The organism is Paenibacillus sp. 276b (assembly GCF_900107875.1).
Taxonomy (GTDB): Bacteria; Bacillota; Bacilli; order Paenibacillales; family Paenibacillaceae; genus Paenibacillus; species Paenibacillus marchantiae.
The window spans coordinates 115,344-230,686 of record NZ_FNRR01000008.1 but is presented as its reverse complement, the minus strand read 5'-3'; the positions used below and the strand labels follow the sequence as shown (position 1 = coordinate 230,686).

The 115,343-nt window shown below is 37.6% G+C and carries 121 protein-coding genes and 3 pseudogenes (1 of these 124 only partly in view); 101 read left to right on the top strand and 23 right to left on the bottom strand.

The window, feature by feature from the left end:
* From BLV50_RS28125 to BLV50_RS28065, 13 genes are all read left to right on the top strand, one after another.
* Nucleotides 1–31, top strand: partial view of an MFS transporter gene (locus tag BLV50_RS28125; protein ID WP_090811224.1) — the 3' end only. It extends 965 nt beyond the left edge of the window; only the last 31 of its 996 coding nucleotides appear in the window; its start codon lies off the left edge, out of view; the stop codon is at nt 29–31.
* A gap of 24 nt (nt 32–55) precedes the next feature.
* Entirely contained in the window at nt 56–889 is an 834-nt protein-coding gene (locus BLV50_RS28120) for a S1 RNA-binding domain-containing protein (protein WP_090811223.1), read from the top strand.
* 91 nt (nt 890–980) lie between these two features.
* Complete coding sequence (locus BLV50_RS28115) at nt 981–1,802, top strand: hypothetical protein (RefSeq protein ID WP_090811221.1); 822 nt, start codon at nt 981–983, stop codon at nt 1,800–1,802.
* A gap of 533 nt (nt 1,803–2,335) precedes the next feature.
* Nucleotides 2,336–2,695 (top strand): hypothetical protein, encoded by a 360-nt coding sequence (locus tag BLV50_RS28110; protein ID WP_090811220.1) that lies wholly within the window; start codon nt 2,336–2,338, stop codon nt 2,693–2,695.
* Nucleotides 2,688–3,365, top strand: a complete 678-nt coding sequence (locus BLV50_RS28105; protein ID WP_218135442.1) for a CHC2 zinc finger domain-containing protein — start codon at nt 2,688–2,690, stop codon at nt 3,363–3,365. Before BLV50_RS28110 ends, BLV50_RS28105 begins: the two co-directional genes overlap by 8 nt.
* 15 nt (nt 3,366–3,380) lie before the next feature.
* Nucleotides 3,381–3,812, top strand: coding sequence for a single-stranded DNA-binding protein (gene ssb / locus BLV50_RS28100; RefSeq protein WP_090811216.1), 432 nt, complete (start codon nt 3,381–3,383; stop codon nt 3,810–3,812).
* Nucleotides 3,813–3,918: 106 nt separating this feature from the next.
* On the top strand, nt 3,919–4,344 hold the full coding sequence (locus BLV50_RS28095; protein WP_090811214.1) for a hypothetical protein: 426 nt from the start codon (nt 3,919–3,921) through the stop codon (nt 4,342–4,344).
* 53 nt (nt 4,345–4,397) lie between these two features.
* The gene (locus BLV50_RS28090) at nt 4,398–5,357 is read left to right on the top strand and encodes a DUF6744 family protein (protein WP_218135441.1); all 960 of its coding nucleotides are present in this window, start codon (nt 4,398–4,400) and stop codon (nt 5,355–5,357) included.
* Between the two features lie 82 nt (nt 5,358–5,439).
* Nucleotides 5,440–6,981, top strand: a complete 1,542-nt coding sequence (locus BLV50_RS28085; protein ID WP_090811210.1) for an AAA family ATPase — start codon at nt 5,440–5,442, stop codon at nt 6,979–6,981.
* Nucleotides 6,982–7,001: 20 nt separating this feature from the next.
* The gene (locus BLV50_RS28080) at nt 7,002–7,379 is read left to right on the top strand and encodes a DUF1257 domain-containing protein (RefSeq protein ID WP_090811208.1); all 378 of its coding nucleotides are present in this window, start codon (nt 7,002–7,004) and stop codon (nt 7,377–7,379) included.
* A 43-nt stretch (nt 7,380–7,422) separates the two neighbouring features.
* On the top strand, nt 7,423–7,614 hold the full coding sequence (locus BLV50_RS28075) for a DUF2997 domain-containing protein (RefSeq protein ID WP_090811206.1): 192 nt from the start codon (nt 7,423–7,425) through the stop codon (nt 7,612–7,614).
* Nucleotides 7,615–7,626: 12 nt separating this feature from the next.
* Nucleotides 7,627–8,193: a 4Fe-4S single cluster domain-containing protein gene (locus tag BLV50_RS28070; RefSeq protein ID WP_090811204.1), complete on the top strand. Its 567-nt coding sequence runs from the start codon at nt 7,627–7,629 to the stop codon at nt 8,191–8,193.
* A gap of 74 nt (nt 8,194–8,267) precedes the next feature.
* Nucleotides 8,268–9,764 carry a DNA cytosine methyltransferase gene (locus BLV50_RS28065; RefSeq protein ID WP_090811202.1) on the top strand — a complete coding sequence of 499 codons (1,497 nt, stop codon included), beginning with the start codon at nt 8,268–8,270 and terminating at the stop codon, nt 9,762–9,764.
* Between the two features lie 52 nt (nt 9,765–9,816).
* Here BLV50_RS28065 and BLV50_RS28060 read toward each other — a convergent pair whose 3' ends face one another.
* Nucleotides 9,817–11,091, bottom strand: a complete 1,275-nt coding sequence (locus tag BLV50_RS28060) for a replication initiation protein (protein WP_177031282.1) — start codon at nt 11,089–11,091, stop codon at nt 9,817–9,819.
* 1,387 nt (nt 11,092–12,478) lie between these two features.
* Here BLV50_RS28060 and BLV50_RS28055 point away from each other — a divergent pair.
* The 5 genes from BLV50_RS28055 (at nt 12,479) to BLV50_RS28030 (ending at nt 18,567) form a co-directional block, all read left to right on the top strand.
* Nucleotides 12,479–12,835 (top strand): LysM peptidoglycan-binding domain-containing protein, encoded by a 357-nt coding sequence (locus BLV50_RS28055; RefSeq protein ID WP_090811198.1) that lies wholly within the window; start codon nt 12,479–12,481, stop codon nt 12,833–12,835.
* 141 nt (nt 12,836–12,976) lie between these two features.
* Nucleotides 12,977–13,681: a DUF6094 domain-containing protein gene (locus BLV50_RS28050; protein ID WP_090811196.1), complete on the top strand. Its 705-nt coding sequence runs from the start codon at nt 12,977–12,979 to the stop codon at nt 13,679–13,681.
* A gap of 461 nt (nt 13,682–14,142) precedes the next feature.
* Nucleotides 14,143–14,733, top strand: coding sequence for a hypothetical protein (locus tag BLV50_RS28040; protein ID WP_218135440.1), 591 nt, complete (start codon nt 14,143–14,145; stop codon nt 14,731–14,733).
* The gene (locus BLV50_RS28035; RefSeq protein WP_090811190.1) at nt 14,690–17,461 is read left to right on the top strand and encodes a hypothetical protein; all 2,772 of its coding nucleotides are present in this window, start codon (nt 14,690–14,692) and stop codon (nt 17,459–17,461) included. The genes BLV50_RS28040 and BLV50_RS28035 overlap by 44 nt, the downstream gene beginning before the upstream one ends.
* A 425-nt stretch (nt 17,462–17,886) precedes the next feature.
* Nucleotides 17,887–18,567 carry a hypothetical protein gene (locus BLV50_RS28030; protein WP_143038165.1) on the top strand — a complete coding sequence of 227 codons (681 nt, stop codon included), beginning with the start codon at nt 17,887–17,889 and terminating at the stop codon, nt 18,565–18,567.
* A 232-nt stretch (nt 18,568–18,799) separates the two neighbouring features.
* Here the strand turns inward: BLV50_RS28030 and BLV50_RS28025 are convergent, their stop codons facing one another.
* A complete protein-coding gene (locus BLV50_RS28025; RefSeq protein WP_090811186.1) occupies nt 18,800–19,933 on the bottom strand; it encodes a hypothetical protein in 1,134 nt (377 codons plus the stop codon).
* A 236-nt stretch (nt 19,934–20,169) separates the two neighbouring features.
* Between BLV50_RS28025 and BLV50_RS28020 the strand changes: the two genes are divergently transcribed.
* From BLV50_RS28020 to BLV50_RS27845, 34 genes are all read left to right on the top strand, one after another.
* Complete coding sequence (locus tag BLV50_RS28020) at nt 20,170–20,916, top strand: phosphodiester glycosidase family protein (RefSeq protein ID WP_090811183.1); 747 nt, start codon at nt 20,170–20,172, stop codon at nt 20,914–20,916.
* 123 nt (nt 20,917–21,039) lie between these two features.
* Nucleotides 21,040–21,474 carry a hypothetical protein gene (locus tag BLV50_RS28015; protein ID WP_090811181.1) on the top strand — a complete coding sequence of 145 codons (435 nt, stop codon included), beginning with the start codon at nt 21,040–21,042 and terminating at the stop codon, nt 21,472–21,474.
* Between the two features lie 366 nt (nt 21,475–21,840).
* A complete protein-coding gene (locus tag BLV50_RS28010) occupies nt 21,841–22,452 on the top strand; it encodes a hypothetical protein (RefSeq protein WP_090811180.1) in 612 nt (203 codons plus the stop codon).
* A gap of 71 nt (nt 22,453–22,523) precedes the next feature.
* Nucleotides 22,524–23,696 carry a DNA polymerase III subunit beta gene (dnaN, locus tag BLV50_RS28005; protein WP_090811178.1) on the top strand — a complete coding sequence of 391 codons (1,173 nt, stop codon included), beginning with the start codon at nt 22,524–22,526 and terminating at the stop codon, nt 23,694–23,696.
* 100 nt (nt 23,697–23,796) lie between these two features.
* Complete coding sequence (locus BLV50_RS28000; protein WP_218135439.1) at nt 23,797–24,132, top strand: hypothetical protein; 336 nt, start codon at nt 23,797–23,799, stop codon at nt 24,130–24,132.
* Nucleotides 24,133–24,144: 12 nt separating this feature from the next.
* Entirely contained in the window at nt 24,145–24,663 is a 519-nt protein-coding gene (locus BLV50_RS27995) for a hypothetical protein (protein ID WP_090811174.1), read from the top strand.
* A gap of 7 nt (nt 24,664–24,670) precedes the next feature.
* Nucleotides 24,671–25,417 (top strand): hypothetical protein, encoded by a 747-nt coding sequence (locus BLV50_RS27990; RefSeq protein ID WP_218135438.1) that lies wholly within the window; start codon nt 24,671–24,673, stop codon nt 25,415–25,417.
* Nucleotides 25,418–25,442: 25 nt separating this feature from the next.
* Nucleotides 25,443–26,528: a hypothetical protein gene (locus tag BLV50_RS27985; protein ID WP_090811170.1), complete on the top strand. Its 1,086-nt coding sequence runs from the start codon at nt 25,443–25,445 to the stop codon at nt 26,526–26,528.
* Nucleotides 26,525–27,373 carry a ThiF family adenylyltransferase gene (locus BLV50_RS27980; RefSeq protein ID WP_090811168.1) on the top strand — a complete coding sequence of 283 codons (849 nt, stop codon included), beginning with the start codon at nt 26,525–26,527 and terminating at the stop codon, nt 27,371–27,373. The genes BLV50_RS27985 and BLV50_RS27980 overlap by 4 nt, the downstream gene beginning before the upstream one ends.
* Nucleotides 27,374–27,442: 69 nt before the next feature.
* Nucleotides 27,443–27,616 carry an aspartyl-phosphate phosphatase Spo0E family protein gene (locus BLV50_RS33845; protein WP_090811166.1) on the top strand — a complete coding sequence of 58 codons (174 nt, stop codon included), beginning with the start codon at nt 27,443–27,445 and terminating at the stop codon, nt 27,614–27,616.
* Between the two features lie 401 nt (nt 27,617–28,017).
* Nucleotides 28,018–28,377: a hypothetical protein gene (locus BLV50_RS27970; RefSeq protein WP_090811164.1), complete on the top strand. Its 360-nt coding sequence runs from the start codon at nt 28,018–28,020 to the stop codon at nt 28,375–28,377.
* 23 nt (nt 28,378–28,400) lie between these two features.
* A complete protein-coding gene (locus BLV50_RS27965) occupies nt 28,401–29,405 on the top strand; it encodes a hypothetical protein (RefSeq protein WP_090811162.1) in 1,005 nt (334 codons plus the stop codon).
* 162 nt (nt 29,406–29,567) lie between these two features.
* Nucleotides 29,568–30,548, top strand: a complete 981-nt coding sequence (locus BLV50_RS27960; protein WP_090811161.1) for a DNA adenine methylase — start codon at nt 29,568–29,570, stop codon at nt 30,546–30,548.
* 19 nt (nt 30,549–30,567) lie between these two features.
* Nucleotides 30,568–31,980 (top strand): DNA cytosine methyltransferase, encoded by a 1,413-nt coding sequence (locus BLV50_RS27955; RefSeq protein WP_090811159.1) that lies wholly within the window; start codon nt 30,568–30,570, stop codon nt 31,978–31,980.
* Nucleotides 31,981–32,727: 747 nt separating this feature from the next.
* On the top strand, nt 32,728–33,168 hold the full coding sequence (locus tag BLV50_RS27940; RefSeq protein ID WP_090811153.1) for a hypothetical protein: 441 nt from the start codon (nt 32,728–32,730) through the stop codon (nt 33,166–33,168).
* 415 nt (nt 33,169–33,583) lie between these two features.
* Nucleotides 33,584–34,021: a hypothetical protein gene (locus tag BLV50_RS27935; protein ID WP_090811151.1), complete on the top strand. Its 438-nt coding sequence runs from the start codon at nt 33,584–33,586 to the stop codon at nt 34,019–34,021.
* Nucleotides 34,022–34,037: 16 nt separating this feature from the next.
* Nucleotides 34,038–34,328: a hypothetical protein gene (locus tag BLV50_RS27930; protein ID WP_079696771.1), complete on the top strand. Its 291-nt coding sequence runs from the start codon at nt 34,038–34,040 to the stop codon at nt 34,326–34,328.
* A 223-nt stretch (nt 34,329–34,551) separates the two neighbouring features.
* Nucleotides 34,552–35,079: a hypothetical protein gene (locus tag BLV50_RS27925; protein WP_090811149.1), complete on the top strand. Its 528-nt coding sequence runs from the start codon at nt 34,552–34,554 to the stop codon at nt 35,077–35,079.
* 62 nt (nt 35,080–35,141) lie between these two features.
* The gene (locus BLV50_RS27920; protein WP_090811147.1) at nt 35,142–35,852 is read left to right on the top strand and encodes a hypothetical protein; all 711 of its coding nucleotides are present in this window, start codon (nt 35,142–35,144) and stop codon (nt 35,850–35,852) included.
* Nucleotides 35,845–36,141 carry a hypothetical protein gene (locus tag BLV50_RS27915; RefSeq protein ID WP_079696774.1) on the top strand — a complete coding sequence of 99 codons (297 nt, stop codon included), beginning with the start codon at nt 35,845–35,847 and terminating at the stop codon, nt 36,139–36,141. The genes BLV50_RS27920 and BLV50_RS27915 overlap by 8 nt, the downstream gene beginning before the upstream one ends.
* A 36-nt stretch (nt 36,142–36,177) precedes the next feature.
* Nucleotides 36,178–36,717 (top strand): hypothetical protein, encoded by a 540-nt coding sequence (locus BLV50_RS27910; protein ID WP_090811145.1) that lies wholly within the window; start codon nt 36,178–36,180, stop codon nt 36,715–36,717.
* Between the two features lie 164 nt (nt 36,718–36,881).
* On the top strand, nt 36,882–37,865 hold the full coding sequence (locus BLV50_RS27905; protein ID WP_090811143.1) for a DNA cytosine methyltransferase: 984 nt from the start codon (nt 36,882–36,884) through the stop codon (nt 37,863–37,865).
* 20 nt (nt 37,866–37,885) lie between these two features.
* A complete protein-coding gene (locus BLV50_RS27900; RefSeq protein WP_079696777.1) occupies nt 37,886–38,512 on the top strand; it encodes a zinc metallopeptidase in 627 nt (208 codons plus the stop codon).
* Between the two features lie 111 nt (nt 38,513–38,623).
* Entirely contained in the window at nt 38,624–39,178 is a 555-nt protein-coding gene (locus tag BLV50_RS27895; RefSeq protein ID WP_079696778.1) for a hypothetical protein, read from the top strand.
* A gap of 23 nt (nt 39,179–39,201) precedes the next feature.
* The gene (locus BLV50_RS27890) at nt 39,202–39,435 is read left to right on the top strand and encodes a hypothetical protein (RefSeq protein WP_090811141.1); all 234 of its coding nucleotides are present in this window, start codon (nt 39,202–39,204) and stop codon (nt 39,433–39,435) included.
* Nucleotides 39,436–39,858: 423 nt separating this feature from the next.
* The gene (locus BLV50_RS27885; RefSeq protein ID WP_090811139.1) at nt 39,859–40,266 is read left to right on the top strand and encodes a hypothetical protein; all 408 of its coding nucleotides are present in this window, start codon (nt 39,859–39,861) and stop codon (nt 40,264–40,266) included.
* Nucleotides 40,263–40,601: a hypothetical protein gene (locus BLV50_RS27880; RefSeq protein ID WP_090811138.1), complete on the top strand. Its 339-nt coding sequence runs from the start codon at nt 40,263–40,265 to the stop codon at nt 40,599–40,601. Before BLV50_RS27885 ends, BLV50_RS27880 begins: the two co-directional genes overlap by 4 nt.
* 68 nt (nt 40,602–40,669) lie before the next feature.
* On the top strand, nt 40,670–41,728 hold the full coding sequence (locus BLV50_RS27875; protein ID WP_090811136.1) for a hypothetical protein: 1,059 nt from the start codon (nt 40,670–40,672) through the stop codon (nt 41,726–41,728).
* Between the two features lie 99 nt (nt 41,729–41,827).
* Complete coding sequence (locus BLV50_RS27870) at nt 41,828–42,100, top strand: hypothetical protein (RefSeq protein WP_090811134.1); 273 nt, start codon at nt 41,828–41,830, stop codon at nt 42,098–42,100.
* Nucleotides 42,101–42,227: 127 nt separating this feature from the next.
* Entirely contained in the window at nt 42,228–44,327 is a 2,100-nt protein-coding gene (locus tag BLV50_RS27865) for a phosphoadenosine phosphosulfate reductase domain-containing protein (RefSeq protein WP_218135437.1), read from the top strand.
* 438 nt (nt 44,328–44,765) lie between these two features.
* Nucleotides 44,766–45,059, top strand: coding sequence for a hypothetical protein (locus tag BLV50_RS27860; RefSeq protein WP_090811130.1), 294 nt, complete (start codon nt 44,766–44,768; stop codon nt 45,057–45,059).
* A 131-nt stretch (nt 45,060–45,190) separates the two neighbouring features.
* Entirely contained in the window at nt 45,191–45,784 is a 594-nt protein-coding gene (locus BLV50_RS27855) for a hypothetical protein (RefSeq protein ID WP_090811128.1), read from the top strand.
* Nucleotides 45,785–45,810: 26 nt separating this feature from the next.
* Nucleotides 45,811–46,155, top strand: coding sequence for a hypothetical protein (locus BLV50_RS27850; protein ID WP_090811126.1), 345 nt, complete (start codon nt 45,811–45,813; stop codon nt 46,153–46,155).
* Nucleotide 46,156: 1 nt separating this feature from the next.
* Nucleotides 46,157–46,885 carry a hypothetical protein gene (locus BLV50_RS27845; protein ID WP_090811124.1) on the top strand — a complete coding sequence of 243 codons (729 nt, stop codon included), beginning with the start codon at nt 46,157–46,159 and terminating at the stop codon, nt 46,883–46,885.
* Nucleotides 46,886–46,936: 51 nt separating this feature from the next.
* Here BLV50_RS27845 and BLV50_RS27840 read toward each other — a convergent pair whose 3' ends face one another.
* Nucleotides 46,937–47,476 (bottom strand): hypothetical protein, encoded by a 540-nt coding sequence (locus BLV50_RS27840; protein ID WP_090811122.1) that lies wholly within the window; start codon nt 47,474–47,476, stop codon nt 46,937–46,939.
* A gap of 483 nt (nt 47,477–47,959) precedes the next feature.
* Between BLV50_RS27840 and BLV50_RS27835 the strand changes: the two genes are divergently transcribed.
* The 7 genes from BLV50_RS27835 (at nt 47,960) to BLV50_RS27805 (ending at nt 54,810) form a co-directional block, all read left to right on the top strand.
* Nucleotides 47,960–48,388 (top strand): hypothetical protein, encoded by a 429-nt coding sequence (locus BLV50_RS27835; RefSeq protein WP_090811120.1) that lies wholly within the window; start codon nt 47,960–47,962, stop codon nt 48,386–48,388.
* 798 nt (nt 48,389–49,186) lie between these two features.
* Nucleotides 49,187–49,993, top strand: coding sequence for a peptidase (locus BLV50_RS27830; RefSeq protein WP_371129282.1), 807 nt, complete (start codon nt 49,187–49,189; stop codon nt 49,991–49,993).
* A gap of 327 nt (nt 49,994–50,320) precedes the next feature.
* Complete coding sequence (locus BLV50_RS27825) at nt 50,321–50,911, top strand: hypothetical protein (RefSeq protein WP_090811118.1); 591 nt, start codon at nt 50,321–50,323, stop codon at nt 50,909–50,911.
* 521 nt (nt 50,912–51,432) lie between these two features.
* Nucleotides 51,433–51,912, top strand: a complete 480-nt coding sequence (locus tag BLV50_RS27820; protein ID WP_090811116.1) for a hypothetical protein — start codon at nt 51,433–51,435, stop codon at nt 51,910–51,912.
* Between the two features lie 288 nt (nt 51,913–52,200).
* Complete coding sequence (locus BLV50_RS27815; RefSeq protein ID WP_090811114.1) at nt 52,201–53,568, top strand: tetratricopeptide repeat protein; 1,368 nt, start codon at nt 52,201–52,203, stop codon at nt 53,566–53,568.
* A 275-nt stretch (nt 53,569–53,843) separates the two neighbouring features.
* On the top strand, nt 53,844–54,035 hold the full coding sequence (locus BLV50_RS32595; RefSeq protein WP_371129283.1) for a Spo0E family sporulation regulatory protein-aspartic acid phosphatase: 192 nt from the start codon (nt 53,844–53,846) through the stop codon (nt 54,033–54,035).
* A gap of 499 nt (nt 54,036–54,534) precedes the next feature.
* Nucleotides 54,535–54,810, top strand: a complete 276-nt coding sequence (locus tag BLV50_RS27805; protein WP_090811110.1) for a helix-turn-helix transcriptional regulator — start codon at nt 54,535–54,537, stop codon at nt 54,808–54,810.
* 1,260 nt (nt 54,811–56,070) lie between these two features.
* On the opposite strand, the gene BLV50_RS27800 is transcribed toward BLV50_RS27805, so the two are convergent.
* Nucleotides 56,071–56,670 (bottom strand): TetR/AcrR family transcriptional regulator, encoded by a 600-nt coding sequence (locus BLV50_RS27800; RefSeq protein WP_090811109.1) that lies wholly within the window; start codon nt 56,668–56,670, stop codon nt 56,071–56,073.
* 233 nt (nt 56,671–56,903) lie between these two features.
* Here BLV50_RS27800 and gap point away from each other — a divergent pair, with 233 nt between their 5' ends.
* From gap to BLV50_RS27780, 4 genes and pseudogenes are all read left to right on the top strand, one after another.
* A complete protein-coding gene (gene gap, locus BLV50_RS27795; protein WP_090811107.1) occupies nt 56,904–57,914 on the top strand; it encodes a type I glyceraldehyde-3-phosphate dehydrogenase in 1,011 nt (336 codons plus the stop codon).
* Nucleotides 57,915–57,941: 27 nt separating this feature from the next.
* Nucleotides 57,942–58,289 (top strand): MarR family transcriptional regulator, encoded by a 348-nt coding sequence (locus BLV50_RS27790; RefSeq protein WP_090811105.1) that lies wholly within the window; start codon nt 57,942–57,944, stop codon nt 58,287–58,289.
* 103 nt (nt 58,290–58,392) lie between these two features.
* Nucleotides 58,393–58,632 (top strand): NifU family protein, encoded by a 240-nt coding sequence (locus tag BLV50_RS27785; RefSeq protein ID WP_090811103.1) that lies wholly within the window; start codon nt 58,393–58,395, stop codon nt 58,630–58,632.
* Between the two features lie 113 nt (nt 58,633–58,745).
* Nucleotides 58,746–58,901 (top strand): annotated as a pseudogene (locus BLV50_RS27780) (SOS response-associated peptidase family protein); the annotation flags it as partial.
* 103 nt (nt 58,902–59,004) lie between these two features.
* On the opposite strand, the gene xerS reads toward BLV50_RS27780, so the two are convergent.
* Nucleotides 59,005–60,084, bottom strand: coding sequence for a tyrosine recombinase XerS (xerS, locus tag BLV50_RS27775; RefSeq protein WP_090811099.1), 1,080 nt, complete (start codon nt 60,082–60,084; stop codon nt 59,005–59,007).
* A 293-nt stretch (nt 60,085–60,377) separates the two neighbouring features.
* Between xerS and BLV50_RS27770 the strand changes: the two genes are divergently transcribed.
* From BLV50_RS27770 to BLV50_RS27765, 3 genes and pseudogenes are all read left to right on the top strand, one after another.
* Nucleotides 60,378–60,896 (top strand): DUF2306 domain-containing protein, encoded by a 519-nt coding sequence (locus tag BLV50_RS27770; RefSeq protein WP_090811097.1) that lies wholly within the window; start codon nt 60,378–60,380, stop codon nt 60,894–60,896.
* Nucleotides 60,897–61,128: 232 nt separating this feature from the next.
* Nucleotides 61,129–61,221, top strand: a pseudogene (locus tag BLV50_RS33715) (sugar ABC transporter permease); the annotation flags it as partial.
* A 111-nt stretch (nt 61,222–61,332) separates the two neighbouring features.
* Entirely contained in the window at nt 61,333–62,517 is a 1,185-nt protein-coding gene (locus tag BLV50_RS27765; RefSeq protein WP_090811283.1) for an MFS transporter, read from the top strand.
* Nucleotides 62,518–62,678: 161 nt separating this feature from the next.
* On the opposite strand, the pseudogene BLV50_RS27760 reads toward BLV50_RS27765, so the two are convergent.
* The 4 genes and pseudogenes from BLV50_RS27760 to BLV50_RS32960 form a co-directional block, all read right to left on the bottom strand.
* Nucleotides 62,679–63,120, bottom strand: a pseudogene (locus BLV50_RS27760) (nitrilase-related carbon-nitrogen hydrolase); the annotation flags it as partial.
* On the bottom strand, nt 63,060–63,302 hold the full coding sequence (locus BLV50_RS27755) for a uroporphyrinogen-III synthase (RefSeq protein ID WP_090811095.1): 243 nt from the start codon (nt 63,300–63,302) through the stop codon (nt 63,060–63,062). The pseudogene BLV50_RS27760 and the gene BLV50_RS27755, both read right to left, overlap by 61 nt.
* Complete coding sequence (locus tag BLV50_RS33620; RefSeq protein ID WP_256338063.1) at nt 63,295–63,426, bottom strand: hypothetical protein; 132 nt, start codon at nt 63,424–63,426, stop codon at nt 63,295–63,297. Before BLV50_RS33620 ends, BLV50_RS27755 begins: the two co-directional genes overlap by 8 nt.
* A gap of 564 nt (nt 63,427–63,990) precedes the next feature.
* Nucleotides 63,991–64,143 (bottom strand): hypothetical protein, encoded by a 153-nt coding sequence (locus tag BLV50_RS32960; RefSeq protein ID WP_177031281.1) that lies wholly within the window; start codon nt 64,141–64,143, stop codon nt 63,991–63,993.
* Between the two features lie 910 nt (nt 64,144–65,053).
* Here BLV50_RS32960 and BLV50_RS27745 point away from each other — a divergent pair.
* From BLV50_RS27745 to BLV50_RS27730, 4 genes are all read left to right on the top strand, one after another.
* Entirely contained in the window at nt 65,054–65,431 is a 378-nt protein-coding gene (locus tag BLV50_RS27745; RefSeq protein WP_090811093.1) for a hypothetical protein, read from the top strand.
* Between the two features lie 87 nt (nt 65,432–65,518).
* Nucleotides 65,519–65,893 carry a hypothetical protein gene (locus tag BLV50_RS27740; protein ID WP_090811091.1) on the top strand — a complete coding sequence of 125 codons (375 nt, stop codon included), beginning with the start codon at nt 65,519–65,521 and terminating at the stop codon, nt 65,891–65,893.
* A 740-nt stretch (nt 65,894–66,633) separates the two neighbouring features.
* Complete coding sequence (locus BLV50_RS27735; RefSeq protein ID WP_090811089.1) at nt 66,634–68,025, top strand: N-acetylmuramoyl-L-alanine amidase family protein; 1,392 nt, start codon at nt 66,634–66,636, stop codon at nt 68,023–68,025.
* Nucleotides 68,026–68,056: 31 nt separating this feature from the next.
* Nucleotides 68,057–68,602: a GerMN domain-containing protein gene (locus BLV50_RS27730; RefSeq protein ID WP_090811087.1), complete on the top strand. Its 546-nt coding sequence runs from the start codon at nt 68,057–68,059 to the stop codon at nt 68,600–68,602.
* A gap of 732 nt (nt 68,603–69,334) precedes the next feature.
* On the opposite strand, the gene BLV50_RS27725 is transcribed toward BLV50_RS27730, so the two are convergent.
* Together BLV50_RS27725 and BLV50_RS27720 are read right to left on the bottom strand one after the other, a co-directional pair.
* A complete protein-coding gene (locus BLV50_RS27725; protein WP_090811085.1) occupies nt 69,335–70,381 on the bottom strand; it encodes a HEPN domain-containing protein in 1,047 nt (348 codons plus the stop codon).
* Nucleotides 70,382–70,582: 201 nt separating this feature from the next.
* Complete coding sequence (locus tag BLV50_RS27720; RefSeq protein ID WP_090811082.1) at nt 70,583–71,239, bottom strand: hypothetical protein; 657 nt, start codon at nt 71,237–71,239, stop codon at nt 70,583–70,585.
* A gap of 671 nt (nt 71,240–71,910) precedes the next feature.
* On the opposite strand from BLV50_RS27720, the gene BLV50_RS27715 reads away from it, so the two are divergent.
* Nucleotides 71,911–72,132 (top strand): hypothetical protein, encoded by a 222-nt coding sequence (locus BLV50_RS27715; RefSeq protein ID WP_090811079.1) that lies wholly within the window; start codon nt 71,911–71,913, stop codon nt 72,130–72,132.
* Between the two features lie 1,159 nt (nt 72,133–73,291).
* On the opposite strand, the gene BLV50_RS27710 is transcribed toward BLV50_RS27715, so the two are convergent.
* The 3 genes from BLV50_RS27710 to BLV50_RS27700 all read right to left on the bottom strand — a co-directional run bounded on the left by BLV50_RS27710 (nt 73,292) and on the right by BLV50_RS27700 (nt 75,201).
* Complete coding sequence (locus tag BLV50_RS27710) at nt 73,292–73,495, bottom strand: hypothetical protein (protein ID WP_079696806.1); 204 nt, start codon at nt 73,493–73,495, stop codon at nt 73,292–73,294.
* A gap of 460 nt (nt 73,496–73,955) precedes the next feature.
* Nucleotides 73,956–74,585: a hypothetical protein gene (locus tag BLV50_RS27705; RefSeq protein WP_090811077.1), complete on the bottom strand. Its 630-nt coding sequence runs from the start codon at nt 74,583–74,585 to the stop codon at nt 73,956–73,958.
* 43 nt (nt 74,586–74,628) lie between these two features.
* Nucleotides 74,629–75,201, bottom strand: a complete 573-nt coding sequence (locus BLV50_RS27700; RefSeq protein ID WP_090811075.1) for a hypothetical protein — start codon at nt 75,199–75,201, stop codon at nt 74,629–74,631.
* Nucleotides 75,202–75,665: 464 nt separating this feature from the next.
* Between BLV50_RS27700 and BLV50_RS27695 the strand changes: the two genes are divergently transcribed.
* The 3 genes from BLV50_RS27695 (at nt 75,666) to BLV50_RS27685 (ending at nt 77,134) form a co-directional block, all read left to right on the top strand.
* Nucleotides 75,666–76,100: an IS3 family transposase gene (locus tag BLV50_RS27695; RefSeq protein ID WP_090811073.1), complete on the top strand. Its 435-nt coding sequence runs from the start codon at nt 75,666–75,668 to the stop codon at nt 76,098–76,100.
* 6 nt (nt 76,101–76,106) lie between these two features.
* Nucleotides 76,107–76,550: an IS3 family transposase gene (locus tag BLV50_RS27690; RefSeq protein ID WP_090811070.1), complete on the top strand. Its 444-nt coding sequence runs from the start codon at nt 76,107–76,109 to the stop codon at nt 76,548–76,550.
* Between the two features lie 239 nt (nt 76,551–76,789).
* Complete coding sequence (locus BLV50_RS27685; RefSeq protein ID WP_090811068.1) at nt 76,790–77,134, top strand: hypothetical protein; 345 nt, start codon at nt 76,790–76,792, stop codon at nt 77,132–77,134.
* 323 nt (nt 77,135–77,457) lie between these two features.
* On the opposite strand, the gene BLV50_RS27680 is transcribed toward BLV50_RS27685, so the two are convergent.
* From BLV50_RS27680 to BLV50_RS27670, 3 genes are all read right to left on the bottom strand, one after another.
* On the bottom strand, nt 77,458–77,928 hold the full coding sequence (locus BLV50_RS27680; protein ID WP_177031280.1) for an AbrB/MazE/SpoVT family DNA-binding domain-containing protein: 471 nt from the start codon (nt 77,926–77,928) through the stop codon (nt 77,458–77,460).
* 1,104 nt (nt 77,929–79,032) lie between these two features.
* Nucleotides 79,033–79,263 (bottom strand): helix-turn-helix domain-containing protein, encoded by a 231-nt coding sequence (locus BLV50_RS27675; protein WP_079696815.1) that lies wholly within the window; start codon nt 79,261–79,263, stop codon nt 79,033–79,035.
* Complete coding sequence (locus BLV50_RS27670) at nt 79,215–79,547, bottom strand: sigma-70 RNA polymerase sigma factor region 4 domain-containing protein (RefSeq protein ID WP_090811064.1); 333 nt, start codon at nt 79,545–79,547, stop codon at nt 79,215–79,217. Before BLV50_RS27670 ends, BLV50_RS27675 begins: the two co-directional genes overlap by 49 nt.
* Nucleotides 79,548–79,709: 162 nt before the next feature.
* Here BLV50_RS27670 and BLV50_RS32955 point away from each other — a divergent pair, with 162 nt between their 5' ends.
* The 4 genes from BLV50_RS32955 (at nt 79,710) to BLV50_RS27655 (ending at nt 82,603) form a co-directional block, all read left to right on the top strand.
* On the top strand, nt 79,710–79,880 hold the full coding sequence (locus BLV50_RS32955; protein WP_177031279.1) for a hypothetical protein: 171 nt from the start codon (nt 79,710–79,712) through the stop codon (nt 79,878–79,880).
* Between the two features lie 731 nt (nt 79,881–80,611).
* Nucleotides 80,612–80,980 carry a hypothetical protein gene (locus tag BLV50_RS27665; protein ID WP_079696817.1) on the top strand — a complete coding sequence of 123 codons (369 nt, stop codon included), beginning with the start codon at nt 80,612–80,614 and terminating at the stop codon, nt 80,978–80,980.
* A 3-nt stretch (nt 80,981–80,983) separates the two neighbouring features.
* Nucleotides 80,984–81,205 (top strand): hypothetical protein, encoded by a 222-nt coding sequence (locus tag BLV50_RS27660; RefSeq protein ID WP_090811062.1) that lies wholly within the window; start codon nt 80,984–80,986, stop codon nt 81,203–81,205.
* Nucleotides 81,206–81,256: 51 nt separating this feature from the next.
* Nucleotides 81,257–82,603: an FtsZ/tubulin family protein gene (locus BLV50_RS27655; RefSeq protein ID WP_090811060.1), complete on the top strand. Its 1,347-nt coding sequence runs from the start codon at nt 81,257–81,259 to the stop codon at nt 82,601–82,603.
* Between the two features lie 51 nt (nt 82,604–82,654).
* Here the strand turns inward: BLV50_RS27655 and BLV50_RS27650 are convergent, their stop codons facing one another.
* Together BLV50_RS27650 and BLV50_RS27645 are read right to left on the bottom strand one after the other, a co-directional pair.
* On the bottom strand, nt 82,655–83,617 hold the full coding sequence (locus tag BLV50_RS27650) for a hypothetical protein (RefSeq protein ID WP_090811058.1): 963 nt from the start codon (nt 83,615–83,617) through the stop codon (nt 82,655–82,657).
* A 791-nt stretch (nt 83,618–84,408) separates the two neighbouring features.
* Complete coding sequence (locus BLV50_RS27645; protein ID WP_090811056.1) at nt 84,409–86,538, bottom strand: DNA topoisomerase 3; 2,130 nt, start codon at nt 86,536–86,538, stop codon at nt 84,409–84,411.
* Nucleotides 86,539–86,681: 143 nt separating this feature from the next.
* Between BLV50_RS27645 and BLV50_RS27640 the strand changes: the two genes are divergently transcribed.
* Complete coding sequence (locus BLV50_RS27640; protein WP_090811054.1) at nt 86,682–87,341, top strand: hypothetical protein; 660 nt, start codon at nt 86,682–86,684, stop codon at nt 87,339–87,341.
* Between the two features lie 158 nt (nt 87,342–87,499).
* Nucleotides 87,500–88,336, top strand: a complete 837-nt coding sequence (locus tag BLV50_RS27635; RefSeq protein WP_177031278.1) for a tyrosine-type recombinase/integrase — start codon at nt 87,500–87,502, stop codon at nt 88,334–88,336.
* An 8-nt stretch (nt 88,337–88,344) separates the two neighbouring features.
* Here BLV50_RS27635 and BLV50_RS27630 read toward each other — a convergent pair whose 3' ends face one another.
* Nucleotides 88,345–88,962: a hypothetical protein gene (locus tag BLV50_RS27630; protein ID WP_090811050.1), complete on the bottom strand. Its 618-nt coding sequence runs from the start codon at nt 88,960–88,962 to the stop codon at nt 88,345–88,347.
* A gap of 524 nt (nt 88,963–89,486) precedes the next feature.
* Here BLV50_RS27630 and BLV50_RS27625 point away from each other — a divergent pair.
* Nucleotides 89,487–89,963, top strand: a complete 477-nt coding sequence (locus BLV50_RS27625) for a L,D-transpeptidase family protein (protein ID WP_079696825.1) — start codon at nt 89,487–89,489, stop codon at nt 89,961–89,963.
* A gap of 34 nt (nt 89,964–89,997) precedes the next feature.
* On the opposite strand, the gene BLV50_RS27620 is transcribed toward BLV50_RS27625, so the two are convergent.
* Complete coding sequence (locus BLV50_RS27620; RefSeq protein ID WP_079696826.1) at nt 89,998–90,816, bottom strand: hypothetical protein; 819 nt, start codon at nt 90,814–90,816, stop codon at nt 89,998–90,000.
* Nucleotides 90,817–92,727: 1,911 nt separating this feature from the next.
* Between BLV50_RS27620 and BLV50_RS27615 the strand changes: the two genes are divergently transcribed.
* Entirely contained in the window at nt 92,728–93,060 is a 333-nt protein-coding gene (locus BLV50_RS27615; protein ID WP_090811048.1) for a hypothetical protein, read from the top strand.
* A gap of 559 nt (nt 93,061–93,619) precedes the next feature.
* On the opposite strand, the gene BLV50_RS27605 is transcribed toward BLV50_RS27615, so the two are convergent.
* Nucleotides 93,620–94,504: a coiled-coil domain-containing protein gene (locus BLV50_RS27605; protein WP_090811046.1), complete on the bottom strand. Its 885-nt coding sequence runs from the start codon at nt 94,502–94,504 to the stop codon at nt 93,620–93,622.
* A gap of 563 nt (nt 94,505–95,067) precedes the next feature.
* Here BLV50_RS27605 and BLV50_RS33215 point away from each other — a divergent pair.
* The 4 genes from BLV50_RS33215 to BLV50_RS27580 all read left to right on the top strand — a co-directional run bounded on the left by BLV50_RS33215 (nt 95,068) and on the right by BLV50_RS27580 (nt 97,734).
* Nucleotides 95,068–95,280 (top strand): hypothetical protein, encoded by a 213-nt coding sequence (locus BLV50_RS33215; protein ID WP_079696830.1) that lies wholly within the window; start codon nt 95,068–95,070, stop codon nt 95,278–95,280.
* Complete coding sequence (locus BLV50_RS27595) at nt 95,268–95,723, top strand: restriction endonuclease (RefSeq protein WP_079696831.1); 456 nt, start codon at nt 95,268–95,270, stop codon at nt 95,721–95,723. Before BLV50_RS33215 ends, BLV50_RS27595 begins: the two co-directional genes overlap by 13 nt.
* Entirely contained in the window at nt 95,683–95,946 is a 264-nt protein-coding gene (locus BLV50_RS27590) for a hypothetical protein (RefSeq protein WP_090811040.1), read from the top strand. Before BLV50_RS27595 ends, BLV50_RS27590 begins: the two co-directional genes overlap by 41 nt.
* Nucleotides 95,947–96,744: 798 nt before the next feature.
* Nucleotides 96,745–97,734: a tyrosine-type recombinase/integrase gene (locus BLV50_RS27580; RefSeq protein WP_079696834.1), complete on the top strand. Its 990-nt coding sequence runs from the start codon at nt 96,745–96,747 to the stop codon at nt 97,732–97,734.
* Nucleotides 97,735–97,786: 52 nt separating this feature from the next.
* On the opposite strand, the gene BLV50_RS27575 is transcribed toward BLV50_RS27580, so the two are convergent.
* On the bottom strand, nt 97,787–98,491 hold the full coding sequence (locus tag BLV50_RS27575) for a helix-turn-helix transcriptional regulator (protein WP_079696835.1): 705 nt from the start codon (nt 98,489–98,491) through the stop codon (nt 97,787–97,789).
* A 319-nt stretch (nt 98,492–98,810) separates the two neighbouring features.
* On the opposite strand from BLV50_RS27575, the gene BLV50_RS27570 reads away from it, so the two are divergent.
* The 15 genes from BLV50_RS27570 (at nt 98,811) to BLV50_RS27495 (ending at nt 114,451) form a co-directional block, all read left to right on the top strand.
* On the top strand, nt 98,811–99,062 hold the full coding sequence (locus BLV50_RS27570; protein ID WP_256338061.1) for a helix-turn-helix transcriptional regulator: 252 nt from the start codon (nt 98,811–98,813) through the stop codon (nt 99,060–99,062).
* Nucleotides 99,063–99,214: 152 nt separating this feature from the next.
* A complete protein-coding gene (locus BLV50_RS27565; protein ID WP_079696836.1) occupies nt 99,215–99,622 on the top strand; it encodes a hypothetical protein in 408 nt (135 codons plus the stop codon).
* A gap of 35 nt (nt 99,623–99,657) precedes the next feature.
* A complete protein-coding gene (locus BLV50_RS27560; protein ID WP_090811036.1) occupies nt 99,658–100,374 on the top strand; it encodes a transcription termination/antitermination NusG family protein in 717 nt (238 codons plus the stop codon).
* 206 nt (nt 100,375–100,580) lie between these two features.
* Nucleotides 100,581–101,048, top strand: a complete 468-nt coding sequence (locus tag BLV50_RS27555; RefSeq protein ID WP_079696838.1) for a thioredoxin family protein — start codon at nt 100,581–100,583, stop codon at nt 101,046–101,048.
* Between the two features lie 57 nt (nt 101,049–101,105).
* Nucleotides 101,106–101,597 carry a metal-dependent hydrolase gene (locus tag BLV50_RS27550; protein WP_090811034.1) on the top strand — a complete coding sequence of 164 codons (492 nt, stop codon included), beginning with the start codon at nt 101,106–101,108 and terminating at the stop codon, nt 101,595–101,597.
* A gap of 30 nt (nt 101,598–101,627) precedes the next feature.
* Nucleotides 101,628–101,984, top strand: a complete 357-nt coding sequence (locus BLV50_RS27545; protein WP_079696840.1) for a type II toxin-antitoxin system PemK/MazF family toxin — start codon at nt 101,628–101,630, stop codon at nt 101,982–101,984.
* A 149-nt stretch (nt 101,985–102,133) separates the two neighbouring features.
* Nucleotides 102,134–102,496, top strand: a complete 363-nt coding sequence (locus BLV50_RS27540) for a hypothetical protein (RefSeq protein WP_079696841.1) — start codon at nt 102,134–102,136, stop codon at nt 102,494–102,496.
* Nucleotides 102,497–103,082: 586 nt separating this feature from the next.
* A complete protein-coding gene (locus BLV50_RS27530) occupies nt 103,083–103,874 on the top strand; it encodes a hypothetical protein (RefSeq protein ID WP_079696843.1) in 792 nt (263 codons plus the stop codon).
* Nucleotides 103,874–105,793: a VirB4 family type IV secretion system protein gene (locus tag BLV50_RS27525; protein ID WP_079696844.1), complete on the top strand. Its 1,920-nt coding sequence runs from the start codon at nt 103,874–103,876 to the stop codon at nt 105,791–105,793. Before BLV50_RS27530 ends, BLV50_RS27525 begins: the two co-directional genes overlap by 1 nt.
* A gap of 32 nt (nt 105,794–105,825) precedes the next feature.
* Nucleotides 105,826–108,051 carry a hypothetical protein gene (locus tag BLV50_RS27520; RefSeq protein ID WP_218135436.1) on the top strand — a complete coding sequence of 742 codons (2,226 nt, stop codon included), beginning with the start codon at nt 105,826–105,828 and terminating at the stop codon, nt 108,049–108,051.
* Between the two features lie 66 nt (nt 108,052–108,117).
* The gene (locus BLV50_RS27515) at nt 108,118–109,908 is read left to right on the top strand and encodes a peptidoglycan DD-metalloendopeptidase family protein (RefSeq protein WP_090811030.1); all 1,791 of its coding nucleotides are present in this window, start codon (nt 108,118–108,120) and stop codon (nt 109,906–109,908) included.
* Between the two features lie 73 nt (nt 109,909–109,981).
* A complete protein-coding gene (locus BLV50_RS27510) occupies nt 109,982–110,377 on the top strand; it encodes a hypothetical protein (protein WP_079696847.1) in 396 nt (131 codons plus the stop codon).
* A gap of 86 nt (nt 110,378–110,463) precedes the next feature.
* Nucleotides 110,464–112,317, top strand: a complete 1,854-nt coding sequence (locus tag BLV50_RS27505; RefSeq protein ID WP_090811028.1) for a hypothetical protein — start codon at nt 110,464–110,466, stop codon at nt 112,315–112,317.
* Between the two features lie 30 nt (nt 112,318–112,347).
* Nucleotides 112,348–113,121 carry a stalk domain-containing protein gene (locus BLV50_RS27500; RefSeq protein ID WP_090811026.1) on the top strand — a complete coding sequence of 258 codons (774 nt, stop codon included), beginning with the start codon at nt 112,348–112,350 and terminating at the stop codon, nt 113,119–113,121.
* Nucleotides 113,122–113,371: 250 nt separating this feature from the next.
* Nucleotides 113,372–114,451, top strand: a complete 1,080-nt coding sequence (locus BLV50_RS27495) for an RNA-guided endonuclease InsQ/TnpB family protein (RefSeq protein ID WP_090811024.1) — start codon at nt 113,372–113,374, stop codon at nt 114,449–114,451.
* The last annotated feature ends 892 nt before the right edge of the window (nt 114,452–115,343 follow it).

Here is a 115,343-nt window from a genome sequence, read left to right as displayed (position 1 = left end):
AACGAGTAGCTTTTGGAAGTTTCAGGAGTAATACCAAATACGAGGAGGAACTATAATGAGTAATATTCTTGAAAATGATGTATTGTTGAAAATTGTCCCTGAGAGTGAGCAGCAGATACATGACCAAGTTGAACAGGAAGCTTGGGAAAAGGTGTATCAAGCGCGACAAAACCGTTCCATCATGCAGTCCGAAATTAGTACTATTGAGACACATGGCGGTAAAGTCTGCGTGATTGTGTTCGTGGGTCATATCAAAGGGATCATCCCGATTGAGGAGACTGATTTCGATCAACGTACACAATTGACTGATGCAATTGGTAATAACATCTACTATAAAGTAACTGGTTTGGATCGTGATTCTGAAATTTTTGTAGCGTCAAGCAAGCAAGCTATCGAACATCTTCAAGGTTTAACATGGGATCGGTTGCGGACAAACCTAATCGTGGATGCAAAGATCGTACGAGTGAACAATCGATCACTGCGTCTTGATATTGGAGCAATTAATGTAGATCTCAGAGCAGATGAGGTCTCCTACGAGTGGATCGACGATATGCATGATCGATATAAACCTGGTGATACCATCCGAGTTAAGGTGATTGATTTCAACAAAGAAGAAAAACTTTTAAAGGTCAGCGGTAAACAACTCTTCAAGAACCCTTGGCCTGAGTGTACGACGAGATTTCAAACCGGAAACACTTATAAAGGTAAAGTCTCTGGGGTTGTTGAATATGGTGTGTTCGTAAATCTTGCTGAGGGTGTAGATATCTTGTGTCGTCAACCTAAACCAGGTATTGGCAAAGTGAAAAAAGGGGATATTGTCCGTGTGAGAGTTGCAAAAATCGATGTAGAAAAAAATGAAATGTCGGGAATAATCAAAAGCAAAGTTTAATACTAACACTTCACTTGATACTTGCAAAAGCCTCTAATTAAGAGGCTTTTGTTTTGCCATACTTATAATAATAAATAGGAGGTTTATGCTCATGGTCTTTGATTTATCCCCTTTTCACATGGAAAATAAATATATCATTAAGTGGGGACGCCAGCCATCTGATACGATCAAACTGAAAATATCAACTTTGAATACCGCACAACGTAAAGTCTTAGAAAATCTGGGGTTTCTATATTTTGCATCAAAAGTACAACTGGCCAAAATTCTTAACCCTGGGAACATTCGTAGAGGTAAAAAGAATGTTTCCTTCTTGTTAGATAAAGGTTATCTGGTTGAGCACACACTGACAGGTAGGGAAAACAACAAGTTTATGCCTGTCTACAGCTTATCGAATCCAGCGAGGAAAATCTATGGATTGGATAAATTCCAAAAAGCATTAACGATCGAGTTACTTCAAAAATTGCTTGTATCTCAATTTTACTCCCGGTTTCATGAGATCGATCCTGAAACGAAAGTTGAAGAGACCAAATCCCCCTTTGATGCTAGGTTCACAGTAAAGGGAATGCAATTTCAAGTAGCAACTTTAAGAGAGAAAGTGCAGCGTGACAAAGTCTATAACCACATTCGTTTTATGGAAGATGAAATGAAAACACTGATTGTAGTCAGTGATTGGGACGATGCGAAGAAGTTCTTGGATATTAAAGATCAAACACATCTCTTTAGGATTACTACCGATCATAACCTGCTTAAGGAAGACCTATCTGAAAGCTTCTCTTATGTTGAAAATCACGAATTCATACCAGAGTTCATTCCACCTTTTAGAAAGCCACCTAAAATTGTACAAGAGCCTGTCCAACCTCCGGTAGATGAGAACATAAACAGGTTACTTGGTATTCTTCAACCTTCGTCATAACATCAGTAGAGATAAGTAAGAGGTCCGGACGGACTTCTTACTTACCTTTATTCCCCTAGTCAAACAACATGTACTCCCGCTAATATTATGAACTTAACTAGAGGTTGGAGTAAGCCAAAAATACCACTAATTACTTGATATCCTTGACCATAAAACGTATAATAGTGTCATAGTTAAACCGTTAGATATCAGTATTTTTTTCATTTATGTTATGAACGTTCAACGATGATAACAGATGAATGAAAAGATGGATGGATATACTTGTATATCAGGAAATATTGGTATAATTGCGAATTCAGTCATCGACATGGAAGGGCAATTAAGGTGTTTAGGAATCTTAGGTAATGAAGACGTTTTTTTGTCGTGTACATTATCTACATTTAACCTACTGCTTAAAATTTCACTTAGATTTTGAACGTTAACAATTACATATACTATTCTTGAATGAATATCTCTTAAAAGCTTACATCCTATCATTAGGATCGTAAGCTTTTTTTTATTATATAAATAATAATTTGAGGAGGTTAGCAATCATGATTAATCACAAGCATGTTAAAGCAGTCTTCACTCAGGAAGGGGAACAAAGGACGATTTTTGTCTCACTTTCTGCTTCAAATGGTGAAGGTATTTACCTCGTGGCAGCTACTTATATTAAAGGTCAAATTGTAATTGCGCACGAATGTCCTGCAATTCAACTTAAAAGAGCATGTTGGCATTCCGATGTTGTTTTGGATATTTTCAGATCTGTTTTTAAACAACATTCAGAATTACAAGACGCTAGGGTCGTATACCTAAACAAGAAAGTAGTAATGAAAAAGGAATGGATTCAGATCCCTATGCCTAAAACCTATGGAGTTGATAATAATGAGCACGATATCCAGTTACTTGCCTGATATTGTAGATTATGCAGTTTCGGCGGGAATCACTGTAAGATCAAACACATTGAGAAAAGAACAAACAGAATTTGTTTGTCCTTGGTGCGAAAATACCTTATCTAAAGGGAAGTACAAGCTTACTTTAAATCGATCCAGAGGGGTTTTTAGATGCTTTACATGTGGAATTAATGGAGGTGTCATTGACTTCATCCAACACGTTGAGCAAAAAAGTCGTGAGGAAGTTTTAAAAAACCTTCGAGAAAAATCTGGACTTGATGAAAAGTTGCACCAAAAGAAACAAGCGAAGAAACACCCAGCCGAGAGATTAAATACTTCTCAGCTTGGTCTTATCGGTTTTCGTGATTCTAGAACCCCAAGGCTGAGATATGGAGATTATACCTATCGTAAGAGTCTTAATGAGTGGATCTGGGCTGAATGGACACGATTTATTGATTGCAAAAAGCGTGAGGCTCTTGCTCATCTAATCTACAGTATTCAGATTAATCAATACCAGCAAGCTTTGGATGATATTAACCAAATGTCCAAAGATATAGACTATGACTTACTCCCTGAAGTGTTTGAAGCTTACGGGTGTGGTAATCAACCTCGTACATGGGCAATTGGAGTCCATAAATGGGTTGATTCTCTCCAGGACTCATATCTAAAAACTATTGAAAATATTAAATAATATGGAGGTTTTTTTATGCTGAACCGTGTCATTCTCATAGGCAGACTCACAAGAGATCCGGAGTTGAGATATACGCCGGCTGGAGTAGCCGTTACGCAATTTACATTGGCAGTGGACAGACCGTTTACAAGCCAAGGGGGAGAAAAGGAAGCAGATTTCATACCAGTCGTAACTTGGAGACAACTCGCTGAGACTGTAGCTAATTACTGTCGTAAAGGTAGGCTCGTCGCTGTTGAAGGACGCATCCAAGTGAGAAATTACGAAAATAACGAGGGTAAACGAGTTTATGTTACAGAGGTCATCGCAGATAACGTTCGCTTCCTTGAGTCTCAAAACAAAGATAATAATAAATCAAACTCAAATTCTAATCGCAACTCAAATAACCAAGATCCTTTCTCAGATAGCGGGAAACCAATTGATATATCTGATGATGATCTGCCATTCTAGTTAGATAGAGAGGCCGTTATCCAGGAAAAGGAGAACATACAAATACTACAAAAAGGAAAATCTCAGAACTGGGGTTTTCCTTTTTTTTATTAAAGGAGATGCCTATATGCCGAAAAAGATGAAAATATCTTCTGAAGTCAAAGGCAACTACCAAGGCAGTATGACATTAGACTTAGCCTTACATCAACCAAGAGTAGTTTCTGTCCGGTGTTGTCCTAATGATGAGCAACACATTGTTCGGGGGAATTGTTTTCTAATGGGTGGACGTACCTGGTACTGTCCAATGTGCGGGATCGAGTGGATAGCTAGTCTGCGGACCGGTACCGTTCGTTATCTTCAAATAGATATTGAGGGATCAACAGAGCTAATTAAGTCAATTCCACTCATATTCTTCAATGAATACCGACAATCCCAAGAATATAAAAACAACAGAACGGACTTTCTAAAATTAACACAATTAATGAAACCCATTAAAACGAACGCCATCAAGTGCGCTATAGAATATGAACAATTAAAATTGGATCTATTTTAAACTCCAATACTCAGGCGAGAGGATAATTAAAAATGAGAAAACTAACACGTGAAATGGCTAAAGAAATCACCGCAGTCGGCATGGAAGACAAACAATCCGTTGAAGTTATCGGTTATTTGATTTGGTACTCTATCGGCATGAAACAAATTGAACGAAGACTTTTGGCAGAACATGTTGCTGCTTCTGAAATAGACCCATCACTTATGCCTAATGAGATTCGTGTAATTGATGCGTTTCGCCGGTCTACCAAAGCAATTGAATGTAAACAGCCACCCATAGACGGGAAGGGATCAGAAAGGATTCTCGTTCGAGAAACTGTTACAACTGCTGAGCGAGTAGTACGTAACATTGTACGAGAAGTGATTGACCCTAAAGAAGAAGAAAAGCTTCTATACAAAACTCAAGAAGCAATTGTAACGCTTGAAAGAGAAGACTTTTACTTCCTGGATACACAGATTATTAATCCGGAGGTTGAACCTTTAGTAGAGAGGATCAAGGAGCTCTTCGTTACATTTCAAACAACTCATGATGATAAAGCAGTGCGTCATATGTGTATTGAGACAATTAAGAGGATGTCTCCTGTCATGGTAAAGACTTCTGGTGGAGTCTATTTTGTACCCGTGAAGTTCGAAGACCAGCTGCGTTCATTCACGACATTTGTAAATCTACTGGAACTTAGCTCTGCCTACATGATTCCTTTAATCAAAACAGGCGATACGATGGATCTCGTTCGTAAAGCAACGGTTAGTCAATTAAACACTGCAATGGAAAATTTAAAAACTGCCTATGATAATCGTGAAAATCTTACTCCAGCTGATATAACATCAGTCGTTAACGAAACTCAACTGTCTTTTGGCATTATTGATGATTATCAAGATCTGTTAAATTCAGATCTAAAAGACATCACTTCATCGTTACGGGATATGCAAAGGATGCTAAAGGATGTAGCGGCATTAAAAAAAGATAGAAGAGCTAAAAATGAGAATGTTCGTCAGTTATCTCTATTCGATTAGAACTTAAAAGTTATGTTAATTCGGGACTTATCCAAGGATAAGGTTCCGTTTTTATTCTTTAATTAAAGGAGAAATTAAAAATATGACTAAACAAACGATTGAAAATTACATCAATGCATGTTATCCAGCAATCTGGATTAATACGTTCGAGGAGAATCGATGTATTAATGCTTTACAGAATATTGCACATGAATGCACGCTAGAAATGAAGGTATGGTCTTGTACCGAAGGTTATCTTGATTATACAAATTCAATGGATGATTCCGGTACAGGAATGACAACAGCCCAAGATGCATTGGAATATATCACAGATGATAATGAAAATCACAGTAATACAATCTTTGTGCTCAAAAACTTTCACCATTACATGGATAACCCTTATATTCTACAGAAACTTAAGGATACAATTCTCAGTTGTATTAACCCCACAAACTACATCATCTTCGTATCCCCCAAAACAGTAATACCTATTGAGGTAGAAAAAGATATTGCTGTAACCACGTTTACTCCACTTGATATTGAAAAGATGGGCGAAGTGTTGGATCGTCTTACGAAACCTAAGGATATCGTTATTGATCCTGAGTATCGAACCCTAATTTTAAAAAACTCACTTGGTTTAACAGAACAAGAAGCCGAAAATGTGTACTCACTCGCATATACAATCCATCGCGAATATGGAGCAAATGCAGTTAAAACCATTCAGGAAGAGAAAGCAAACATCATAAAAAAAACAGGTATTTTAGAATTCATTCCTCCAAGTAACAATATATCCGACATAGGAGGAGCCAGTGAATTCAAAACTTGGGCAAAAGTACGTAAAGAATCATTTTCTGAGGAAGCAAAAGCCTTTGGTGTCCAATCTCCTAAAGGAGTGTTGCTGTGTGGTGTCTCTGGTGGAGGTAAATCTGCATCAGCTCGAGCGCTAGGTAATCTTTGGCAACTTCCCATTTTGAGATTCAATATCGGTAAGGTATTTGGTTCATATGTAGGCGAGTCAGAAGCTAACATGCAAACAGCCTTACGCACTTCAGAATCAATGAGCCCATGTATCCTCTGGATCGATGAGATCGAGAAGGCACTTGCAGGTTTAGGAAGTGATTCTTCTGGTAATGGGGTAACATCTCGTGTATTCGGGGAGTTGTTAACTTGGATGCAAGAAAAAGAAAAAGATGTCTTCGTGCTAGCCACTGGCAATAATATTAATGAATTGCCTCCGGAGTTAATGAGGAAGGGTAGATTCGATGAGATATTTTGGTTCGGCCTTCCTGAAAATTCAGAACGAATTGAAATTCTATCTATCCATATTAAGAAACGTGGTCGAAACCCAGAAAATTTTGACCTTTCACACGTGTCTGAAGCTACGGAAGGATTTGTAGGTGCTGAATTAGAACAGGTCATTATTGATGGTATTAGTCTAGCTTTTGCTGACCGTAAAGATCTGAGTACGACTCATCTGATCGCTGCAGCTGAACAAACGATACCGTTGTCGAGTCAGCGCAAAGAAGAAATTGATACTATGAGAACCTGGGCCAATAATAACGCTCGTAGTGCCTCAACTCCCGTAAAAAAGTCTGTAAAACGAACAAATAAATCAACTACTACAAGCACCAGAAGATTATCATAAATCACTTAGGAGGGACTACTATGTCTCATACATCTCGTATTCAAACTCAAATTACCAATATAAAAGCACTCGAACGTGCAGTGAAAGCATTAAAATTGCATCTCATTAAGAATGGGATGGTGCGTGCCTTCAGTGAGTCACAGCACTTTAAAGCCGATTACGTCATTCAATGTAGAGGCCCTTATGATGTAGGTCTTGTTAAGGTCGATAAGATCTATGAGCTCCGTACAGATTGGTGGGGTGGTCATGTTGAAAAAGAAATTGGTGAGAATGGTGGTCGTCTGCTGCAGGAATATCAAATTGCAGTAACGGTGATGGTCGCTCAGTCAAAAGGGGATAATATTATCAGACAAACGTTACCAGATGGGACAATTAAATTAAGAATATCTCAGAAATAAGTTTAAGCGATAATTATCGAAATATTATTGGGAGTTGATCTATTTGAAAGAGGTCATAATGTTATTTAAAGCTGACGGTACCGTCATAGTAGAAGCCGTCGGCTATAACGGGGATGGTTGTGAAGCTGCAACAGAACCCTATGAAAAAGGTCTCGGTCATGTTGAAGAACGATCCTATAAAAAAGAATATCATGGAAAAAACACTAGAAATCAAGCAATGATCAAAAACAAGTAAGGAAGTGGACTAATGGACGTTAAAATACATGAAATCACTCATCACTCAACAGTTAATGGACCAGGGCAGAGATCAGTTATACACTTTCAAGGCTGTAAATTTCAATGTCCCGGCTGCTTTAATCCAAGCACTCATTCTCTGGCAGGGGGGAGAAATATTTCAATTAATGAGATTATTTCTTCTATTCCCACAACGATAAAGGATATAACAATAAGTGGTGGGGAACCATTTTTACAACCTTTAGCGTTAGTAACGCTCGCCCATGCTTTAAAACACTTCGGATATTCAATCGTTGTATTTACCGGTTTTTATCTTCAGGAGATCGAGAAACTGAATTATGGGCCTCAAATTTTAGAACTCATTGATGTATTAATTGATGGCCGTTACGATGAAAAAGCTTCATCCCTCATTGGCTTGCATGGCAGTGATAATCAAACGATTCATTTCCTTAGTGACCGGTATAACCATACCGACTTCCAAACCAGAGATGTTGAAATATTCATATCTGTAGAGGGTGAAACACAGATAACTGGATTTCCCGATGATAATTTACTAAAAGCTTTCAGTACACATATTTAAATAACACCAAAAGGTAGAAATCAATTGATTTCTACCTTTTTTATTAGCTGATCTATATTCAGGAGGAACGATAAATGAATTTATCACATATATTAGATGGAGCAACTATGATACGGAATTATCGTACAAGCTCAAAACCAAGAAAGCATGGTGCGATTACACGACTGTGGCTAGAAAAGCCCGTTTTACGTGCGGGTAGGTTCGTTGCTGGAGCAGGAATTATTGTTCAAACTTTTGCTGACCATGTGCATATAAGAGCTGCCTTGAAAATCGAAGTAGCAAGTCACATTGTGCATCATAAAAAAGGTGAGCCTATTTTAGACTTAGCAAATACGGACATAGATAAAGTATTAGGTATTGGTGTTAAAATTGATATCGTTGTCAAACCAGGCGAACTCTACGTATATCGGGAGATGACATTCGAAATGAATTTTACCGGTCAGAAACCGGAATTCTGTAGTCACTCTCTAAAAAAATATAGATTGCTCTCGCTTTTCTGTGGTATTGGTGGATTAGCAACGGCCTTCGTCAATACCGGCGCCTGCGAATCTGCACTCGGCGTGGATATCGATGAAGTAACTAACAATCCCTTTGATTGGGAAAGAAAAGTTAAAGATCCATCATATCGAGCATATTCAATAGAAACTTTTCAATTGAACTATCCGGATAGCTTAGTCTACTGGGGTGATTTAAAATCTGTAAATAACCTCTATGTGCCAAAATGTGATATTGCCCTGATATCAGCCCCTTGTGTTGAATATAGCTTGTTAGGCGGGCGAATGGAGGGCCTCTTAGAGCATTTTGTTCCCCACATGGTACGGATACTTCGTCAAGCTGAGGTTAGAGCAATTTTCATTGAAAACGTACCACAATATTTTAATTCTGATACGTATCATAGCTTTGTGTCCTTGCTAAAGATGGACTTTCCATACGTGTATCATCAGAAGATCGATTCTTATGATTATGGAAGTATAGATCATCGAATAAGAGGATATTCTGTCTTATTAGCAGACAAAAGTGAGTTTTCGTTTCCGGAGCCGATTAAGACTCCAACATCTAGAAGGAAACGTTTGAAAGATTACCTAAGTAGCACGACAGATCGTACGTGGAGTGATATTGAGGACTCTACAATGGGATACTTCTATAATCAACATCATAAACAGTACAGCGAGACTGGTTTTACTGCAGCTAAAAATAAAAAACTGCTTGTTACCGAGAATGCAGTTGAAATCGCGTGCATCACGAAAGGGTATGGAAAGATACAGAGTAATCAATCCTATTTATTAGACAAGGACCAAAAGAGATTTTCAAAGTTCACACCACAAGAAATCCTGAACATATTAGGGTACCCTGGTTGGTTTAAATTTGTTGATGGTTGCTCTAACACACGGCAATATGAATTGCTTGGCAACTCAGTGAATGTTAGACCCATTGAAGCCATTGCTTCACGAGTAGTTACCGCATTAATGGAAATCGACATTCGTCATCAATTGAAGTCAAGTGTCATAGTTAAAGAATCATCGGTTTACGAAGTTAACGCGGATGGCCAGATTGCATTTGTTATAAATTAATATAGAAAAGCCATCCAAGTAGTTAATGCAACCTTGGATGGCTTCTTTTATCTTACTGAGACTGTTGAGCAAGTCGTTTTAATTGTTGATTTTCAATCTGAAGGAATACCGTCTTTCCATGGTGATGATACAGATCTTCTAGCACGAGAGGTCTACATCTCATTTCTTCACGGTTTGACATATTCTGATCGATCGCGTTCCAGATATCTCGATAAAGTTCCTCCAAAGCAACTTTCTCACTTTGAACTCTCTCTTTAATTACCTGTTCCGCATAAAATACCAGCTTCGAAATTCTATTATTCAAGTGCGTTGTAGATACTTTAGGATTTTCTTCTTCTTCATTACTGTATTGTTGTTTGGAGTCTGCATAGTTACCTTCAATCGCTTTAACGATATAACCAGCAATACTACTTACTTCTTGATTTTGTTTCTTCTCGTATACATACTTGATGTTCTCCCGCACGTGCTCTTCGCCATATTGACTGACTAGTTCAAGAGCAGTTTTCTTTTTAACCTCAAAGCGAGCTAAGAGATCCATGATTGGCTCAGTAAGAATAACAGAATCACCATCGTTTAATACTTCACGTTCCGTCATTTTATGATTTTTGAAGATGTGGAAGGTAATACTTACAACCCGAGTCCCAACCTTCTTCTCCTCAAGTTCAAATCTGATGTCCGTCTTGTTAGCCAATTCTTTTTGAGCAGTGAGGATGACTCTGTTCTTAAGATGACTATAGCGGTCATATTGACCTTCTTCAACTTCCATAAAATCCTTGAATTCCTGGATGCTATTAAACTTTCTTTTTCCTAGTGGTAGGTATTGTTTGAGCAATTTGTATAGCTTGAGGGAGTGGCTGCTTCTCAGGTAAAGGATATTCCATAGTTTGAAATGAGTAAAGTTAGCCTTTAATTGTAGCAAGTATGGCTTTAACTGTTCTGCAAATTCTAACTCAATTAAACCTTTGCCTTGAAAGTACCGAGCCGATGCAAGCCAGTGTGCCTCAAGGACTGATCGAGTTGCTTTCTCTTCGATAACCACTTTCTTATCTTGTAATTGTCGTATAAGATCTCTTACTCTTTTATAGAAATTTTTGTCTTTAATATCTAATCGCTCTGCAATATCGCTGACTTTAAAAAAATGTGTTTTAAATTGAGTGTCTTCCGGATGTATGCGGGAAGCTAGGATATATATTAGACGTTCCTCATGAAGTGTTAGGTTAGTTTTGGCCTCTATCAATACGTTACTTTCTGTAACAATAAAATGATCTGAGATTGGATCAGGCTCAAATGAAAATTCTATCTGTTCATGATTGTCAGCTGGTAACACACTAACCCCTCCTGTAACCCTTGTCCATTTACTATATCGGATTAATCATAATCTATCTACTCCGTTTTGTGTGGCCGATTAAAAGCAGCTTAGACAGGAAGAAACTTGCTTATTGCCTGATTTTGAACAATTAGCAGATGATTAAAATTGGTACGTTATCCATTTTATATGTATATTATTGAGTAATTAAGGTGAATCAACCCCATTTTGCTGAGATAAGGCTTCGGCCACATGAACCTGACGATATAATGCGGATTTACTATACACAATTTAGATCGGCCACACATAGCAGAGTAAACTCCTTTCTTCCTTAAGAGATTTATATGGAGAAGGCCACACAAAGCAGAATAAGATACGGTAATTAGTAAAAATTGAGTATTTAACTTGAATAATCGGCCACATGGACCAGACTGTATGACGAAAGGCCACACCAAACAGACAAATTTGGGTTGTAGTTGTTTATAACCCCTACCAAATACTCTGCTATATGTGGCTTCTAATGTATAGCACGTCACAAAGGCCACACATAGCAGAGTAAATTGTCTCATGGATATCTACTATTACAAGAAAGGCCACACCAAACAGAGTAAATGAATGAATTAGGTCTTTAAAAGCCACATGAACCAGAGTATTATTGAAGATATCCACAGGAATCAAAGAAATGATCACTGTCCGACTCCGTTTCTTGTGGCTGCTTATTCTGCATCCTGTGGCTTTTGACTCTTGTTGGTGTGTCTATTCACAGTATGTAAGTTGTGGCCGATTACAAGGTTACGTGTGGCGGTTCACTCTGGTACGTGTGGCCTTAATAACCTATGAAGCTAGATGGTAAAAGAGAAATTTTTCCTCTAAAACAAGTTAACACAAGAGAAAACTAAATAATAAAGAAATATATATAATTAAGGTGAAAACATACTATGACAATTTCTATCTTTAATTTTTAACTTAAATCTTGAGAAGTATGTATAATTGATGATAGAATAATCGCATAGATTTACTTTTTATTCTCAATATACCTTCTTACGTATGTTATGGACATTTTAATATGATGATAACTAACTATCGTAACAACATGGATATACCTATTTCATCATAATAAGGTATAAATCTATATTGAGAGAGCGTACTCTACTTACTCAAATTTTGAGAGCAAACGCTTATTAGGGATTACTGACACAAGACGCTTCAAAAAGAGTGTTTTACCTTTTTGATTTTCTTAGGGTCTATCTCTTAAAGTATCAACCGTTACATTAAAGCTGAAAATTCATATTTGAATATCCAAGAGAAGTATCAATCCTAAAAGGAGATACTTCTCTTTTTTTATATATCCACAAAAAAAGCAGAGTCCCCAGGGCCCTGCTTTTTTCTATTTTAAGGAGGAATACCGATGAAAAAGAAAACCCTAAAATATGTTGCGATTACAATGATTAAATTGATTGAAACACTAGAACTAGTAATCAAAATCTTTAGTCGTAAAGCACGAAGATCTAGTCGCTTAATCACATCATTCACTTTTGTCTGTATTACCATTTTCGGCAGTGCAGCACTGTTTAATCAAACCATGGATTATCAATCAACCGAGTACATAACTTACATCGTTGAAAGTGGAGACACTTTATTCAACATTAGTAAGAAATACTACAATGGGGACCCACGAAAAGCAGTAGATCTGATCCAATCAACAAACAATATCCAGTCTAATATTCAACCAGGACAAATTCTGTTGGTTCCAATTAAAAAGTAAAACATTCGTTTACTCTATAGCGGAGGTGAATCTAGATTTACGTTGATAAATAACAAAGAAGTGAGTCTCACAAACATAATAAATACTTTAAGAGAGTTCACTACAAGTGGACTCTTTTTATTTTAGGAGGAACAATACAATATGGCTCGATTAGAAAGTGAAGCTAAGGGAGGATTTTATCCTACACCCGTATCTGAAATGGAACTTATCCTGAAAAGGATAACAACTCAAACTCATGGAAATATCTCCATTCTAGATCCATGTGCCGGTACAGGCACTGCAATCAATCAAATGAAAAACCACTTTGTTGATTCAGACAAAATTTCCACCTATGGAATTGAATTAGAGAAGTCTAGAGCTGCTGAAGCAAAAAACCATGTGGACCATGTGCTTGCATGTGGGTATGAAGATACTCGAATGAGTCATGATTCCTTTAGTCTACTATATTTAAACCCACCTTTTATGCAGATCAGATCTGAAAGAGCAGAGGTCCAGTTTTTTAGAAACCTTACTCAACCCAATAGCTACTTATCTGATTCAGCATTAGTAATACTTAATGTTCCACAATACACATTAAAGGATCTTGCTAAATTGATCTCTAGTCGTCTTGAAGAGGTTAAGGTGTATCGTTTTACTGATGATAATTATGATACGTATAAACAAGTCATTGTCTATGGATATCGAAAAAAATCCAGAAACACTAATGAAAAATTAGAGGATTATTTAATTAATCTTTCTTTCTGTGGTCCCGCAGCAATACCTTCTCTAGAGACTCCAGACTGGAGCAACGCTGTTATAAAGTACTCCCTCAAAACAAACCTACGCTTCTATTTACGAGCACTATAGTAACAGTAGATGACATCCTACAATCTGAGAGTGAAATTCACTTTATGGACAAAGTATATTCAATGGTTGAAGATGTTCGGTTTCAAAATGACCACATCAGAAACCCCGCTATGCCTCTTAAAATAACGCATCAAGTTCAAGCCATACAATCTGGTGCTTTACCCGAATACATGGGTGATCATCTTCTAGTTGCTAAGGACGAATCACATCAAAGTAAAAGGGTCGAATATGATCCAGAGACTAGGAAAAGTAGGTTAATTGAAAACTTCACCAGAAAATCTATCATCCGCGTATTTAAATCGGACGGTCACATCGATCTAAAATAACAACTATGATCTTAGCAGAAAGTGAGAAAAAATATGACTAATTTACTGAATCAAATCGAAAAAATTATCAGAACAAATCCACAGAATACGTATAGACACAACATTCCAGTGATGATCCGTAACATCGAGAAATACATGGAGCTGGCTAGTCATGAAGTTTGGGAAATTATTCAAGATTACCTCATTGGCATACATTCTCTCTCAGATTTATGCGAAATGAAAACAGGTTCATTAGGTTACCCCAATGTTGAAGAGTTCATAGCTATTTTAGAATATGCTACGACCGATATTCGCATAATCAGATTTGAAGAGGAAGGGAAGACGCTTGAAGCTTATGTGAAAATGCTGATGCTTTCAAAGGATCAGGTCACCGTACTCGGGTTATCTATAGCCGGTACTCTAAGCGCATGCAGATCTATCCATGCTCTAATGTATTCGAAAAATGAATTCACTATTACCAATTACTTTACTGGAGAGTCGAAAACATATAAAACTAACCGCGCCTACAGAAGAGATGAAGAAATTCATAACAAAGTCTGCCATACATTTTTATTGCCGCGTTTATCTCTTGTACAAGATTACAACGAAGCATGTATGGAAGCTGATGCAAATAAACGTTCTCATCCAGATAAAATTATTATCTCAAGAACAGATAATATTGAAGAACTAGCTGGACAATTTATTGCACAAAAAATACAATCTACCAAAAACAAAAGAATGGGCTAATTTATATCTATCTCTGCTTCCAAAAGATAAATGGTATAATATTGAAGTAATAAAAACGGATATGGCAAATGAGGACAACATATCTGCCATGTACCTTTCCTCACTAAAGGAAGAAGAAGTGCTTTCTATTGTTGATCAAGCCATAATTAATGGAACGTTAAATGTATTTTCTTCTGACAGAACCAAGCTTGATGAATCAGCAAAATTCACAGAAGGAATGACAACAGAAGATTATCTCAGAGAAAATGCTGAGTTTCTATCTTCTAAAATTGATCAGTATCTTAAGCCTTTATACGACAACAAAACCTATAAAAAGTACCTGGGTATGACAAATCGAATTTGCTTACCAGCACAGGCTAGAGCAGTGATGGCGATGTTGTATATTCTAAAGAATGGATATTCCGCATTCCTCACCGCGGACATGGGTTGTGGTAAAACACAAATGGCATTGTCTCTTGCATATTCAATGAACCAAGAGAAAAAAGATAATGGAAGCCCCAAAGGAGTGTCAGTGCTCATCACTGCTCCGGCGATCACTATTCCAAAGTGGGCAGGAGAAGAAATTCCAACTGTACTTGGATCTCAACATACGATTGTTAAAGTATTGAATTCTACAGAGGATGCTCTTAACTACGTAAGAGATGTAAAAAAAGGAAAAAAGGTCCCCAAAGGAATGATTGAGTTTGTTTTGGTGTCCACTGACAGAATGAAATTAACAGCAAGCAAATTTATTAGTGGAGCTATCTGGAGCAATCGAAAAAAATATTGGTGCTGTCCGGATTGTTATCAACCCATTAAGTCTCCTAAAGGAAAAGATGGTGAGGCTGGAATCCTTGCCACATGGAAAGACCTTGTTGAAACTCCACAACATCCCCCCGATATAAATGACATTGATCAAGCTCGAGAACTTAGAATCCTCGGACCAAACGGACTACCAAAATCTTTTGTTAGACGTTATACTCCACTGATTAGACAAATCTCCTGCACATGTCAGCTTAAATACTCCAAAATTAAAGATACTGTGGACAAAAAGAAGAAACATTGTTCATTGGCACGACCAGCTCTTAAATCGAGAGGAGAAGATCGTTTTAAATCTCGTTGGATGATAGCTGAAATTCTTCAAAAACACCTTCGTTCACACTTTTCATTAGGTATCTTTGATGAAATACAACAAATGAAAGCATCGAACAGCGGCCGAGGATTATCTTTTCATAAACTTCTTCGCAGCTGTAAAAAAGCAATTTTTTTAACAGGAACATTAACAAGTGGCGTTTCATCATCAATCCAAGCCACACTCTGGCGATCAGAACCCGGTCCTTTAATAGATGAGGGTTTTGAGCATACAACAACAAAAGAGCTGTGGGCACAAAAATATGGAGTGCTGGAAAGAGTCACTTATCTGGATAATAATGTTGAGGGTAATGCCGGTCGTACAACGAACCGGAGAGCAGAAAATGTCCAAATCAAAGAGAAACCAGGGATTGCTCCACAGCTAGTTGCCAAACATCTGTTGCATAAAGCAGTCTTTGTCGAACTTTCTGATTTAGGTCTTCCTCTTGTAAATTTACGAGAAGAGCCGGTAATTGTTGATATGGATGAAGAACACGCTCAAGCCTATAGAACATTTGAAAGGGAACTCTTTGATACCTGTACCAAATTACAATCAGATCTTGGCAGTAAAGCATGGTCTGTCTATGCATCATCCTTGTTGAATTATGCCGCTCAGCCAACAAAAGAAATGTGTATCGAGTTTTTAGATGACAATGGAGGCCGACTTGCGTATTTATCACCACCAACCTTCCCCGATGAATATCGTACTTCTGCCGAACGCGAATTGATTGAAACTGTTCGTAGGGAAGCAGCATTAGGACGAGGGTCTATCATATACACTCACTTCACTAATAAATTCAAAACAAACGAACGTATTCAGAAAATACTATCCGAAGCCGGGATTGAGAGTGTGATCCTAGATAAGAACACGACAAGCAGTATGGGGAGGTTCGAGTGGCTGGAAGAACAGAAGAGGTTGAGAACTAAAGTACTCATTATGAATGCTTCGCTTGTACAGGTCGGGTTAGACCTTCTAGAATGGCCTAATTTGAATTTTTGGCAATTGAATGATGATATCAATGCTGTAAGACAGGCGGGTAGAAGAGCGTGGCGTATAGGGCAGACAAAAGAATGTACTGTGCGTTATTTTGTCAACAAAGATACGCATCAAATGAAGCAGTTTGCCCATTTGATGAAAAAGAGAATTTCTGCACTTTTAGTCGAGGGCAGGATTGAGAGATCAGATAAAAAAGCAGAATTTGGTAAAGATAACGAGTCAGCACTGACTCGAGATTTGGCTAGCAGTTTATCAGCAGCGGAGCTCACTGAAACATGGAAAAGCGCTGCTGAAAAAGATATGAATGAAAATCTGCAGCTGGTTTCTGAAGAGGAGTATCCTAAGGCTATAGCACAGGCGTTTAAAGTGCTTACTGAGGAAACAAAACGTTTATGTGGCGTACATGACATAGTTAATCCATTGGATGCAACAGATGTAATCACTGAAGCAATTGATATTACGCGTGTTATACAGAAGAAGAGGGAGATTTACACCCCTGCACCTGAAGACAAAATAACCAAGATCGATTTACTAAACTACAAGCTCTCCACAACACCGATCCGAATTAAGTCTAAGTCCATGGGGGATGTAATTAAAGACCAATTGACTTTCGACTTTTAAGTGATAATGAGTTGTAATAATATTAAATCGGCTATGTGAACCAAGTAAGATATTATTAGTATGTAGTATTCTTGTCATTTGCTTTCTAAACTATAGTACTGTTACACAAAATCAAAAAGGCATCTCATTTTTACTTTGAGGTGCCTTTTTAATTTACGTTTATACAACTTAATATTTTCCTAAATGGTTGATTATAACTTATCTCACTTGAATGTATATTTACCCATAATTGGTATCATTAATGTTAGCTACTTTTGCTTGTACAAACGAGTAATGATTGGCTATGCGTTATTTAGCAAGGCACTGATCATCTCTATTCCCTATTAATTTGTTTGTAGAATTCAGTAAAAACAGCTATACTACTAGTTGGTTAAAATTTCCTAAATTAATATGGGGGCTAAGAAATGGTGTTAAGGAAGAAATGGTTGACAATGCTGACGGTACTTACTACTGTACTAATTCTAGGGGCTTGTGGTACTAACAAAGATTCTGGGCAAACGGTTGAGGATTCAATATATGATAATCCACGAAATCATACAGCCGAAGATTTTATGCCATTAAGTGAAGCTTTAGAAAAGTATCCTGTTTGGTTTAAAGCTAAAGTATATCCAACTAGAAAGACTACTGTTAAGGACGTATATGTTTTTGAAAACGGATATGCAACCCATTACTGGAATCTTAAAAGTCTTCCAATTGATGAATATGATGACCTATCTGATGATGAAATAATTAAGTATGTAAAAGAAAATTCAACTGCGAAAGCTACAGGTAAATACATACTAGATATAACCTTAGATGAATTAGGACAATCTACTCAAGAGATAGAGGTTGTTCTGGAGAATGGTATAATGGAATATTATTATCCGAAGGGATATAATTTAGATGGTGAGATACTAACAGAAGAAAAGACAAGCACTGAAGTGACTGATTACTTAGTGAACTTTGAACAAGGGTCGAATAGTCAAAAAATCTTCAATACAACCTATTCAGGTTTAGCATATAACAAGGATTTTAGTTTATTTACTCGTGTAGATGACTCGTTTGTTGGCTTTAAATTGGATGATCCAGACACAAAAAATGATAAAGTGACGATCGAAGGGAAATAAAATAGGAAGCTGCTGTCTGTATTTACAGGCGGTAGCTTTTTCAAATTAATTGAACTCCATAATTAGTCCTACTTTTCATAAATCTCATATTTTCCTTGTTCTTCTAATAAACATAACCGCTGCAACATCTAATTTTATGATAAACAAATACCCAATAAAATAGACCTTAACAACATATCTATCTTATTGGGTACATTTTACGTTTGTGCCGGTAGTTTTTTTGTCCTACAAATTATAAGGGCAATTCATATTGATGATCGTGATGATTGTTCTCAAGTTTTACGAGTTGACGAATATTGTACTTTATGCAATCAATGGAGTCCATCTCAGAAGGAGCGGCTATCTGAGGAGAATTGAGTGGTACTAGGCGGCGGAATCTCCTGCCTATATTAAATCCAGTAGAATCGGTAGAAATAAAAGGAAATTCATTTAGCAATACACTTGAGCCTCCAAGCCAATGGAATCCTTGTTGGTCCCCATATTTCGAAAATATCTCTTGAAACAGCTTTCTCTTGGCTGGTGTTGAATGCATAAACACCGTTCCTCCTATTCCGATTAATTGATGCTTGCAGGACTTGACTAAGTTATCTAACTCATTCCATCCAAAGCCTTGATGCCATACAGGATAGGGCGGGAATCCAACATTCGCACTTAAGTATTTCAGGTTACGTTTTGATTTTTCGATATTACTATCTTCGTCTAAATTGAAGTACCCCATTATATACTCTTTAATGCTGATCAGCAGCTCACAGTATTGCTTGAGACATATATCATTTATCTTTTTGTCCGGATTTGATTTGTTTGCTTGCCGCATTACGCTGAAGCTTCCAGAATCAATAATCACATGCAATCCAATGTCTCTGCAGTGTCTGAATGTTTCTAAGAGCTTATCACGCGATAGACCCCGAAGATAATAATTACTCATTAAAATAAACTTACCGCCCTGACTTTGGACGAGCAATCGATCTTTCGCTGAAAATTCCATACCAGAAAAGTAATATCTAACACCTTTAATAACTAACCGTAATGTTCGATTTGCAAGCCTGAGTATTCTGGACATATTTTTACTCAGTGCTGCATTCAGGATGGCCATTAGATGAGAATTGAAGCTGTGAAACTGCTCTAAATCCTTTCTAGATACATTGCGATTGAATAGAACAAACGCCAAAGCCTGTTTGAATTTTAAACGGTTTATTTCGTGAATAGTCTCAGTAGAATCTACTCGAAATATGATATCGGATGTTGTTATCCCAATTATAGTTATTGTCCGGCCCAAACCCGTTTTAAACGAATGCTGACCAGTACGAATAGATTTTTTAAATGATCGCTCAATTTTTTTGGCTTTATTATAGAATGAACTTTCCATGTATGGATGTCTCATAAATCCCCCAGAAACAATTTAATTTTATCTACAGAAAGATTAACATCCATAATACAAATGACAACTTTATTTTAACTAAAAGGTTGTTAAATTACATTTTAAATTGCCTTTATATATGAGAAGGTAATTAAGACTTATCTAGGCGGAGGAATGACGCTATAGAACAAGTCCCATTCTTTAATTACATTTCTCTAATCTAATCTGAATAGGGGAATTATTATATGGCTACTAACTATGAATACAAACAAGTTGAAGGAGCACCACTGTCGATTTTTTCTCCATACGGTCCACGTATGAAATATATCAAAACGAAACTTTCCAACATCAAAAGTGAAACGATCTTAAAACCGATGTCACAGACTTCTTTTATGGGTATCAACGGTGGTTTCTTCCTCCCAGAGAATGATAACTACAATATCCCTCCCCTGCAGGGTAGATCTATTGCGTACTCATCTACTGATTCCGGTAACGTCTCTGTCACATATGGTTCTCCAGTCAAAACTCGGACACTGCCTAAAAACTATTTGCAAAACGGATCGTCTGTTGAACTCTTTGCACGCAAGACGTTGGTCATCTATACCAGTGGGGGTACCACAAAAGCAGCATATATGTATGCAACAAACACTGCAGAGGTGTTTGCCAAGTATAGCAATGTTAAAACAATTATTGGAGGTAACAGTTTTACTTCTTCTGACTGGGGTGTTGCTCAATTCAATGTACCACTGCCAAGAACAGCGATCGCTTGGAAAGGCGATGATGTATATCTTATTGCAACACCAGACGCTATCACCATCAATGACCTAAAAGCCTCTATTGAGCACATTGGCTTAGATCCTACTAATACCATTGTTCTTGATGGTTCGGGTTCATCCGCAATTCGTGTACAAACTAACGGTTCGTGGAGCAACAGCTTTATTGGTGGGGATCGATATATTTATAATATGGTTCGTTTGATCAATGCTACTTAAAAAATATTTTGTTCAAGAAAACCTCTACAAAATGTAGAGGTTTTTTCCAGTAAAAGTATGACTGGTTCCAAATAATCATATATAATGAAGTGAATTGAAAAAATATAAGGTAGGTGCTTCATTTTGAACAGTACTAGCCCAAGATTGCAACATCTAGGACGTTTTATCCTCTCAAATGTAATTACTGCTTTAACAGCTGCTGTCTTGTACACCATTCTGATTTTTGCAGGACCACAAAGTGATGGTGGGATAGATAATGCATTCACAACAGGTATTTTCTATATATTCTTAATCAGCATTCCGGTTTTTCTGCTTTCCATAGTCAGTACATCGCTCATCGTGTGGATGAGAGATAGATTGTTTAAGGGGAAAATAAATCCCATTGGCTTAAATCTTATGTATTTGTTGGTTGCTATTGTATTCAGTGTTGTATTTTATTTCATCCATCAGTCGTTCTTTCAGACAAATGTGATTTTGGGAGTATCAGCTCTATTACCGCTTTTGGTTTTTGGTATTCTATACGAAAATTACATCATAAAAGCACCTAAAACATCATAATGCTTTATTTTTTGTAGATTTTAAGGTAAAATGAACGTAATTTATGAAATCTACACCTCTCTTCAATGTATCTGTGTTTATGTACTCAACAAATGAGATGATAAAATTACAGCGACATGATTGGACTGGTAAGAGTTAAGTCATTTATCAGGATGAAGAAGAACATTGTGAACACTTTTAATAAGTGAAGACAATAAGAACTTGGCGAAACACAGAGGTATTGTTCCTTTTTAAAGCCATTGTTCAATTAACTGGTTACAGTCTTAAACTAACAACGAATTTAAACTTTTTGCATCCAAAACGCATGACATCGCTTTCGCGAAGTCGTGCGTTTTTTTATTGCATAAAAATCCAAGGAGGCGTGTAATGTTGATACTTTTTAAAAGAAAGAAATTTGATTGGACATCGGTGACTAATGTAGTACCTGGAATGCCATCTCTTAAGATCACATTTAATAAGGATAAGCAACAGGAATGTATCTATGTATCTTCTGAGAACAGTGTGAAACATGAGATTAGGAAAGCATGTTCTGCAGCCGATCAAAGCACTGAGGTAATCATTTGGAAAAGGGTAGGATTGGATATGAGCGATGCTTCATGGGCCCGTTTATGCTTGGCCATTCATCAACCAAGCAAAGGTCACAAATTGAAGATCCTAATGCAACATGTACTTCAAGGTTTAAAAAAACGTAGCAATCTTTGGAAAGCTTCAGTCATTCGTAACCTTGAACTTGATTCATTCGACATGAAACTGATGTTCCAGGTCTGTATGAAAAAGTATGGCTACCCTATGGGTGTAGACACTTCAGGATTGATCTCAGATAAATACGGCAAGTTAGTATTTAAACAATCAACCCAGTATGGTTTGGTCATTCAAAGTAATTTGTATTGTGTTACTATTCACGAAATTATTAAACATATCGGCTTAACTGAGAGCATACAGCGTTTGCTTAAAGTTAAAGTTGAGATTCCAAAATAAAAAAGGCACGGTTACTTTTTTCAGTAACTTGTGCCTTTTTTGTTAGCCATAATTCGAAAGGATGTTCATAAATGAAAATTCAAATAAAAACTAAATTGTTGTTAGATGGGTTGGTCAAGGTAAAAGAAACATTAGATAAGTCCACAAAATTCCCGATTTGCACTATGATCAAGTTTCATGTCACAAAAAAAGGTCTTATATTAACCACGGATAATACGGTTAACTCAACGGAGCATATTATCAAAACTAAAGACCAGGAGTTAGAGGTTTTTGACATTGGATCAGTCATGATCCCTCCATTAATTATTGATATTATCAAAAAAATGGGATCAGGTGTCTGTATTACTGTCTCTGATCATCCGAACGAAGAAAGCACAGATCAGAGGCTTATCAACTTGCAATCCATTGACTCAAAGATAAAAACGGAGATCGATATGCAGGGCATAAGTGCTGTTGAATTCCCAAGATTCATTTCAAAAAAAGGGAAACCACTACTGACGCTTGAATCATCCCATTTTATTGCAATACTAAATAAAACCGTGTTTGCAGCCAGTACTGATGAATCGACTCCAATTTTTACAGGAGTGCATATCAAGCAAAATGATGGTGAACTCATATTTTCCACAACTAACCGCCATCGTTTAGCAAGAGCCTGCTATAAGACCGATTCGCTTATTGAGTTTGGCAATGGCATGGTCGTATCCGCTGTTCCATTAAGCAAAGTTTCTAAGCTGATTAACAGCAACAAAGTGGATTTATATTATGTAGATAATCGTTTGATCATACAATCAGGTGATACGACATATACCACGACACTACTCGAGGGGACCTATCCGAATGTTGATAGGATCATACCCGTTACAGAGGATTTCAAAGCTAGTTTCTTAATTCACCGTACGGAACTTCTCGCTTCCCTGGAGATGCAATTTATTCTAAAAGGGGATAGTAGTCAAGGTGGAATAACAATTATGAAAACTAATCCTGAAGGGAGTATTAAATTAACGTCTGACGATACCTCTTTAGCTGCAGGCCGTGGAGAAATTTTCATCAACGAATTTATTGGTGAGGAGATGGAAGTATCAATTAATACGAAATATTTTATTGAAGCTCTCAAAGCTTATCAAAGTAGAATGGTTAGGGTCGTGCTAACTGGAGATTTAGGCCCTATATTAATTAAACCGGAAGACTTAAATGGTGATGTACAGCTCATTTTGCCGTTTAGAAGCAGTAAGCAAACGAAATAAGAACAAAAAAAGGTGTCTCTGCTGACTAACGCAGACACCTTTTTTACTTTTCTAATGAGAGGGCATGATCTAAGTGGATAGACCAAATGTATCATTCGATTTGGAACGTTTTGAGAAAAGACTCGCAGAAAAAAGTTTGGATGACAAGATGGTTAGAACAGAGAATGTCTACAGGATCATTGACTATTACTTCTCTGGAGCTGGAAATGTGAAGCATGTCGATTTCTTCTCATTTAACATGAGCGACATCAACCGAGCTTTTGACAGGGCTTTTTACTTGGATTCGCATGAAACTGCTGAATCTTGGGGCTATCAAGAAAATGCCAAAAACAATTGGTATAACGCATTTTATGAATACGCCATTATAATGCAGCATTGCCATTCATTCGCATACCCTAGAAACAGACAATTGAGTCACGAGGACGATTTCATTTAAAGGATGTGAAACATGCTTATGCTTCTATTTTATAATGACGACATTGATAACATCAGAGCTTCAATGGACAATTTGAGAATGCTTAAGATCGCTTACGATTACGGTGTAGATCTTAATCAACTTAAAACTGGAGAAGACCAATGGATAATAGATAACTCATATCATTATGGTGTGGGAGGATCTTGTCTTTTTTTCACATTGATTAGACTTATTTATTCGGAAATTGGTATTAATGTGGACGATACTAGTGAGGAAAATAAAGATGAAATCGTATACCAATTCAGTGGAACAGAATTGCGAGAATTGATGAGGGAAGACGATTTTGGGTCCAATATGGGTTCTTTTTTAACTATTGTACATTGTGACTATAGTTCTTCTCACATGGAAATTAAACTAAACCAAGATTTTAATAGGATCATTTTAACTATTGAAGACTATGCTGGATACTTCAGTTTTTATCTTGAGCACATCATTAAAATGGTGGTTAAAATGAAATCCCTAATGGAAAGGAAGACCGTCAATCGTGCGTAAATTTAACGTGTCCTGGTCTCAACATAGAGATTTTTCTATTCCAATCTGTCGTGTCGAAGTCTCAAATGATCTTGGAGCAGTTTTAGGGGACTATGAGATGACCTTCAACGATTTTGCTGAATCAATTATCGATGCAGAACTTCGAGAGTTGAATGCAAAAACCATTGTGGGACATCGAACCAGCACTAAAAAATTGAGTATTCATGGTGTAAAGCGCTCCACGCTTATTAAAGAGCGGATTGAGACACCAATCATGAATAAAGGCTGGATTAAATATATAAGAAACGATAAGACAAATACACATATTGTGGTGTGCGATGTCCAAAAACAACTTTGGGATATGTATTACTATAAAGATAAACTACAAAAAGTGGGCCATCCTAGGCTTCTATTTATCTATCAAGTTGAAGTCAGTGGTCTGATTCAAGGAATGTACTGCTTTGGCGTTCAAGATAAAAACATAACCGGCGAGACAGAACTTTTTAAATATCCATATGCCAATGTAAGCAGCGGAAAAGTTTGTATGGGTTCTAATCAGTTGCCGCAATTAACCAAACTGGGTCAATGCGTTACCATGCATAACCTTTTCTTCGGATCACAAAGTACGAATTGTTATTACAATAATGAATCCAGAAACCTGTCAGGTATCACTGAACTGAGGGAACTATACAGTAAGATGGAATCTTCTGAATTCCCTGATGAATGGCTTGTCAGTGAGAACATTACATTAGATTCTTTTTTAACTAAATTCTAAACAACCAACTAGGAGATGTCGACAAATGACTCATAAATCATCACATAATAATGTACAAACGGATATTTTTCCTTTCTTATCTCCTGATGATCAGGAATTATTGAAACCCGCGGTACAGCAACAACATGACATTAAAAATCGCAAAAATAAACTTGCTCAAAGCAGCGCACCCGTCAAAAAGGTGACGGTGAAATACGAAGATCTCCAAGTCAACTTGAGTACCTGTATTAAGTATGATGGGGTACTAACACCCATCACAGAGTATTTCGAGACTGAGGAAATCGAGACCGGGATTCGCGTAAATGATACGGATGAACGTAGACCAATAAATACGGAAGACCTTAGACTCAAATTGGCTGAGGAATACGGAGAAATGTGTGATAGTGATTATGTGACTCTTACTATGTTACCGACATCAAACATCATTGTCCCCCAAATTCACGGGCGCAAGAGAGGCTTGAGCTTAGAGGACCGACATGGAATCTACGCTTCTCTGGAGCAAGCAAACCTAGAACCGAAATATAATATGTATGTCCCTTCAGCGGATGGATACGTTTATCACATTAGAAATGGAGATGTGTATACATCTTGTTCAAAGACAGGTCGTATACCTATTGCTAAACAGCTCTATGAGGGGATTAACTTTAATAAACCGTTGATACCTTTCCAGGTACTTAGCGCGTTCATAAGCATATCAAAGGAGTTTACTAAACAGGAAGTCGAAGTGTATGGTGAGATTCTTTTGTTGGATGGAAACTATACTTTAAGTATACCTCCACAAGACGCCTCGAAAATGAACGTTCAACCAATTAAAAACAGTGGTATAGCTGATGGTAGTATCAAAGTCATGGAAATACACTCACATCACAATTTCCCGGCCAAACCATCTCCACAGGACGATGAAAGCGAGATTGGTACATGCTTATATACAATCATCGGAAAATTGGATGAGTTGTTCCCAGAGATACAATGCAGAGTACATGTTAATGGTAGATTCATATCTGTTAATCCTTCTAAACTATTTTCTTCTCCTTTCCCTCAAAACGCTTCATCATACCCTCAAGTTAGAGTGATTAAATCTGACGTAATACATGAGGATTCTCAAATATGATTACATTCTCCTCTGATTTCAAACCCTATTTTCAGATTGTCCAATTAGGATGTGGAGCAAACGGATCAGCGGTAATACAACAAATTACACAGCTGATGAACATCTTTGGGATTAAAGGATCTTACATGATTGCAGATCCAGATACGGTTGAAGAACACAATCTCAAAAATCAATTGTTCCTACCTAAGGATATTGATCAAAAGAAAGCAACGGTCTTAGCTCGACGTTATGGAAATCATTACAATGTACCTGTGTTTTCTTACACACAGAGCTATGTCGATTCAGAACAAATACTTACTAATCTATTTAATGATGAGTATATTGATTTTGGTTTTTGCCAACTGAAAATCCCTATCTTAATCGGATGTGTCGATAATAACTTCAGCCGGCAGCTCATGCATAGATATTTTCTATCTCAAGAAGATCTGATCTATATCGATGTAGGTGTAGAGGGCTCTCGCGTACCACAGGATGAAAGAACAATGTCTCAATGGACAACGGAAGAGAAGACGGATTTTATGGCTACTGGTTGGACCGGGCAGGTCGTGTGCGGGCTGCGTTGGAAAGGAGAGACTATCCTTGATCCAGTTTGTACCGAATTTCCGGACATGTTAGAAGATGAAGATCCTATAGGACCTTCGGAAATGGCTTGTTCTCAACTGATCAGTAAAGAACCTCAAAAACTCCTCACAAATAAATATGCCGCACTAGAAGTGGTATCTTATTTCAGCTCACTTTTCAATGAGTTATCCCTACCAAATCACAAATCTTATCTGACTCTAAAACATAAATGTAAAGTAAAAGTCTATCCAGTGGCGTTTTCTAGACTTTTAGGCACCGAATAATAAAGATCACCAAAAAACGTAGACGACTTATGTCTACGTTTTTCTTATACCAGGAGAGGCGGTATTTATATGAACAGTAATCATCAGAATGATGTAGTTGATATGTACCAGATTGAAATAGTAAGAAAAGAGTTAGAAACGCTAGCTGAAGAACATAATTTTAACTTCCAAAACGAATTTGTGATTCAGAAGTCGGTTGAACTCGATAGACTTCTGAATAGATATAACAAACCGTCCACATAGTTAGGCTAAACCGTCTCCAATAGGAGGCGGCTTTTTTTATTGAATAAAAACAGTGAATACGATAGAATAAAGCTAGTTATTAAATTACTCTCCTCATTGGTTCACACTTATGACATGCACGTTATTACGATGTTGTCTGAAGGTTGAATAAAGGACATGATTAAAAGAACTATAATCATGGAGCAATGATGAGTTACGCGTACATAGGATTATATGATGGCGTTTTTTATAACAAAAGGTGATATATTATTTGTATTCACAATTAACCATCCTTTTGTATGAAGTGTACTAAACATTCTTATCCAAAAATTAAAAACTTGCCTAGCGCATAAATATCGAAAAGCGAAATTCTCTCCAGAGGATTTCGCTTTTTTTGCGTTCTGAGCATGAAGGAGAAGCTAATGAAGAAACCAATTGCAGAAAGTTATGTTGTTCTCAAGGTAAATGCAAAAAGGTGGGAAGAGCAATTTAAATTACCGAGCATTGCCGGTTTTTGCTTCCTGAAAACTAATGGATATTTTCGAGCTTATCTGCTTGAGAATGTAAGTGTCCATGAGAAGACAAATAAACAGATTAATCGGAAAGCAGAAGTAGATCTAACTATTGCTTTGCAAGTCATCAGTGAGGAGAATCTAGCTGCCGGGAAAACCCGACACATGAATCCGAACAACGAGTACCAAATCAGTGAATTGATTGCAGCCATTAAGAAAGAAATAAGTTCTTCCAATCTATTTGAGACGGACTTTGAGTTAGTATTCTAAAATAATGAATCGGAGTGATTTCAATGATCAATGTACAAGATAAAGAGCTGGATGTTCAATTAAATGATTATAATCAGTTTCATATCGGATATAACTATGGAATTGAGGCATCAGATGAATTTGAAAGTGATTTAAATAGAAACTTCGAGTTAGGGATGTATCTGTACAATAACAATTTCATAAGTAAACGTAAAATGATTGATGACATTGTCATACAAGCACTTTTTAAAGGAACACGATTTGAGAACTGTAGTAACTTTGAAGCTGTGTTGGAAATGAATAATTATGATCGGAAGGAAGTATCGATTCAGATTCTAATCGATGCGCCAGAGTTAGAAATAACTGGATCTGGATTTATTCCACCGGTTTCACTGCGGTGCATTTCCAATCAAGATATTTTTTATATCAGAAGTGCTATGGAAGTAGAAAACAAATATATGAACAATAAACAATATCATTTGAACCGAGTTTCAATTGATGAGGTCTTACCCTACGGTCTGTTAAAGCCAAAGAGTACTCTATTCTACGGTTATGAGGATAACACGCTGTACATTGTCTCAGAGATTGAAATCGAGTGTCCATGGGATATCAAAACGACATCTGAAAATAAATATGTAGACTATCTGCGTCTTTTAAAATATGGCTCAGATATGGAAGCAGAAAAAAGAACTAGTATTGAAGTTCGAACAGATGTATATGATTATCAAGTGGATATAGAGGCCGATCATGTATCTGCAATTGAATGGTTCATATTCTCCAGGTCAAAAATGGCTCAGGCAACCGTATGGGATGATGATGGAAGTAAGATTGATATCGAGATTTATGATAATCACAAAGACATTATTCTTCCAATATGTTATGCAGGGGAGTTCATATCATCAAAGGATCGTATAAACGGTAACCAACTATCCTCTAATTGTGATACTTGGGGTACAGCAATGAATGCTAGAGCATATACATCCTATGTATTCTATATCGAGGATCAAGAAAAATATGGTGTGGTGAGGCATTCATATTATGTATTTTGAGAGGCACGGTATGCAGGAGGTTTATCGTCAGTTATCTAAACTGAGGACCATAAAAAGTATGGAGTTTTAACTGAGATATGGGTTTAAAACTCAACCTAATACATTTTAACAAGAGCTGAACAAATTTGTTCAGCTCTATTTTTTTACTAGGGGCAGATAAGGATGATTCTAGAATGCAGCTATTGTGGTCTAACCGGGCCGTCAGAAGAAGTCGAGCTAGATAGTTATAACCAAGGATTTTGGTGTGGGGACTGCGATTCATATACGTATTTTGACCCATCCAAGGCACATAAGTTTACGCTATTACTTGAAACGAAATCGAACCTCCCCAATACAGCACCTGTGGTAAGTAGTGACATCAAGTTCAAGAAAAGATTGTCATGCTTTCGGTATCCAGGCGGTAAATCCAAAATGATACCAATAATCTATTCCAAGATAAGAAGGGAACAACGTAAGCAACTTATTGGTGCATATGCAGGTGGAGCTAGTGCTGAATTAGCTTTGCTAGAAGCAGGTGTCTTTGAGAAGTTGGTATTAAATGATTACGATTTTGGAATCTATGCGTTGTATTGGACAATTAAGCATGCTCCATATGACTTGATATATAGACTCCAATCTAGTTCAAGTCCTACAGTGAAAGACTATTTTCATGCGCAAAAGATTATTAAACAGGATTATCCTAATTGCAATATTTTAGATGCTGCATGGTATACGCTTATTGTGAACCGACTTGCATACTCAGGCATCTATAAAGCCAATCCCCTAGGTGGGAAGAATGGGAAAACATCTGATTTATTATCTAGGTGGAATCCCAAGGGTCTAATCAAGCGGATAAATGAAATCCATGATCTTAGTGATCGAATAACCGTTTTGAACGAAGATGCCTGTAACCTCATAGAAGAGTATTATTGGCACCCGGAGACAACAATATTTGTCGATCCGCCATTCGTCCAAAAAGGAGAAGATTTATATCGTTGCTATTATAAGAAACAAGATCATATTGACCTATGTGTCCTACTAGAATCACTACATAGTGGCATGCCTGGTGCTGATATTATTGTCACTTATGATGACGATCCTCTAATACGGGATCTTTACTATATTCCAGAAACCGAAACGATACATCGATATTATTCCATATAAAACAACGGAGGATTATAACATGAATTTAGTGATGAAAAAGGTCTATAAAGTAACAGAGAAAGCACTTAAACCAAGAGTTTGGATCTACTCTCTTGTGTGCGAGTCTGCCGGATTTTTGCCTGGTCAGAAGCTGTATATCTCTACTGATCAAGAAGCAAATGAGATTATAGTACAGAATCAACCAGTTACAGAGGATGATCACGTGGTCCACGTATCTTCGAAGAGAACTTCAAAAGGGGCACAAAGACCAATTGTAGATACTGCTAAGGAAAGCTATAGATCCATTATTGATGTAGATCATAAAGTGGAAATGTGTGTTTATAAAGATAATGACTTAAGTAGAGTGATTATAAAACCCCTTGAATTTTCCCTGTTCAAGAAAGAATCGTTGGTTAAAACACGTGATGAGCGAATCAGTACCTTTACTATCTGTAGTGGTGCGGGATTTGTTACTTCTGCCTTTCAAGAATCAGGATATTTTTCTTCCGTTGGAGCTATTGAACTTGATGAAGATAGTGGAGCGGTATACAGACATAACTTTCCCTCAACTTTTCTATTCTCTGGGGATTTACTGGATTGTAATATTGTCGCTGAAGCTGATGTGGCTGTTGTAACGTTGCCATGTAATGAAGTGTCTCCGTTAGGAAACCACGAAGAGGGTACTTTCAACAATCTTGCATTAGCAGCCTCAGAACTAATTCGGGCTACAAAATGCCGAGCGATCTTCTTTGAGAATGTGAATGATTTTTATAAGACGTCAGCATACCAAACGTTAAAAGAACTTCTCTCAGGCGAGTTTCCTTATTGGAAAGAGTCACATATTGAGGCCATAGATTTTGGTTCAATTGCAAGGCGAAGCAGAACTTACGTAGTAGCCGTTAGAACTGAGGAGGACTTTACTAACTTCTCATTCTCCAAACCGCCAGAGCGCATCCGGAGGAAAAAGTTAAAGGAGTATTTGGATGGTAAGCACGTGCCACAACACTGGAAACCTCTAGCCAAATTTATGGATAGCTTTAGAGCAAAAGCGGATAAAAATAATAGTTGGAAGGATCGTAGCCTAAGCAAAACCTTTGTAGATCCTCAAACGACTGAGATCCAGTGTATACCTAAAAGATATCGAGCACAGTCGGCATCAAGTACTTATTTGGTTTCCGAGGATAAACAGTCATTTAGGTTTTTGACGATTGCAGAAATCCGAAAAATACTCTCTGTTCCAGATTGGTTCGAGTATCCCGATTACATCAGTGAAACTCGTAAATATGAAATGATTGGACAAAGTGTGGACTGTAGAGTAATTAAATCTATAGCCAACAATATTGCTGCAATGTTCTTTAAAGGACTGCGAGCTATTAAAGCTTCTTCGTTACCTGGCGTGTGTTGTAACGCGGTAACAGAGAACAGTGAAGGACAGTTGGGTTATATCTTTTAGAATAATCGATGTTTAAACTACTACAACAATTAAGAAGGCTTGGCATTCAATAGCCAGGCTTTTTCTATTACTTATTTAGAGGGGTGTTTACTATGAGGAATGTAGATGGACAATTATCGTTTACGATTAATAATTGTAATGAAACGGAATACAAGGTCGAAGCTGAGATAATTGTATTGAAAGATCGAGACTGTACTATTAATAGCCCTATAGTTCATGGTAATAAACCGGCACTAATATATGGCCAGAATATTTCTATTCAACCTAGTGTACCTGGAAGAGAAGATACTCCTCATATGAGGAAACACTATCTGGGTCATCTTGATCCGTTTGGGGTCGGGCTTCCTGTGCGTGTTGTATCTTTAGTTCTCCATCCCACTTTGCAGGTATAAAAGAAATCCTTCCAAGTTATTATGAGAACATAAGATCAGCAGAAATTGAACTAAACTTTACACTTGATAACAAAAAATCTATAGATGAATTTGTAGGGAATGCTAAAAGCTGTGTGGACCACAGTGAGCAAAAAGCGATCCATCAGCTACTTACAGGAGAAATAAATCCTGAAGATGTAATGTTGGATCATGTACAAGAATGGAAGTACCCAGCAGGTGCATTTCGTAGTGGAGTTGGAGGACCTTGTTGATTTGTAGTACTGCACGACTCAGATGAGTATTATAGAAGCAAATTCTATAAAGAAGGCTTGAAGGCTTCTAAACATAGAGCATTTAACTAAAGGAGAAATATCTAATGAAAAATATTGAAATTGTTGAAAATTACGAAGAAGCAGTTAACAAAGCTGCAGAAAAGGGATTAGATATTGCACACTTAGATCCAGATGCGGCTATTATGACAGTGAATAGCTACTTAGTAATGGATGGAATTACTTTGCCATTGGTGCCGGTTGATATTAGTGATCTTAAAGAACATGATATTTTATCTTTAAAGGACGATATTACATTAGAAGTTGAAGAGTATCGAATCGTCAAAATTCTTGAAGAGAAAGTTAAAAAATATCTAGTCCTGGTTAAAGTTAACGAGGAGAATGAAAATGAATACAATTTATATTTTTATGCTTTTGAAGAGAGTCAACATGATCTGATTATTCTTACTGAAGAAGAATGGCCAATGGTTGAGAAACTATACGAGCTTTCTCATCAGAAGCCCGACCTAGATCTACAACTCATTTAACTATGAAGGGAAATGAAGTATAAGTTGAGTATTATAAATTGATCGTTTACAATAGAAGTATAAATAAATTTATCAATATTCTTCCTTAAGCAGGCATTCAGGCTGTATACATGAATTGATCATGATGACAGATTTATATGTACCTGCAGCGGACCATTCAAAAGGATTGGAAGAATTACGTGTGTACTTACATCTATGGTGTGAGAAGGCACGATTGTGAGTCAGATTGTGGTATTATACAGTATGACATATGACTGTTACTGCCGACTTTCAACTTCGCTATTAACACGATTTTTAGATTCCTTACAAATTAAAGTCAATCCATATTTGGACTCAAAAGACGCTAGGCTACTGAAAAGTAGCTGATGCGTCTTTTTTTATATACATAAAAAAATTTAGAAAGCAGGAAAAAACGATGAACAACCCTTTGGACTTCGAACTATTTCTTTGTGATGCTTCAGTCATTCTGTTGCATGGACTAAGAGACCTTGGATGCAAAACGAATATGTTTGCAATAAAAAAAGAATCAGATAATACCACCTGGTATAGCAGTTATCATCCTGAACTCTGTGATATTCAGATCCCTTGGGTTGCCGTATCAGCGGACCTGGATCAGATACTGTTACATCCTATAGATCAATACAAGCGTGATCGGGATAAGATTTCAGGGATTAACAGGTTTTACATCCTTGAAATGCTGAGAAGAGGTACGAAAAAAAGAGAAGAATTAAATAATCAACGTAGAAAGTTGGTTGAGGAACAGACTCGACAACAACGAATTGATAGAGAAAACCTTAGTAAAACACTTCAACTACGTACAAGGAATTTACCATCAATACAATATAGAGCTTAAAAAGGAGATATTTTCTATGAATGATTTTTTTCAGCAGCTACATCAATTAGGTTCATTTTCTTATCACTCCCTCATAGAAGGGTACGAGAACGTAGGACATGTATGGGAAGTCTATCCAGAGTATAACGAAAACGAGCTGTTTTATTACGGTTGGGTGTATGAAAAACAATGTGACAGCAGTTCTCACCGAATTATTCTTAAAAATACTGGTGATAACTGGCTTAGTTTTTTAACACCAGGAAATCCTGAAGCTATGAGAGTGTTTTCTCAGGCTCCAGCGTATGTAACAAATAAAAAAGGGGCCTAATCTCATGACTATTGATCATCAATTACAAAGCTATAATTTCTCTTCACCCTGTCCTATGGATTTTAGATATTTCTTGAATCATAGGTTTAATTGTTCAGTGTCTACGAGCCCCGTTTATAAGTTAAAGCTCAAAAATCGGGTACTGAATAAAACATTAATGAAGCTCAGAAACTTAGGAGACCTTTTTTATAAACATTGTATTTGAGACTCTTACGAGGTATCAATGAATGAAGACAACCTACTAATTGAAGAGTTAAATATTGCTGGTGACATCTACCAAATAGTCAATCAGATCGATATTTATCAAAAAGAAGATTTCTTTAAGATGATGTGTGAATTGTTCCATATCGTTATGTTCGGCACCGTTAAATCTCATGAAGACGTTATCTGTAGAGATCATTTATTTACTCAACTAAGTGAGATAAATGATCGAAGTCAATATCAGATAAGGTTTTTGGATGTATACCCCAATATCAATCAATTTGTTCTGTGTCGAAGTTCAGTTACAGATGTTGTTTTAACATTAGGTGGCGGGCCGGTAACCATTTGCGGAACACCAAAAAAGTACTCTCGGTACCAATGCGTTTATTTTATGCGTCCATTGGAGACGTGGGATGAGAATTCAATTATGAAGACTCATTATACGAAGGAGCATCTACTTGAGGAAGAAGCTCTGGAACAAGTAGTGCATGACTTTAGAATTCATTATGATTACTCCAACTTATGGAGTTCAATAAGAGTCAACAATTAGGTGGGTGCACAAGATGCAGCCACTTTTTTGTTTCTAAATTTCGACTAAAGGAGAAATCAAAAATGTTGAACATATTACAGAAGTTAATCATGGCGTTGCCTCAATTAGGTGCAACCGTAGTTGATGGCATAAACACATACACAATCACTCTCAAACCAATTCAAATCGAATTGCACTTTAAATCCAGGCATACCATCGCTTCCGTTAGGATTACCACGCCAATACACGAGCGATCGTTTGCAGCTGATGAATCCAATCCTGAACTCCTGAACATGTTGAATGTTGTCCTAGACTTCATAATCTTAGATATTGAAATCTGTAATCATCAAGACATAAAAGAAGATGTTAAAATTGATCAAATCTTAGATAGTATCGATCAACATAAGGGGAAACCCACAAAAGGTTCTTATCTCAAAAAGAAACGATTGTTTCAGAACTATTTGGATCTGAAATATGTAAAAAGGCACCATGAACGGAACCTGAATCAATCGTTGAACCCCCTATACCATATTAGGGATCTCATTTACCGGAAGCAGTTACTTCTAGACGACATTTATATAACTAAGGTAGATGGGTGCTTTAGAGCTTATGGTGCAACCCAATCACAATTTTATGGGACGGGTCAATCTGTGCCAGCTGCAGTAGAGAACTATAAACGACTGAATAAACCAATTCAGAATAGCTCACCTTTTGAATTTGGGGAATTTGATGAAAGTGAATTTATGGAGATTATAATGGCACCACTATTAATGGGAGGTTTGTTCAATGATTAGGACTAGAAGCGAAAAACAGGCTCGACTTAACAAGATGAAAGAAATGAATTTTATGCTAAACCAAATAGGGCAGTGGCTTATGGATCTAGCTCTTGTCAAAAACGATCCAACATTAGTGAAACAAGCCGAAAGCTGTGGTCTTCCTGCAATTACTTTCTTAATAGAAAATCCGAAGATGCTTTACAGAATGAGCAATAAGGATGTTGAATGCATCGTACAACATGCTTTGTACAAAGCACGTAATATGGACAGTTTATTGGTGATAGACCTAGCAGAGTTGCATAGATGATTCTCAATTTAAACTTAAAGGACAGAGGAGATGTCTATGCCAAAGCCTAAACCCATAGTTCTACATGTGAATAGTAAAGGCCGTAAAAAGCATCTAATGTTTCAGAAAATCATATCAGGTTCAATGGATTGTTTCTTTCTTTCCATGAACGGCCATCTAAAAACCGCGATTTATAACCGCGGTTTTTTAGATGGCAGAAAACATAGTATTCAGCTAGAGGATGAATTCCCTTTGTATGTTGAGGCTAAATCTATATTGATTTTACCTAAGGATGATCTTAAAGATGGCGTAATCAGTGGAACTTCATTCATAGGGGTTCTTTCTCTTGATATGTTATTCGTTATTGATAATCAAGAAGCAACTACCTTCTTTGAAGTAGAATGTGATTCATGTGAATTCTATGGTTCTCACGCTTGTTTTAAAAACTATGATTGCGCGGATGAAGATCGAGCTCGTTATAAGGATTCGTCATGGTTTGAACATATCAAATTTCACAAAAAGGAACTAAAGCGGGGTAAAGCATTTCCTGTTAACAGGTTGGATGAACAACCTACATCAATGCCACAGTATCCATAAAGGATTTATGTAGGATTGGTTCTTTAGTAGTCCATAAAATCATTACAGCAGAAGGTAAGGGCATAGAATGCCTTCTAGCAAGTGTAGACGATCTACCCTAAAGTTCGTCTTTATTGGTTGCCCTATTTAGAAACTGTGAGTTTCTAAATAATGAGGGCTAATAAATGCATTTACAAAGCGAAAAAAAGTTCAAAGCACTTTCTTTCTTTTCCGGAGGAGGATTGTTGGATTATGGGATGAAAGAATATTTTGATTTCATCTGGGCAAACGAACTTAACCCACAACCGGCACTATGTTACAAACATAACGTGGGGAACCATATTGTTGTTGGAGACTTAGAGAATATCATCAATCATACGCCTTCAGCTCTCCCAGAAGTGGATGTAGCCGTAGGTGGACCACCATGCTTTGATTTCACATCCAACAACACTGCCGGCAAAGGGCAGCAGGGAGAACACGGAAAGCTCATTTGGGCGTATTTTAATGGCATTAAATTAGTTAAGCCCAAAGCGATCATCTTTGAGAACGTTATAGGATTATACAAGAAGCATAGATCTACTCTTGATGAGCTAATTAACTCTTTCCGCGCTATAGGCTATCAAATATCCGTTGGAAGCTTAAATGCTGAACCATTTGGTGTTGCCCAGAGCCGTGATCGATTATTTATTGTTGGCATTCGTAAAGATTTGGGTTTTACTTTTCGATTTCCTCAACCACCACACGTTCATAAAACGGTTAGAGATGCACTAAGTGATCTACCCGCCCCCACAGCAGTAAACCAACCTATTCTTGTTCCAAACCATGTAGTTACTTGGACAAGTCCAACACCTGAACGTATTCACGATTTAATGCTGCATCCTCGAAATCAGTGGATTGGAGCGAGAAGATTACAGTGGGATAACGTAAGTCCAATGATCGGATTCAACATAGGTAAGGATGGACGAGCTTTTCTGCATCCTGAAGAGGATCGAAAGATCACAGTCCGAGAATTTTTAAGGCTTATGGGCGTAGATGATTCATTTGTGATTCCGGATACCGTTAAAATCACCAATCAGTACAAGCTTATTGGTAACGGAGTAGCTATGCCGGTAGCAAGAGCTCTTGCCGAGGCCCTAAATCAACAATTAAGAGACGCACTTAGCACTTAAAGAAGGAAGAGGGTTTTAAAATGACTTTACTATTTGGAGTATGCATTATTTTCATATTACGAAAAGTCGCCTCCTGGCATTTTGAAAAAACGATGGATAGATGGAGCTACATTAACACTCAAGCCGGAGCAACAGGGGGAGAGATTGCTGAATGTTTAATCCAGCGTAATAATATACAGGCTACCCGTGTGCATATCACCGAAGGTGTTAAAACAGGTGCGTATAGCCGTTATGGGAAAACCATCTTGTTATCTAAGGATATCTATGATGGTCGTACTGTAGCTGCTATAGCAATTGCAGCACACGAAGTAGGGCATTCTGAATGTGACCGTGATAATGGGATGATAATGTATGCTCGTTATTGTTTAATCCCATTTGGTATCATCCTTTCAAAAGCTGTGCCTATTCTCCTGGTCATGTACTTTTTCATAAGTTGGATCATTTACTTCCTTGTAGCTGCAGTACTTGCCATTATGTGTCTCCAGCTTATGAGTGTATGGGTTGAACATGATGCAAGCAGACGTGCCCTGAAAATGCTGAAAAATGCCAGAAAGTACAACGCAAGCGAGATACGTGCTATAAAGAAGACATTAAACGCTGCATGGATGACTTATCTGGTGAATGTGTTCAACTTTAAAATTGGTTGAGTAATGTTTTGGACTGTCCTATGAGGAGCCTTTTACTAGTAGGACAGTTTATTGATTAAAAGCGATGCTATAATTATATTATTCAAGACTTACTGAATGGAGTGATCTTTAATGAAGAGTTCAGATCTTTTTAAGTTAAAAAAAGAGAAACCCATTGTTGTTTTTACACAAAAGATTGATGACTATCAAACGGGATTCCATGAGAAAATGAAAGCAAGATTAGTTGATATGACTGATCACGTGAATGGATGCTACCGCCTTGTTTTTGATTTATCAGAATTCGAAAACAATAACAAGGTGTATGAGCAACCAAGTTACTATGATGAAAAAAGAAATTCAGTTTTAAGATGGAGTGAAATTAATAAAAACAAACTTGAGGTCTTTTTCATAGATGTAGACTCTGAAATCGATTTTCTTGAAATTGTGTCTCAAGATGCCTCTACTGTTGAAGGAGAAGCGAGTGTAAATGATATTATTGAACAGTATAAAAGCTCGCGCGAACGTAAACAAAAAATTCTAAAACCTTTACATGATAAAAAGAAAGGTTTGATTGATTTAACAATTTCCGAGAGTAGTGAAATGTTAGTCTTAGAAGCGGAAATTCGTTTGATCAATGAGTTTTTAGAAGACTTAAGCTTCTTTATCAATGACAAGCAGGGAATATAATAAATAAAGGAGATAACAAACCTATGTGTATAGAAAATGATTGGTTAAATACTGGACAACTTGAGAACGGACTTCAAGTATGGGCAAAGGAATACACTGAATCAAATGTTCCTTATTTAAAGTTGGAGTATCGAGATCATAATGGTAACCGTGTGGGAGGAAGCGAAGTGATACCAGTCACACAGATTAGATTGCATAGTGCCGTTCTTGAAAGTATAGAAATTGAATATGGAAAGAGGATAGTGTATGCAGTGTAAAGCAAATTTGAAGAAATAAAACAAGTATAACAACAATCTTATAGTAGTTGCCCCAAGATCTAACTTGAGAATACATTTGATTGATTGTATGATAATATCATAACTTTTAATTAAACTACTCAGACACAAAATTCCATCTGGTCATTTTATGTGATTGAAATTGAAGAGAATTTTGATAGGATTTTATTTCATTATTACTTACGAAATGATGAATTGAATGAACCATGAGTTATGTATGTACATAGAGAATTTCTCTCTAATGAAGATACAGGTGGCGTAAGATGTCTTTAGATGAGCAGTAGCTTCAGCTACCCATCAGTCGGATATTTTAGCTTACACGCACTACCCTAATAATCCAAAACTCAATCTATAAAAAACATATCTATAAGAGTTCACCCTTTTCTAACTGGTGAGCTCTTTTTTATGCTTAAAAACGGTATTCAGCCATTAGTGGCTTTATATATATTAAAAAATCTTGTGGAGGAGGTGGCTATATTGGAGAATGTTCCACCTTGGGTAGTTTTACTAGCTGCAAGGAGTGAGTTCGAACATCACCTTACCAGATTACTTCATGAAGAACATCTAACTGAAGATGAGGTGCATCGCCTGTTAGTTGTTGAAGGAGCGGAGTTGGATGTGGAAGAGCTTGAAATGGAACAGATCCAGGTTCTCTTTACGGAGTTCAACGCAGCGGGGAACACCGAGGAACTTGAAGAAAAGTACGGTGACAATTTGAGTAACGAAAATGTGGCATATGAACAATTGATGTGCTACTACGATCAACTGTTTACTTACTACACTAATAAAGAAAAATTGGAGGTTTCAAAATGACAATGAATAGAGCTGCCATTCTATGTATTGTTGAAACAGACGAAGGAATTTCCCCTAAACATTGGACCAGGTTAACGGAGCTGCTACATAAAGAGCCAGAAAACGAATGGATTCCATATGTGTTAGATGGAGAAAACAACTCAATTGTGTATGGCTTCATGCTAAACGAGTTGTTCAGTGATCATTTTCAGAAGGATATGAAGGAAACAATCCTGCCCATTCTGAACGACTCAAATCTTGAAAAACAGGATGATCAGTACACTACTGCTTCTGGCTATCTCATATATCTAGCAAAGCATGTTGATTGTATCATTTCTGCAGAAACCAACCCGTAAGGAATTGTTTCGAAAATATCTAAAGTGTAGAATAAAAGAATAAGAGTAAGTACCGAGGAGATAGAAAAGTGGATAACAACCTTAAAGCAGACTATGTATCAAGTATTACTGATACTGAGTATGATGAATTGTTAGTGCAGTTTGAAGATTGTGATTGGTCGTGGATGGAGATGGAGCGTCCAAGATATCGTAATGTTCGTGAGAAACTGGGTTTAATATTAGAGTTAATACAAGACAGTGATCAAGTTATTAGAGATCAGATGCCACCGCGAACAAAATATGAAATGAACGGTGGAATCAAGATTGCCATCCGGAGAGGCGCGCGGCTTCAGGAGGTAGATGTATACAACCTTTATTTTCGGTTTCGCTCTCATCTTCCTGGTGATGGTCTTGCACTCATGTACAAGTCCCCTCGGACTAATAAAGAAATCATTATCCTACTTCCGGATAGAACTGAAATTCGAATTGAAAAAGAGAGAATACTTTATAAAGAAGAGGCCCGTAATCTTGTCTTTAAAGGCCTAATGGACCCGGATACTCAAAGTGAATTGCTGGAGAACCTTTCCTTGCTAAATCTACACGAACGTTGCGCCCAGTCCTTGCAGCATGAATATGGACATGTTCTTAATGTTAGAGCATTTGAAGCGTTGAATATCTCTCCAGGGGATGAACAGAATATATACAAGTGGTTCCTGGAATCCGGGTACTTGCATAATGTAGATAAAAGGTTCCCCGACTTTGCATCATTACGTGCCTTAGACAAGCTACATGTTCTGAAGGAGTCGCTGGTGGAGGACTACCGCATATCGTTGAATATTAATGCTGAGCGTGGTAAGTTTATATTACCCAATAAGTATAGCTTCTCAGGTGATTTTCAGAAGCCCTTATTATTAAAAGAAGGAGTGGATCTTATGAAGCGGATGTTGAATAAACAACTTCAAGTCACTGCTCGTCGGCCTGCCTCCTCATCGGACTATGACACAATTAAAGCATATCGATCGGTTGTAGTTAGAAGAGAAAAATTAAACTGGTCAGCAGGTAATCCATCCATTACTGATGAGATTATCAATCGTGACCTGGATGAGCTGAAAAATTTAGCTTCGAGTCAAGTTGCTTCAACAAAATAAATTTAGTATTTCCTATAAGATACACAGATACAATATGAAATAAAGAGAGGCAACTTTGAAATGTGCCTCTCTTTTAATTATTTATGGAGGGATTTATAATTGGAGACAACTACAATATTTATGGATGATGGAATTGTTCAAGAAGTACTTTGTTATCTAAGGGAGCATGATATAATTCCCTGTACTTATCAGTATAAATCTTCAGAAGTAATTGACATTGAGGGATCAAAGAAAATTAGACTGAATTTTTCAGAGTGGTCCTATCCCTTTATTGAAGGAAGGACTGTGGCGCAATTGGTACCAGATATTTTCGCTGATATGTTTATAAGTTCAGGGATACCGGAGAGAAATGATTCAGTAAAAAGGCAATAGAATAACAACATAAAAGGGGAGGGAGCTCCTACGCAGATCACACATTGCGAGGGCTCCCTCGTTTTGTGTTTCTGCTGTTAGAGCGAGTATAGTGAATAAGAGTGAAACTTATGTTTTTAAAGACACGATGAGTAAAATAACACCGGTGGAGAACCTATCAAAACATAATTCATCATCACGGAAAATTTGGAGAATGTTGAAGAAGAGAAAATGGAACTACTTTGGTACTGTTCGGAACTGGACTTCGGTATTTGAACACTCCGGACAATTTATCGCAATTCATCATTTTATAAAAGATAAGCCGCTTAAGGAATTAATGGGGATACCCGATCGAATCCATTGGTCCGAGTTTTTAAATGAATCTGATTTTAACGAGATCATGCTATTCACACATGGATTGGAAGAACAACTTAAAATGAAATGTATGATACCTGAGCAAACTTTTGTTGATGCTTTAAAAGACCCTTACAACCCTCTAATGAATTCTCCTAAACATAAGCTTATGCTTTGGTTTACTGGAGAAGAAGTTACACTACTGGTTGAAATATTCTTCAACCCGCAACAATTCCCCCCATACGGCGTTAAAGCCCCTATGAACTGGCCAGATATTTCACATAGAGTAGAATATGAAACGCAATCCCTATTCGCTGCATTGGATTACATCGTACAACCAGAGATTACCTCCCCAGACGCGATGACCATAGAAGATAGTATCAACCCAGATACCCTTCAAACATCGAAGTTGGACATTGAACGTATATTTAAAGAATGTACTAAGGTTATCGTAGCTTATTCAGGAGGTAAGGATTCAAGCGTCATCTTGCAGTTGTGTGTAGAGTTTGTTTTAGAGCATCCAGAATACCAAGACAAGCTCTACATTGTTTCAGCAAGTACGGGTGTTGAGAATCCACTTATAGAGAAGCACATTCGGTCTATGCAAGAAGTTGTTACGATTAAACTTGATGAGTTATTCGAGAATGGTTTCGATGAGAGCCGATTTGTAATTGTTGAACCAAAATCGGATCAGACCTATGTAACGTGTGTGTTTGGAGATGGATTTATTCCACCATCATCCACATTCAAGTGGTGTGTAGAAAGATTGAAGGTTAACCCTGGTAGGGAAGACTTGTTAGAACGGTTTTCTGATGAGGATCTGGTATGCCAAGTGCTAGGACTCCGTACGCTTGAGTCCTCCAACAGGTCCAGATCGATTCAGGAACATTTTGGAGATGATTTGTATGGAATCCATGTTCTACGTGGCTTAAAGACGGCTCCCCCGATCAGGCATTGGTCTGGAGCTGACGTGGCCACCTACCTTGCAACTAAGCCTTCACCGTGGAATGATGAGTACTCGAATCATAGGTTAATTAATATCTACGGTATGGCATCCGGATTAATGGAATGTCCAATCGGCGCCATGATACAAAATGATAATGATGCGATCAAAAGCTGTTCTGGTTCTTCAGCTCGTTTTGGTTGTTGGGCATGTACAGTCGTGAAAGAAGACCATTCCCTTAAAAATTTGGTAGAGGCATATCCGGAAGAGTTAGGTTCTTATTATAAGATGCGAAGTTTACTTAAAGGTGTACAAGATATTAGGTATGGTGGCTGTAGCGGGTATTACAGAAATCATGGTGGATTTAGCTCAGGCTATGGAGATTTGACCATCGATGTCCGGATCAACTTACTTCGTAACTGGTGGGAACTAAACATCCCGCTGCCGGAAATAGAAGTAATTGAAATTATCAAAAAAGTAAAAGCTCGTGAGGTACCAGAAGGATTAGCGGTTTCAAATCGTTTTTGGGATACACTATATCGTTTCCTGCCGGTTCATCCAGGTATCAACCACAGGGCTATGTATGATCCCATCTGGGAACCAAACTACTTACGCAATGAAGATAATAAAAAAGTAAAACTGGCTTCAGTAGGAATAGATCGAGTAACACAAATAGATCTGAGTTGGATTGCCAATTATAAGTTGGTAAGTCAACAAATTAAAGCTGCTATAGATATAAATGATTGTGTTCAGATTGTTTTGAAAAATCAAATAGTGCGAGGTGAAATTATTGAGGTTCAAGTAGTGAATGGCATTCCTAAAGTTCTAAAACTTCAAGTGGCCAAGCGGCAGGTGGAACTCCCGGTAACTGTTATTAAACAAATCAAGGTTACCGAAAGTCATGCACACAGAGTTTCTTTACATCAACAGATGCTAGATTTCAGTCTGTGATTATCTATTTGCAATTACTTGTATTCCCCAGTAAAATTACACTATAATCTTTTTCTTCTATTCCGTTTTATTTGTAATCCCATGTACACTTAACCAGTGAAGATGGATTATTTCAAGTAATGTAGGACTTCAGAGCAAATGCAATCTGCTCTCAAGGAGAACGGAATAAACCTTGAACATTCAGTTATTCACTGATGAGGAAGGTAGGGTAAGATGTCTGCACGATTACTGAGTCCAACGACTTGTAATTAGTATTACATTGGTCCGGAAAGAAAGAGAGTTTCCTTCAAACATCAATTTAAACAGTCATAGAACTATTTCAAAAGCTCATTATCATTTCGATGATACTGGGCTTTTTTCTGTTTTTGTTGGTGAATTCTTTGAAGGAGAGTACAAAAAAGAAGATAACAGTAATTTACTACAAAAAGGAGTGATATTTTGAAGGTTGAGCGGACTCAGGAAGATGGATTGAAAAAACAAGAATGGTTTTTTAATATTACGTCGGATCTTAGTGGACACAAAATAAATGTGTCTGTTCGTGATTATTTTTCTCTGAAAAGAGAAAGTAAACGCCATGCTTTTAAGACTTGTAAGTCTTATGAGCAGTTCAATAGATACGAAACTGGTCCGGATAGAGTGAGTAAGGAAAATGTACCTCTACCAGAGGATGTATTGGACGAGGTAAAGTTAAGGCTTGTTGCAGGCATAACATTCGATATATCGAGTGATTGATGGAACGAAGAAGCTTCCCCCAAATATTAAACCAAACTGCATTCATTATTTGAGTGCAATACGAAAGTCTCTATTTTGGTCCAAAGCCAATGTAGGGACTTTTTTTATTTTCAATAAAGCGAGGGAATACAATGTCCAGAGTAATAACTATTAAAAATTTAGATCCCGTCATGCAGTTAAATGTCACAGGTGACTGGGGACCGACGGAAAACTCAATTAGCTATCCTGGTAGTCGGGTTGAGTATACGACTATTGAAGGGAGCAAAAGATACGGTATATCAAAAGGATGTAACGGATATAATCATGTCCTTGTGACCATGGAAGACAACCTCCATACTTCATTCATTGAAAAGGGCAGACTCAGGTTAACAGACGATTCAAATAGACCGTTAGAAATCCCTAATGAATGTATTAAGAAGTATCTAAACTTGTATCCATACATTGGGTCCGAAAGTGTAGATGAAATATTATCATACGGCCGGTCGTTCCATTACGAGCCTCTTTATTTCTTCCTGAACAAGAAGTATCACATTATTCTACAGAGACCTGATTTTGAATGGTTAAAGTGCGCTGCCAAGTTTCCATATTGGCAAAGGATGTTTGAAAGATTAACGAAATTCAAATTACCCGATCAATGTACGAGTGATGAGCTGCTTCAGTTAATGATCGATCATCATGAAATGAATAATCAAATAGATCAAGTAACATTTGACTTGGAGTTCTAGTAAATAACCGTTATGAACGGAGAAAAATGAAGAAAACCATAGCAGATATAAATGTAACAACAAACGAATTTATTTGGGAGATGTTATATGTGGAGAATCAATTACTAATTGGAAAAGTTAATGAATTGGAAGGTGTTAGTACGAAAGTTTTGAACATGTTTCACTTACATGAATTGTTCGTCGATGATGTTCTAGTAGGGTATATACGAGCAAATGATAAAGGGATAACTGTCATACCTGCACATAAATTTGCTGTAGATGTTGGCAAAAGTTTTGATGTAAGAGCAGAAGCGTTTCATCAGATGATTGATAATTTTAGGACTTCTAAATGTCTGTATCCACTCAAAGAAGCTAACTGGAGGCTAAAATGACATGTCAGTAGATTATCAAGAAATTTCCACTGAAACACTTCAGGATAGTTCGCAAACAGTGTATCAAGACTATTTAATGCTGGATAGACTAAATAAATTAAGTGGAGAAACTGCAATACTTCGATACAAGGATGACTTAGTTGATCTTTCTATACCATTCTCTTTTTTACATATGTGGTATACGACTGTTCTGATGGATTCTAATGTGCCTAAACCTATTAAATTGGGTTCAAAGGATTCTTACCTTATCATACGGAAGTCTATTTATGAATTAATTGAGTGTGAAGATAGCTTCACCTTCAGTTATGTTGGTGGAAATACCTTCTCCAGGTTCAAAAAGGCTCCTGAAGAAGTCTGTTTGGGGAAAGCTTCTTTCTCATTAGAATCCATACTCGGAATAGAAGAAGGGATCTTTCCAGAGATGGAAGCTGTTGAAGTGGAGATGCCATATGAAAAAGTGAAAACACGTCTGGTAGGTGCAACAATGAAAATTCATTTATCCATACCAGACGATTGGATTCGTTCTATTGTGAGCCTTCCTTTCACATTATCGGGGTTCGAAATAAAAAGAAAAACGGTTACGCTTCTGGGTACTAATGGGTTGTCTATAACCTTGAAAGGGTACACTGGCTTGCGATCATACAAAGATAACGTATGCATCTCAGTGATTGATAAGCAAAAGAGAAACCGTGATGTTACGCTGTGTAGTAAATATTATGATCCCAGATAGATGATTCACCAGTAGGGTGCTATTAAACCAAAAGAGGTTTAATAGCACCCTTTATTTTTTGTTCTTAGAGGTATCCTTTCGATTGTTCTCCTTCAATTGTTTCTCCCTTAATTTAGGTTCGTAGTATGTCTTCATCACAATTTCGTGTATTTTAATATACCTACCAGATAATTTAACCAAACCCAGATCCTCAAACTCCTTCAATTTGCCAAGCTGCCTATCTTGCTTAATAGTTCCAACACGTAATCCCCATTTGGGTTCGGCTTCATTTGTAACCATAACTTTGTCCATTGAGGACATACAGTTGTTACATAGTGTCATATGTACAGGTTTAGTTGTTTTGTACTGGAAATTCAATATAGTTGGATCTTCATTTTCTTTGATCCAGTTGTTACATTGAGTACACTGCTTTTCTGATTTGAGAAACGTAAATCTTTCTAATCGAAATCGTAAGTCATTTAGTTCATGATTTAGCAAGCTCTGAACAACATAATTGATTTCTGTAGGAAGTTTGCTACTGATAACTTTATATTCTTCAATTGTAGATTCCATCTCCGTTATCTTTTTCCTCATATCATCAAGAATCGACAAAACAAATCACCTCAATTGAATATTTTATTCTAATTAGACTATAATCATATACTAATTAGATTATAATATACAATTGCTATGTTTTATATATTCCAGGGGGAAGCATTAGGATATGAAATATGCATTGTGTTAAGGGTTTATCGCAATAACGAGCGATTTTATCGAAGGTGAGGGTTATATTCCATTTATACTTGGTCTTTGACCTTGAATAGAGGCTATTTTAATTCAGGACAAATCGAAAGTCGGTGGATCAGAAGGTATTTGTACTGGTTATATTAGTTCCTAATTGGCTAATCCATTATAGTTTCAATCCCTCCCCCTTTCCAAAAGATTACATAGGTGGTATCATTGTTATTATAAAATACTGTTAAATGCGGATCATGGAACCAGGAGCAATGTAAAAATATCAGAAGAATTGTTTTCTATAAAAGGCACAATTGATGTAGGGGAAGCAATTACACCCTAGAAAGGATCGTGTTTATCATGAATAGGAAGTACCGTATCGGGGCGATTTTGATGTTGGGAGTAGCATTCGGTGTAACTGCTTTCTTAGGTACAAACCATGTACTGAAAGCTGATTCTGAGTCCAAACAAATTATTACGCAGCGAGGACAAACTATAGAAACACCAACGGAGTCAGAAGAGGCTGTCTATCCGACTAATGAACAAGGACAGACTTATGGCGAAGGCCCTTTTTTACCTGGTAAAACAAAAGAACCGGATCTGATTAAAGCTGAGAATGAGGATGGTTTGGTAGGGTATATTAAAACTTCGGATTTAGAATCTGGGGCAGCGTCGCCAGAAGAAGCTATGGAATACCAAGCATCCATAGAATCAGTAGATGTTAGATCCATTCCCATGTATAAATCCGACGGCAATACTGTAATTGGTCAATTTAAAGTGGGTTCATAAAAAACTAATTAGTTGACGGGAACATTACAAATCAGGATATCTTGTATGGTGTAGGATTTATTTTTTTGACATGAATAATACGTCCTTCTTAAGGTCTACTATCTATTGAGGTTATAGAATTTGATCAATAAAAAATAAGGAAACAAGAGAAGCCGCTATCTAAGCGGCTTTTTTTGCTTTAGTGCTACCCAGATAAGACATGCTAGTCTATGAAAGTTTCGGTACAGATATAAAGCTATAGGCCTCGGCTCAGCTAACGGGAACTGTTAAAGACAAGTGTTAAAGCCCGTGAGAAAGAAATTTTATAAGGGAGTAGTCCGAGCAAAAAACTTATGAGTAGTAATGAAGTGAACGCTATAGGATCTTTAAAAAAATTGTTAAAACTTCGATTGTATCTACTAAGATCTTCGTTCTAATCTATTTGAATTGACCCAAGTTAACAGAGATTAATATCCGCTTGAAAAGAGTAAGACCTAGTCATCTATGGCCAAGTTATTTGGATAAGCCAAAAATGGGAGTATGATTCCGGTTCAGCATCTTACAGATGGGTTGAAATGAGAGAAAGCAGAATATTATATTAAGGGATATTACAATGTTATAGTATATTCCAATAGAAGCTATCATTGACAAAAAACCTTTCCAAAAGATTACATTCGTGGTATTATTGTCTTTAGGTAAAATAAGTAATATTTTATAAAAATGTTATTTAGGATAAATACTTTGTTTAAAGTTATAAATAGGGATTAATGATTCAATACATAAATCCAAAAAAATTTTCATTCTGAGGAGGAAAGTACCGTGAGCATGGGGAAAAAGAAAGTTAGTTTTTTAATGGGGTCTCTATTGTCTTTGTGTTTGGCAACATCAGCATTTGCAAATGTTTCGTCTGACGCTTATAGTACCGGTAAGGTGGGTGATACCTCGTACACTTTTACATCGGAAGTTTGGGATCGAGAACTTAATCTTACAACTAAAACAGTAGAGGCATTTTCATATGTTAAAGCTGTAGGAAACGCGCCCGCTGGTTATATGGGTGCAAATGCTAGATTGTATAATTCCGCAGGAACAATGAAAGCTTCCAGTGGTATGACTTACAATGATTCTAAAATCTCTGGATTTGGGGTATATTCTTCTAGAACAAGTGTTGAAGGGTCATATTTTGCTCAAACTGCAGCTGAATTCTACCATGGGAATGGTTATACAAAGTTTGTTGGATATAAATCGCCAAATCTAGTTTTATCACAAAAAAAATTAGCAAGCATATTGAGATCAGAAGAGTTCGCGGATAGTTCTACTTCTGTTTATCTTGAGGAATTGAAAAATAAGACTGTGTACTCTGTCAATTCCAATAATGAAACATATGGATCTGGTGTGAGCGCTCAAACAATTGGGCAAGACCCTGACTTGATTGAGGCAATTGGAACAAATGGTTTAAAAGGTTATGTGAAATCTAATGAATTAGAGCCTGAAATTAATACCGTTGAAGAGGCGTTAGCCCAGAACCAGGTGAATGGATCTGTGAGAACAATTTCTTTATATGATGTTGATGGTATCAACATTATTGGACAATTTGATGTGGTAACTAAATACGAAGTGATCGAATAGATTAATCACAATTTAATAAAAAGAGAAGTATTCTTATACAGGGATACTTCTCTTTTTATTAAGAAACTAAGCAGATCTTAATTCATGATAAGAAATATAAGTGATCAAAAGCTTCCACCTAATTTTACCTGCCTGTTTTATGAAATGAAACAAAGCTAGTGGTACAGTTGTTACCTCATAAAGGGTTAAAACATTACAAGCGATTTCATGGAGGGAAAGAAGCTGGGAACCTGTAATTCTAGTTTCATATAAAGTTTAATGAATATCTTCCTATGTAATTGGATATAAATGAAATTAACTATAACAAGATCATAGGGAGTGTTAACAATGGAACTACGAAAAGATGGTTGGGATACTGATGCAGATCTGTACTTAGCACAAACAGTACTGAAACATATTGAATCCGGAAGCACTCAATTAAAGGCATTTGAAGAAGCTAGTGAAATATTAAAAAGAACGAGTGCAGCTTGTGGCTTTCGATGGAATGGGGCCGTACGCAAAAAATATGAACAAGCGATTGAGAAAGCAAAGATGGTTCGACTTCAAAACAAGAATCAAGGAAAAGTCGTCTCTATTAATGAATCTAAGAATTCACTCTTAGAGATCTCGAAAGATCCTAGAGCTGTTGGAGATTTGATAAAAGAAGAAACCTTTGATAATGAGGCAGCTATACCATTGCAGTTGGATCAAGAAATTTTAAAAGTATATAATGAGGCCATGGACCAGGTCAGTAATAATATGAAAATCCTGAGACAGATTATTGTGGAACTAGCAGGGCGACTTCAAACAGCGAATGATTTAAACCTAAATTTACAAAGTGAATATACCAATCTACAAAATGAAATAATCAATGCTGTAGACATGAAAGTTTTCTTAAGAATAGCGGGTAAGGTAGAAGCTGAACAAATTACTGGATAGATGAAGAAGCAGCCATTAGGCTGCTTCTTTTCTTACTTATATTCAGATATGATTAATTTAAGTTCCTATTTTGCCGATATACCTTTTATCTTATTACGTAAGGAGTAAAGGCTATGTTGGAAGAAGAACAGAAATGGTCATCTCTTATTTTAGCTGCAAAATGTCCTCATTGTGGATCGGGAAATACATACAAGTACGGATACTCCTCAAACTCAAAACTTCCCCGTTTTATGTGTAAATCTTGTGACAAGACGTTTAGTTCAAGGACAAAAGAGATTTTGCGTAAACGATTATTGAAAAGTTTAAAAAATAAGAACTCTTGAAACAGAGGGCCCTATTTTTAGAAGATTGTACAGGTGGCACTACTGTGATATGGCGAATATTTAAATGTATACATGTCAATACAGATTAATGGAATAGTATTTAATCAAAAGATGTAATATGTTAAAGATAAATGAATCGCGATGAAAATAATTACTGTGTTGAGGGTAGCCAAGTCCTTAGAAAGGATTGTGTTAATTATGAGAAAGAAGTTGCGTAATGGGGCATTTATACTTGCCGGAATGGTGTTAGGTGTAACGGCTGTTTTAGCTACAAACCATGTATTGAATGCTGAATCTGTACCCAATGTCAAACCGTATACAGTACAGCAAGGACAGACAATAGTGACATCAACACAATTTACATCACAAAAGGGATCATCAACCGAAGAAGTTCAGATTCCTGCTTATCCTACTAACGAACAAGGGCAAACATATGGAGAAGGACCGCTTCTTCCTGGTAAAACCCAGGAACCTGATCTAATTAATGCTGAAAATGAGAACGGCATCGAAGGATATATCAAATCCTCAGATTTAGAATCGGGAGCTACTACTCCTGAAGAAGCTCTTCAGTACCAGGAATCCATAAACGCACCAGAATTAAGATCTATTCCATTGTATAAATTAGACGGAGAGACAATAATCGGTGAATTTAAAATAGGAAGTACACAAAGCAATTAAGTGGGCATTTATATCTGGATATCTAAAGTAGTAACAAAAACTTTGGATAGGTCGCTTTTGGTTTAAAAAAATGAGTTGTGTTTTAAAACGTTCCTGAGATATATTCAGGAACGTTTTTTTTTTGCCGGAAATAAAATTGAATACTTCAAATCACAATATCAACTGGTGATTATAAAACTAGAGATTTAACAAAAGTATTGACCGCTGGTATAATCGACCATAGAATTACTTATATAGAGTTAATCACATAAAAAATGGGTTTCAAATCTGGAAGGTGGTATCTTTTTGATGCAATTAACCATGACGATCCGATCAGAGCTATTAAACTACATAGATCAACATGAAATAATTTTATATCGTTTTTCAGAACTGTCTGGAATCAACTCGGGAACATTTAGCAGAATAATTAATGGGTCTCAACCCATATCAGTGAAAATCCTTGATAAAATTACCGCAACCATGGGTTTAAAAGAAGGTCACTTTTATGAACAGTACATCGATGAATTACGCAATCATACCAATCTGGATTGGAGAAGGGTACGCCCCTTAATCATCCGTAGTGCAGAATTATGTAAGCTCAATTGCATTGAACGGATAGTAGATATGATGATGGAAAACACTGCATACATTGCCTTGCTTTTTGACTTAGCGGATGTGTTACATACAGAAGGTAAAACGGAAGCTGCCTTGATTTTATATCGTAAAGTTTCTGAAGGAGAAAGATTCCAACATGCAGAACGTTTGGCAATTTGTCAGTACAGGATCTTTAAAAGCACTCAAAATGATGACCAACAAAATAATCTAGAGTGTGCTGTGCAATTCGAACCATATGCTGCACGGTTAAACGAGTGGGATCAGCTTGATGCACTAAAGGATTTAACTAATCTATATCTCTCATTGAGACGCTGGGATAAAGCAAAGCATCTAGCAAAGCATATGGGCGAACTTGCTACAATACAATATGAAATTAAACATGAGCGCATAAAACACAATAAAAGATTTACTGAACCCTCCAAACCACTGTTTGGTTATATTCTGTATTCTAACCTTATTCTAGGATCAATCTCTGAAGAGCAGAATGAATATCAGCAAGCCCTTCATTATCTTTCGTATTATGAGGATCATAGTTGGATTGTTGAAAATGAGTATGCAGATGAGCAGACCAAAAAGCAATTTCGTATTTGGGCAGAAGGAAACAAATATCTCTACCGACTAATGGCAGGAGAGGTTGAAGTACTAGACGATTATATTGAATACCTGGCATCTAGGGAGCATGAAATATTAAAAGGATTATTCAAGGTAATTAAGGCAGCGAAAAAATATCATATAAATGTCGACCATATATTGGCCCGATTTGAAGATACCATTGATGCTCAAATTAAAAACCAAGAAAATGTTGGGTCCTATACTGATCAAATCATCAACGATCGCTTTGTAAATTTCTTAGCAGACGTTGGTGAATACTATGTTAGTTCAGATCGGGTCGATACTGGGATTCAATTTATTTTAAATAGTTTGGCAATCTCGGCTAAAATTAACAGTAATGCTTGTATTTTGAGGTGTTTCTGTATGTTCGATGCATTACGGCACCTTGTTACTGAGGTTGATCTCAGAAGATACAAGGAAATCCTGAAGGAGGTCCACAGACAATTATGAAGAAAAAAGCAATCTCAATCCTAGCTATATTATTTATTACTGTTCTATCGTGTACACCATTTAATTATGTGTCTGCAGATAGTGAGACTCCGGTAATTCCTGATATCCAGAAGGCAAATAGAACCAGCTCACATGGCGAAGGTGGATGGTAATACTATAATGGCAAAAACCCTACCCCCTGCTTGCTGAAGGGTGCTAAGCCTATTCTAGTCCATGTGGGGGGATGTCTACTGAATATTTTGTATTACCTGGTTAATTCTAGATTTTTACATAAAATGATAGGATATTACATAGAGGTGATGACTTCTATGGATATTCGTTGTAATGTTAGGGAATGTTTAGAGCGGGAAAGGAATTATTTGTACCAATTAGTGGATACATATGGTTTACTTCATCCCGTGGTTGTTAAACAATCACAAATTTTAGATGAGATTATAAATATATATAATAAAGAAACCGAGAATTGAGAAGAAACCCATATTTTTTGGAAGTAGCCTAATTACTTATATGGGCTACTTTTTGTTTTTATAGGGTCTATCTGCTCATTTTTTCGTGGAGCTATCGGTTCGTTCATTGAAGAAATCAATATTATTGAATTCGTATTGGAAGCATTAGCATATAATTATGGTCATCCTATAGGATATTTCACAAGAAAAATAAGTAAAACATATTGATTTTTTTTGTAATTCATGTTTTACATTTCATATATTTAATGATATATTTCAAATGTTAATTGCTTTTTCTATTATTTATGTAGGGTTCTTGTCTTTGAGATAGGTTTCTTCTGTAGTAAGATTTTGATTCTTCTTCCGAATATTAAGAATGAGTTGAAAGGGTCAGGCGTTCACACTGCTCAGAAACTATACCATGTAGACAAGAATCAAAACAGGGTTGGTCAAGATGAGCGTTCTTCGATTCTATAGAGTCAAATAAATTTTAGTAGACATGGTGGGGGAAAGAGTACAGATGATAAATGAATGTTTAGCTCCAGATGCGATCTCTCTTGGGGATAAGATAATTGAAATGTTGGTGGATAACGGAATGGTTTTGGATGATTTATCTCGCGAAACAGGAGTCAGTAATGAAAGCTTAGTGCCTTTTTTTATGGGGGAAGAGGAAGTGACTCAGGATTTTGCCGACCAGCTTGCTAAAGTGTTTAGCACGTCCGCCGATTTTTGGCTTGAACTTGATAGGAAATACCACACACTCTCAAAAGATTATAATAAAAAAATGAATTTTTAAATCGCATTTGTATTGGCCATTTCTATTCTTCTTATAACGTTTAGCAATTTGCATACTGAAGGAGAGCATAGGAGGGCTAACGGGGCTTTTCGAGCTTCTATAAATATACTTTTTAGCCACTCCTCTTTTCATATTCGTATGTTCGCTTTCGAATTACGCGAGAAATAACAAAAAAAGATTCCAAAGGACATTCTTTTTAATATACATATGCTGTTCGTATAGGGGTGGACAAGAATCTGTTCGTTTAGTAATTAGATAATCTTCTAATAAATCGGTTTCGTCTACCCTTCTCGTCGGTTTTGCACTCATTTGGACAGCGCTTGTTATATATGCTGTGGCATCAGTTCGTGGCACAAAAGTCACGAAGGTGAATGTGCACCATGATAAAACCTATGTATGACGAGGCTTTCAGGTGTTAGACGGTACAACATATTAATGAAAGCGTCCAAACGATGACAGATGTCACCCGAGAACTGAAGATTAACCATGACACAGTGTATGGTTCTCCAATAATAAGCTGCCCGTTCAACACAATGTGTTAAACCGCGAGTTCCAAGCGACGAAGCTCGAAGAGAAATGGGGCAGCGATATCATCTATGATTGGAACGCGGAAAGATGGCTGTTTTGGGCCAAGCCTGTTAGTTAGCCAAAAAAGGTAAAAAAGCCGCCTCATTCGGTAAATTGTTGTACCCCTGCAATCTCCCGAAACGAGGCAGCCTCATGAAAAAGCCTACTTCAATATCCAGCATTCTTCTTCAATATATTGATTCCGGAAGGAACCATCCTTCCCTACTAAGCGAGATGCACTACGTCGATGTTGCGCGGAAATTCACCGTATATAAGTTATATTTGTTATTGGCGGAAGGCTGCCTTCCAGCAGTGGAAGGGATTTCGAGGATGGGGAGCAGCGGATGACGCGTAGCGGGCATGCAAGGTTACCACTCCACCATTTCTTCAAGCGTTTGCTTACTCTCATGATCAGACTCTACAATCCAAAAAAACGGCCACCTGCCTTGGGCTACCGATAAGGGGCTAAAAGCAGGGGTACAGCAACATGTCGGACTTATTGGCGACCGTGGAGGACTCTACAACGTTCCAAAACAACAGGATATAAACCCGATTTAAAACGCTGCCCTCATTTGCTGGACCTGGAGTACATCCTGGTCGCAACAAATACTTTTATTTCGATAATATACCTCCAAAATGTTGAGAGAGATCATATAAGCATCTTATTCTCTCTACGCTTCCAAGCAAAACTGATTAACTATTTTTCAAACAACAATTCTGTAAATAAAATGCAAAGGATGCTGTATTCATTTGCATATGCTTATTATCCCCATCTAACTTGCTGAGTAAAATGCCTCCTTCGAGCAAGGAAAAGGCAAATGAAGCAAGAGCATCCGCATTCAAATCCTCCTTAAACTCCCCAATATTTATCCCGTTAAGAATTATACTCTTTATCATATCCAAATGGTTATGCAGCCCTTGTCTTGCCCGATCTCGAAGCTCCGCATGAGTATCGTCACTTTCTACAGCTGTATTCTGCATAGGACATCCGCCAACAAATGGTGGATTACCAACAACATCTTCATAAACACTAAAAAAAGCAAGTAACCGCCCTGACGCAGACTGCTCCTGTTCGACCGCCTCAGCAAATTTGCTGACAACTATACTAGCGGCGTAGTTGTAGGCTTCAAGCGCAATCTCATCTTTATTTGTAAAATGTCGATAGATGCCCCCCTTCTTAATCCCGGTGTCGGCAATAATATCGTTTAACGATGTACCGGCATAACCTCTTTGATTAAAGATTGCTGCCGATTTCATAATAATGTGCTCTCTTGTTCGATCTCCTTTTTTCATAGCTTCCTCCGAATGATCTTATTCTAATCTAACATTATATCAAAATTTTACGGCCGAAGCCTTGCCAATGTCTCAAATCCTGATATAATAAAGGTACCGATCGGTATCTTTTATTTTAAAACAAACCTATTCCAAAGGCAAGCTTGTTTGGCTTCGGGTCAATGCTTACCTTTAAGTTCTATTGGACAAAATAATATGGAATGGATTTCGAACGAAAACAGGAGGTTTATTCAATGAGTGTAAAAGTAGGCATTAACGGTTTTGGGCGGATCGGAAGACTCGCTTTTCGTCGAATTCAAGAGGTGGGCAATATCGAGGTTGTGGCCATCAACGATCTGACTGACGCAAAAATGCTGGCTCATCTGCTCAAATATGATACTACGCAAGGCACTTTCCATGGAGACATCGAAGTTCATGATGGAGCCTTTACTGTTAACGGCAAAGAAATTAAAGTACTGGCTAACCGTAATCCCGAAGAGATTCCTTGGGGGGAGCTCGGCGTAGACATCGTGCTTGAATGTACAGGTTTCTTCACCACCAAAGAAAAGGCTGAGCTTCACCTGAAAGGCGGAGCAAATAAAGTTGTTATTTCCGCTCCGGCAACAGCCGACATGAAGACCATCGTGTATAACGTAAACCATGAAACACTGGACGGAACGGAAACCGTCATTTCCGGTGCTTCTTGCACAACGGTCAGTCTGGCTCCCATGGCTAAAGCTCTGAACGATAAATTTGGAATTCAATCCGGGTTGATGACAACCGTTCACGCCTATACAGGCAACCAGAATACCCTTGATGCGCCAGATTCAAAAGGAAACTTCCGCGCAGCACGGGCTGCAGCAGAGAACATTGTTCCTTACTCCACCGGTGCTGCTAAAGCCATTGGCCTCGTTCTTCCTGAACTGAAGGGCAAACTTGATGGTGCATCTCAGCGTGTACCTGTGCCAACAGGCTCCGTAACAGAACTCGTAGCCATTTTGAACACTAAGGTAACGGTTGAGGAAGTTAACGCCGCTATGAGAGAAGTATCAGATCCAGAAACATACGGATACACGGAGGACGAGATCGTATCTTCCGATGTTAGAGGAATGACATTCGGGTCTCTTTTTGATGCCACTCAAACAAAAGTTCTAACCGTTGGCGACCAGCAACTAGTGAAAACTGTAGCCTGGTACGATAATGAAATGTCTTACACCGCGCAACTGGTTAGAACATTAGAATATTTCGCAAAAATCGCCAAGTAACACTGCTGCATTTCTTCTTGATTCTACCTGCAAGCGTCAAAAGAGCAGGGGATTTACGAATATCCAGCTAATTTTACATCTGTACACGTCATTGACTGTATTGGCAATAATGATCCCATCAACAATACAGCACTTGCCGAAAAAATGGCTTTAACGAAAGCAATCATAACAAAGATAACAACCATATTATTGGAAGATGGTTTTATTGAGCGTATCCGTCTTAACGATAACAAGAAGGAAGTCCACTTCGGATTAACGGAAAAAGCGCAGGAATTATATGTACTGCACGGAAAGCTGCATAAGCAGGAGCAAGATCGGTTCTTCCGATTTCTAGAACGTTACACTAGTGAAGAGTTAAGTTTTATCAAGACATGATTGATGAATTAGAGGAGAGAATGATAGAGAGAAGGGCCATTGATTAAGGAAATGCGAACAGTGAAGCTGATGGCACAGCCTCTATGAAAGGAGTCATAAAATGATGAGAGTTTACGAGGAATTGTTCGAAGAGGTAGACGATGTATTGAGAAAACTGCGTCCTTTTTTAATGCGCGATGGCGGGGATGCTGAACTGGTTGAGGTTAAGGATGGAGTGGCTAAATTAAAATTCTTGGGAGAGTGCAACGGCTGTCCTAGCGCAACGATCACATTGAAGGCGGGCATTGAACGTGCCATTTTTGAAGAAGTGGATGGCATTCATGAAGTCGTTCAAGTCTTCTAGAGAAAGGGTGACCAAACAAACGGCTTCCTTGCTGACATACGTTTGGAGCTACCTTATCGCTACAATAAGAGCGTAAACTAACTTGAAACGCACGCAGCTTCACAGAGCCCAACAGTCTTATGGCTGAAATCCATAACCGTATGCCGGCCATAATTAGTCCGCATGATGAAGCTGAGTGGTTAAGCAGAGAAAAGGACAATAACAAAGATCCCAAGAAGTTTCTTAACAAAAGATTTAGGAGATGTGAATGCGATTTACTTGATGACTAGCGTAATACGCCGGTCTCGGAAGATGGGTTCGGCGTATTGTGCATAGTCTTGTAAAATCTCAGTTCCATAAGTGATTTTTTGTTTGAGGTCCCGAACCAAGTTATCACCTGTTTAAGCTATCTGCTCTATTTACAGATTCACGGCGTTCTTCTTCTCCAACGTGTGTGTAAATCATAGTTGTGTTTAAATCGGAATGGCCCAGTTGATCCTTTAACGAGGCAAGGTCTTTGTTTTCCTTATGATACTTGGTTGCAAATGTATGTCTTAACTTGTGAATTGTCAGTGCCGGCTTTCCAAAAGAACTCACATAGCGATCGAGCATTTTTTGTGAAGCCCTAACAGTTAATCGGCTTACTTTCCCGTGAGGTCCAGTAGGAAGTGAAAGAAAGATTGCTTCTTGTTTGTCATCTACACCATAATTGGTTTGACGAAAGGCCAAATATGACTTTAAATCATCCAATGCAATATTGCTTACAGGTACTGAATCTTTCTTATTACCTTTTCTGTTAACCAAGATCTTGCCTTTAAGCCAGTCTATATCAGGAAGGTCAAGGGACAGAGCTTCAGACACTCGTAGACCTGAACCAAGAATAAGACTTACGAATGCTAAATCACGGTCTTTGTTCTTCAAGTGGGAATTCAGAATTCGTTTATTGTCTTTGCATACGATCTGAAATCCTTCAGCAATGAATTCTCTGAACTCAAAAATCTCTTCATCACGGAGGATTTTATCCTTAATTCGATCTGCTTTTGCCATTACAGTAATCTTTTCTTTTTCCGTCTCAATTTTGACCATTACATTGCGCTTTATGTATGGGTATCCATTTTCATCCTCGGAAAGTACAGATAGGTACTGAAACAATGACTTTAGAGAGGCGATCTTTCTGGCTATAGTATCCAATGAGTTTTCATGTTTTATTGAAAGAAAGTCTTTGTACCGTTCAACATCGTCTACGCGTAAAGACTCCAGTGTAGAAAGAGGACAATCGAGTCTAGTTCCATTATAGAATCCCTCTGAACTCAACCAATCCAAAAAAGAAATGTAATCTGAACAATAACCTAATAGAGTATTAGGTGACCTTTTACGAAGGTTACGAATGATATATTCCTTAGCATACCAAGGTAATTGATCCATTTTAATTTCTGTTTTTTCATAAAGACGTTTCCGTTCATCATTGTGCATAAGTTCAGTTACCTCCAAATAATGCTATTATAATTACGCATAATAAAATGACTGTGAAATTAATAGAGAATGTCATATTTGTTAAAAAGTATATTCATAGTATACCAAACATTTGTTCCTGTGTATAGATTACGCCTAACAAGAGTTATGCGTAATTAAGTTGATGGTTAGTTTTATAAAAGAAAGACGAGTCATCTTTTCCGGTTATCTTGGTGACTCATAACGACCATCAGACTGGAGAGTTTTCAAGGTGGCGCTGATGACTCTAAATAACATGTAAATGGAGTTGCGCCATGACGATTAGTCGCAGTCTCTTGTTCTCGCTTAATAGCTGTTTTTTCATTTCACTGTTCACATTCGCCGGTTTCCATTTTGCTCGGTTGCGCAGTCAACGTGATTCTCGTCGATTGATAGGTAACGCGCCCAGGCTGATGAACACTAAAAGTGCTTTCCGCCTCCTGATTACCGTTGCTGCAGCCTTCGTCTTCTGGACGCTCTTCAATCGTTTCGCCCTGGATCCAGATGCGTCGGTTTTTTTGAGCCACAAGACCAAGCTCATCCGTCCGATGAATTTACCTGTCTGGCTAACTATGCTGAACGTTCACGTCATCTTCGCCTGCATCGCAATCGCTGCGGGAGTCATAAACTTTGTTAGTGCCACGCTCCGTAAGTACCGGAAGATGCATCGTATTCTCGGCTACGTCTATGTCGTCGCCGTACTGGCCGTATGCATCACATCAGGCTATATGGCTCCTTTTGCGACCGGAGGCAGGGTCGTGAGTGTAGCCTTCAATTTGCTTAATATCATTTAGATATTTATAACAGTGAACGCATACTTGCATATTCGACGAGGACGGGTTGAAAACCACCGCCGCTGAATGATCCGCAGCTACGCGTTCTGCTTTACAAATCAGATAATACATACGCTTATGCTTCTCTTCATCAACGCGCTGGGAATGAGCTACGAGGTACGGCGAGTGTTATAGGGAACGATCGTACTTCTTTTCTTGGCGGCGGAATGGACCATTCGGAGACGAAAGGCTGGCGAGCAGGCTTCGTAAAATATGGCATATTACTTTGCCTGGGATTAAGCCTACCATTGTTGTTTTGCTAATTTTACAAATCGGGAAGATGCTCTGATGAATCTTTGATTATAGATTGATTCCTAATAGAAAAATACCAGTATATCTTTTTTCATTTTCACAGTAGTTATACAAAATAATATAAATAGGAGTGAATATTGTGTCTATTACCAAATCAAAATCATTTTTTATTTTCATCCTAGCTTTAGGGATTTTTGGAATCATTAATACAGAGATGGGCATTATCGGGATATTGCCACTCATTGCTGAAAACTTTGGAGTTAGCGTTTCAACTGCAGGCCTGCTTGTTAGCCTATTCGCACTCGCAGTTGCAATTTCAGGTCCTATCTTGCCATTGTTATTCTCAGGATTTAACCGTAAAGGTGTTATGCTTCTTGCTATCGGGCTATTTGTGGTTAGTAACGTTGTTTCTATGTTTGCCCCCAATTTTACAATAGCCTTAATAGCAAGAATTGTTCCTGCATTCCTACATCCGGTTTACGTGTCTGTTGCCTTTACTGCAGCTGCTTCCTCAGTTAGTCCAGAAATGGCTCCAAAAGCAATCGGTCGTGTATTCATGGGTCTCACCGCGGGTATGATTATTGGAATTCCAATTGCCTCTTTCATTGCGGACTATGCTAATCTTGAGATAGCGATGTTATTTTTTGCTGTTGTAAATGCTTTAACATTCTTGGCCATTCTTCTCTTTGTCCCTTCCCTTCCCGTGAAACAAAAACAGTCTTATGGCTCACAGGTTCGTATTTTGAAGAAAGGTGTTGTTTGGGCAGCCATCTTTGGTGCAATCTTTATCCTTTCTGGTATGTATGCAACATTCAGCTTCTTTGCAGAGTACCTTGGGCGTGTAACGGAAATGTCTTCAAATACGATTAGCTTAATGCTTATTCTATTTGGTTTAACAGGGATGATAGGTAATTTACTCGCAGGTAAATTACTTACAAATAATGCGTTAAAGACTGCCTTTGTCTATCCACTTGTGTTTGTTGGTAGTTATTTGGTACTATTCTTGCTCGGATCGTTTACTGTTCCCATGATACTTCTTATTGCTTTCTGGGGCGTATTGTTTACTTTTGGCCTTAATATCTCCCAGTACATGATCACTTCATCCGCGCCCGAAGCACCAGACTTCTCTAACGGTCTGTTCGTAGCGTTTTCAAATCTTGGAGTTACCATTGGTACAATGGTTAGTGGTGCATTTATCAATGGCATGGGTATTCAAAGCGTCATGTGGGTAGGAATTGTCTTCTTGTTACTTGGGTTCTTATCTATCCTATTATTTATACCTCTTACCCGTAAGTCCAATATAAAAGATGCATCCAAGTTAGCAGCTTAATATCTCTCCAACAAAAAAGGTCCTGAGTCGTTTGGTATTCCAACCTAACGATTCAGGACCTTTTCTATTTATCAATCAAGGTTTTTAAAAGCAGGTGCTCCTAATTTTGGAGTTGAAGTGTTTTTTGTTATAGTTCTGTGCTTTTCCAATCTACAATTTGAAATCAAGCCACCTATTCTGCCGAACGGGGTATCGATGACATTTAACGTGCTGCCATCCCCTTGCCCCCACAGGATACGTTCGGAGCCGGTAGGAACCAGCTTACGGTGCTTGCCCAGTAAAGTCCCGTCCGGCCTGATATAAAACATTATACAACGTGCCCGTACTGAACTCCTGATCCCTCTCTACCACGCCGATAATCAAATATACTTCCAATTCTTTTGCCAATTGGCCCAACATTTCAGTTTCGGATCCCGGAACGTCAATCGAACTTTCCCAGTAGCGCTGCCAATCTTTTCTCCCTTCCACTGTACGGCTGCCAACACGCATACCGAAGCTGAGACCCCGCGAATACCCGGGCAGGAATATCTCGGGGAACACGATCAGTTGCGCGCCTTGTCCAGCAGAGCTCCAAGTCCCGTCCCTGTTGTGAAGATGGTCCAATCCGTGCCGCTTTTGAGCAGACGAAATAAGTCCCGTTCCAATTCCCGCTCTTGCAGCACAAGCAAACCCTGCTGCGGACGAACGATCACCTCACCGCCCTGCCGCTCAATAATCTCACCGAACTCCTGTATTTTGCGTGAGCCGGTGATGGCGATCTTTCGCCCTGACAATCCTTTAGGCAAAATGTTCACCTACTCCTGCTTTCTTGAGCGTCGTTTTCAAATCACTCTTGAGAATTCCGTGAAGCTGCAAGGTTTGGCGGGTGGTGATGAGCATGTTTTTGTAATCTGTATACTCATCCGCCAGCTTGTTAAAGACGAGATATCCGAAGTTAGCACATCGCCCGGAATGCGGGCGCGGATCATCATGCTGTAATGCCGCTCCTTCCCCTCTATCTTAAGCTGTGCCCGTAAATCCCGATCATCCTGCTGATAGACGCCATGAAACTTGAGCACTTGAATATTATCCTCGGAAAAATACGGTTCTTCGTCCTGCAAAGCTTCCTTTATTTTGCCCCTAGATGACGGCCCTACCGCTTGATGATCTCGACCTTGGATATCTTTTCGTCATTTGATGTTTTCATAAACCGAACTCACTCCCTTATTTAATTCTGATTTGATCAAAATGATAAACGAAAAAACGCTAAAAATAACCATCCAATATCGGTATACTTGTACCCACCCATTCTGGTTGGAGTTACCCTTTGCCCGTTATACAACAAATAGCCTCCGTTTCCAAGGTACCCGTGGAAACGGAGGCTTATTTCGTTTGTGTGTGTAGTTCTAGTCTGACACTTCAATTCTAGCTCAATGCATTAAAAAGACAAAATATTTCATCGTAATTGCAACAACCGCTTTAAGATCTTTACGGTCAGCTCCATTGATTGATTGATTTTTCGCAGACATTTTCACAAATTCCGTATTTAACCTCAGGTACACCAGCAATCAGGATAAACTCCTTCTTCTTGTTAATGCTGCTACCAACATTAATTACACCATCTCGGTAAAGAATAAATGCTTTCATCGTCAGTATGCCTCCTCTGCCGGCCGAGACTCCCTGCAACTGGCTCACGGCTACGCGCGGCCAGCTTTTGGCCGGCAGCTGCCTCACGTAATTGTTGATCTGCTATCGATATGCGTTCTGGTGCAGATCGATTTGATTAGTTTACTTTTCAGTGGCCTCGCTATAGGCATAGGTGTTTTGCTAAACTTCTAATTACATATACCTTTGCATTTTTGCTTCAGTTTGGTATTAGTTTAATGTAATCAATAAGCCCAAAGGTATTGATACATAAGATTATTAACGGCATCTCTTAGTTAACCCGTTAGGCGGAATCAATCTTTACCAAACCATTTCGTTCCAACATCATTTGCCAGAGGGGAAGAAATGAAGGTAACGGTAAGGGCCTATTTGGCTTTGCAGTACAACTAGTTTCCGAAACAAAAAGTTTTTCTATAGAAACGGTGTGTTAAACGTCTATTTTTACCTTTGCGTCCTACAGGTGCTGCAATAAACAAAAATCTTTCATTTTTTTCTGGGGTATATCTTGTTTCCCTTATCTGCAGGTAATTCTCAATATCTATCTTGGCTCGGGCCACGAACTTGTACGATAAAATAAACAAGCCGCTAAATTAGCGACTTCAATGGGATTATGTTCTTGTATCCAATCCAATTTTCCCATACGTGCCTCTTGGGTATCCAATCTGCTATGAGGCTTTAATCCAGTTCTTATAGGACAAGTTTCAAACCAACTGCTCTACAATAATTTGTTTTATAGACCTTTATGTAAATGTTACAAAACTGACATTCCTTTTTATGTGAATATATGGTATATTATGTATGTCCTCATATTTACAAATATAAGTTTAATAGTAAATAAAAAGGATACTGCTAGGTTTTACATACAAAACCCAAAAAAAAGGAGACTTAAAAAATGTTGAAAAAGTTAATTGCTGTTTCTTTAGTTGCTGCAATGGCACTTCCGGTAACTGGGGCGTTTGCTTCAAGTAATCCTACAGATAGAGTTCGGCCTGATATCCAAAATGGTATAGATTCACGTATTACAGTTGCACCTGGTGCAGATGAAGTTAACATTATGAGTGTAACATGGGCAACCAAAGTGGCTGCCAATATAAGAGCAACTGCATCACCAACTGGAACACTTGTCAAAAGTGTACCCGCAAACTATCAATTACACAGTCAAACTGGTGAATATACTGTTGTTAACGGAGTAACATGGGTCTATGTTTGGAACGATAATAGCACTGTAGTTGGTTATATACTGCTCTCAGCTCTAACTCAGACTGGTTAAGAACCGTTTGGAAACTTAAATTTAGACTTTATCAAGGTAAGAAAGAAACACTTGATACATTTCATCAGAATGAGAGGAGATCTTAAAATGTTAAAAAAATTGATTGCTGTTTCTTTAGTTGCTGCAATGGCACTTCCGGTAACTGGAGCTTTTGCATCGGATAATCCAACGGATAGAATTAGACCTAACACTCCGGTTGACTCAACGATCACAGTAGAGCAAGGAAACGACGAAGTTTCTATTATGGCTTACAGTTGGACAGTCAAAGTTGCTGCAAATGTTAGAAAAACTCCATCGCCAACGGGGGAATGGGTGGCAACAGTACCTGTAGGCTACAAATTTACAGGTCAGCATGGCGGTCAAGTTTGGGTTGTGAATGGACAAGAATGGGTTTATGTCTGGAACGACACCACTGGATTAAAAGGCTATATCTTACTTTCATCTCTTGAAGAGACTGGTTAATAGTTGATAATACCTTGAATTTACCAAGACAAGAAAATTTAATTGTCCACTAAAATGGCATTACTAAAAAAGATCCTTTCGCAATGTAATTAAGCGGTTGGATCTTTTTCTGTTGAAAATATAACCGCGTATAACCTTGAGGGAAATTAACAGCTACCAATCCAAGAACCCAACTCCCCATTCGGAGGATGGTTCGCTTCTATATCCTGGTGGGCAGCTAACAAGTGATAATCTTCCTTCACATTATCTCTACTTTCAACCTTACCATCAGATAAATGACCCCTAATTTGAATAATTTTGTATTAAATCCAATGACTGCGCAACTTTTATGCAGGTTGTAGCGTTTTTATAATATGTAGTAAATTTTAGAAAAATCCACCTCTCCATATTCGCATCTTTAAGAAACTTTAGTGGAAATTTGATACCGGCTAAGTTACATATATTGTGGATTATAGTACGTAATCACAGGAAAAATAATTAAATTGCAGAATGATGTCATATAGTTAGTAGTTAGTAATTTCAGCTTATTGAACTAGCTTGCGGGTCGTAGGAGGTGATTGGTTTCCCCGTTAACTTGATACCTTTCAATTTCATAGCATCAGTCCAACTTTCTTTTGAATTGATTAGTTCGAGTAATAGATTATTTTCCTGTGATTCCTTTTCATAGATGAATATCGAAATTGTAACCTTGTCATTCAGTTAGAAGTTTAGTAATACGTAAATTAAAACCGAGGTGTAAAATGAAAAAATCTATATTCATGTTACTATTTAGTGCACTACTACTCTTTCTGATTCCCTTGCCTACTCATGCAGCTACAAATCAAACCAAAATTATTTTAGATGGCCAGGAACTAAATTTACCTAATGATGTCGAAGTCGTTAATGTTCGAAACAATATCATGATTCCAATTCGAGTAGTCGCAGAGAATTTAAAATTCAATGTGAATTGGGACCAAAAAACACAAAATGTGAATATCCAACAAGGATCTAATGCAATTTCATTGACCGTTGGAAAAGAGCAGGCTGTAGTCCAAAACAACACCGTGGCGCTTAACATTTCTCCGCAAATGATCAAGAATACGGTTGTCGTTCCCATACGTTTTGTTAGTGAAGAGATGGGCCTGAAAGTTGGCTGGAATAACAAAGACAAGATTGTTACATTAACCAGCAGTACATTGCCCTCATCCCCACCCTCTAATGAGAATGGGAATGAAGCAGCCACTAACCTGATTCATGATATAAACTATGCCAATAATCAACTTGTCGTTTCGTTAGACCGTGAAGTTACTCCAGTCATTACAACACTAAAAAATCCTGAACGAATTATTTTGGATTTCCCATCTACCAACTTCGGTAATATGGGCCAAGTTCCCTCTGGAGGATCCATGGGAAGATTGGATACTAGTGACTTTCCAAGTGTTACAGAGGTGCGCTATTCTCTTTTCAAAAGTGATCCTGCTCAAGTTCGAATCGTGATTGAATTAAATAATGTAAATTCGGTTAATTATACTCAACAAACCATCGCCGGCAAATTCATCCTTGATCTGAGTATAGTAAATGATACCACGCCTGCAACCCCTATCAACAACGGAAAAAAGGTAGTCGTTATTGATCCGGGCCACGGAGGCAGTGATCCAGGTACAACAAGTTTCACCAAAAATCCAGAGAAGATTTTTACCCTTGCTTTAGGCCTTAAAGTGCAGGCTCTTTTAGAAAAGGAACCTGACATAGAATTAATTATGACTCGTGAAACGGATATCTACCCTACACGATCAGAACGCGTCAAGCTTGCAAACGATCTTAAGGCAGATGTATTTGTATCTATACACGGTAACAGTGTAACCGCTGCTCCCCAAGTATCTGGAACTGAAACGTATTATTACCAACGTGAAAGTAGTAAAGAACTAGCAAATATCATTCATAAAAATTTGATCAAGGCCCTGGCATTTACAGATCGTGGCGTTAAGAACGGAAACTACCAAGTCATCCGAGAAACCACTATGCCTGCAGTTCTTTTAGAAGTCGGATTCTTAAGTAACAAGTCTGAGGAGGAGGCCATGATGTCAGAAACCAATCAAAATAAAGCGGCACAAGCTATTGTTGATGGAATAAAAGAATATCTGAATCTATAGGGCAGCAAATAATTTAAGAGGATGTGCTTCTATGAAAAAAGGAATCTATCTGGCTATCGCAATTTGTGCCATAAGCATACTAGCGGTGGGTTGTGGTAGCAAACCTACTTCTTCTGGTCCAGTACAGGGTTCTGATCCTGCAAGTACTACACCAGCTCCAATAGTCAATCAGGGCGAGGTGGACGAAGAATCTCAAGAAATTGGTGTTTTTTACGCCGACGATCAACTATTAGAACTCGAACAACGTAAGAAGGAGATTACATTCGAAGATGACTCCGAAAGATACAGTAAGACTTACGAATCCCTTCAAAGTAGCGATCAAACCGAACTGATTCCTTTGTGGAAAAATATAGATTTACTTTCGGCTACTTTTGATCAAGGAAAGTTGACACTAGATGTGCATATTCCGGATGAAGCAAGATTAGGATCTGGAGGGGAAATTCTTGCCATTGATGCCTTGAAAGAAACATTTTTTCAGTTTGAAGAAATAAGCAGTATTGATCTGCTTGTTGACGGAGAAGCAGCTGAAAGTTTAATGGGTCATGCGGAATTAGAACATCCACTAACCCGTAAATAACGTTCCACCCATGAAAAAACAGCCGAATCTCTAGTAGACGGCTGTTTTCCTTCACTCAGAATATTATTTCAGTTAAAATATGATCGACTATTAATTATCATCTCTTTATTGGAGACCGACAGACAGACAGGAAACTTCTTCTTTTTTGGTTTAATGCGATCCCAAAGATCCGGATTTATGGACTTGCTCCTACCTAACTTTCTTCGCAGGTAAGCATGCCATTCTTTAATATCTACTGAACTAGTATCAGAACGTTTTACTACGAGTTTTTCATAGTACGGATATGTGATCAATAATGTGGCTACCAAACGCTTATACCGTGTATACTTCGTAGTTAGTTCCCCGACGAAAATCAGCAACCGGTTAGCACAACCACTTCAAAGCCTCAATCTGTGAATACCATGGTTCCAGTACCACAGCAATCACCCAAAGCTTCATCAGCTAAGTGTGTGGAGGCCAAGCAGGAGATAAAGGAAATTCAGGGTTATGGTTTTGGACATTGCTTAATGCTTAGATATAAATAAACAACTTCAGCGAAGACAGCCACTTCTTGTACTCTTTTAGAGAAATAACCGCAACGTATCATCTTATTTAACGACACCAATTTCTTGCCCTTTTCGGCAATGGAACAATGTTTTTGTCTCGCGATCATTTCATTTATTTACTGAATAATAAATAAAGTGTTTGATCATAAAAGATCAAGCACTTTTTGCCCGGGCATGAAATAATCAGTTATTTTGAGATTAGCTGACTGTTAATGTGGTCCACAAAATTTTTCACTTCAGTTATAAGTTTGGTAATTTCTTCAACAGTCACTGAATTAACTGTACCTGTTTTATCTTTACCGTTTCTATGAACAATATCGTGACGTTTTGTTACGGCTGCATAGATTAATTCTATATCTTTAGGAAAGCTTACACCTAAGGTATCTTTATACATTCCTTTAACCTTTGGAATGTTATGATAAATCACTTCAAGTAAAGCCTTAGTAATAGTTTTTTCCAAATTGTCAAACTTATCATATATATCATTTAAACCAAATTTATGTTCACTAAAGTCTTTAAACGTTTTAACGAATTTTCTTTTATAAGAATTTTTCTTAGTTACAGTATTTATAAATGCGTCTGAAAGATATGTCTCTAGTGAAGTTATCACATTAGCATAGATCATATTAAGATGTAAATTTTTTTGTTTATCTGTAGGGAAAGCTAGAGAAGACATAGACTCAAGATTTTCTATACTTTCAACAAAGTTATTGTAAAAGTCATTGTTTATAACAGAACTTGCCTCTAAGTACCCATCTTCGATTAACATTCTAACTAATCTGTTTCTTTGTCTTTGATCAATTAACTCCTGCCTGTTCAGATCGAATAAATCAATTGTATTCGCAGCCTTAGTATTATTACCATGTATAGTACCATCTTCCTTTTCAATCAACTGACTCTCTATATCATCATAAACGGGATGCAAAATAGTAAGTTCTCCATTTAGTATTGGATCTGTATTTTTTTTTCTTCTATCGCAGATATCACATGCAAAGAAGATGTTGTCCCAGTCATATGCCAAAGCAGGATAAAGACTCTTCGGATAAAAATTATTCAAATTTCCCTTAGAAGTGATCCCAACATTTTGCCTGCAATACACACATCTATTTTGACTTTCTTGTCTTAATATATCTTTTAAGAGTGGGATAAATCTGTTATTATTCATATTCTTTGCTTCTATAAATGTAGGGTTACTATAAATCTCTGGTTCACTTGATCTTACGATTTTCAACATTTGTATTCACTACTTCCCTTATATTTTGTTTGTTAACCTATTGAAATAGATATGATAAATGTGTAAATGAGACCAGCTACAGATCTGTTTACTCTGATCGTCAATGCGACTATGCTTGTATATTTTGCAAAATCCTTACAAGTTCTTGTCCGTGCTCGGCGTTATTTAAAATTTGACGCATTAACATAACAACAACATTGTTCAGGGCTTCCTTGAAACGATCATTTCCAAAAGTAACCACTTATTTTGTGCTGATAACGCTAGGTAAGCATTCAAAACGTTGTTTGGAATACTTTCAGATTGCTCAACCAGTTTATGCAACTTTTCAATCACAACATTAACGTCTATTATGCTATTGTTTTTCTCGAGAAAATTTATTACTACATTAATATTTGGGTTAATGCTTTTTGGTTGCATTTCAGCTTTCTTTGCAACCCCATTTTTAAAAATATGGCTTCTAAAGTTATAAATACTCTTAGGATCTATCCCCCAGTTCTCTGCTATTTCTGAGATAGTGTATTTCCGGAACAGCGTTTTGGCCACATCCGTTTTAGCATGTTGCTCCAAAGCTTTAAACTCTTCATAAGTTAGGATAATATCTTCAGTTATTTTAAACCGTTTGTGGCCCCGGTCATCATGCCTAATAGGTATCCCCTTTTTTCCCAAGAGGTTTAATATTATCAATCTCCTATGTAAGGTATTAGTTGAGATCTCCATCCCCTTACATATAGCCTCATTTGTCTTAGTTAATCTCCAGTGTCTCATGTAAATATGCTGTTGATCGAGTTCCATATTTATGAATTCTTTGTATGCAATCAACTTATCCAGATCTAAGGCTATTTCATTTAGATTACTCATGCGTAGTTAACTCCTTATACTAACTAATTTTAGTCGAGTCTCGCATCTGATAAATTCTCCCTGCTAAAAATAGCTGTTGATTGTTATGTTCCCATTCATCTCTGTAATCCCTCTCTTATCTCAGATGCAATCCCAAACAGATAATGTACTGCTGTACATAACTAAGTACAAAAATACAATCTATATATTAACTCCAATCACATGATTACTCATTGTAAGTCTCTATCTTTTTTCGCGGCTACATATACTGATTAAAATAATGTCACCATTTAATTTATCAACAAATTTTGTTTCCTCATGCGCGATCGCTTCAATAAACTATCCTTTAGAACATTATATAATATGTGAATATTTAGGTCACGTCACTTAATGATTGTTAATCAGTCTGAATAAACTTATCTATTTTTCATATCTGGAATTACGACCTTGGCGATACGAAGTTTAAGCAAACGAATTAATGCACATCTAGTCCTATTACAAATTTCATTGTCTTTACTTGAATGCCTTTTAAGTGTAATGGTGTGTGGTGTTGTTAAAGAAATAAAGAGGAAATGAAGGATTATATGAACAACACCTCGAAACATAATCAAAATGATATCACAATAATGAGGTGACTCCTTTTGATTAAAAGTACTCGATATTGCAATTTGATTACAGAAGGTCGAAATACTATGGATCACGAAGACAGAGCTGCTATCCAAAAAATATTCGTCAAGGGTAAAGCTCGACATGAGATTCGATTTGCATGGTATAAGAATAAAAATGGAAAATATTACTTTCAAGCAAGACCTCTTGATCTCACTGAGTCTGATCTTTTATCTGTTTTTGCATCTGCCCTAAAAAATGAAGTCTTCAGTCCGGAGTTCATCCGGGATCTTAAAAATATGCTTTAAGATTTTTTTTGGTGCAAATCTTTCTATGTGGATACGGCCAGGTCCTGCCGGGAACATACCGGATCTTAAGTGGCCTCCTTGCCGCTGTAAAGCCGGTAGTATAACCCCGATTGCATTTGGGGCATCAGCTCCCTTTTAAAGTGCCAGATCAGCTTTACTTCAGTCACAGCAATAAGCGCCCAAGAGGAAGAACTCCACCTGAACGCTTTTTTATTGCTTAAGTTAAGATGTGCTTAATAATTTCAGCGCCCCAAACGATAACGATTTGAATCAGCATTTGTCGTCCCTCACGTGTTCTTAAAAATTCTCGCATTTCACGACACACGCTCACCAAGCCTGTCCACATATAGTGGACGATAGATTTGAATCTCTTCAATATAACCCCTCCTTTCTTCTGCTCAGTAGCCAGTAGTAATTCTCAGCCCTGGAATTATCAGTAGATCTTAAAGCGTAAACAGCTTGTCTAACGATTCAGATAAGATATGATAAGCACTCAACTTGAAATATATAACGATTGTTGTCGTACTCCCTGTCGAACTAATAAAGGATTAAGCAGGTGTATTCAAGTCTCTACTTTTCTCATCCGGGCTGGTCAATCTTGTATAGGAAGGAAGAAGATGATTCCAAGGTTTTTACATCTAAGCAAAATGAAACAAAAATGAGGTTTTTAAGTGTGACATTATCATCATACGTTTTTTTGTAAGGATTATAACGCTGACCAATCAATCCCCTGTAACCTCCATTGGGTAGAATAAATTCCTGTTGGTTTAATGACGATATCGAAAAAAGGCGCTCCCAATAATCCAAGAGCGCCTTTCTCATATTTAATGTTCGTTTTGGACCAAGTAGGTCATGAAGTTATAAATAACTCCGTCACTTCAAGTGCGTGTTGGTTAAATCGTGCCTTTAGCTCAAGGCGCTCCAGGTAGATGCAGGAGAAGCTTTGCTGCTCTCCCTTCAATGGGGGAAGCGGCATGTCAGTTGCCTGAGCTTCATCTCATGAGCGTTTCAGTTAAGTACAGGGGAAATGTCCTTCTATAAATAAAAAGAACGGCCACCGCCGTTCTGGGTAGTGAGTGTGTACTGCGTCGGTGAGTCTATTGAGCTGCGTGGTATCTTTCTGTTCGAAATGAGCAAAAGCGTGCCGTGGGAAAGTGCTTTATGTTAGTATCTCAATTTCTTTCAGAATATCGCTGTAAGTAACCTCATTGTTCATTAGATTTTGATATGAGTTGAATGCTTTATCAAACTGAGCATCTGTAGCTTTTATATAGCCGTTATCAATCATTTCTTGATCCGTTTCATCTGGATCGCTTACCATCCTATATTCTATACTGTTTATTTTCAGAAAATTTCTTCCCATGATTCGCCTCCTATTCTTTCCAATATCTATCTACTCTCTTTGAATTATACCCCTGATAAGCTAGACAGTTCCAGATAAGATTAAATGAGCGTTTCCCGTATTAAATACGGGAAACGCTCATAACTTTACTATTTTTCTGTTTTTTCTTTTTTCTCATAGGAAAGCTTAAATATCCAGATCTACGTAGATTGCGGCGTGGTCAGATGCAGCCTGCGCAGGGTTAGTGATCTCCGGAAGGTGTGGAAATAGGGTACCGTTTCTACCTCCCCAAACGCCGGCACGGTAAATGCCCCCGCCACGTGCGTTTGTCCAGTAAAGTAATCTCTAGCAGTCAATAAATAATATAATATCAAAAAAAGAGTGTGAATTTAAAGAAATCTATGGAATGTAATTTTGTTACATCTTGATTTTAAAAACTCTAAATTATCTTAATAATATATAGATTTATGTGATAAATGGTTTATTGGGAATCGAAAGAAATTCCAATTTCTATATTAGTTCCATGTAATTCAAAACTTTCGGTAAAGCTTGAAGTAGATTCGACATATTTCCAATTGGTACCCTTACAAATTGCGGATAGTATCTCTTTAGCAGTTTCTTTTGTGATACCTTCATTGAAACCGGTGCTAAAAAGAGATCGAGATTTCTGGACTTTTGCCTGCACTCCAATTCGTGGGTCAACACCATAAAGGGAACGGACAATTTTCCGGATTTCTAAGAGTGCATTTGCGATTGGGCTATATTTTTTTGTTGATCGTGGGAGAGTTCCTAATCGATGTTTAGTTTGGCGTTCTGATTTGTAAATGATGATCTCTGAATAGTGGTATTTATTAGAACCCTTTTTAGCGCTAGTGAATGACATACTTCCAAAAGCACCCTTGTCGTCAATAATTTCATTTTTTGTGGTCCAGTTGTTGCTTCCTTCAACCATATCTGAAATGACTAATTGAGCTATACGGTTTGTAGAAGGCCATGAGTGTATTGTTAAACTAATTTCTGCATCTAATCCAAGTTCATTTTTGATAAGCTCTTTAAGATATTCAAGATACCTAGCAACGCTTACAGTAGGAGGAAAAGAATCTGAAGTCATACGTTATCTCCCCTATTTCTTTTAATGATAATGCAGAATTATTTCAACTTATTAATTGGTCTCTAGGTACATATGTGTCAACTAGGTCATCGTAGCCCTCTGGAGGTGGAAATTCTCTATTAACATACTTCTTGTTTGTCATGAATAAACCTTTACCAAAGTGAGTATCAATGATTCCTGCAGAGTAATCAACAAAGACTCGTTCACCGCAATATTTACATTTTGAGAATGTAGTATTTTTTCTATAAGGTGCACAATATGTAGCAGAACATCTGCAAGTAATTTTAAATGTAACCCTAGGTATTGGTAATGAATTTTCTTTTTCTAGTAGGTTACGTGTTTCATAATTTAATTCTGTTTCTGTAGTACCCTCTACAGTTTGAGAACTGTTAAGGGTTTCAAGTTCAATTTGCTGTTCGTTTTGTTCAAGTTTAAAATCAGCTACCAAAGACGCATTTAAGCCGAAAATATTTTTCCCAACGGAAGTTATAAATCGTGTCTCGTTGTTGTAACATTTAATCCAATCTTCAGACTGCTCTTTAGAAAGCTCAACCTTACCCTTAACACCATTATTTAGTGTGTAAACCATTATATTAAGCCCATTATCTTTTTTCATCCAAATAACTCCCCTCCCCTTTTAATCTTATTTGATTATTATTTCTCTATTATTCCTCTTTCATATCTTTCATATGCCTTCTGCAGTAATTAACTTCACTATATAGATATCAGTATAGCATGTATTTTAATCAGTTAAGTATCGACTATCCCCCTCCTTTACGAAGTATAGGACCGATTCTTTGTATTCTAAATAATCATTTTGAAGGATTACATTCAGTTAACCGATCCCTCCCCTATCCCCTGCTACATCCTAGCAAGCAAGGAATATGTATTACAGATTGAGTACTTTGTAGTGACCTGGCTGTACCCGCTCATAGTAAGATTTGTGATGATGTGTTGCGTTAGTGCAACACCTAGAAGTAATGTGTGTTCTGATGGTGGATTCTCGAAAAGTGTTTTCGCTCTCTTCATATAAAGAACGCTATGTGCAAAAACTGAAACGGGAGAATGAGTTGCTAAAAAGTGCTTGGTAATCTGGAAGGAGGAAGCAAACAGGAAAGATTTCAGATCATAGAAAAGGTTGCGGTATACGGTGATATCCAGAAACTCTGCCATGTGTTTGGCGTGTCCCGGAGCGGATTTTATGCCTACGTAAAACGTAAACGATTCGATCGCGATGCAAAGGCGAAGAACCAGGTGCTTCAAACATATCAACGATATGAAGGCAAATATGGTTATCGACAGCTCCAATTGTTCCTTTGGCAAGATCAAGGAATATGGATGAATCACAAAAAGGTGCTCCGCCTGATGCAAATGCTCGGTATTCAATCTCGAATCCGTCGTAAACGACGCTCCAGTAGCTCGTATGCACCTGCGCAGCGTGTAGCAGAGAACCTCTTGAAGCGCGACTTCCGTGCGGAAAAGCCAAATCAGAAATGGGCAACCGACATTACCTAGTATCGTGTGGGCGAGCGCTGGGTTTATCTTTCAGCCGTAAAGGATCTGTTTAATAACGAAATTGTGGCTTACGAAATAGGCGAACGCAACGACAATGAACTGGTGCTCCGCACATTTAGCAAGGCGTTTGCGAAGCAAAAAGACGTGACCGGACTGGTCGTTCACAGCGACCAAGGATTCCAGTACACGTCCCATGCTTACCACGACATGCTGCCAAAGGTTGGCGCCCTAATCAGCATGTCTCGCCGAGGAAATTGTTATGACAATGCCTCTATGGAGAGTTTCTTCTCGCATCTCAAAACGGAAGGACTCTATCCTTATCATATCCGAACGGTTGCTGAAGCACAAAGCAAAATCGAAAAATATATCCGTTTTTACAACCGAAAACGGCCACAACGAAAACTAAAAAAACTGACGCCGGTAGAGTACCGACGCCAGTTTGCAGCCTAGGGTCTTTTTATAATGTCTACAAAATGGGGTCTTGACCAACGTAGATTATGTGCTCTTTTTGTTTGATTTTGATATGTTAAAAGTTTAACAACATGTCACAGTTTTGACATTACCTTTTTGTTACATTATATGGTATATTATGTGTGTTCACTAGTTGACATTTAAAAGGTGAATAGTAAATAGGAAGGAGAATACTAATATTTTACATATTGTATCTTGTCAAAAAAGGAGACGTTAACATGTTTAAAAAGATGATAGCTGTTACTTTAGTTGCTGCAATATCGCTTCCAGTAACAGGGGCATTCGCTTCGGAATATATGAATAATAGTGGTACACCTGATACCCAGAACTTTAACGAGTCACGTGCCACAGTAACAAAATATTGGACAGTTAACACAACCGCTAATATGAGAGCTACCCCATCACGAACTGGTGCACATGTACTCTCGTTATACCCGGGAGATAAATTACAGGGTGGTTCATACACTGTTGTTGTGAACGGAGAAACATGGGGATTTTTCGTGAATCCAAATGGTATTGAGGCGGGCTATGTTTTACTCTCTTCTCTGACAGCGGACAATTAAAAACCATTGAAGAGATTCATTCAAGATCTTTAAAGGGCTGCTTTGACTTCACGAAATTTGATATTTTCAATGCCTATAACTTGAAAACTCCTCTTAAGCAAGGCGAATTGTTAAAATTGGTCATTTAAGAGAACGGAGTAACATGGGTTCGTGTTGAGACTTTAGATCAAAAATATTCGGGATTTATACTTCTCTCAGCTCTAACTGAAATTGGCTAATAAATAAATGATTTGTCTTTTCAGATATGAAGATGAATCTATAAAAACAAAAAGATCCATTCGCTATAAATTCGCGAGTGGATCTTATTCTTAGTTAGAGTACATTCACGCTTCTATTGATTTTGATTTTACTTCTTTCAATAACTGACTTACCCTACCCTGTGATAGATCTAACAGTCTAGATAGCTCCTTCTGAGAAGCTTTGGGATTCTCTTTAAGTAAAATTAGTAAACTCTCCATAGAGTTAGCTTTTCTTCTTACTTGTTTAACTTCTGTTTGAGTATCCTGATTTAGTATGTAGGCATGAGTACTCGTTTGCTTTGATCCTTCATTTGAGAATGATACCGAACAAGATTGGCAAATCAACCTATCTCTATATAGAAAGAGATTGTCCGGCGAACCACAAAAAATGCATAAGCGGTCTTGATACTTTCTTAACACAATCGTTCCTCTAGTGTTGTCTATTAAAAACTCAATAGGATCTTTCTCTTCTATTTCCATTGTGTCTCTCAATTCTTTCGGAAGGACGATTCGTCCCAAATTGTCCAATTTTCTGACGATCCCTGTGCTTTTCATCAACTTCCCCCCTTCTCTACTGTAACATAATATACCATTAAATACCTTAGATATATATATTTGTATCATATATAGTGAATGATAATTGTAAGAAGGTACAACCGGTAATCCAGAAACTAATGATAATGTCTTAATATAACTTTGGCTTTTAATGTTAAGACTCTTTTACTTAAAGAACCAAATTGAAATTGTTATGATACACGAAACAGATTTTTAATCCACTCGAACAGAGTCTGCACATTTGGCCAGTATTATTTTCATATCGAGGGCAATAGCTCTCCCTTCTTCATCTTAAGTTTGGGATACTGAAAGTTATTTTTCAACGCAGCTTTGGAGCTTTAAAGGAAACGATGTTTCAGAGTGAAGAAGATAATGTTATTTGACTTGCTTTTAGATGGCGTTACTGCAGAAAGCTTTACGGGGCATTTCGAATTAAACATCCTACTATTCTGACAAAGTTTAAGCCTTTTTTAACTCCTAAGCATCAATCTTCGTATTAGATGAAGAATATAAGAAAGTATAAATAAAAATACTTGCTACCTAAAAAGTCAGCAAGTATTATATATTGAAAATATCATGTGGAATGGAATTAGAAGAGACCCTGGCTCATGATACTTAATTATCATTAACATCGACTATTACCGAAGATCGTAGTTTACTGTAAAGAGAACACGGCTGAAATCTTACGTTAGAATGATTGGGTTCGTGAGATCTAAGATGTCCAAAAACACATCATGCGCGCTTGGTTAAGACATACGAGGTATTTTGACACAAGTCTCAGTAATAGTGTTTAGCCTTTGAATAGCATCGTCTCAGGATGACGATCCAGTAAAAGTGAAAACAGTTAAACTCTCCTGCTACTCCCCTCTTGGTAACAAACGATGGAATCACTTCCCTTACTCGTGTACGGATGATTCGCAACAAAGGTTTAAACTTGTATGGTCCCTCCTCAATTTTACCTTACCACTGCTCAATATTATTTACATATGTTATCTCTAATGATTTATACCACAGTTTTGAACAGTTACTATGTAAAAATGTTAAAAGCTATACACCAAAGATGTACAGCTTAGCGACGGTAATTCTATCCTCCTCTCCCCTGCCTTATCTTAATTTATGCTGATGTTGATTGACGATTAATTCTAGGAGTCCAAGTTTAAGTGATTGCATGACATCCTCTTTTGGCATTTTAATATACTTAGCAAGCTGCTCCATCTCATCTTCAAAAATATCAACGATTTTCATGAAAGCATCTTGATCTCCCGCCCTAGCGAGTTCAACCAATCCTATGAACTCAGTTTCATTGACAACATTTTTAACGTCTTCTTTTTCCATTTGTTCACCGCCTGTTGTGAGATTTGCAGCTCAAGAGCAACTTCCTTTTCAGATTTCCCATCTAGGTATATGGCATGGATTATCTTCTTTCCTACTTCGTTATTGATAAGGTTAAATATGTCTTGAACAAAAAACTTAGAAACAGAAGAACTTTCAAATGATTCAATGGAGTTGATATCAAATACCATACCAAACTCCTTGTTAGCAGAGACTTTGCAACGATATTGCAATCGCCATGCTATTTTCTTTAGTTCAGAGCTATACATATCTTTTGTCATTTCCATTTAGATCACCCCTCTATATATAAGGTAAAAAACGGAAGTATTTAACAACCAACAAGAACAAATGTTCTTATTTTATTTTACTTTATCATGTATAATTCATCCAGTTAAAAGTTGTAAAATGACTCTCACATTTACCTTTATTTATAAGAAGGAGGGGAGGGAATGGACATTGAAACTTTAATCCAGTTGGTACCAAATTTCGGGTTTCCTATTGTAATTACGTTTATGCTGCTGAAATATTTGATGGATAACATCAAAGAAAAATTTGATACTTTAGACAAGACTCTTAAAGAATTGATGACTCTAATCAAAGATCAAAAAAATCAGCATTGATTTTCTACATGTGTAAGTTAGTCACCGATTGGTGTTTCGGCATCAATCGGTTCGTTTTGTTCCTTGTCTCAGACATGAACTAATTATCTTAGAATAGCCTGTGGTAATTACAAGTTTACTCACCTCCTTTCCTACTCTTAACATACGAAGTGCTTTTAGGACTTAACAGCGAAAATACTTAAATTAATTTAATATGGAATATTTGGAAGCGTTGTAATATAAGCGTTTACGATGAATATGTGTCACTAGTTTCATTACAAAATTGTTAGAAATGGAATTTGTATCAATCTTCACTTGAGTAGGCGTGCTTATAAAGAATTCTTACAAGAATCTAAAATACCGTTGATCGTAGATCGTAGACTAATTACAGTCTTAGCTTAACTTCGGTATGATTATTGAATTTAAGGAATACTCTCTGAAGATTTTCATAGAATAGACTGTAGAACCTTGAAATAATGCAGAAATCAAAGGATTTCTCACAATAAACGAACACTTGTATGCGTTTAATTGTGTCACACAATTGTGTCACTTGAATGTGATGCATAACATGGGTGTCAAAAAGCCTGATTTAACAATGTTTTTTGATATACTTTATATATCAATCTGTTAATGTCGCTAAATATAGTCACACAATTGTGTGACTATATTTTTCTTTACTTAATGGCGCGATGTACTCTATAATTAACAATATAATCCTCTAAATTGGAATGTTAAGTGGGGGTGATTGAGAGTTGGAATATAGAGGTGTATCACCTGGGGAAAAGGAAGATAATTACGACGACGTTCTTTATAGTGAACGTACTCTATCTTTCTTAAGAAGCAAATTAGATGATTTCGCTATTGCAATCTTTTTGAAGATTGTAAAAGAGAATAAAGATCATCGAGGATTTGTGAAGACAAGATTAGAAGACTACCGCAGCAAAAGGTTCTATATAGACCATGCGATCTTGATCTTAGATGCTCAGGGGTTCATAGCGAGCAATAAAGATGGCACTATGAATCCCTACTTTCTAACGGATAGAGGTAGACAACTCTTAAACCTCGTCATCAATGAAAGAAATGAACAGAAGAAACAAGCGCTTAAAAGGAGTGACCAATAAACGATGAAAATTAATGAGCAGCTCATTAATACTGGCTCTCCTAAACAGTTTGTTATCGGTCTAGGTGTTGGTGGCTGTAGGCTTGCTGCTGATTTTAGAGGACAACCTACTCATTTCCTCAGCACTTCTAAATCTGAATTACTTGAACATGTTGTATCAGTTCCTAGTGAAACAGAAATTGCAGATGTGATAAAGCATTTTGTCAGCAGAAATGCAACCGTATAGAACTGAATTTGTCTTAAATAAAAATTGAAGTAAGGAAGGGTTGAACTCGATATGAGCAAAATGGATTTAAATAATCTTGGATTTATGAGAAAAATGCTTTCTCCATTTGTATTTAGCGAGAGCATACAGGCTGAAATGGAAAGGCTCCCGAATCAAGTTATAATTGGATTAGGTCAGGGTGGCGGTAGAATGGCTGCTGAGTTATCTAGGTTCGGGCACCCTACATATTTATTCAACTCTTCCAAATCAGATTTAAATGAACATAAAAATTTGATTCCGGACGAAAGAAGAATTGAAACAAAATCTAAGCGACTTGTCGGCTTAGAGGGAACAGATAAAAATGCACGTCTCGGATTTGAGATTGCGAAGGAAAATATTGATTTATACAAAAAAGTTGCAGTTGAAGAGGCAGTTCAATTAGCAGATTTCGTATGGGTTACAGTGTCATTGGGTGGTGGTAGTGGTAACGGAGCTTTGAAAGTTATCATGGAGATTCTTTCAATGGTCCGTCAGAGAAAGAAATTACCGGGCGATAAGATACCACTTGGTGTTATATGCTCTCTCCCTTCATCAGACGAACGTGGTGTTGCCTTTAGAGACAATGCTTTAGCTGGTATCAATGTAATCCAGGATCTGATGTCTAAGGGGAAAATGGGCTCAGCCTTGGTGATTGATAATGAGAAACTGAAGGATTATTACGAAAATGAAGATCGTATGGCGGGTGTCGATGCACGTTCATATACTAACTTAGTAGTGGCATCCACGCTGTTTGACACATCTGCTCTTCCATTGCTTGAGGGTCGCTCAGTGTATGATAAAACTGAGTTGCTATCTACTTGGTCTACTCCAGGTTGGCTATCGATCTCGAAACGCTCAATCCCCCTCTCTGATGATGTGATTTATAAGGCCGAGATTGAGAATCTTTACAAGCGAAACGAAGTGCTGGCTAATTATAAACTTGAAAATGTTTTGACCGGCGCTATTGCCGTCATTCATCCAAGTAACCGTAAAATTTCTCCTCAGATTGCAGATGATATTTATAAAGACACGTCAGAGATTCTTGATACACGAGTCAATCACGCGATTGCGCGTAACGAGAGATTGCAAAATGAGATTCTTTTATACGGCCTTGCTGTGGTGGCGAATCCTCCTCTGCGAATCGAGGAATTAAAGGAAGAACGGGATCATTGGAAGGTGATTGAAGAAGAACAAAGATTGTCAAGGGAGCAATCCGCAGCATCATTAAGTGATTACAATGACTTTTTCTCCATTGATACTAACACTACTAATGAATCTAACTCTGGACTAATGACTTTCGAAGATCTAAATGAGAACAATGATGAAAACAAGACTGCAAAACTGTTTGATATTTCTGATCTAAAAGACTTGGATTTATAATTCAGAATAAAAAAACGACTCATCCATTGATGAGTCGTTTTTTTGATGTTTCTAATCAATTATCTCCCTAGAAGGTGCACTTTCTTGATTCGTTTGTGCGAATTCTTTCATGCCCTCTTCAACGTATTTTTGTATATACGCCTCTTTATCAGACTGGGATGAAAGAAGATTCTTGAAGACTCCCCTACTGTTCCAGGATTCTGTTGCTTCTAAACGTAGAATTCTTTTCACTTGCTGCTCTTTTAACTTCAGATCCATTTCAAGGGTTCGTGCTAAAATTTCATTTGATTTTTTAGTACTCTCATCTAATAGAACCTGTCTTTCCTTTAACTCATTGTGTTCTTCTAAAAGGTTTCTGAATTCGGTACCTATGAATTCGACGCTTTCTGTTATTTCGGTCTCGAATCTTTTCTCATTATATTCAACATACGCTATTATAGTATTCTTAAGTGCATCAAAGCTTTCAATATTGTGGATCTCGCCAGATTTAACCATTGAAACAATCGTTTCTGGGGCCATACGAGCTGATGACTTTATGGATAGACCAGTTGCCATCACTTTAATGTCCTTTTGCGAGTACTTATGACAATATCTTAAAATACTAACGATTTTAGCTCTAACAATTGCGTATACATCCCAAGTCCATGAATTACCTGTTTTCTGTATGTTCAAATAGTCAATTATGTTGTCTTCCCTTTTTGCATTTAGCCACCAACGTAATCTTGCATCATCTACCTGGTTCTCTCCAGTAGTTGTTTTCAAGTAATCATAGGATTGCAATATTACTGCTACATCTGCTGTAGCATATCTTGATGACTGATCCAATTTGAGTATATCAGCAGTTACTATTGGATACGAATCATGATTAACATATTTATATAAGATGTCGGACTCTTCTAGATATTTTTTGAGTTCTGCCTCAAGAGTGTTTGGTTTTAAAGCATCATCCATGTTGTTGGAGTCGCTTGTTTCGTGCTCTGAGTCAGCTGCGCTTCTTCCCGGTAATTCCTTCAAGTGAAACCCCTCCTACCCCATCAAGCTGGCTTAATAGCGCATGCAGACCGCATATGTAAGCTGTTGTTTACAATTTTATATCAAAGACTACGTCCACGTCTAGTTTATTGTTGTAATTCTACGAAAGATAATCCTCTACGAGAAATATCAATTGTGAGTCACTCGTAGACTATGTATAAACGTGTGTAGATGGAAATCTACGATAGTTTCGCGCTGGGTTAAAGTGAAAAACAGACTATAAAGTATGATGATTTGGAGCTTAACGCATCGTAGAAAAAGTCTACGAATGAATTATGTGATATAGATTAAATGTAGACTACGATCTTTTTTGGATCAGGTTAAGGTCTATGGTGTAATCCGCTCAAGAGTAAAATTGTATCTAGGTAATGTAGTTTTGTAGATTTTAATTCGATACTAATCTCAATATGAATCTACAACTACGAATAAATGTTTAACTTAGTTCTACGGTTTGTTCACACCTGATTATGTATTCAATAAAATTATCTACGATCATTTTTTTCGTGAAGTTACGTAGATATTTAACTACGGTTGATTGTTGACTCTGCGGGAAATATCAAGCGAAGATTATATTCTGTGTAGAATTTATATGGAATAGATGCATTTTTTGATGATAAAATCAATCTGAGATAAGATATTCGTTTGTAATGTAGATATATATCTACGTCTACAAGTATTTTATTGAATCTAATACAACGTTGTCTACGAATGAAAAAGCATGAAGGCTGTGAGACTAAAAAGAGACTCACATACCTTCATACACCATCTCAGCATCACTTCTTTGTTTTAACAAATTCTATTTTTAATCTACCGTTTTCAGAACCTTCGAGAATCAATTTAGCTTTGTAATTTCCTTTGCCTTTTGAACTTTTGAAATTTATAGCAGCAGTTTTCCCAACACTGAGTAGATCAAGAAGGTTTTTCAATGTTAGTTCTTTACCGAGTTGTATTTTGTTGATTCTAATCTGACATGAATTCCTGCATCTATAATAGGACTTGTCAGCGACGATGCTTTCTTCTTTACATTCTGGACATTTTCCAAGAGTGTTTATGAACTCTTCTTTAGTCGTGTTCTCCAGTGCTGAATCTTCTTTCACTTTTTGAACAATCTTTTGAGTGAACTTGACGACCAGTTCAGAAAAAGCGGTGCTAGAAGCTTGGCCTTTTGATATAAGGCCTAATCTTTGCTCCCAAAGAGCGGTCATCTCGGGACTGGCTAATACATGCAGATCCATCTTTCTAACTGCTTCAATTAAAGAGCTGCCTTTAGCGGTTGGTTTTAATTTCTTCGCATCTACGATGATGTATTCTTTTGATTTTAGGTTCTCTATAATGTCAGTTCTAGTTGCTGGCGTACCTAATTGAATATCACTCATTTCGTCTTTTAAATTTTCATTTTGAATTGATCTTCCTGCCCGTTTCATCCCATCGATTAGTGTACCTTCAGTATAGTGAGAAGGGGGAGTGGTTAGATTCTTTTTTACTTCAGAATCCATACAAAAGGCCAATTCTTCTGGATTAAATGCAAAATTGGTCCGTAGATCTGTATCTTCGATTGATTTATCCTTCTCTAGAAGTTCTTTCTCCTCATTGTAAATCGTCTTCCATCCTGGTGAGATGTTCTCTCTAATGTTCGTTTGAAAAATATGAGCATCTACAGTAGTAATGATTTTATGTGTTTTATATTTTGCAGGTGGATGGAAATGAGCTAAAAATCTTTTTACAATTAACAAATAGATCTTTTCTTGATCTGCAGTTAAGTCATTTGGTATTTTATCTGTTGGGAAAATAGCGTGGTGATCTTCAATCTTTTCCGGACGACAGATATTCTTGTTCGTTGAATTTACATATGCTTTATCACCAGTAGCGAACATAGCATACTTAGTGGTTTTAAATTGATCGAATATGTCATGCATGATTGACAAATTATCTTCAGCCACATAATTGGAGGTTGTACGAGGGTAGCTAATCGCTTCGAATTGTTCATAAAGCTGTTGAGCTATTTCCAATGTTTTCTTGGCTGTGAAGTTTAACTTCTTATTCGCTTCTGATTGCAGCAAACCTAAATCATAGAGTAGAGGAGGCTTATCCTCATTATTTTTAGCATCATAGTGTGTAATACGTCCAACCCTTCCTTTGATTGACTCGGAGATCTTTTGTGCTAGATTTCTGTCGATCATACGCTCGTTTGTTTGCAGTGTGCCGGTATAAGAAATAGATTCTTGTTGAAGTGTCGCTTTAACCGTGAAAAATGTTTCACTTTTAAAATTAGTGATTTGCTGGTGTCTGTCGTAGATCATTGCTAAAACAGGAGTCTGTACACGGCCAATGCTAATGACATTGTTATGTCCTCCAAATTTAGTTGAAAATGCCCTGGTACCATTCATACCAATTAACCAATCGGCTTCGCCTCTGCATCGAGCAGCTTTATAGAGGTTATCATAATCTTTTCCGTCTTTTAATTTGCTAAATCCTTCTCGGATAGCTTCCTTAGTAAGAGATGATATCCAAAGTCTTTTGAAGGGTTGTCTTAAATTTAGGTATTCATATATATACCGGAATATAGCCTCACCTTCTCGTGCTGCATCTGTACAATTAACAATCGATGTACACTCTTTAGCAAGTTCTTTAATTAGTCCAAGCTGCTTCTTTGATGATTCACTCGCTATCATTTTAAAAGAGTGGGGTACAATTGGGAGATCCGTAAGATTCCAAGTTTTGTATCGTGGGTCGTAAGCTTCAGGATTTGCCAGGCCAACCAAGTGGCCGAATGCCCATGTGATAATGTATTTATCACTTCTTAGATAGCCCTTGTCTTTTCTAAATCCTCCAAGAGCTTCTCCAATTTTACGGCCCATGTCTGGTTTCTCTGCAATGATCAGTATTATGATATCCAGCTCCAATCTTATTATTTGCTTTAGTAGTTGTGTATTCCGATATTAACATTATTGTATTACATGGTTTACATCTTTATTAAATGTAGTATCATTAAGTGAATATTTCAAGTGATTAGATGTTAATTTACTTATTGAGGAGATTGGGTTAAATGGATTCATTAAAAGCGGAGCTTGTGGAACATGCAGTGGAATATGCAGTAGATAAGAGAATGTATAAATTACAAAAGATCCAGAAAGTGATGTTATCTTTTTGCTATCGTAATATACAGGAACAGACGGAGTGTAATGACATAGAACGCAGAAAAGCTCAGAGGAAGCTCTGGACCCAAGCAATAATAATCATTAAGATGTACAGTCTAACGCTTGCAGATCTGATTGATGATATGGTATTAACTATTAATTGGATCAATCGTCAGCAACTAAGAATGCAGAGTGAAGAATACCTATTAAAAGAACAGGAATGGTTACATAAAAAGTTAAATCAATATTACGAAGATAGGACGCATGCAGGGGAAGCTCTCTTGAAAGTTGCATACTTGTTAAGATCATTAAAAATCAAATTAACTCGGTTAGAAATTATTAATACCCTATCTCTTAGTAAGATGGAATGGGATAAACATGTGCTAATATGTAAAGATAAAAAAGAAAATGAAAGAGATATTTTTAACGTTTTGATCTTATCATCTGTGGGTCCAAAACAGATGACTTATCAAATCATGGATGCTGCGATCCAGGGAGTGTTAGACAATAAACAAACACGATCTAAAGTTGTATGGAATGCTAACGCAATTTTCAAAGGCTTAATATAAATAGATATTTTTGAATATGACACAAGATTCCATTGAGTATGGGAATCTTGTGTTTTTTATTCTGTAAATTTGTTATTTTCTGTAGGCTTAGTACCACTCGATAATATGAATAGAATGTATTAAAATTAACTTAACAATAAATGAGGGGAGAGGGGGATATGACTTTTTATAAACAAAGTGAGTATTATGATTACATGTTTGACGTGAGAAAAAGAAGAGAAGCAACAATAAGTTCATATATGCTGGAGATTAGCTATTTTATGTCGTGGATTAACTCAAACTATCCGGACACTGATTATATGCAAATAAGTCGTGTGATGATTCTTGAATACATAGAGTCGGAAAAATTGAATGGGAAAGAGATTGGGACAATAGATAAGAAAATATCAATACTTAAATCATATTTCGATTTTCTATGGCACAATAATTTACTTGCTGGTTCAGATCCTGCTAGTAAAATTAAACGTTCAAAGAGAGAAGATAGAGGTAGTGATTCTGATGCGTTAAATGATGTTGATCAAAAGATACTAAATGAATGGTTACGAACAAAGCCTGTTACTAAAGTACAGAAAGCAGCTAGAGACCGCGCATTAACGGCAATGTGTTTGTATGGTGGACTAACAGCCCGTGAATTCCAGTATTTAAGATTATCGCATATAGAAACCATATCTGATCGTATGGTTGTTACAATAGAAGGTTTAGAGCGAAAAAGAGAAGTAATCATATATCTTGGAGACGCTAAACCAATTCTTGAGTACCTGTCCACGCGCCAAGAAGATGAACCGAACTTTTATCTTTTCCCATCAAGTAAAGGATCACCTTTATCTCAACGAGTAATTCAATTAATTTTTCAGAAGCTTAGTAGAGACATTGGAGTACATGTTTATCCCAGAATTCTGAGAAATACGTATGCAATGAACAAGTTTAAAGAAGGCTTCACTAGAGAGGATGTTTCTGCCTTATTAGGTATTGATCAATGGAAGCCTCCTGAATGAGTTTGGGATTAAGTTTGTTCTAACGACTTAATTATTTGTTCCATTACCTTTTTACTGTTTCCTCGTTCAACCTCGTGAACAAAATCTATAATTAGAATACTTATTAATTCTTCGAGAGTCATCTCGAATTTAGGAGAGATTTTGATTAGGTCATATAGAAATATCTCGCCTCGTTCTAAATACTTCCTGTGAAATGCGACTGTGATTTGTTTGGATTTTATTTTTATTGGTACCTTCTTTTCAACAAGTGCCCAATGATTCGGATTAACCTCCTCAAAAGACGTAATTATCTTATGTTCTTTCTCAGCCAGTTCTATTTTTTTGTTTAGGATTTTTTGGCCAAGTGTTGAGAACTTTGCAGTGCTTCTCACTTGGATTAAAAATTGTTGGTAAAGTAGAGCTATGAGATCTTCGATACTTAGCAGAATCGTGTGATCGGTTAGCTCCATCACATCATCAAGAAAAGAGTTCGCGCGTAATACTTCATAGTAAGGTAACAGGATATGTAATTCATTACGTGCGTATTTCTCGAATTTCGCTAAGAGGTATGAATGCAGACCTTTTTTGTTCTCAGCTAGTTCAAGTAACCCTTGGGATAGTAAATCAATTTTGCTTAGGGGTCTCATATTAAAATTCCTCCTCCTCCAAACATCTTATACTTTGATATCTATTATTTTTTTCGAAGATTATGTATGTTTTCAAAGAAATTGGGGAGAATATTGATACAGTTTACATAAAGGAGATTTTTATATGAAAAAAGAGGATGGTTTGAAAAGTACTGCTTTGAAATTTGCAATGCTGGCTAAAAAATCTTCAAAACAATTAGGAGTGCGTAAACCACTTAAACCTGTTAAATAAGGTGGTGTAAATATAGATGTAAGTTTCGGTTTATTGATTGTTTGAGTAGTGTGGGACTAGGTCTTGAAAAAGGCTTAGTCTTTTTTTATGAATATAGATGTTTTAAAGAGTTGTTTTTTTCGATGTTTAAGCCTATGTATAGAAAATTCGAGTTTTGGTTGTAATTTTGTGTTTAGAAACACCTTATAAGTGAGGCAGAGATGATACATAAACCCAAAGAATGTGGAGCCATTCGGGGTTTTAAAGACTCCATCATATTTGCTTAAAAAACTACTTATGGAGGCGTTTAACAATGGGTTATCACATTATTGCAAATTTTCCATCCAACAGAAATTACAAGGGTACACTAAAAGTTTACGACGATAGTGGTAAGTTGGTTTATGGGCCAAAAGATGCGCTAGGTCGAGGATCAAATCATGAGACAAATGGTGGGGATCATACCAACTGGAAGCTTCAGAATGCAGATATTCCTACAGGTGTGGCTAATACAATCATACATCCTGCGGGAGGATCCGTTTCATCTTATGGTCCACACAAACGCGTATGGTTAAATAAAGCGGTTAGTGGGAATTTCCTCACCGCAGAAAAAAATGGACGTAGCGAGATAATGATCCATGGCGGTGATCCGGCTACAGATACAGCCTTAACATGGTATCCACTGCGTCCGACTATGGGTTGCATTAGACTATCAAATGATGATCAAAAAGGTCTAATTGACGTACTCGTTAAAAACGGAAGTTCTGGGAAAATCACAATAAATGAAGTTTAAGTAAAAAGGGCGGGTATACTCCGCCCTTTTTATTTTACGGAGTTGGATATTTATCTAGCTTGAACCATTCTTTAAACTCGTTTTTGCTTATTTTTTTTACTGGTTTTACTTTTTTACTTTCCAGATTGTAGCGATATAGAATCCTATTATCTGCTGGGTATTCGCAAATATAGTCCAAGGTTCTTCCGTTTTTCTGCCAGAGAATAATTCCCGTACTGATATAATTTGTTGCTCTAGGAAGATATACAAAAGTATCATCTTTAGGGTTGTAAATGGCTAACGAACTTTTCTCTGTATCTCCGTAAGCAAAAGCAATTTGTTCTGATTTTGGAGACCAATTATAAGAAGTAACTGTTTCTATACCCTTTTTACCTGCTTTTAATAAACGATCATTTAAAATTGTTGTTTTACCCGTTTTAAGATCCATTAAGATTAGTGTGTTTCCTGAACTGCGATTTGCTTGTATAGCAAGCCAACTGTTTGATTCAGATGCTGAAACGCTACTAATATCCAGTAATTTGTCTTCATATTTATCAGTTTCTAAGGTGTACGTCTTTTCTCCCTGTATTATTACAATTGAATCAATTACGGTTTGTTCGAAAGTTGGGACATTTTCTCGCTCACTCGTGTTGGCAGTTAAAGATACATTCTTACCAGACCAAGAAATTTTAGTCGAGCTGACATTCTTTTTAAATTTACTCACGCTTTGATACGTGTTTTTATTGACTAATGTAGATTTGGCAGATATTTTGCTTACTTGTCTGTCCATTTGATTTGAAGCTGATGCCACCGATAGAGTACTAAAACTTCCTAAAATAATTGCAGTTGTTAATAAAACGGCTGTGTATTTCATTTGTTTACAACTCCTTAAGTTTGAGATGCGATTTTAGAGGGGAGTTCCCCATAATTGCTATCCGTATAATATAGACGAAGAAAAATGTAAAATGTTTCTTTTTTTATTTCTTTTTTAGTAATAACCTGGATAAATTTTCTTTAAACAATTTTTGCTGAGCTCATTAGGCGAAATTTAAACTAAGAAGGGGGATTCAATCTATGTATGTGAAATGCCCATTATGTCATAAGACGGTCGTAATTAAGAATAGTGGCAATGGAAGATGTTCTTGTGGAACTCACATTAGTGTTATAGATGATAGCAGATGTAAAAACTGAATAAAGAGTTGTGAGAGTGTTCAAAAAATAAATGCCTCAATTTGTTTAATCAATAATCGAGGTGATTGAACAATGGCGAATTTGAATTGACGTGCTAGAAAATAAGATTGGACTGGAACACGTTCTAGGCAGGTAAAAGCGGCCAGAGCCCGGGTTCGCCATCATATAATGGTAACCAACCTGGTACGTATGTGACTGCGGGTACCTTAGCTAATCTGAAGGTTTGGCAAACCTCGAATAAGATAACGGTGAGCGTCAACGTGCTCATTGTATCTCCGACGATTTTTTCAGTGGAAGCTTTGTTGGACGTCCATGTCCCCAACGGGTCGTACTGAGTAATGTCTGTTTGCCTGGGTGCGTCTATGAGACGCTAAGTTACCTGAGAGACGAAAAGAGCGGATGTACCAGCACGTGGGCATTATTCCTGCATAAGATGAAACACAGCCATGGACATATACGTTCTTAGTAAAGATAATTGTGCCTTATGGTTCAACGAATTCCCTTGAACAGTAGCAACCGTAAATGTAATCGTGGATTCTAGGACCATTATGACTGTGGATGCTTTAACAGATGTTGAAGTAACGACGGAACTATACTTCATCCGATTTGAAATTGGCGCAAAGCATGGGAGTTACGCTGGGCAGTGGTAAGCCGGTCTACTGCATCTGTTAAATGGGGTTTGGCAGTTTAGGAGCATAGTGGCTTCAACGCCTGGCTAAATAAGCGTCGTCGACACCGCCAACCGGATCAACGAATCTTGCTGAGCTTAAAGCGAATGTGTAGGCAAGGCTGCAGCGGACAAAGAATCACTATACTAACGGGGGTGACACATAGTAGTGTTGCGTGGAATAGCGCCTCCGTGAATCGGGACATAGCAAGCTTGGACTACCGTGCTACGACACCTGGGCTGTGTACGAATACCGGCACACTAACACCACCGAGTGGATCGACCTCCCCGTCAACTGTGTTAGTAAAAGTGAAAGTCAAATTGATTCACCAGTCACGTCACCTCCTTTTGATACTACACCAGCTGCATGCAACTACTGTGGTCCAGAGGGATGTCGGGTCGTAGTGAAAGATCAGACGGTTGTTATGACTAAGCCTGATTCCATTACGGATGTTTTTATCTCAACCTCTCAGAGACAGCAGTTCCCAGTATGCCGGTTCCGGAAATATTGGCGTCGGGAGGCCTGTTCTTTGTATGTAGTGAACAAACCGGTTACGAATCATCCCCGAGAAATTGCATGTTAATGATTCATATCAACCTCGCGAATGATCTATCAAATGTAAGGAAGTGTCACACGAATCGCCAAAAGCGTCACTTTATAGTCAGAAATCGTAATTTGATTAGCCAAAATCATACATTTCACAGCCAAAGTCGTTCCTTCACTGGATCGGCTTTTTTTATTGGAGGAATTGAAGTGATCAGCAGAAGACGGAAGAAGATACGCATTCGCCCCAACGAGCAGCCGGAGAAATGCATAGTTTGTGTATAGGGTCGCTTCGACGTGGTAAAACAGTTTTGCAGTAGACCTGTTTGTCCTAAAGAGTTAATATTTCCCTATTCAAATAAATAGAAGAGGGGATTATAAGAGTGGATTCCAAGGAGATACCAATTGAATCATTCAACAACATCTTATTAAAAAGCTTTGAATTTTTAGGTCTTATTCTGTTAGTGGTTATCATTGCGAGAGTAGTCTTCAATGTTAAGTCTGATTTTTTTAACAGAGGTCTGAGTGTGGTGAAATTTTTAGGTTATTTGTTATTAGCATGTGGTGCATACTTTGTAACTTACAGTGATGGCAGGCTTCATGCTGGGGTGCCCGAAGCTCTTTCCATATCGCAATGCTTTGTAGTTGTTCTGTCTATATTCGAGGCCCTTTCTAACTTTGTAGCTATATGGAAATATCCTAAAAATGATGGTTGAGTACAGCATCCTTCGGGGTGCTTTTTCTTTTGCTCTCATATGACAGAATATGAGACGTTCTGAGCTTCTTGACATGAGAACGTCCGTTTGTAGGTATGAACCTTGTAAGGAGCGGAGAACAGCATCTGAATGAGCGTACGCATGCATATGATGGTCACCCAAACGTTGAAACCAATTCAACAGAATTCAGGTGGATCTCGATGATTCAATTCATTCATCTCCATGGAAAGATGCGTCAGAGATCCCGGTATGGTCTCAAGGTGACATTGCAATATTGAAGAAAACGCGCTTACAAAGGAATATATGTTACGTACTTTGCTTCCGCGTGGAACATGACACGAGCTGAAGAGCAGTAATGATATTACGCATGAAAACAATGATGTCACTACAGGCCGATTTGAAATGAAGCTAACATTTATAGATTTGTAAGGTCATAAACTATTTCTAAAAAAAGCCCACATCTGGGAGCTTTTTTTAAGGTTGAGAATTAGGTAACCAGTATCGAAGGGGGATAGAGCGACTCATTTGTTCAGTCTTGAATTATATTTTTTAACAAAGATTAATTATCTTGTTTTAGATTCTGATCTTTAGGTTGGGATAATTCTAGAATTAACTTAGAAATAGTATTAGTATTTTGGGTATTTAATTCACTAATTTCCTGATTCATTTTTTCATGCCACTTAGCTTTTTCATCTAGGAGAACCTCTTTAGCTTTGGTTTCGATTTCTTTACTCAGTAATTCTAGCTCCCTTTTATGGTCCGCCTCCTTTTTAACAGCCTCCTCTTTTGCGAGTACTTGAAGACTCTCATATTTTTGGTTTGCCTGCTCTAACTCAGTATTCACAGTGTTAAACAACTGTAACTGCTTACTCATCTCTTCTTCATGGAGATTATTTATCTCATTAATTTTAAATCTCAATTCTTCTGCAACTTTTACAGCATCCTCTTGTTTATCAATAGTTTTCTTCAATTTTTGGTTTTCTACTGAAGTGAACTGATTCAATTCTTCTAACAGACGCAGTGATCTTTGGATCTGCTCTATGTTAGCAGTTAATTGATCGTTACTTTCCTGGACTAGAGCTAACTCTTCCTCTTTTTCATGGAGTTTCTTTTGAGTTAAAGATAGTTTATTCGCTAATTCCTCAAGCTTTTCTTCAATAAGAGACTTTTCTCTCTCTGTCTGTTCCTTAATGTCATCTACAGTGTCAGCGCCACGGTGATACATCCGAATTAAGATATGGTATATCACATTCATATGTTTTTCGAAATCCTTCAGATCATACTCAACTGCAGGATCTTTTTTGCGCATTTGGTGAACTGTTTCTAGTGACATTAAAGATTCTAACCAGTCATATGCATCCATCCCGGACGCGGCGATCCGATCATTAACAATATTTAGCGCATCCTGTGACATTCTAAACCCTTTTATTTTTTCCTCAGCCATTAAATTTTCCTCCAATTTTGTTAACATTAAAAAGCCTGAAAATAAAGGATGTTAACGTGTTAACATTTATAATTAAGTTAACTTTATCATGAATTCATGATAAATACTATGGAAAACAAACAACGATCCTAGCTTCCGATAAGTGTATCGTTATCGGAAGCTAGGATCTGCTATAGTATACATATTGAATATGCGAAAAAGAGGGAGGAGATGTAATGTATTTTTCCTACCATATTATTTAGCCGATGTTGAACAGATATACTCTATACGAAATTGTGTCTCAAAATTTAGCTCTCTTATGTATGATGACCATTAATTTTTTAAATATACCCTTTAGGCACAAGTTATTGATTACACATCTATTTCCATCACATTTCGATATAGAATTATTCAAATTGTCCTTATTTAAAAGCCATTAATCAGAAAAACGGAAGGTTAGCGAAATAATCACCTGAATTATAGTCACATGTATCTTAAAACTGCTAACCCTAAGTTAGTATTTTGAGTGTGCGTACAACAATCTTTATCAATTATACTTTGATGATACAATGGTAATAAAGAGCATGAAGAAAGAGGGATTAGATAACGTGAGCGTAAATGAACATTTGGAGTATGAGCTATTAGCAAAGGAAATCTACGATTCCCTTCATAGAGCTGAAGGAGTAGCTACAATTGATATTAAACATAATGTTAGACTTCTAGGGAATTCGGGTTGCAATCATCAAATCGATGTTTATTGGGAATTTGAAATGGTTGGGGAAGTATACATAGAGTAGCTGTTGAATGTAAAAATTATACTAATGAAATCTCTGTAGGGAGAATAAGAGATTTTTTTGGAGTTCTTCATGATTTGGGTAACAATACCAAAGGTATATTTGTGACTAAAGTTGGTTATCAAAGTGGTGCTAAGAAATTCGGTGACTATTATGGAATATCTTTGAAAGAGATGAGACCTCCAAATCACGAGGACTGGAATGGGAGAATTCGGAATATTGAAGGAGTTTTTAGTATGATAAAAGCGGACAATATCAGATGCGAGATAGAATTCGATGATAAATGGATTCTGAAACACTATAAACGTGAGGATTTCAATGCAGATATTTTACAAAAAAAAAGAGATCTGCGCCAACTTGTGATCGAAGATGCTAGAGGGAATATAATTAAAACATTCTCAAAATATGTACAGAGATTTACCTATATTTGGTCAGGAAGAACATAATAACCTGACACATGAGTTTGAATTTGAAGATGGTTACTCCGACGCACATGATGCAATACGACTAAAAATTCCAAAAATTCACTTTACTTATGATGTAATCACCCTTGCAAGAGATACGGTAGTTATTGAAGGAGATGAAATTGCAAAAGCGATTCTGAAAGATGTAACAACGGGAGATGTGAAATTCTTCGATAAGTTAGGTAATGTACGTAGAAGAGAATAGATGTTCCAGATCTATTCTCCTGATAAAATTATAGCTTTATGTATTATTTGTTTGAGTGAGTATGTAACAACGTTTACATTTCTGTTTTAGGAACACTTTCTTTCTACATCTTTTCATGTGACAAACACTATAATCGTATTTTCGTAATTCATCCATTGTTTTGTAGGGCATTGTTTTGTAAGGGACATGAAATAATGGCATTAGGTTTAACAGATAATTTTTACATTTAAAACAATACTGAGCTTCTTTGTTCAGTGAATGAAATTCTACGCCGCATGCTTCATTGCAACAGATACGATAATTTTTAAATTTCACATAGTCAACCTTCTTTAATCTCGTTAAAATATATTAATATCTTAACTTTACTGCTATTTGAAGTCTAGGTTTATCAGAGGAATATTTCAATTTTCCAGCTATTCTGGATTGTGATTAATCAATTATCAGTTAAGCTTACATTAGTAGATTGCAGGGGAGGATGGGATATTTGTTATCACAAGAAGATTTAAGAAAATTAATTGTTAGAGAATTAGATGAGAGAGATCGACACAACAAGCATGAGAATCTTAATCAGATGTATCGTTTCTCCAGGATCTTCTTTCCGATCATCTTAGTTATAGGATCTCTTCTATTTGTTTTGGTATACAGTGGGGTCTCATTGAGTGCTTCACACATTAAAGATATTCTGTTAACTAGGATTACCTATATCCTATCAATTATGTTTTTCATTTTTAGTTTTCTCGGAATATTATTAATATTATGGCTTCGTACTCAGTTAAAAGTGCTTAAGGGGAAATCGTTATGAAAAAAGTACGTGCTGTACTTCAAGAGGACAAGCCAAATGATGCTCTTGAAGTGAGGAAAGAAATTCTTATTAAAAATGGGAAAAGGCTTATCGGACTTTCTCATTCAAGTAACACGAACACTGCATACAGAAGCGACTGGGCTCAATTTGAAATATGGTGTTCTAAGCATGATTATACAAGTCTACCAGCAAGTGAAGAATGCATTGGAAGTTATATATCAGATTTAGTCTTACAGGAATATAAAGCAAATACGATCAAGCGTAAGATTAATGCTCTTCAATTTGCACACCAGGCTGCCGAGAAAGTATTACCTATTACACATTCCATTAAGCTGATGTTAGCTGGCACCCGAAAAGAATTAGGAACTAAACAGAATGGAAAAACCCCGCTCACTATCAAGATGTTAAAGCAAATGGTAGAAGCTACAAACACAATTGATAACAGCCTTAAAAGTTGCAGGGATAAAGCTTTGTTACTCATTGGTTTCTTGGGAGCATTCAGAAGAAGCGAGATTGTAAGTATTGATGTTGAGGATATAAAGATTGAGCCTGAAGGGTTAGTTGTTAACCTAAGAAGATCTAAGACAGACCAAGAGGGGGAGTCTGCGCTGATTGGACTACCAAAAAGTCGCGACGAGCGTACTTGTCCTATCATAGCATTCAAAAACTGGATAGAACTTTCTCAAATAAAGAGTGGACCTGTATTTCAAAGTGTAAATCGTCACGGACACTTAACTGGAAAGAGGCTCTCTGATCGAGCAATTGCAAATGTAGTTAAAGAATACGTGGAATTATGTGGTTATGATTCGGTAAACTTTTCTGGTCATAGCTTAAGAGCTGGTTTTGTTACTGAAGCAGCAAGAGCGGGCGCGAATGAAAGATCAATTGCAAATCAGAGTCGTCATAAATCAATGAAAACACTAAGACGATATATCCGGATGGGGAATGTATTTACTGAGAATGCCGCGAATGATCTTGGACTTTGAGCAGTATAGAATCACAAAAAAAAGCGAGTTCCAATTGGAACTCGCTTTCTTGTTATTTTTCTTCCATTTGACGTTGTGATGCATCTGAAAAAATAACTTTTACGGCTGCAATAATTTTACCTTTGTCCTCTTTAGAAAGAGGCTTTCCGTATAGTTGTACACCAGCTCCATTGATGAAGGAGAGCAATTCGTTGAGTTCCGGAGTGTCAGGGTGGAATCCTTTTTTGTCTGCCGCATAACCTGCAAGATAATCTGGCGTAACCTTCAGTGCTGCTGCAAGGCTATAAATATCTTCTATTGAAGCTTTAGCGGTGCCTTCAAGTATTTCAGTGATCTGCTCCATTGAAATCTCTGTTTTCTTAGCCAACTTCAGAATACTAATTGAATTCTCTTCGATCAGTTGCTCTAGTCGACTTATGAAGATAACATTTCGTTCCTCGTCTGAGATTTCGGGCTGAGCTTTTTTAACAATGCCGGCTTTCTCAAGCAGAGTTTCATAGGGGATTTCATAACCCCTAGCAAATTTTTGAAGTTTATCTGTTTGAATAATGATTTCTTTTTGTGAGCGCGGATCAATACCGTTTTCAACGTTTTTGATATAAGAGTGACTAATATCAGTTACGTCCGATGCCTGTCGGTAAGAGTATCCTTTATCTTCTCTTATTTTTCTCAAGTACCGTCCTAATACTATGGGTGCTGAAAGGAGTGCAGGGTGATCCTGATCTATAGTTGTTGTTGAGTTCTTATCTTTAGTCATTTTTATTTCCACCTTTCTTATTCTCAATCAAAGGTTCAAACATTATATACACATCTAAGGAAGTTCAATAGAGAGTCCAATTGAACAAAATTTGATGATCGCCATGGTTCTAATAATATTCCCTAACTGCTTTTGTGTAAACGAATGTAAAACTTAATATACATTTATTAAAATAAGTGTAATTCATGATTGACACTCTTGGTGTACATTCTGTAATATAAGCATTGAAAGTTGTTTTGAAATTCTCCCGTCTACCAAACGGGTTTTTGTTTCTTACATAAATTTAATTAGTTTTGGTTCTGAAAGGAGATTGTAACGATTGACAGTTTTAAATAGAGCCTTGCCTGAAGTTAATCCGTCAATTCAAGTTATTGTTAAAAGTAATCTTCGTTCTTTTCGAAAAAAGAACGGTGAAACGCAAGATGAATTAGCAAGAGCTATAGGAGTTACTCGTCAAACAATCCTCAAAATTGAGAAGAATAGACAAGTTCCTGTTTTTATCTTGGCTGCATTACTGGCGAATCACTACAATGCAACAATTGAAGAGATCTTTGAATGTTCATTCAATTGATTTTTGTATTTCTTGGAATACGAAAATGTATACCGTCGATTACATTTTAGCATAAAAGTGATTTTTAGAATAGCATTATCGAAAAAAAATCAGTCTCTAAGCTTAAGTATTTTTTTAGTTTTCACTAAGTGAGATGGTAAAGGGTGAGTGCGTTGAAAACATCTATTGAGCTATTGGCAAGTTATCAGGGTAATCGAAGTCAGGTTCTAAAAGATAAACGGATTCAACAGGAAATAAGTCTCGCTGATTATTTAAGTGATGAAGAAAGAGAAGATCTTTTGCACACTCGTAACATGAGCAGGATCGTTTCTCATTGTAATTTTGCAATCCAAACGATTGGTTACCCGATCGGGGAAAAGGTTGATGATAAGCACCTTTCAATTTTAAGTGAGATTGAAGTCGCAATCATTAAACAGAGGTTAGAAGAAGGATCGGGCTTTGATGAGATTGGTAAGGTGTATGGATACTCTCCAGCTGTAACGAAAGATATTTTCAGTAAAGCACTTCGTAAGCTCACAAAGCATATTCGTGATAACACTGTCGGAAATGAGAAGGAATAAATTTATTTAAATCATTTTTATCGGGAGGAATAACCATGTGGTATGCATTACAAGTGAGAAACGGATTTGAATTAGAAATAGCGGATCGATTAAATCAGTACGCTGCTGTAAAAAATCTTCATTCATTGATCAAAGGGATCTTCGCGGGGGTAAAGAAAGTCGTTAAAATGACTCCAAAGGGCAGAAAACTAAATATAGACTCGGTTCTTACAGGTTATATTTTTGTGAAACTCGATGAACTCACAGCCGAACTCTGGCACTTCTTCAAAGGACTGCCTGGAGTTTATAAGGTGCTTGATTCGTCTCCTATATCTTCAGAAGAAATTGAAAAATTACATAGTCAGTGCAAAGGTGAAGTTGAAGTTAAAATTGATGAAAACAGCGAGATTAATAAAGCTGCCGAAGAAGTTTGTGAGGGAACACCTTCTAATGAAGAAAAACCCAAAGTGACTGAACTGGTAAGTACTGAATCCCAAACTGAAGTTAAACAAACTTCTTGTAACAAAGATAATACAAACGTTCTTACTCATTGCTATGAGGTCATTCGTAAAGGGGCAAATAGCATGCTTCGTGTGCCAATCGATATCTATCGTCGGGCTATGGAGTATGATGATAGGCTTAAGGACAGCAGAAACGAAAGAGATCTAAAATTCATTCTACAAGCATTAAAAACTTATGCCACTGATGTTCTGCTTGTTAAGAAGAGGTATGACAAGAAGAGTATTAAACAACAGAATTTCTACTCATCCTGAAAATTATAGACATAAGGTTACTTAATAATGTATGAGAAGCGTCATAGGTTGTTCAAATTCATTCTTTAGTAATTTCTATACTACTGTTATGGATTCGCAATTATTTAGGTGTATAGATGTTGGAAAGCTATTCTTCGAAGATTAGATTGTGTATCAATGATTGATCGGCATAATGACTAAAAGTCAAAAGAAATGGAGTGGAGTAATTGAAAACGAGTAGGATTTGGAAGGTTTATTTACCGTTGATTTTTTTAGGGGCGCTAATTGTAATCATTGTAGGCATTGTGGCTAAACCGGGTGGCTCTATTATGGAGAATATAGCGCCTGATGTGAATAATAATTTAGCCAAGAATGTAATTAATATCGTTGATGCAAGTGCATACGATAAGCAGAAGGATAAAGACTACTTAGTATATTTTTATTCTGATGATTGCCACGTTTGTAATTCTTACAAGCCTTTGTTAGATAAATATGTTACTAAAGGATCTGCTCTTACGGTGTATGCAGTAGACGTACTTGATCCGGACGCCAAAAGTGTATTAAAGAATCTACATGTGAATGAAACTCCAACTTTAATAAGAATTACTAAGGGAATTGAATCATGGAGAGCACTTGGCGACCTACCTATAGAGTTATTACCTCACAAATCAACCTCAAGCCATGAAAAGCTTTAAGTTCTCTTATTAAGAGAAATGTTCAAATTTTATTAATCAATTGAAGGGGGCACTGTAGTGTACGCTAAAACTCACATGATTGCTGGAGGGATTGTAGGCTATTTAATATCTCCTACATGGGTAGGCGTCCTGGGAGGAGCCGTTTCTTCGTTGCTCTCTGATATAGATGAACCTAAAAGTTTTATCGGTAGAAAGACACTGCTACTATCAGTCCCTCTGAATTGGGCTATTGAACACCGTACAGTAACACATTCTTTGTTGTTTGCGTTTGTTTCAGCTTTCATTTTTTTTGCAGTAACTGTTCTGACACCGCTATACATGCTGGGATACGTTATCCTCGGTGGAATTATCTCACACATAGTAGGTGACATGTTAACAGGCAGGGTGATGCTTTTTTGGCCTATGAAAAAGAAGATCGGAATTAAAATGCCCTTTTGGATATATCGTATAGTCGATATGTTAATTCGACTTGGTTTAATCTACTTAGTCATCCATCAATTGGTTTTCGGTAATGTTTTTAAAAACTTACTATCTAATAGTATTTTGTAATATAAATTATTATCCGGAAGGAGATTCTGTATGGGATTACAGCGTATTACTACGCTCTTTATGAGGGGGGAATCCTATTGGGTTGAGCTTCCGGACGGAGAGGGAAGCGAACAGGAGGGTGAAAGGCCTGTTTTAATTGTATCTAATGACTATGGGAATACATTTTCACCAGTTGTTAATGTGGTTCCGATGACGTTAGAAGCGAAAAAACCAATTCCAACACATGCTTTGATTGAAAGTTCTCTAGGTCTTCAGACAGTTCTTTGTGAGCAAGTAATGACCGTAGACAAATCTAGATTGCTTTCGAAGCATTTAATATTTTCCCCAGAAGACATGTTCAAAGTAGATAAGGCACTTTTTAATGTTTTTTTCTATCAAGGATCATGAAATTATTACATAACTGAACAGATTATTTCTAAACCCTCTTCCATGCTGAAGGGGGTTTTTTTTATAGGTTCGAGGGGGTGACAACATTTAAGCATCAATTGTTATATGAGGTTAGATTGGGTCTAGGAAAAACAAATGGAGGAATGAAAATGAGCATTATTAAGTCAAAAAAATTCTGGTTGCAATTGGTTATAGTGGCAGTGTTTTGCCTGGCTTTTGCAACTGTAACATCAGCGGCAAAGCTGAATCCACAGGACGCCACAGCGTTCCAAACTTGGACAAAAGATTCTGCTGACCGTGGAGCAACAGCAGTAAGAGAAGTTTTTGGTTGGATTGCTGCTATCTTCTTGATTATTGGTGCATTCCAGTTTCTGACCGCTGCAGGAGATTCTTCTAAAATTCAAGCTGCAAAAGATAAATTTAAGTACACATTGGGAGCACTAGCCCTAGTCATTATGGCAGATAAAATTGTCGGATTGTTCTATGGTATCTTCGGAGGCAACCCTACCTAATTAGGAGGTATTTTTGATGTATGGAGAACAGCACTTATTAACCTTCAAAAGTCAGGAGAAAACAAAAGTAATCTACAATCTATCTTTTGCTCAAGTAGGTTGGTGGATTGCCGGAGGCTACTTATCGTTACAAGCAATCCAATACCTTCCTAAAATACCTGGTATCGGGACTGTAGGGTACTTACCACACATGATCCCGTTTGTAATTTTCTTGGCTTTTGCACATGTAACACACCCGTCAACGGGTCAACAACTACACCATTATCTATTGGGTTATCTCCTCTGCCGGAGACGTAAGCGGAGTTTCTTGTAGACAAAACAAAGGGGCGGTCCTATTATTTGGGCCGCATCCCTGCTTGATATCATTAAAGAGGAAATGGGGGGAATATCGTGGATATTATTTTGGGATTACTCTTGATTGCCATTGCGCTTGTAATGCATTTCAAAGGTAGAGAAACGAAAAAAAAATTACAGGCTTCTAAACCAGCTAATAAGAAAAAATAGTAATTGAAATACGAATAAAGATGCCTTGTATTCAAGGCATCTTTATTTGTATTTTATGAAGCTAATTAAAGAGGTGGAAGTAATGGATATTATATTGGTTGTCGCCATTGTCGGCGCGCTGCTATTTCTCCAATTCGGGGGGAAATCAAAGAAAAAAATAAAGAAGGAAGAAGCGAGCGATTGGTTTCAGGTAAAGGATCTGAGCGAGGATGGATTGATAACAACTGAAGATGAGCGATATATGTTTATGCTAGAGGTCCAGCCTATATCATTTGCATTGAAATCTCCCAGTGAACAAAAAACAATATGGATTTCTTTCAGAGAGGCCATTAATGCGATACCGCATCCCCTGCGTTTTAAATCCGAAAGTCATCCTTATGACCTAGATGGGTATTTTCAGGATCTCAAATCTCAAGCTTACGAAACGAATGATCCCTTAGACGTGCAGTATGTAAACGAATTAGAAGAGACTTTTCTAGGGATGATTGAAGCAAATAAGATTCAGGATCGGAAGTATTATGTTTTTTTGGAGACAGATGCGAGGTATTTGCTTGATTTGACAACAGAAACCTCTAATCCAATCATAAACGATCTATTAAGGAAAAATGCTGCTCGAAAAAATATGGATCAAGATATAGATGCCGTAAGACAAGAGCTAACCAATAGCATGCGGATTATACAATCAAAGTTTCACGCGGTAGGGATCATGACTACTGAAATGAATGAACGACACGTAAAACAATACTTATACCGGACACAAAATAGAGAGATTGCAGGTTTGGTCACATTAGACGAAATGATTGAAATGATTGCTGATGATGACCAAATACCACAATCGTTTGGGAAATCTGCATATACTGACGAGGTGGCTTAATGCTTAAAATACCATTTTTCAATAAGAAAAAAAGGGAACAAAGCGAACTAGAGGATGAGACAGAACAGAACTTTACTCTAGAGAAGGGGATATCAAAAAAAGAAGCTGCCCTGATTGCTCCACCATCTATCATTGAAAGAGTCCCTGGAGAGAATAATGCTACGGACTATTGGGTGGAATTTGGAGACAACACTGGCGGGGCACAGTATTTACGCTCATGGTTCTTGAAGTTCACAGGGCGAACTACTTTTGTAGGAATGTTTGATCCAATTATGCTCTCAGAAGGGGAAGGAGCAGTAGATATTACTGTTACCACGGAACCTGCTGAGATAAGCAACGAGATCAACGTCATCGCAAACCGAATCGCTGTACTTCAAGCTGAGCTAACTACTGAACATAACCCGGCAAAGGTCGGCTCTATGATGCAGGAGCTTAGTGACCTAGAAGGCCAGATGGGACGTTTACGTGTAAATGCAGAAAAATTGTTTAACACTTCTGTTTGTTTGAATGTGGCAGCGAACGAACCTGAAAAGTTAAGAAGATTGAGTCGAACCATTATCAAAAGACTAACTGGTATGGGTATTCGTTTCAATGCAGCAGACACGCGGCAATTAGAGACGTGGCGACATTCCGTGGGGATAGGTAATAAGGTTATTGCTAAACCTCACATTAAAGAAATGGAAAGTAGTAATGTGGCTGACTTTTTCTTGTTTGGATATGGGGGATTGTCACATCGTAAAGGTGTTCTACTCGGATTTGACCATTATCGTCGCCCTGTTTTTTATGACGGATGGGATCGTCGACTTGCGAATCAGCACATGGTCGTTTTTGGGCGAGCAGGTTCAGGTAAGTCTTTTGCAATTAAAGTTTTAACTCGTAGATCAGCAGCTTTAGGTATAAAAACGGGGATCATTGATCCGGAGAGGGAGTACAAAAATCTCGTACTCGCGATGAACGGGCCTTATGCGGAGTTATCTCCTAAACATGCTGATTTTCAGCAACTTAATATTTATGATGTTCGCGAAGAAGAAGATGAGTATGGCAGAGTATTCGTAGACATCGAAGAAGCTTCAAAAGGGGTTCAAGCTGTAATCTTCAAAATGATTAGAACTGTTGATCCAGAACTTCTTAATGGTACTGTCAAAGTAGCGATTCATGATACTATTATTCAACTTTACAAGGATTTTAAGATCAATAGTAACCCTGAAAGTTTGTATGAATTAGTCGATAATGAGTATGTAATTAAAACCATGCCAGTTCTGTATGATCATTATCAACTTATGCAACAGAATGAGAAATTAGAGCATATTCATCCGATTATCAAGTTGTTCACAAGAGATAGTGGGGATGAATCTAAATCTATCTTTGATGGCCAATCTACCTTCTCCATTGGTGATGCCAGAGTGTTTGGTATTTCTACGGCAGACCTCGATGAGGAATGGATGAAGCCAATTGGAACATTTGTTGCTAATAAGTGGGTATGGGAACGATTTGGTAAAAAGAATCGTAGTGAACGTAAGCGGATAGTTGGTGACGAGGCTCAGCTCATGATGGAGAATCCGGAAGAAGCAAAGTGGCTTGAGAATGCATACCGGCGTGGTAGAAAATTAAATGTATCTATGTGTGCAGTCACACAAGGCTTTGAAGTGTTCCTTCGGGTTCCTGAAGGCATGGGTATTCTTAAAAATGCTCCTACAAAACTACTATTGAGGCAAGAGAGTATTGATATTGATGCTGTGCAAGGTAAATTCAAACTTGCGGAGGGAGAGGCTAGGTTCTTACTTACAGCGCCTGCCGGTGTTGGGATATTGAAAGTGGATGAAGAGTCTACAATCGTCAGTATACAGCCTACACCAGATGAGTACTGGCTCTATACTACCAATCCGAATGATTTTGTTGAACACGGTATTGGAGCGTGATGAAATTGCATAGGAAAGGTACCGGTCTCTCAATGAGGCTTATTTTGGCGTTGTTAATTTTTAGCATCGGGATTTTGCTACCATCAATATCCGGATTTGCTCATGCGGAAACATCAACTCCTGAGCAAGTTGCAGATGGTCCAACGGATCAAATTAGAGATGGGGTGTTTGGCGAGCGCTTGGATGAGGCTGAAGATCCAGGCTATCTTGAAAGACAACTGGCGGGTTTGATCATAAATTTCGCGGAATTTATACGAAAGGCACTGGGGCTTAAAGATCTAAATGAGCTAATCTTTCTTAAAGGATCAGAAAACCTAATTTTTAATACTTTCGATTCGTCCATATTCAGTATTATTGTAGATTTTTTTAATTCCTTTTTAACGGTCAGTGCCTGGTTGGCTGTACTTTCTATTCTAGCATGGGCTTTTATGATTATGTTTAAGGGTGGTACACAGCAAGGGCAATTAAGTATAAATAGTATGTCTGAGGGGTTTGTGATCTACTTCGTTGGGCTAAACCTAGGCGGCTATATGTATAAGCTTGTTTTCTCTGCAAACTATTTGGTTGTACTGTGGGCTATTGATGGTCTGAAGATGGCAACCGGATGGGATGTAACGCAGGTCAATATATTAGACATAATGACATCCGAAACCAAAAGTTTGGGTCAAGCTGCATTGATTATTCTCATTGTATTTTGTGTGGGTATGTTGAATTATCAGTACGCACTTCGACTAGCAACTTTAATTTTTTTGATGGTTATTTTCCCTTGGGTGCTATATCGTTGTACGACTCCAGGCTCACAGAAAGTGCTGGACGAATGGTTTCGTGAATTCGCGGCTCAAGTGTTTACGCAAGCTGGTCATGCCATAGGATATGCTATTTTTATAGCGATTCTAGCCAAACAACCTAGCTTTTGGATTCTTCTCGTCTTTTTAGTAGGTATGCCTACCATCACGAGTTTGGTACGTATACCTATTGGAGCAAAAGGTGGAGGAACCGTTGGTGGCGGGTTTGGTATGGGAACAGCTATGGCGGTCCAAGGTATTGTCAAAGGTCTCCGAGGTAAAGGCAGTGGGGGTAAAAATGCACCTCCCTCTAATAACAACGGAATTATGCCTTCTGATTCGTTTGGAGCTACTCCAGCAACAGCGGATGCGTTGAGCCCTGTCAGTAGCCCAAGTTTTAATACTATGGCGGGTGGAGCAAGTAATTTGGCACCAGCTGCACCTGGAAAGGGCGGAAGTACAAAATTAAATACAGGGAGCAGAATAGGTCCAAGCGCTAACAGTAGCAGTGGTAGCAGGACCCCCAGCGGTGGTTCTTCGCAACCTTCTTCACCACTTCGGAATTTTGTGGAGTCTCGTGGAGGGGTCGTGGGGTTAGCCAAGACTGGAGGAGCTATGGCAGGTAAAGCAGCTGGAGCTGTTGCAAGAAAATCCGCTATAGCAGCAGGAGCAGGAGCAGGCTTTATCGCAGGGAGCGCACTTACAGGCAGTATGTCAGGAGGGTTTGTTGGTGCGGCATTAGGCTCTCAAGGTGTAGCTAAACTAGAACAGGGTGCTGGTGCTGTTGCAAAAGGAATAAAGGGATTGAGTCAATCTTATCAATCTTATAGAACAGAAAATCCTATACAGGAAACGCAGATGGCCCAAGCGCCATTGGCTCTTCCTATGGGAAGTAGTCCTCCATTGGCCCTTCCAGCGGGCCCGGGTGTTCAGCCTGGAGGGACTAACAGACCACTCGAATTGTCAGGACCAGTTCATACTCCACTCCAAGATCAGGGAGGAGTCATGGTAACATCTAAAGGTGGTGCAGGAATTACAGCACAAGGTAGCCCGACCTTACCAGGGAGACCGAATATGAGTAGTCAAAATCCTGGCCTTGGAAGTATCCCGGGTGGAGGAGGTAAGCGGAATACTGGAAGTATTTCAAACACTCCGAATCCAATGAACTCAACCATGATTCCACCAGTTCCTAGAAGTCCAATGGTGAATCAGAGGAACAGGAGTAATATGAACCATCTTCAACGAGTATATGATGAAGGAAGAAATGCAATGTCTGGCCCGAATCATTCACCTTCTAAGGGCGATCCTGGACCACAACCACCTCCTGTAGCTTCATCATCGCCTATGGGTTCTTATGGAGATCCTGGACCTCCACCACCATTGTCTGATAATGAAACCCGAGGTTTTTCTCAGTATGATGGAAATAGTAGGCCGCGGCCGATCGATATCCAACCCATTAAACGTAATGACTAAACCGATTAAATGTCTTCTCTATCAAATTAGAGAAGGCATTTTTTCTTAGTTTGAGGACGTGATCACTTGAGTTTAGAAGGACTCTTTCAAGCAGGTAAGAATGCCGGGAAGAATTATTTGAAGAAAAAGCTCGCCAAATTAGGAAAAGCAATCGCAAAAAAATTGATCATCAAATTAATGCCTTATATTATCGTAATTGCACTAATCTTAATCGCTTTTTTAAGTATTTATTCACTGTTTTTTGGGGCTCCGGATGATTTTAAACAAGAAAAAGGTCAAATGGCCATTTTTACAACGGATGAACATGACACTGAGTGGAATTTAGAGAAGGATAAAGAGCTTCAAAAGAAATACATTCAATTATCGGAGAATGGACTTGGTGAGAGTGGGGAGTATAGTTTTGGCTCTAACCAAGGTGTGCCTTATCAAGAGAGTCCCTTTGATCAGGCAACTTTATACCAAATTTCATGGGCACTTATTGCCGCAGCAGACCGTGTGATTGGAGATCCAGTTGTAGGTGACGGTAGGACACGTAAGCCTGATCCAGAACGAACATATAAGGCTATAGGACCACGGTTTACTTGGAAGGACACTGTGGTGACTATTGAAACGAAGACTACGACTTACAAAACGGTGACAGCAGAAGATGGGACTGAGCGTGAAGAGAAACAAGTCTCTGTTGATACTCAAACACATAAGACAAAGTTAATTACTAATGTGGATCAATATGATCAAACTGTTAATGTTGACTACCGTACGGAAACGGTTCAGACCGGTGATAGTGATAATTACACCAAAGTCACAGCTGAAGTACTTAGCACGGTTGTGTCGACGCCTCGTACGCCAGATCGATTAGTCACTTTTTTAGTTGATCATGGTCTCATTGAAGAGGACGCTGAATTTGTAATTGAACTGGCGAAAGTATACGACCCCCTGTTTGTCGGATTTCCTGGTAGCGGTGACGGTAATGGACAAGGAGGCAGTTATGTCAGTGGACAGATACCCCCTGAATTTGTACCTATCTATAAAGCGGCTGCAGCGAAGTATAAGATTCCTTGGTACGCACTTGCTGCAATTCATAACGTGGAAACCACGTTTTCGACTGACCCGACGATGGTATCGAGTGTTGGAGCGATTGGACATATGCAGTTTATGCCTGCAACGTGGGTAGGGTGGAAGTATAACATTGGTGGTGGACTTGTATCGGATTCTTTGGACATCACTAATTTAGGGACAATAAAAATAGGTGGGGGTTATGGAGTTGATGCGAACGGGGACGGTAAAGCCGATCCTTGGGACATCGAGGATGCAATATATTCTGCTGCAAATTATTTATCAAAGAATGGCTTTAACAAAAATCCACGTGCTGCTGTAAAGATGTATAATCATGCGGATTGGTATGTAGACAAAGTAATGGCACTTATTGAGTTATATAAAAAACCAGCTCCACTCTGGGAATCAGCTATATATCCTGTAGATCAAGGTGTGTATCGTGTTTCAAGCGTCTTTGGTTACAGAATACATCCTAAGACAGGTAAGAAAAAAATGCACTCAGGGATCGATCTAGCAGCCCCAGCAGGTACGCCAGTCAAAGCACCTATGGATGGAATAGTCACCTTTGTTGGTACTAAGAGCGGGTATGGAAATACGATCATTATTGACCATGGTGGAGGTTACCAGACGCTGTATGGTCACTTACTGGATGGTAGTACCCTCGTTAAAAATAACCAACAAGTTAAAGCCGGTGAGCAAATCGCAGGTGTGGGTTCAACGGGGGTTTCAACAGGAAACCACTTACATTTTGAGATTGTCACGAATGGTATGAAAGTTGATCCTACTAGTTACATGACATTCTAAATAATTTCGTTGAAGGGAGGGATGCCGGTAAACAAAAACTTATTTGAATTTAGAGAAGGGATGAGTAATTCACATGTACAAAAAAGTTATTATTCTAACAGTAATCACGATTTTAATGTTTGTATTTGCGGTGCCGGCGTTTGCTGAATCCGGTTTAAGCATACCTTCAACCAATACCAAAAAAGAATTAGATATATCTACAGTAGACGGAGGTCGTTTCTCTAGTGCGATGGATTCCCTTACGGGTGACACTCAAACGGTTGGAGGAAAGCTGGCTTATCCTCTTTTCTTCTTTTGTTTAATTTTCGGCATATTGCTTTGTGTCGGCGGGATATTTTCGAAGAAGCTTCTAGCTGCAGGTGGACTTTCCTTAGTCCTAGGGTTTGCAATTCTGCTCGTTCTTGGCGATCTTGGGAAAGCGGTAGATTACATGGATTACGTAGCCGTAACCATAAGAAATTATTTCTGATTATTATCACGAAGAGTGACGGAATCCCGTCACTCTTTTTTTGTATTAAGGCATAAGAGCATTTAAATGAAGAGGGAGGGTAACTTATGCACATAGCTGTCATTTGTAAGCAAGCAAATTACGATAGAATCTCTGCTGCACTGATCGAACTTAATGCTCAACTACAGATATCACAACCATTGACTAGTTGGAATACAGCTCTGGAATATATCCATGGTGCCAAAATTGATGGAGTTGTGATTGAAGAAAGTATCTCCTTTTTTAGCCAGGTTAGCTCCTTACCGCTACCTAGCTTAGTGTACTCCGGTCATCATCGTGATTTTAGGGATGCCGCAAAAAAATGGATTACTTCCCTAGGATTAGCGATAACTTCAATGAACGAAGAGACAGAAGATAGTAAACAAGAAACGGAAGTAATCAGTACATCTCCGGACAATAATCAATCGAAGAAACTCAAAACAGGTACAAAAGTAGCAATTGTAGCCAAGGATTCAAATCTGGTGGAACTGATCACTTCATTTGGGGGAATACAGATTGTTGCAAGTACAAGTTCTTTCCAGGATGTGATGTCTCTGGAGACGCTAAATCACCCCGAAGTAATCTTTATTGAAGAAGGGGTGATGCCAAAAGAAGAGTCCACTCTACGTGAACTTAAAATCAATCAAATTGTTACGGAGTATAAGGATATGGTAGGCGTAAGACTAGTGATGATGCTCTTCGAACGTAAGAATACTCGATTGTATAAGAAAATGATTGAAAAAGGCTTTTACAACTTTCTAGCTAAAAATAATGTTACTTCAGCAGACATTGAACGGTTAATAAAGGTGCCGCGTACACGCCAAGATACAATCGATTACCAGGATGAAGAACCGGTTGAGTCTGTTCAGGTAGAGCATGAAGTTCAGCAATCCAATCAATCAGAGAAGAAGAACCAACCTGATGAAAACAGTAAACCGTCAGCAGTCATCTCAATGGAGGAGCCGATTGCAAAAAAGAGCTTTCTAATGTCGAGAGTGGTAGAAGATGCTGGAGTTGCAACAGTCAAAGAGGAGTTCTTACACAATCCAGAAGAGAGTGCTAAAGAGAGTAGGGAAACTTCACAAACTATTGCTGTTCTTGAAACTCCTGAACCTGCCGTTCCAAAACCAACAAAGAGAAAGCCATTTTTTCAAAATATTTTTCGCAAAGCAAACCAGACTGAGTTTATTTTACAAACATCTTCTCCTGACCAGGTGGAGAAAATGAAGAATGAAGAGATAGAGAGAGTAACTAATCATACTGTTTTTGCATACCCAATGCCTCATAGGGTCCTTTTTTATTCACCAAAAGGTGGAGCTGGTACTACATCCATCGTGGTAGATCTTGCTGAAGGAGCAGCTGTTAATGCACTCGGCGTAGCTGAGATATCGTATAGCTATGGTCAAATTGCAGGCAGACTTGGTTTGCATCCTTCTTATACCATTGCTGACAGCCCGGACGGCATGGAAGAATTGGCGGTATGTAAAGACAAGTATCTTTGCTCACCGTGGATTTATTCTGTCAAAAAGCCGTTTAATGACACGTTGGTAAAGGAATGGCTGGTCAGAGCGGAACGTGCATTTGGAGGAAAGACCATATTGGCAGATTTACAGAGTCAAAGTTCACCTTTGATATTAATGGCTTCGCATGAGTGGTGTACGAAGTCTATATGGGTTGTACAAAACACCTCCTATCATCTAGGTATGGCTGACATGCAGATGTCTCATTTGAAGAAAATGGGGAATGAGTGGCGGAAAGTAGGGATTCTCATTCAAGGTGGTACCAAAGAACAGTTACCTTGGGAAGAAGTATTGGGGATACCTGTGATTGGTACACTGCCATCAGATATGTTAAGTAAGGATTGGAAAATGAATCTGCACGATATAATGGCCGAGTATTTAGGCATGCCGGTGATGGTTTGAAGCAAACAAATTTTGAGGAGGCATCACAAAATGAATTATAAAAAAAAGTTTATTAATGCTGGCTTACTTACAGCAGTTGTATCACTACTTATCGCAGGATCGGCATTTGCAAAAACAATCACTTCTATTCAAGCGACTATTGAGAGCCATATTAAAGTAATAAAAGATGGCCAAGAACTAACGCTAAGAAATGAACAAGGTAAGAAGGTGGAACCTGTAATGATAGAGGGCAGTGTTTATGTACCACTTAGAGCAATTAGTGAGACGGTGGGATGGGAAGTGGATTGGGATAATAGTGTTAAATCCATAACTTTAACTGAACCTGATAGTGGTATCGATCCCAATCAGCCATTGAATCCAGTTGAAGCTCCAGTAAGACCGATTTCACTAGTTGATTTTCCGGGAACAATCGATAGCAAGCTCCTTTTGTCCACGGTACAATCTGATCTTCAGATTGGTACAGTTTCTTTCGCCCAAGGTGGGATATTAAAAGGAAAGTCAGCACGTACAACCATTGATTTTGGTGGAGAGAGTTTTGAGACACTAAACTTGTTTATGGGTGTTAAGAAAACTGCTCCAACATCGGTAAAAAATAGTCCTACAAATGTGAATGAACCGGTAGAGGTTCGCTTTTTAGAAATTGATGGGAAGAAAGAAATTTCATTCTTCACAACGAACATTCGGCCAACAGACGGCGTTAAGAAATTTACTGTAGATCTTAAAGGGAAGAAGAAAATTAGAATCGCTATTACGAGTGATTTAACGGACACTCAATTAATTTTAGGTGATCCAATGTTCGATTAAAGTAATATTATTTTTCCGTGAGCTTTTCAAATCCTAAATCAGTGATATCATTCTACTTGTCCTCAAACATTAGATTAAAAGCACATTAATTAACAGTTATATGAAGTTTATTGTTTGTGTCACTTCATTGTGTGACACAAACAATCTAGTGTTACATAAGGAAGATCGTGGGGACATGAAAAAGAAGGAGCAATGATTGATGGCTTTTCGTTTTGAATGGAATAGACATGAATATAAGGGGGTGAAGTAAATATCTCAGACCATAACGGTTAAAATAAAGCTGCTACCGTCTAAAGAGCAGATCCTACTATTGAAACAAAGTAGTAACGAATATATCCGAGTTGTTAATGCACTCGTGGCCGAGATGGTAGAAGAAAAGAAAAGTGTTAAGAAGACAACAAAAGACGTTTTTGCTAATCTACCAAGTGCAGTAAAAAATCAAGCGATTAAAGATGCGAGAAGTGTATTCATTACCAAAGTTAAGAAAAGTAAATACACAATCATACCGACTCTGAAGAGACCGATTTGCGTATGGAATAACCAAAACTATTCTTTTGACTTCACGCACATTTCAATTCCATTCATGGTAGAGGGTAAATCTAATCGTGTAAAAATTCGTGCTTTATTTATCGACAAAGACAATCGAAACGTTAACCTTTTGAAGCACAAACTGGGTACGCTCCGTGTCACGAAATGTTCAGGAAAGTGGGTAGCCCAAATTGCTGTCACCATTCCAACAGTTGAAAAGAAGGGGATTCGGATTTTGGGCGTTGATTTGGGGCTGAAAGTTCCTGCCGTAGCCATCACAGATGATGATCAAGCTCGCTTCTTTGGGAATGGGCGAGAAAACAAATACAAGAAAAGGAAGTTTCGTAGTGTTCGTAAAAAGCTAGGAAAACAAATGAAAGTGAACGTTATTCGCAAGTTACAAGATAAAGAACAACGCTGGATGAAAGACAAAGACCACAAAGTTAGTCGTGAAATTGTTAATTTCGCAGTCGAGAATAAGGTATCTGTCATTCGTTTAGAGCAACTAACGAATATTAGACAGACGACAAGAACAAGTCGTAAAAACAAAAAGAATCTACACACATGGTCATTCTACCGTTTGGCACATTTCATTGAATACAAAGCAAATATGACGGGAATCAAAGTGGAATATGTGAATCCTGTAAATACAAGTAAAACATGCCCAGAATGTTCAAAAAAGAACAAGGCACAAGATAGAAGATATACGTGCCCATGTGGATTCAAGAAACATCGTGATATCGTTGGGGCGATGAATATTCGCTACGCAACTGTGATTGGCGGTAACAGTCGATCAGCCTAAGATGCTATATGCACTGTCTTAGGAGGGGCAATGGCATTCCCCAATCTTAGCACCTGTCTAAAGCAGAAATGAAATGAGGAGGTTAAGGTAGCTAAGAATCCCAGTCACTTTAGTGACCTTGCCCCTTTAGGGTGGGAGTGTCAAGTAGGTCATGTAAACAAAACTTTGCATTGATTTTTCATTTGATCGACATTTATAAAGAAGAACACATCTTATAAAAATAGTGAGTAGATGAAAAGTTGAGAAAGATAAAGCTGAATTGACGGAGAGATATTTATCTTGGTCCAATCGTCTTGAGGCGTTCGACGCTTTTATTTAGTAAATTAGCCAATAACTAAATATACTTAACATTGAGCCTTTAGGCAGATTAGATAGGTTAATCTGTCGGGCACTAATAAGCAACCCCATGTGCAATTTTGAACTGACATGGGGTTGCTTACTTCAATAAAGGTAAATTGGCATAAGAATATACAACCACTTTTAAATATTTTTTTAAAATACATGAGAAGATTAAAATAATAAGAGAAAATGTATTTCGAGATTTACATTTTTATCATATTATGAATACGGTATTATTTATAAAATCACCATAAATGTTAAGGGTTCTCATGATACATAGTACTTGTTCTTGAAATAGTTTTCGCATTTGTAACACCTCATTCCAAGAGCTACGAAAACTAGGGGATATTTGTGGATCTGTTACACAGAGCTGCACAACTACATTAGACATATTATAAGGCGGGATACAATGGATCATTCGGTGTTTGAATCTTTAAGGCAAGCTGGCGAGGGCAGAAGCAATTTGAGGGTTGCACCGGATCAACATCCAGTGATGGAAAAATGGATTAATACTAATCCCAGGTACCATGATCTTATTGAATTAGATAGCACA

Excerpts from the sequence above, each read along its gene's own strand:
- BLV50_RS28120 (WP_090811223.1), top strand. The coding sequence starts at position 56 with ATGAGTAATATTCTTGAAAATGATGTATTGTTGAAAATTGTCCCTGAG.
- BLV50_RS28115 (WP_090811221.1), top strand. The coding sequence starts at position 981 with ATGGTCTTTGATTTATCCCCTTTTCACATGGAAAATAAATATATCATT.
- BLV50_RS28110 (WP_090811220.1), top strand. The coding sequence starts at position 2,336 with ATGATTAATCACAAGCATGTTAAAGCAGTCTTCACTCAGGAAGGGGAA.
- ssb (WP_090811216.1), top strand. The coding sequence starts at position 3,381 with ATGCTGAACCGTGTCATTCTCATAGGCAGACTCACAAGAGATCCGGAG.
- BLV50_RS28095 (WP_090811214.1), top strand. The coding sequence starts at position 3,919 with ATGCCGAAAAAGATGAAAATATCTTCTGAAGTCAAAGGCAACTACCAA.
- BLV50_RS28090 (WP_218135441.1), top strand. The coding sequence starts at position 4,398 with ATGGCTAAAGAAATCACCGCAGTCGGCATGGAAGACAAACAATCCGTT.
- BLV50_RS28085 (WP_090811210.1), top strand. The coding sequence starts at position 5,440 with ATGACTAAACAAACGATTGAAAATTACATCAATGCATGTTATCCAGCA.
- BLV50_RS28080 (WP_090811208.1), top strand. The coding sequence starts at position 7,002 with ATGTCTCATACATCTCGTATTCAAACTCAAATTACCAATATAAAAGCA.
- BLV50_RS28070 (WP_090811204.1), top strand. The coding sequence starts at position 7,627 with ATGGACGTTAAAATACATGAAATCACTCATCACTCAACAGTTAATGGA.
- BLV50_RS28065 (WP_090811202.1), top strand. The coding sequence starts at position 8,268 with ATGAATTTATCACATATATTAGATGGAGCAACTATGATACGGAATTAT.
- BLV50_RS28055 (WP_090811198.1), top strand. The coding sequence starts at position 12,479 with ATGAAAAAGAAAACCCTAAAATATGTTGCGATTACAATGATTAAATTG.
- BLV50_RS28050 (WP_090811196.1), top strand. The coding sequence starts at position 12,977 with ATGGCTCGATTAGAAAGTGAAGCTAAGGGAGGATTTTATCCTACACCC.
- BLV50_RS28040 (WP_218135440.1), top strand. The coding sequence starts at position 14,143 with ATGGAGCTGGCTAGTCATGAAGTTTGGGAAATTATTCAAGATTACCTC.
- BLV50_RS28025 (WP_090811186.1), bottom strand. The coding sequence starts at position 19,933 with ATGGAAAGTTCATTCTATAATAAAGCCAAAAAAATTGAGCGATCATTT.
- BLV50_RS28020 (WP_090811183.1), top strand. The coding sequence starts at position 20,170 with ATGGCTACTAACTATGAATACAAACAAGTTGAAGGAGCACCACTGTCG.
- BLV50_RS28010 (WP_090811180.1), top strand. The coding sequence starts at position 21,841 with ATGTTGATACTTTTTAAAAGAAAGAAATTTGATTGGACATCGGTGACT.
- dnaN (WP_090811178.1), top strand. The coding sequence starts at position 22,524 with ATGAAAATTCAAATAAAAACTAAATTGTTGTTAGATGGGTTGGTCAAG.
- BLV50_RS27995 (WP_090811174.1), top strand. The coding sequence starts at position 24,145 with ATGCTTATGCTTCTATTTTATAATGACGACATTGATAACATCAGAGCT.
- BLV50_RS27985 (WP_090811170.1), top strand. The coding sequence starts at position 25,443 with ATGACTCATAAATCATCACATAATAATGTACAAACGGATATTTTTCCT.
- BLV50_RS27980 (WP_090811168.1), top strand. The coding sequence starts at position 26,525 with ATGATTACATTCTCCTCTGATTTCAAACCCTATTTTCAGATTGTCCAA.
- BLV50_RS33845 (WP_090811166.1), top strand. The coding sequence starts at position 27,443 with ATGAACAGTAATCATCAGAATGATGTAGTTGATATGTACCAGATTGAA.
- BLV50_RS27970 (WP_090811164.1), top strand. The coding sequence starts at position 28,018 with ATGAAGAAACCAATTGCAGAAAGTTATGTTGTTCTCAAGGTAAATGCA.
- BLV50_RS27965 (WP_090811162.1), top strand. The coding sequence starts at position 28,401 with ATGATCAATGTACAAGATAAAGAGCTGGATGTTCAATTAAATGATTAT.
- BLV50_RS27960 (WP_090811161.1), top strand. The coding sequence starts at position 29,568 with ATGATTCTAGAATGCAGCTATTGTGGTCTAACCGGGCCGTCAGAAGAA.
- BLV50_RS27955 (WP_090811159.1), top strand. The coding sequence starts at position 30,568 with ATGAATTTAGTGATGAAAAAGGTCTATAAAGTAACAGAGAAAGCACTT.
- BLV50_RS27940 (WP_090811153.1), top strand. The coding sequence starts at position 32,728 with ATGAAAAATATTGAAATTGTTGAAAATTACGAAGAAGCAGTTAACAAA.
- BLV50_RS27935 (WP_090811151.1), top strand. The coding sequence starts at position 33,584 with ATGAACAACCCTTTGGACTTCGAACTATTTCTTTGTGATGCTTCAGTC.
- BLV50_RS27930 (WP_079696771.1), top strand. The coding sequence starts at position 34,038 with ATGAATGATTTTTTTCAGCAGCTACATCAATTAGGTTCATTTTCTTAT.
- BLV50_RS27925 (WP_090811149.1), top strand. The coding sequence starts at position 34,552 with ATGAATGAAGACAACCTACTAATTGAAGAGTTAAATATTGCTGGTGAC.
- BLV50_RS27920 (WP_090811147.1), top strand. The coding sequence starts at position 35,142 with ATGTTGAACATATTACAGAAGTTAATCATGGCGTTGCCTCAATTAGGT.
- BLV50_RS27915 (WP_079696774.1), top strand. The coding sequence starts at position 35,845 with ATGATTAGGACTAGAAGCGAAAAACAGGCTCGACTTAACAAGATGAAA.
- BLV50_RS27910 (WP_090811145.1), top strand. The coding sequence starts at position 36,178 with ATGCCAAAGCCTAAACCCATAGTTCTACATGTGAATAGTAAAGGCCGT.
- BLV50_RS27905 (WP_090811143.1), top strand. The coding sequence starts at position 36,882 with ATGCATTTACAAAGCGAAAAAAAGTTCAAAGCACTTTCTTTCTTTTCC.
- BLV50_RS27900 (WP_079696777.1), top strand. The coding sequence starts at position 37,886 with ATGACTTTACTATTTGGAGTATGCATTATTTTCATATTACGAAAAGTC.
- BLV50_RS27895 (WP_079696778.1), top strand. The coding sequence starts at position 38,624 with ATGAAGAGTTCAGATCTTTTTAAGTTAAAAAAAGAGAAACCCATTGTT.
- BLV50_RS27890 (WP_090811141.1), top strand. The coding sequence starts at position 39,202 with ATGTGTATAGAAAATGATTGGTTAAATACTGGACAACTTGAGAACGGA.
- BLV50_RS27885 (WP_090811139.1), top strand. The coding sequence starts at position 39,859 with ATGCTTAAAAACGGTATTCAGCCATTAGTGGCTTTATATATATTAAAA.
- BLV50_RS27880 (WP_090811138.1), top strand. The coding sequence starts at position 40,263 with ATGACAATGAATAGAGCTGCCATTCTATGTATTGTTGAAACAGACGAA.
- BLV50_RS27865 (WP_218135437.1), top strand. The coding sequence starts at position 42,228 with ATGAGTAAAATAACACCGGTGGAGAACCTATCAAAACATAATTCATCA.
- BLV50_RS27855 (WP_090811128.1), top strand. The coding sequence starts at position 45,191 with ATGTCCAGAGTAATAACTATTAAAAATTTAGATCCCGTCATGCAGTTA.
- BLV50_RS27850 (WP_090811126.1), top strand. The coding sequence starts at position 45,811 with ATGAAGAAAACCATAGCAGATATAAATGTAACAACAAACGAATTTATT.
- BLV50_RS27845 (WP_090811124.1), top strand. The coding sequence starts at position 46,157 with ATGTCAGTAGATTATCAAGAAATTTCCACTGAAACACTTCAGGATAGT.
- BLV50_RS27835 (WP_090811120.1), top strand. The coding sequence starts at position 47,960 with ATGAATAGGAAGTACCGTATCGGGGCGATTTTGATGTTGGGAGTAGCA.
- BLV50_RS27825 (WP_090811118.1), top strand. The coding sequence starts at position 50,321 with ATGGAACTACGAAAAGATGGTTGGGATACTGATGCAGATCTGTACTTA.
- BLV50_RS27820 (WP_090811116.1), top strand. The coding sequence starts at position 51,433 with ATGAGAAAGAAGTTGCGTAATGGGGCATTTATACTTGCCGGAATGGTG.
- BLV50_RS27815 (WP_090811114.1), top strand. The coding sequence starts at position 52,201 with ATGCAATTAACCATGACGATCCGATCAGAGCTATTAAACTACATAGAT.
- BLV50_RS32595 (WP_371129283.1), top strand. The coding sequence starts at position 53,844 with ATGATAGGATATTACATAGAGGTGATGACTTCTATGGATATTCGTTGT.
- BLV50_RS27805 (WP_090811110.1), top strand. The coding sequence starts at position 54,535 with ATGATAAATGAATGTTTAGCTCCAGATGCGATCTCTCTTGGGGATAAG.
- BLV50_RS27800 (WP_090811109.1), bottom strand. The coding sequence starts at position 56,670 with ATGAAAAAAGGAGATCGAACAAGAGAGCACATTATTATGAAATCGGCA.
- gap (WP_090811107.1), top strand. The coding sequence starts at position 56,904 with ATGAGTGTAAAAGTAGGCATTAACGGTTTTGGGCGGATCGGAAGACTC.
- BLV50_RS27785 (WP_090811103.1), top strand. The coding sequence starts at position 58,393 with ATGAGAGTTTACGAGGAATTGTTCGAAGAGGTAGACGATGTATTGAGA.
- xerS (WP_090811099.1), bottom strand. The coding sequence starts at position 60,084 with ATGCACAATGATGAACGGAAACGTCTTTATGAAAAAACAGAAATTAAA.
- BLV50_RS27770 (WP_090811097.1), top strand. The coding sequence starts at position 60,378 with ATGACGATTAGTCGCAGTCTCTTGTTCTCGCTTAATAGCTGTTTTTTC.
- BLV50_RS32960 (WP_177031281.1), bottom strand. The coding sequence starts at position 64,143 with ATGAAAGCATTTATTCTTTACCGAGATGGTGTAATTAATGTTGGTAGC.
- BLV50_RS27745 (WP_090811093.1), top strand. The coding sequence starts at position 65,054 with ATGTTGAAAAAGTTAATTGCTGTTTCTTTAGTTGCTGCAATGGCACTT.
- BLV50_RS27740 (WP_090811091.1), top strand. The coding sequence starts at position 65,519 with ATGTTAAAAAAATTGATTGCTGTTTCTTTAGTTGCTGCAATGGCACTT.
- BLV50_RS27735 (WP_090811089.1), top strand. The coding sequence starts at position 66,634 with ATGAAAAAATCTATATTCATGTTACTATTTAGTGCACTACTACTCTTT.
- BLV50_RS27730 (WP_090811087.1), top strand. The coding sequence starts at position 68,057 with ATGAAAAAAGGAATCTATCTGGCTATCGCAATTTGTGCCATAAGCATA.
- BLV50_RS27725 (WP_090811085.1), bottom strand. The coding sequence starts at position 70,381 with ATGTTGAAAATCGTAAGATCAAGTGAACCAGAGATTTATAGTAACCCT.
- BLV50_RS27720 (WP_090811082.1), bottom strand. The coding sequence starts at position 71,239 with ATGAGTAATCTAAATGAAATAGCCTTAGATCTGGATAAGTTGATTGCA.
- BLV50_RS27715 (WP_090811079.1), top strand. The coding sequence starts at position 71,911 with ATGGATCACGAAGACAGAGCTGCTATCCAAAAAATATTCGTCAAGGGT.
- BLV50_RS27710 (WP_079696806.1), bottom strand. The coding sequence starts at position 73,495 with ATGGGAAGAAATTTTCTGAAAATAAACAGTATAGAATATAGGATGGTA.
- BLV50_RS27705 (WP_090811077.1), bottom strand. The coding sequence starts at position 74,585 with ATGACTTCAGATTCTTTTCCTCCTACTGTAAGCGTTGCTAGGTATCTT.
- BLV50_RS27700 (WP_090811075.1), bottom strand. The coding sequence starts at position 75,201 with ATGAAAAAAGATAATGGGCTTAATATAATGGTTTACACACTAAATAAT.
- BLV50_RS27685 (WP_090811068.1), top strand. The coding sequence starts at position 76,790 with ATGTTTAAAAAGATGATAGCTGTTACTTTAGTTGCTGCAATATCGCTT.
- BLV50_RS27680 (WP_177031280.1), bottom strand. The coding sequence starts at position 77,928 with ATGAAAAGCACAGGGATCGTCAGAAAATTGGACAATTTGGGACGAATC.
- BLV50_RS27675 (WP_079696815.1), bottom strand. The coding sequence starts at position 79,263 with ATGGAAAAAGAAGACGTTAAAAATGTTGTCAATGAAACTGAGTTCATA.
- BLV50_RS27670 (WP_090811064.1), bottom strand. The coding sequence starts at position 79,547 with ATGGAAATGACAAAAGATATGTATAGCTCTGAACTAAAGAAAATAGCA.
- BLV50_RS32955 (WP_177031279.1), top strand. The coding sequence starts at position 79,710 with ATGGACATTGAAACTTTAATCCAGTTGGTACCAAATTTCGGGTTTCCT.
- BLV50_RS27660 (WP_090811062.1), top strand. The coding sequence starts at position 80,984 with ATGAAAATTAATGAGCAGCTCATTAATACTGGCTCTCCTAAACAGTTT.
- BLV50_RS27655 (WP_090811060.1), top strand. The coding sequence starts at position 81,257 with ATGAGCAAAATGGATTTAAATAATCTTGGATTTATGAGAAAAATGCTT.
- BLV50_RS27640 (WP_090811054.1), top strand. The coding sequence starts at position 86,682 with ATGGATTCATTAAAAGCGGAGCTTGTGGAACATGCAGTGGAATATGCA.
- BLV50_RS27635 (WP_177031278.1), top strand. The coding sequence starts at position 87,500 with ATGACTTTTTATAAACAAAGTGAGTATTATGATTACATGTTTGACGTG.
- BLV50_RS27630 (WP_090811050.1), bottom strand. The coding sequence starts at position 88,962 with ATGAGACCCCTAAGCAAAATTGATTTACTATCCCAAGGGTTACTTGAA.
- BLV50_RS27625 (WP_079696825.1), top strand. The coding sequence starts at position 89,487 with ATGGGTTATCACATTATTGCAAATTTTCCATCCAACAGAAATTACAAG.
- BLV50_RS27620 (WP_079696826.1), bottom strand. The coding sequence starts at position 90,816 with ATGAAATACACAGCCGTTTTATTAACAACTGCAATTATTTTAGGAAGT.
- BLV50_RS27605 (WP_090811046.1), bottom strand. The coding sequence starts at position 94,504 with ATGGCTGAGGAAAAAATAAAAGGGTTTAGAATGTCACAGGATGCGCTA.
- BLV50_RS33215 (WP_079696830.1), top strand. The coding sequence starts at position 95,068 with ATGAAGAAAGAGGGATTAGATAACGTGAGCGTAAATGAACATTTGGAG.
- BLV50_RS27590 (WP_090811040.1), top strand. The coding sequence starts at position 95,683 with ATGTACAGAGATTTACCTATATTTGGTCAGGAAGAACATAATAACCTG.
- BLV50_RS27580 (WP_079696834.1), top strand. The coding sequence starts at position 96,745 with ATGAAAAAAGTACGTGCTGTACTTCAAGAGGACAAGCCAAATGATGCT.
- BLV50_RS27575 (WP_079696835.1), bottom strand. The coding sequence starts at position 98,491 with ATGACTAAAGATAAGAACTCAACAACAACTATAGATCAGGATCACCCT.
- BLV50_RS27560 (WP_090811036.1), top strand. The coding sequence starts at position 99,658 with ATGTGGTATGCATTACAAGTGAGAAACGGATTTGAATTAGAAATAGCG.
- BLV50_RS27545 (WP_079696840.1), top strand. The coding sequence starts at position 101,628 with ATGGGATTACAGCGTATTACTACGCTCTTTATGAGGGGGGAATCCTAT.
- BLV50_RS27540 (WP_079696841.1), top strand. The coding sequence starts at position 102,134 with ATGAGCATTATTAAGTCAAAAAAATTCTGGTTGCAATTGGTTATAGTG.
- BLV50_RS27530 (WP_079696843.1), top strand. The coding sequence starts at position 103,083 with ATGGATATTATATTGGTTGTCGCCATTGTCGGCGCGCTGCTATTTCTC.
- BLV50_RS27525 (WP_079696844.1), top strand. The coding sequence starts at position 103,874 with ATGCTTAAAATACCATTTTTCAATAAGAAAAAAAGGGAACAAAGCGAA.
- BLV50_RS27520 (WP_218135436.1), top strand. The coding sequence starts at position 105,826 with ATGAGGCTTATTTTGGCGTTGTTAATTTTTAGCATCGGGATTTTGCTA.
- BLV50_RS27510 (WP_079696847.1), top strand. The coding sequence starts at position 109,982 with ATGTACAAAAAAGTTATTATTCTAACAGTAATCACGATTTTAATGTTT.
- BLV50_RS27505 (WP_090811028.1), top strand. The coding sequence starts at position 110,464 with ATGCACATAGCTGTCATTTGTAAGCAAGCAAATTACGATAGAATCTCT.
- BLV50_RS27500 (WP_090811026.1), top strand. The coding sequence starts at position 112,348 with ATGAATTATAAAAAAAAGTTTATTAATGCTGGCTTACTTACAGCAGTT.